This window comes from uncultured Aliivibrio sp. (assembly GCF_946479765.1).
Classification (GTDB): domain Bacteria; phylum Pseudomonadota; class Gammaproteobacteria; order Enterobacterales; family Vibrionaceae; genus Aliivibrio.
On record NZ_CAMLHO010000003.1, the window covers coordinates 1 to 115,343 of the forward strand.

Annotated in this window: 106 protein-coding genes and 1 tRNA gene (1 of these 107 running past the window's edge); 60 read left to right on the plus strand and 47 right to left on the minus strand. The window is 39.3% G+C overall.

The genetic code is table 11. The features are described from left to right. Positions 1 to 91 precede the first annotated feature (91 nt). Positions 92 to 168: transfer RNA gene (locus Q1K78_RS02330), tRNA-Trp, on the plus strand. Positions 169 to 389: 221 nt separating this feature from the next. Here the strand turns inward: Q1K78_RS02330 and Q1K78_RS02335 are convergent. Then, positions 390 to 863 carry a type IV pilin protein gene (locus Q1K78_RS02335; RefSeq protein WP_300174030.1) on the minus strand — a complete coding sequence of 158 codons (474 nt, stop codon included), beginning with the start codon at positions 861 to 863 and terminating at the stop codon, positions 390 to 392. A gap of 101 nt (positions 864 to 964) precedes the next feature. Here Q1K78_RS02335 and Q1K78_RS02340 point away from each other — a divergent pair, with 101 nt between their 5' ends. Genes Q1K78_RS02340 through Q1K78_RS02355 form a run of 4 tightly spaced genes read left to right on the plus strand, consistent with a single transcriptional unit; the run spans position 965 to position 3,674 of the window. Next, positions 965 to 1,465, plus strand: coding sequence for a Tfp pilus assembly protein FimT/FimU (locus tag Q1K78_RS02340; RefSeq protein ID WP_300174032.1), 501 nt, complete (start codon positions 965 to 967; stop codon positions 1,463 to 1,465). Further along, positions 1,446 to 2,042 carry a prepilin-type N-terminal cleavage/methylation domain-containing protein gene (locus Q1K78_RS02345; protein WP_300174034.1) on the plus strand — a complete coding sequence of 199 codons (597 nt, stop codon included), beginning with the start codon at positions 1,446 to 1,448 and terminating at the stop codon, positions 2,040 to 2,042. Before Q1K78_RS02340 ends, Q1K78_RS02345 begins: the two co-directional genes overlap by 20 nt. Next, positions 2,039 to 3,259: a hypothetical protein gene (locus tag Q1K78_RS02350; RefSeq protein WP_300174036.1), complete on the plus strand. Its 1,221-nt coding sequence runs from the start codon at positions 2,039 to 2,041 to the stop codon at positions 3,257 to 3,259. Before Q1K78_RS02345 ends, Q1K78_RS02350 begins: the two co-directional genes overlap by 4 nt. Then, positions 3,249 to 3,674: a prepilin-type N-terminal cleavage/methylation domain-containing protein gene (locus tag Q1K78_RS02355; protein ID WP_300174038.1), complete on the plus strand. Its 426-nt coding sequence runs from the start codon at positions 3,249 to 3,251 to the stop codon at positions 3,672 to 3,674. The genes Q1K78_RS02350 and Q1K78_RS02355 overlap by 11 nt, the downstream gene beginning before the upstream one ends. A gap of 33 nt (positions 3,675 to 3,707) precedes the next feature. Here the strand turns inward: Q1K78_RS02355 and chrA are convergent, their stop codons facing one another. Next, positions 3,708 to 4,859, minus strand: a complete 1,152-nt coding sequence (gene chrA / locus Q1K78_RS02360) for a chromate efflux transporter (protein ID WP_300174040.1) — start codon at positions 4,857 to 4,859, stop codon at positions 3,708 to 3,710. Positions 4,860 to 4,908: 49 nt separating this feature from the next. On the opposite strand from chrA, the gene Q1K78_RS02365 reads away from it, so the two are divergent. Beyond that, on the plus strand, positions 4,909 to 5,901 hold the full coding sequence (locus Q1K78_RS02365; RefSeq protein ID WP_300174042.1) for a LysR family transcriptional regulator: 993 nt from the start codon (positions 4,909 to 4,911) through the stop codon (positions 5,899 to 5,901). An 86-nt stretch (positions 5,902 to 5,987) separates the two neighbouring features. On the opposite strand, the gene dapD is transcribed toward Q1K78_RS02365, so the two are convergent. From dapD to Q1K78_RS02380, 3 genes are all read right to left on the minus strand, one after another. After that, complete coding sequence (gene dapD / locus Q1K78_RS02370; protein ID WP_300174044.1) at positions 5,988 to 7,019, minus strand: 2,3,4,5-tetrahydropyridine-2,6-dicarboxylate N-succinyltransferase; 1,032 nt, start codon at positions 7,017 to 7,019, stop codon at positions 5,988 to 5,990. Between the two features lie 219 nt (positions 7,020 to 7,238). Continuing rightward, a complete protein-coding gene (locus tag Q1K78_RS02375; protein ID WP_300174046.1) occupies positions 7,239 to 7,529 on the minus strand; it encodes a YebG family protein in 291 nt (96 codons plus the stop codon). Positions 7,530 to 7,614: 85 nt separating this feature from the next. Beyond that, a complete protein-coding gene (locus Q1K78_RS02380; RefSeq protein WP_300174048.1) occupies positions 7,615 to 8,493 on the minus strand; it encodes a LysR substrate-binding domain-containing protein in 879 nt (292 codons plus the stop codon). 135 nt (positions 8,494 to 8,628) lie between these two features. Here Q1K78_RS02380 and Q1K78_RS02385 point away from each other — a divergent pair, with 135 nt between their 5' ends. From Q1K78_RS02385 to Q1K78_RS02405, 5 genes are all read left to right on the plus strand, one after another. Then, a complete protein-coding gene (locus tag Q1K78_RS02385; RefSeq protein WP_300174050.1) occupies positions 8,629 to 9,618 on the plus strand; it encodes a TDT family transporter in 990 nt (329 codons plus the stop codon). 80 nt (positions 9,619 to 9,698) lie between these two features. Continuing rightward, positions 9,699 to 13,082: an exodeoxyribonuclease V subunit gamma gene (recC, locus tag Q1K78_RS02390; RefSeq protein ID WP_300174052.1), complete on the plus strand. Its 3,384-nt coding sequence runs from the start codon at positions 9,699 to 9,701 to the stop codon at positions 13,080 to 13,082. Between the two features lie 335 nt (positions 13,083 to 13,417). Continuing rightward, positions 13,418 to 17,044, plus strand: a complete 3,627-nt coding sequence (gene recB / locus Q1K78_RS02395) for an exodeoxyribonuclease V subunit beta (RefSeq protein ID WP_300174053.1) — start codon at positions 13,418 to 13,420, stop codon at positions 17,042 to 17,044. Continuing rightward, positions 17,037 to 19,061 carry an exodeoxyribonuclease V subunit alpha gene (gene recD / locus Q1K78_RS02400; RefSeq protein ID WP_300174055.1) on the plus strand — a complete coding sequence of 675 codons (2,025 nt, stop codon included), beginning with the start codon at positions 17,037 to 17,039 and terminating at the stop codon, positions 19,059 to 19,061. The genes recB and recD overlap by 8 nt, the downstream gene beginning before the upstream one ends. A 208-nt stretch (positions 19,062 to 19,269) precedes the next feature. Beyond that, a complete protein-coding gene (locus Q1K78_RS02405) occupies positions 19,270 to 19,623 on the plus strand; it encodes an SMR family transporter (RefSeq protein WP_300174057.1) in 354 nt (117 codons plus the stop codon). Positions 19,624 to 19,684: 61 nt separating this feature from the next. On the opposite strand, the gene argA is transcribed toward Q1K78_RS02405, so the two are convergent. Then, a complete protein-coding gene (gene argA, locus Q1K78_RS02410; RefSeq protein WP_300174059.1) occupies positions 19,685 to 21,025 on the minus strand; it encodes an amino-acid N-acetyltransferase in 1,341 nt (446 codons plus the stop codon). 153 nt (positions 21,026 to 21,178) lie between these two features. Here argA and Q1K78_RS02415 point away from each other — a divergent pair, with 153 nt between their 5' ends. The 3 genes from Q1K78_RS02415 (at position 21,179) to tcdA (ending at position 23,750) form a co-directional block, all read left to right on the plus strand. Beyond that, positions 21,179 to 21,562: a DUF2850 domain-containing protein gene (locus Q1K78_RS02415; RefSeq protein ID WP_300174061.1), complete on the plus strand. Its 384-nt coding sequence runs from the start codon at positions 21,179 to 21,181 to the stop codon at positions 21,560 to 21,562. A gap of 181 nt (positions 21,563 to 21,743) precedes the next feature. After that, the gene (gene mltA / locus Q1K78_RS02420) at positions 21,744 to 22,847 is read left to right on the plus strand and encodes a murein transglycosylase A (protein WP_300174340.1); all 1,104 of its coding nucleotides are present in this window, start codon (positions 21,744 to 21,746) and stop codon (positions 22,845 to 22,847) included. 93 nt (positions 22,848 to 22,940) lie between these two features. Beyond that, on the plus strand, positions 22,941 to 23,750 hold the full coding sequence (tcdA, locus tag Q1K78_RS02425) for a tRNA cyclic N6-threonylcarbamoyladenosine(37) synthase TcdA (protein ID WP_017022987.1): 810 nt from the start codon (positions 22,941 to 22,943) through the stop codon (positions 23,748 to 23,750). Between the two features lie 96 nt (positions 23,751 to 23,846). On the opposite strand, the gene csdE is transcribed toward tcdA, so the two are convergent. Both csdE and Q1K78_RS02435 read right to left on the minus strand, forming a co-directional pair. Beyond that, positions 23,847 to 24,281 carry a cysteine desulfurase sulfur acceptor subunit CsdE gene (csdE, locus tag Q1K78_RS02430; protein ID WP_300174065.1) on the minus strand — a complete coding sequence of 145 codons (435 nt, stop codon included), beginning with the start codon at positions 24,279 to 24,281 and terminating at the stop codon, positions 23,847 to 23,849. 23 nt (positions 24,282 to 24,304) lie between these two features. After that, complete coding sequence (locus tag Q1K78_RS02435; RefSeq protein WP_300174067.1) at positions 24,305 to 25,522, minus strand: SufS family cysteine desulfurase; 1,218 nt, start codon at positions 25,520 to 25,522, stop codon at positions 24,305 to 24,307. Between the two features lie 370 nt (positions 25,523 to 25,892). Here Q1K78_RS02435 and Q1K78_RS02440 point away from each other — a divergent pair, with 370 nt between their 5' ends. Genes Q1K78_RS02440 through rlmM form a run of 3 tightly spaced genes read left to right on the plus strand, consistent with a single transcriptional unit; the run spans position 25,893 to position 28,268 of the window. Then, on the plus strand, positions 25,893 to 26,801 hold the full coding sequence (locus Q1K78_RS02440) for a transcriptional regulator GcvA (protein WP_300174069.1): 909 nt from the start codon (positions 25,893 to 25,895) through the stop codon (positions 26,799 to 26,801). Next, positions 26,794 to 27,180, plus strand: a complete 387-nt coding sequence (locus tag Q1K78_RS02445; RefSeq protein ID WP_300174342.1) for a DUF423 domain-containing protein — start codon at positions 26,794 to 26,796, stop codon at positions 27,178 to 27,180. The genes Q1K78_RS02440 and Q1K78_RS02445 overlap by 8 nt, the downstream gene beginning before the upstream one ends. Further along, positions 27,177 to 28,268, plus strand: coding sequence for a 23S rRNA (cytidine(2498)-2'-O)-methyltransferase RlmM (gene rlmM, locus Q1K78_RS02450; RefSeq protein WP_300174071.1), 1,092 nt, complete (start codon positions 27,177 to 27,179; stop codon positions 28,266 to 28,268). Before Q1K78_RS02445 ends, rlmM begins: the two co-directional genes overlap by 4 nt. Positions 28,269 to 28,475: 207 nt before the next feature. Here the strand turns inward: rlmM and xni are convergent, their stop codons facing one another. The 5 genes from xni to queF form a co-directional block, all read right to left on the minus strand. Beyond that, on the minus strand, positions 28,476 to 29,249 hold the full coding sequence (xni, locus tag Q1K78_RS02455; protein ID WP_300174073.1) for a flap endonuclease Xni: 774 nt from the start codon (positions 29,247 to 29,249) through the stop codon (positions 28,476 to 28,478). Between the two features lie 92 nt (positions 29,250 to 29,341). After that, on the minus strand, positions 29,342 to 30,700 hold the full coding sequence (gene ppnN / locus Q1K78_RS02460) for a nucleotide 5'-monophosphate nucleosidase PpnN (RefSeq protein ID WP_300174075.1): 1,359 nt from the start codon (positions 30,698 to 30,700) through the stop codon (positions 29,342 to 29,344). Between the two features lie 143 nt (positions 30,701 to 30,843). After that, positions 30,844 to 32,406: a GGDEF domain-containing protein gene (locus tag Q1K78_RS02465; RefSeq protein ID WP_300174077.1), complete on the minus strand. Its 1,563-nt coding sequence runs from the start codon at positions 32,404 to 32,406 to the stop codon at positions 30,844 to 30,846. A 174-nt stretch (positions 32,407 to 32,580) separates the two neighbouring features. Beyond that, on the minus strand, positions 32,581 to 34,800 hold the full coding sequence (locus Q1K78_RS02470; protein ID WP_300174078.1) for a hypothetical protein: 2,220 nt from the start codon (positions 34,798 to 34,800) through the stop codon (positions 32,581 to 32,583). Positions 34,801 to 34,919: 119 nt separating this feature from the next. After that, a complete protein-coding gene (gene queF, locus Q1K78_RS02475) occupies positions 34,920 to 35,765 on the minus strand; it encodes an NADPH-dependent 7-cyano-7-deazaguanine reductase QueF (protein ID WP_300174080.1) in 846 nt (281 codons plus the stop codon). Between the two features lie 108 nt (positions 35,766 to 35,873). Here queF and syd point away from each other — a divergent pair, with 108 nt between their 5' ends. Beyond that, positions 35,874 to 36,422, plus strand: coding sequence for a SecY-interacting protein (gene syd, locus Q1K78_RS02480; RefSeq protein ID WP_300174082.1), 549 nt, complete (start codon positions 35,874 to 35,876; stop codon positions 36,420 to 36,422). A 105-nt stretch (positions 36,423 to 36,527) separates the two neighbouring features. Further along, positions 36,528 to 37,301, plus strand: coding sequence for a Zn-ribbon-containing protein (locus Q1K78_RS02485; protein WP_300174084.1), 774 nt, complete (start codon positions 36,528 to 36,530; stop codon positions 37,299 to 37,301). Positions 37,302 to 37,373: 72 nt separating this feature from the next. Here Q1K78_RS02485 and Q1K78_RS02490 read toward each other — a convergent pair whose 3' ends face one another. From Q1K78_RS02490 to Q1K78_RS02505, 4 genes are all read right to left on the minus strand, one after another. Then, entirely contained in the window at positions 37,374 to 37,823 is a 450-nt protein-coding gene (locus Q1K78_RS02490) for a YaiI/YqxD family protein (RefSeq protein WP_300174086.1), read from the minus strand. Next, positions 37,823 to 38,092 (minus strand): hypothetical protein, encoded by a 270-nt coding sequence (locus Q1K78_RS02495; RefSeq protein ID WP_300174344.1) that lies wholly within the window; start codon positions 38,090 to 38,092, stop codon positions 37,823 to 37,825. The genes Q1K78_RS02490 and Q1K78_RS02495 overlap by 1 nt, the downstream gene beginning before the upstream one ends. 710 nt (positions 38,093 to 38,802) lie before the next feature. Next, positions 38,803 to 39,111 carry a DUF3301 domain-containing protein gene (locus Q1K78_RS02500; protein WP_300174089.1) on the minus strand — a complete coding sequence of 103 codons (309 nt, stop codon included), beginning with the start codon at positions 39,109 to 39,111 and terminating at the stop codon, positions 38,803 to 38,805. A 4-nt stretch (positions 39,112 to 39,115) separates the two neighbouring features. Beyond that, positions 39,116 to 40,153: a DUF3549 family protein gene (locus tag Q1K78_RS02505; protein ID WP_300174091.1), complete on the minus strand. Its 1,038-nt coding sequence runs from the start codon at positions 40,151 to 40,153 to the stop codon at positions 39,116 to 39,118. Between the two features lie 102 nt (positions 40,154 to 40,255). Here Q1K78_RS02505 and Q1K78_RS02510 point away from each other — a divergent pair, with 102 nt between their 5' ends. After that, positions 40,256 to 40,570 (plus strand): YqcC family protein, encoded by a 315-nt coding sequence (locus Q1K78_RS02510; protein WP_122036013.1) that lies wholly within the window; start codon positions 40,256 to 40,258, stop codon positions 40,568 to 40,570. Between the two features lies 1 nt (position 40,571). Then, entirely contained in the window at positions 40,572 to 41,357 is a 786-nt protein-coding gene (gene truC, locus Q1K78_RS02515) for a tRNA pseudouridine(65) synthase TruC (RefSeq protein ID WP_300174095.1), read from the plus strand. A gap of 99 nt (positions 41,358 to 41,456) precedes the next feature. On the opposite strand, the gene suhB is transcribed toward truC, so the two are convergent. Further along, positions 41,457 to 42,260 (minus strand): inositol-1-monophosphatase, encoded by an 804-nt coding sequence (gene suhB, locus Q1K78_RS02520; protein ID WP_300174097.1) that lies wholly within the window; start codon positions 42,258 to 42,260, stop codon positions 41,457 to 41,459. Positions 42,261 to 42,468: 208 nt separating this feature from the next. On the opposite strand from suhB, the gene trmJ reads away from it, so the two are divergent. The 21 genes from trmJ (at position 42,469) to Q1K78_RS02625 (ending at position 61,506) form a co-directional block, all read left to right on the plus strand. Beyond that, positions 42,469 to 43,191, plus strand: coding sequence for a tRNA (cytosine(32)/uridine(32)-2'-O)-methyltransferase TrmJ (gene trmJ, locus Q1K78_RS02525; protein WP_300174099.1), 723 nt, complete (start codon positions 42,469 to 42,471; stop codon positions 43,189 to 43,191). Positions 43,192 to 43,301: 110 nt separating this feature from the next. After that, positions 43,302 to 43,808 carry a Fe-S cluster assembly transcriptional regulator IscR gene (gene iscR, locus Q1K78_RS02530; protein ID WP_300174101.1) on the plus strand — a complete coding sequence of 169 codons (507 nt, stop codon included), beginning with the start codon at positions 43,302 to 43,304 and terminating at the stop codon, positions 43,806 to 43,808. A gap of 31 nt (positions 43,809 to 43,839) precedes the next feature. Next, a complete protein-coding gene (locus Q1K78_RS02535; RefSeq protein ID WP_300174103.1) occupies positions 43,840 to 45,054 on the plus strand; it encodes an IscS subfamily cysteine desulfurase in 1,215 nt (404 codons plus the stop codon). Between the two features lie 32 nt (positions 45,055 to 45,086). Continuing rightward, positions 45,087 to 45,464: a Fe-S cluster assembly scaffold IscU gene (iscU, locus tag Q1K78_RS02540; RefSeq protein ID WP_012549523.1), complete on the plus strand. Its 378-nt coding sequence runs from the start codon at positions 45,087 to 45,089 to the stop codon at positions 45,462 to 45,464. Between the two features lie 130 nt (positions 45,465 to 45,594). Continuing rightward, the gene (gene iscA / locus Q1K78_RS02545) at positions 45,595 to 45,918 is read left to right on the plus strand and encodes an iron-sulfur cluster assembly protein IscA (protein WP_065592632.1); all 324 of its coding nucleotides are present in this window, start codon (positions 45,595 to 45,597) and stop codon (positions 45,916 to 45,918) included. Positions 45,919 to 45,933: 15 nt separating this feature from the next. Further along, complete coding sequence (gene hscB / locus Q1K78_RS02550; RefSeq protein WP_300174110.1) at positions 45,934 to 46,449, plus strand: co-chaperone HscB; 516 nt, start codon at positions 45,934 to 45,936, stop codon at positions 46,447 to 46,449. A gap of 35 nt (positions 46,450 to 46,484) precedes the next feature. After that, positions 46,485 to 48,338 carry a Fe-S protein assembly chaperone HscA gene (gene hscA, locus Q1K78_RS02555; protein WP_300174112.1) on the plus strand — a complete coding sequence of 618 codons (1,854 nt, stop codon included), beginning with the start codon at positions 46,485 to 46,487 and terminating at the stop codon, positions 48,336 to 48,338. A gap of 2 nt (positions 48,339 to 48,340) precedes the next feature. After that, entirely contained in the window at positions 48,341 to 48,679 is a 339-nt protein-coding gene (fdx, locus tag Q1K78_RS02560; protein ID WP_300174114.1) for an ISC system 2Fe-2S type ferredoxin, read from the plus strand. 128 nt (positions 48,680 to 48,807) lie between these two features. Continuing rightward, positions 48,808 to 49,008: a Fe-S cluster assembly protein IscX gene (gene iscX / locus Q1K78_RS02565; protein WP_300174116.1), complete on the plus strand. Its 201-nt coding sequence runs from the start codon at positions 48,808 to 48,810 to the stop codon at positions 49,006 to 49,008. Positions 49,009 to 49,232: 224 nt separating this feature from the next. Next, positions 49,233 to 50,519, plus strand: coding sequence for an aminopeptidase PepB (gene pepB / locus Q1K78_RS02570; protein ID WP_300174118.1), 1,287 nt, complete (start codon positions 49,233 to 49,235; stop codon positions 50,517 to 50,519). An 89-nt stretch (positions 50,520 to 50,608) separates the two neighbouring features. Continuing rightward, on the plus strand, positions 50,609 to 51,043 hold the full coding sequence (gene ndk / locus Q1K78_RS02575) for a nucleoside-diphosphate kinase (protein WP_300174120.1): 435 nt from the start codon (positions 50,609 to 50,611) through the stop codon (positions 51,041 to 51,043). Between the two features lie 215 nt (positions 51,044 to 51,258). Beyond that, positions 51,259 to 52,377: a bifunctional tRNA (adenosine(37)-C2)-methyltransferase TrmG/ribosomal RNA large subunit methyltransferase RlmN gene (locus Q1K78_RS02580; RefSeq protein WP_300174122.1), complete on the plus strand. Its 1,119-nt coding sequence runs from the start codon at positions 51,259 to 51,261 to the stop codon at positions 52,375 to 52,377. A 30-nt stretch (positions 52,378 to 52,407) separates the two neighbouring features. Continuing rightward, positions 52,408 to 53,145: a type IV pilus biogenesis/stability protein PilW gene (gene pilW / locus Q1K78_RS02585; RefSeq protein WP_300174124.1), complete on the plus strand. Its 738-nt coding sequence runs from the start codon at positions 52,408 to 52,410 to the stop codon at positions 53,143 to 53,145. Positions 53,146 to 53,158: 13 nt separating this feature from the next. Then, the gene (gene rodZ / locus Q1K78_RS02590) at positions 53,159 to 54,109 is read left to right on the plus strand and encodes a cytoskeleton protein RodZ (RefSeq protein WP_300174126.1); all 951 of its coding nucleotides are present in this window, start codon (positions 53,159 to 53,161) and stop codon (positions 54,107 to 54,109) included. Between the two features lie 12 nt (positions 54,110 to 54,121). Continuing rightward, positions 54,122 to 55,240: a flavodoxin-dependent (E)-4-hydroxy-3-methylbut-2-enyl-diphosphate synthase gene (gene ispG, locus Q1K78_RS02595; protein WP_300174128.1), complete on the plus strand. Its 1,119-nt coding sequence runs from the start codon at positions 54,122 to 54,124 to the stop codon at positions 55,238 to 55,240. A gap of 38 nt (positions 55,241 to 55,278) precedes the next feature. Beyond that, positions 55,279 to 56,550 carry a histidine--tRNA ligase gene (gene hisS, locus Q1K78_RS02600; protein ID WP_300174130.1) on the plus strand — a complete coding sequence of 424 codons (1,272 nt, stop codon included), beginning with the start codon at positions 55,279 to 55,281 and terminating at the stop codon, positions 56,548 to 56,550. 3 nt (positions 56,551 to 56,553) lie between these two features. After that, entirely contained in the window at positions 56,554 to 57,165 is a 612-nt protein-coding gene (locus Q1K78_RS02605; protein WP_300174132.1) for a tetratricopeptide repeat protein, read from the plus strand. A gap of 10 nt (positions 57,166 to 57,175) precedes the next feature. Continuing rightward, positions 57,176 to 58,333: an outer membrane protein assembly factor BamB gene (bamB, locus tag Q1K78_RS02610; RefSeq protein ID WP_300174134.1), complete on the plus strand. Its 1,158-nt coding sequence runs from the start codon at positions 57,176 to 57,178 to the stop codon at positions 58,331 to 58,333. Positions 58,334 to 58,514: 181 nt separating this feature from the next. Beyond that, a complete protein-coding gene (gene der / locus Q1K78_RS02615) occupies positions 58,515 to 60,017 on the plus strand; it encodes a ribosome biogenesis GTPase Der (RefSeq protein ID WP_300174136.1) in 1,503 nt (500 codons plus the stop codon). Between the two features lie 75 nt (positions 60,018 to 60,092). After that, on the plus strand, positions 60,093 to 60,971 hold the full coding sequence (locus tag Q1K78_RS02620; RefSeq protein WP_300174138.1) for an alanyl-tRNA editing protein: 879 nt from the start codon (positions 60,093 to 60,095) through the stop codon (positions 60,969 to 60,971). Positions 60,972 to 61,278: 307 nt separating this feature from the next. Further along, the gene (locus Q1K78_RS02625) at positions 61,279 to 61,506 is read left to right on the plus strand and encodes a zinc ribbon domain-containing protein (RefSeq protein ID WP_300174140.1); all 228 of its coding nucleotides are present in this window, start codon (positions 61,279 to 61,281) and stop codon (positions 61,504 to 61,506) included. A 31-nt stretch (positions 61,507 to 61,537) separates the two neighbouring features. Here Q1K78_RS02625 and xseA read toward each other — a convergent pair whose 3' ends face one another. Next, positions 61,538 to 62,887 carry an exodeoxyribonuclease VII large subunit gene (gene xseA, locus Q1K78_RS02630; RefSeq protein ID WP_300174142.1) on the minus strand — a complete coding sequence of 450 codons (1,350 nt, stop codon included), beginning with the start codon at positions 62,885 to 62,887 and terminating at the stop codon, positions 61,538 to 61,540. Between the two features lie 209 nt (positions 62,888 to 63,096). On the opposite strand from xseA, the gene guaB reads away from it, so the two are divergent. The 3 genes from guaB to Q1K78_RS02645 all read left to right on the plus strand — a co-directional run bounded on the left by guaB (position 63,097) and on the right by Q1K78_RS02645 (position 68,150). Continuing rightward, on the plus strand, positions 63,097 to 64,560 hold the full coding sequence (guaB, locus tag Q1K78_RS02635; protein ID WP_300174144.1) for an IMP dehydrogenase: 1,464 nt from the start codon (positions 63,097 to 63,099) through the stop codon (positions 64,558 to 64,560). 199 nt (positions 64,561 to 64,759) lie between these two features. Then, entirely contained in the window at positions 64,760 to 66,313 is a 1,554-nt protein-coding gene (guaA, locus tag Q1K78_RS02640; RefSeq protein ID WP_300174145.1) for a glutamine-hydrolyzing GMP synthase, read from the plus strand. A gap of 277 nt (positions 66,314 to 66,590) precedes the next feature. Continuing rightward, positions 66,591 to 68,150 (plus strand): AbgT family transporter, encoded by a 1,560-nt coding sequence (locus tag Q1K78_RS02645; protein WP_300174147.1) that lies wholly within the window; start codon positions 66,591 to 66,593, stop codon positions 68,148 to 68,150. A gap of 76 nt (positions 68,151 to 68,226) precedes the next feature. Here the strand turns inward: Q1K78_RS02645 and fghA are convergent, their stop codons facing one another. Then, entirely contained in the window at positions 68,227 to 69,069 is an 843-nt protein-coding gene (gene fghA / locus Q1K78_RS02650) for an S-formylglutathione hydrolase (protein WP_300174149.1), read from the minus strand. An 85-nt stretch (positions 69,070 to 69,154) separates the two neighbouring features. Next, on the minus strand, positions 69,155 to 70,303 hold the full coding sequence (locus tag Q1K78_RS02655; RefSeq protein ID WP_300174151.1) for an S-(hydroxymethyl)glutathione dehydrogenase/class III alcohol dehydrogenase: 1,149 nt from the start codon (positions 70,301 to 70,303) through the stop codon (positions 69,155 to 69,157). A 190-nt stretch (positions 70,304 to 70,493) separates the two neighbouring features. Here Q1K78_RS02655 and Q1K78_RS02660 point away from each other — a divergent pair, with 190 nt between their 5' ends. Continuing rightward, on the plus strand, positions 70,494 to 71,366 hold the full coding sequence (locus tag Q1K78_RS02660) for a LysR substrate-binding domain-containing protein (RefSeq protein ID WP_300174153.1): 873 nt from the start codon (positions 70,494 to 70,496) through the stop codon (positions 71,364 to 71,366). After that, the gene (gene tadA / locus Q1K78_RS02665; RefSeq protein WP_300174155.1) at positions 71,367 to 71,876 is read left to right on the plus strand and encodes a tRNA adenosine(34) deaminase TadA; all 510 of its coding nucleotides are present in this window, start codon (positions 71,367 to 71,369) and stop codon (positions 71,874 to 71,876) included. It begins immediately after the preceding gene. Between the two features lie 146 nt (positions 71,877 to 72,022). Here the strand turns inward: tadA and mltF are convergent, their stop codons facing one another. Next, on the minus strand, positions 72,023 to 73,507 hold the full coding sequence (mltF, locus tag Q1K78_RS02670) for a membrane-bound lytic murein transglycosylase MltF (protein ID WP_300174157.1): 1,485 nt from the start codon (positions 73,505 to 73,507) through the stop codon (positions 72,023 to 72,025). A gap of 363 nt (positions 73,508 to 73,870) precedes the next feature. On the opposite strand from mltF, the gene purL reads away from it, so the two are divergent. The 4 genes from purL to Q1K78_RS02690 all read left to right on the plus strand — a co-directional run bounded on the left by purL (position 73,871) and on the right by Q1K78_RS02690 (position 79,576). Next, on the plus strand, positions 73,871 to 77,782 hold the full coding sequence (purL, locus tag Q1K78_RS02675; RefSeq protein WP_300174159.1) for a phosphoribosylformylglycinamidine synthase: 3,912 nt from the start codon (positions 73,871 to 73,873) through the stop codon (positions 77,780 to 77,782). 204 nt (positions 77,783 to 77,986) lie between these two features. Further along, positions 77,987 to 78,496, plus strand: coding sequence for an RNA methyltransferase (locus tag Q1K78_RS02680; RefSeq protein WP_300174161.1), 510 nt, complete (start codon positions 77,987 to 77,989; stop codon positions 78,494 to 78,496). 169 nt (positions 78,497 to 78,665) lie between these two features. After that, positions 78,666 to 78,992 carry a DUF3622 domain-containing protein gene (locus Q1K78_RS02685; protein WP_300174163.1) on the plus strand — a complete coding sequence of 109 codons (327 nt, stop codon included), beginning with the start codon at positions 78,666 to 78,668 and terminating at the stop codon, positions 78,990 to 78,992. Positions 78,993 to 79,090: 98 nt separating this feature from the next. After that, positions 79,091 to 79,576, plus strand: a complete 486-nt coding sequence (locus tag Q1K78_RS02690; protein WP_300174165.1) for a GreA/GreB family elongation factor — start codon at positions 79,091 to 79,093, stop codon at positions 79,574 to 79,576. 71 nt (positions 79,577 to 79,647) lie between these two features. Here Q1K78_RS02690 and Q1K78_RS02695 read toward each other — a convergent pair whose 3' ends face one another. The 3 genes from Q1K78_RS02695 to Q1K78_RS02705 are packed head-to-tail and all read right to left on the minus strand — an operon-like array spanning position 79,648 to position 82,047. Next, a complete protein-coding gene (locus Q1K78_RS02695) occupies positions 79,648 to 80,742 on the minus strand; it encodes a succinylglutamate desuccinylase/aspartoacylase family protein (protein ID WP_300174167.1) in 1,095 nt (364 codons plus the stop codon). Next, on the minus strand, positions 80,702 to 81,607 hold the full coding sequence (rimK, locus tag Q1K78_RS02700; RefSeq protein WP_300174169.1) for a 30S ribosomal protein S6--L-glutamate ligase: 906 nt from the start codon (positions 81,605 to 81,607) through the stop codon (positions 80,702 to 80,704). Before rimK ends, Q1K78_RS02695 begins: the two co-directional genes overlap by 41 nt. Further along, positions 81,607 to 82,047, minus strand: coding sequence for an ATP-dependent zinc protease (locus tag Q1K78_RS02705; protein ID WP_300174171.1), 441 nt, complete (start codon positions 82,045 to 82,047; stop codon positions 81,607 to 81,609). Before Q1K78_RS02705 ends, rimK begins: the two co-directional genes overlap by 1 nt. Positions 82,048 to 82,526: 479 nt before the next feature. Here Q1K78_RS02705 and Q1K78_RS02710 point away from each other — a divergent pair, with 479 nt between their 5' ends. Continuing rightward, the gene (locus Q1K78_RS02710) at positions 82,527 to 83,873 is read left to right on the plus strand and encodes a sodium-dependent transporter (RefSeq protein WP_300174173.1); all 1,347 of its coding nucleotides are present in this window, start codon (positions 82,527 to 82,529) and stop codon (positions 83,871 to 83,873) included. A 99-nt stretch (positions 83,874 to 83,972) separates the two neighbouring features. On the opposite strand, the gene Q1K78_RS02715 is transcribed toward Q1K78_RS02710, so the two are convergent. The 20 genes from Q1K78_RS02715 to metN form a co-directional block, all read right to left on the minus strand. Beyond that, on the minus strand, positions 83,973 to 86,174 hold the full coding sequence (locus Q1K78_RS02715; protein WP_300174175.1) for an immunoglobulin-like domain-containing protein: 2,202 nt from the start codon (positions 86,172 to 86,174) through the stop codon (positions 83,973 to 83,975). Positions 86,175 to 86,847: 673 nt separating this feature from the next. Then, a complete protein-coding gene (locus Q1K78_RS02720) occupies positions 86,848 to 87,036 on the minus strand; it encodes a DUF4250 domain-containing protein (protein WP_300174177.1) in 189 nt (62 codons plus the stop codon). Further along, positions 87,033 to 87,242 carry a YaeP family protein gene (locus Q1K78_RS02725; RefSeq protein ID WP_300174179.1) on the minus strand — a complete coding sequence of 70 codons (210 nt, stop codon included), beginning with the start codon at positions 87,240 to 87,242 and terminating at the stop codon, positions 87,033 to 87,035. Before Q1K78_RS02725 ends, Q1K78_RS02720 begins: the two co-directional genes overlap by 4 nt. 182 nt (positions 87,243 to 87,424) lie before the next feature. Beyond that, the gene (ureG, locus tag Q1K78_RS02730) at positions 87,425 to 88,045 is read right to left on the minus strand and encodes an urease accessory protein UreG (RefSeq protein WP_300174181.1); all 621 of its coding nucleotides are present in this window, start codon (positions 88,043 to 88,045) and stop codon (positions 87,425 to 87,427) included. A 9-nt stretch (positions 88,046 to 88,054) separates the two neighbouring features. Next, positions 88,055 to 88,720 (minus strand): urease accessory protein UreF, encoded by a 666-nt coding sequence (locus Q1K78_RS02735; protein WP_300174183.1) that lies wholly within the window; start codon positions 88,718 to 88,720, stop codon positions 88,055 to 88,057. Positions 88,721 to 88,731: 11 nt separating this feature from the next. Beyond that, positions 88,732 to 89,223 (minus strand): urease accessory protein UreE, encoded by a 492-nt coding sequence (gene ureE, locus Q1K78_RS02740; RefSeq protein WP_300174185.1) that lies wholly within the window; start codon positions 89,221 to 89,223, stop codon positions 88,732 to 88,734. 70 nt (positions 89,224 to 89,293) lie between these two features. Beyond that, positions 89,294 to 90,997, minus strand: coding sequence for an urease subunit alpha (gene ureC / locus Q1K78_RS02745; RefSeq protein ID WP_300174187.1), 1,704 nt, complete (start codon positions 90,995 to 90,997; stop codon positions 89,294 to 89,296). Continuing rightward, a complete protein-coding gene (locus Q1K78_RS02750) occupies positions 90,997 to 91,356 on the minus strand; it encodes an urease subunit beta (protein WP_300174346.1) in 360 nt (119 codons plus the stop codon). Before Q1K78_RS02750 ends, ureC begins: the two co-directional genes overlap by 1 nt. A 10-nt stretch (positions 91,357 to 91,366) precedes the next feature. Then, the gene (locus Q1K78_RS02755; protein WP_300174189.1) at positions 91,367 to 91,669 is read right to left on the minus strand and encodes an urease subunit gamma; all 303 of its coding nucleotides are present in this window, start codon (positions 91,667 to 91,669) and stop codon (positions 91,367 to 91,369) included. A gap of 15 nt (positions 91,670 to 91,684) precedes the next feature. Next, a complete protein-coding gene (locus Q1K78_RS02760; protein ID WP_300174191.1) occupies positions 91,685 to 92,548 on the minus strand; it encodes an urease accessory protein UreD in 864 nt (287 codons plus the stop codon). 375 nt (positions 92,549 to 92,923) lie between these two features. Further along, on the minus strand, positions 92,924 to 93,511 hold the full coding sequence (locus Q1K78_RS02765) for an ATP-binding cassette domain-containing protein (RefSeq protein ID WP_300174193.1): 588 nt from the start codon (positions 93,509 to 93,511) through the stop codon (positions 92,924 to 92,926). Position 93,512: 1 nt separating this feature from the next. Next, positions 93,513 to 94,268: an ATP-binding cassette domain-containing protein gene (locus tag Q1K78_RS02770; protein ID WP_300174195.1), complete on the minus strand. Its 756-nt coding sequence runs from the start codon at positions 94,266 to 94,268 to the stop codon at positions 93,513 to 93,515. Continuing rightward, positions 94,258 to 95,022 carry an ABC transporter permease gene (locus tag Q1K78_RS02775; RefSeq protein WP_300174197.1) on the minus strand — a complete coding sequence of 255 codons (765 nt, stop codon included), beginning with the start codon at positions 95,020 to 95,022 and terminating at the stop codon, positions 94,258 to 94,260. The genes Q1K78_RS02770 and Q1K78_RS02775 overlap by 11 nt, the downstream gene beginning before the upstream one ends. Before the next feature lie 18 nt (positions 95,023 to 95,040). Next, positions 95,041 to 96,024 (minus strand): ABC transporter permease, encoded by a 984-nt coding sequence (locus Q1K78_RS02780; protein ID WP_300174199.1) that lies wholly within the window; start codon positions 96,022 to 96,024, stop codon positions 95,041 to 95,043. After that, a complete protein-coding gene (locus Q1K78_RS02785; protein ID WP_300174201.1) occupies positions 96,015 to 97,631 on the minus strand; it encodes an ABC transporter substrate-binding protein in 1,617 nt (538 codons plus the stop codon). Before Q1K78_RS02785 ends, Q1K78_RS02780 begins: the two co-directional genes overlap by 10 nt. Positions 97,632 to 98,075: 444 nt before the next feature. Then, positions 98,076 to 99,791, minus strand: coding sequence for a proline--tRNA ligase (locus Q1K78_RS02790; RefSeq protein WP_300174203.1), 1,716 nt, complete (start codon positions 99,789 to 99,791; stop codon positions 98,076 to 98,078). Positions 99,792 to 99,938: 147 nt separating this feature from the next. Then, a complete protein-coding gene (tsaA, locus tag Q1K78_RS02795; RefSeq protein WP_300174205.1) occupies positions 99,939 to 100,637 on the minus strand; it encodes a tRNA (N6-threonylcarbamoyladenosine(37)-N6)-methyltransferase TrmO in 699 nt (232 codons plus the stop codon). Between the two features lie 97 nt (positions 100,638 to 100,734). Continuing rightward, positions 100,735 to 101,544 (minus strand): MetQ/NlpA family lipoprotein, encoded by an 810-nt coding sequence (locus tag Q1K78_RS02800; RefSeq protein WP_300174207.1) that lies wholly within the window; start codon positions 101,542 to 101,544, stop codon positions 100,735 to 100,737. Positions 101,545 to 101,588: 44 nt separating this feature from the next. Then, positions 101,589 to 102,266, minus strand: coding sequence for a methionine ABC transporter permease (locus Q1K78_RS02805; RefSeq protein ID WP_300174209.1), 678 nt, complete (start codon positions 102,264 to 102,266; stop codon positions 101,589 to 101,591). Further along, positions 102,256 to 103,290, minus strand: a complete 1,035-nt coding sequence (gene metN / locus Q1K78_RS02810; protein WP_300174211.1) for a methionine ABC transporter ATP-binding protein MetN — start codon at positions 103,288 to 103,290, stop codon at positions 102,256 to 102,258. Before metN ends, Q1K78_RS02805 begins: the two co-directional genes overlap by 11 nt. 241 nt (positions 103,291 to 103,531) lie before the next feature. On the opposite strand from metN, the gene gmhB reads away from it, so the two are divergent. Further along, positions 103,532 to 104,083: a D-glycero-beta-D-manno-heptose 1,7-bisphosphate 7-phosphatase gene (gene gmhB / locus Q1K78_RS02815; RefSeq protein ID WP_300174213.1), complete on the plus strand. Its 552-nt coding sequence runs from the start codon at positions 103,532 to 103,534 to the stop codon at positions 104,081 to 104,083. Between the two features lie 57 nt (positions 104,084 to 104,140). On the opposite strand, the gene Q1K78_RS02820 is transcribed toward gmhB, so the two are convergent. Next, the gene (locus tag Q1K78_RS02820) at positions 104,141 to 105,442 is read right to left on the minus strand and encodes a PAS domain-containing methyl-accepting chemotaxis protein (RefSeq protein WP_300174215.1); all 1,302 of its coding nucleotides are present in this window, start codon (positions 105,440 to 105,442) and stop codon (positions 104,141 to 104,143) included. Between the two features lie 654 nt (positions 105,443 to 106,096). Between Q1K78_RS02820 and Q1K78_RS02825 the strand changes: the two genes are divergently transcribed. The 5 genes from Q1K78_RS02825 to Q1K78_RS02845 all read left to right on the plus strand — a co-directional run bounded on the left by Q1K78_RS02825 (position 106,097) and on the right by Q1K78_RS02845 (position 112,124). Further along, positions 106,097 to 107,125: an ABC transporter permease gene (locus tag Q1K78_RS02825; RefSeq protein ID WP_300174217.1), complete on the plus strand. Its 1,029-nt coding sequence runs from the start codon at positions 106,097 to 106,099 to the stop codon at positions 107,123 to 107,125. Positions 107,126 to 107,136: 11 nt separating this feature from the next. Continuing rightward, complete coding sequence (locus Q1K78_RS02830; RefSeq protein WP_300174348.1) at positions 107,137 to 108,180, plus strand: ABC transporter permease subunit; 1,044 nt, start codon at positions 107,137 to 107,139, stop codon at positions 108,178 to 108,180. A gap of 49 nt (positions 108,181 to 108,229) precedes the next feature. Continuing rightward, positions 108,230 to 110,074 carry an extracellular solute-binding protein gene (locus tag Q1K78_RS02835; protein ID WP_300174219.1) on the plus strand — a complete coding sequence of 615 codons (1,845 nt, stop codon included), beginning with the start codon at positions 108,230 to 108,232 and terminating at the stop codon, positions 110,072 to 110,074. A gap of 77 nt (positions 110,075 to 110,151) precedes the next feature. Beyond that, positions 110,152 to 111,159 carry an ABC transporter ATP-binding protein gene (locus Q1K78_RS02840; RefSeq protein WP_300174221.1) on the plus strand — a complete coding sequence of 336 codons (1,008 nt, stop codon included), beginning with the start codon at positions 110,152 to 110,154 and terminating at the stop codon, positions 111,157 to 111,159. Beyond that, the gene (locus tag Q1K78_RS02845; RefSeq protein ID WP_300174223.1) at positions 111,156 to 112,124 is read left to right on the plus strand and encodes a dipeptide ABC transporter ATP-binding protein; all 969 of its coding nucleotides are present in this window, start codon (positions 111,156 to 111,158) and stop codon (positions 112,122 to 112,124) included. The genes Q1K78_RS02840 and Q1K78_RS02845 overlap by 4 nt, the downstream gene beginning before the upstream one ends. 46 nt (positions 112,125 to 112,170) lie before the next feature. On the opposite strand, the gene Q1K78_RS02850 is transcribed toward Q1K78_RS02845, so the two are convergent. Further along, entirely contained in the window at positions 112,171 to 112,779 is a 609-nt protein-coding gene (locus Q1K78_RS02850) for a YitT family protein (protein WP_300174225.1), read from the minus strand. 350 nt (positions 112,780 to 113,129) lie between these two features. Between Q1K78_RS02850 and glyA the strand changes: the two genes are divergently transcribed. After that, complete coding sequence (gene glyA, locus Q1K78_RS02855) at positions 113,130 to 114,380, plus strand: serine hydroxymethyltransferase (protein ID WP_300174227.1); 1,251 nt, start codon at positions 113,130 to 113,132, stop codon at positions 114,378 to 114,380. Positions 114,381 to 114,666: 286 nt separating this feature from the next. Then, positions 114,667 to 115,343, plus strand: partial view of an SslE/AcfD family lipoprotein zinc metalloprotease gene (locus tag Q1K78_RS02860; RefSeq protein WP_300174229.1) — the beginning only. The gene runs 4,057 nt beyond the window's last position; only the first 677 of its 4,734 coding nucleotides appear in the window; its start codon is at positions 114,667 to 114,669; its stop codon lies off the right edge, out of view.

A 115,343-nucleotide genomic window follows, 5' to 3' on the forward strand; every position in this document is an offset into this window, starting at 1 on the left:
ATACCGGCCTGTCACGCCGGGGGTCGCGGGTTCGAGTCCCGTCCACTCCGCCACTTATTTATAGACATAGTTAAGTCTTTAAAAGAACTACAGGGGTGTAGCTCCAACTGGCAGAGCAGCGGATTCCAAATCCGCGTGTTGGGAGTTCGAATCTCTCCACCCCTGCCATATTTAAAAAGGCCCATACCGAAAGGTATGGGCCTTTTTGCTATTTGCAGTTTGGAAAAGATCAGCGGATTCCCCCACCATAAGAACGCGCGTGTTGGGAGTTCGAATCTCTCCACCCTTGCCATATTAAAGAAGGCTCATATCGAAAGGTATGGGCCTTTTTACTATCTGTAATTTGAGAAAAGAGCCGCAGCTTCCCTAATATAAAATTATATTTATAGTTACCAACAGTGACTCTCATTTCCAGAGCCAATTCCTGCCGCATTAAGTGTTAATGTCCCACAAGCGTCTCTATTCTGTCCCAAGTCATTCTGCGGAGTCGCTGAGAGGATATAAATATCCATGCCTGATCCCGTTAGTTCATAAGATAAATGATACCTTTTATTATCAATGCTACAAACGGTATCGATTAAGCAAAAACCATCCTTTTTATTAATTATTATCTCTAGCAAGGCCTTATACCTATCTTTTGCCGCAAATTCCGTTCTTGTTGAATACAAACTCTCAATATGAAGCTGAGTCTTCGTTAATGTTGTAATTGCTTCAGCGCGATGACTTTTTAATACATGATAAGTGTAGCTTGGGTAAGCAACCGTCGCTAAGATAGAAATAATAGCCGTAACGATAAGTAGTTCGACTAATGTCACACCATAATGAAACTTGAATGTGTTTTGAGTACTAAAAATTCGAATCATTTCTATAACTTATTGAAAGGTAATATCACTAGTTTTAATCAGTGCTACTCTTCCAGCAAGATGAAAATTCCAAATCGGAATATTGCAAAGGAAATTGAGAAATGCCTCGCGGATTTACCCTACTTGAACTCGTTATCACTATAATTATTATTGCCATTTTATTGATGACGGCCGTGCCGAATTTTTCTCGTCTTTTAGAACAACAAAATATCAAACGCTTTGCTGGCGATCTTGAAGGTTTTTTAATTCAAGCTAAGTCAGAATCGGTATTGCAAAATAAATCCCTCAAGATTATTTATATAAAAGAGTCTGACCATTGGATACTCTCTCTAAACCCTGAAGGGAATTCACCAAAAACAATATCTGAAGCTAAATCATCGTCAATCACTTACTTACATTCCACCAATTATCCTCATCTATTTCTCTTTTCTAAAGTGCCATCTCTTACCTTTAATCCCGTTAGAGCAACACCTCATATGCCAGCGAGTTTCTTTTTTTATAAGGATCAAAATAAAAAATTAAAGCTATCAATTCATCATATGACAGGACGGATCAGGCTATGTGCTCAAGGAGATAACCACTATGGCTATGAGGTATGCTAATAAAAGACAGAATGGTTCTTCTTTGGTTGAACTACTTGTTGCTTCGACTATTGGACTTATCGCTTTAATGTTGATTGGAAGTATTTATGTTAAAGGTCAGCGTTTGTACGCAGATAGAAGTCAGAATTTATTATTAATTCAAGAGCTTAATGATGCTTTACGCTTTATTAAGGAGGAGAGTCATCGAGCTGGATATAATGGGGATAGTCATTATTCTGCGATGCTCTCTGGTGCGAGCAATGTCATACACGTGTCTGGTTCGCAAATGAGTTATGTCTATAAAACGAGAGAGTCACCTCAAAAGTGGCGTGGAGTTAGTATTAAATCTGCATCAGATTCATTAAAAATATGTACAAAATCAAACCTTGAATATATTCCTAGTATTAATTTTTGTACTCGTTTTTACTCATTATTGGACACAAATATTATAAGCGTTACCGATTTTACTCTTGAACAAAAGTTTCTTGGCAGCTCAATAAGTTCAGCTCATTTATCCATATCAACTACGGCAAAGCTCAAGCATACCGCTCATCAATATTCTTCAGAAATAAAGATTATGCAAAGGAACTGGAGATGATTAAAAATCAGCAAGGAGCAATTACTTTACTTGTATCGAGTGCTATTTTAATGGCATCTCTGATTATCTCTTTAGGTAGTTATAAGCATATTTTTTATCAAATAAAACGTGCTCAAAATGAAATGGAAGCAAGAAAGGGCTATTGGGCTGCAGAAGGTGGTGTTGAGTGTGTATATGCCAAAGTAACGGTTTTAGGGGAGATCCCTAGTGGAGATATTGATGAGTGCCAATCTTTATTCTTAACATCATTAACTATCGTTAAAAATACGAATTATCAAATCGAAGCAGTGAAAACTGCACAGATCGTTAAAAAGACATTTATTATGGGCGGTATAGGAGGAGATGGTGTTATTAAATCATCATCAAATTTGTATTTTTATAGCAGCATTTCAATAGATGTCCCAGATCCTGTTCGTTTAGGAAGTAACGGATGGGAGTGCGTTGCGGTTAGATATAAAAGTTTAATTGATGCTTATGGTAGCGTTGTTAATCAAGAGCAAGATTGTAGCTCTACTCATAGAACAAATACCTCAATGGGGAGTTTAGGGTTTAAGTCTGATTTTAAGAAAGATATAGCAATATCGCCATTTAAAGATGTTTTTGGTGTCGAGCCAAGTGATCATAATTTAATCCGAGATAATGGGAAGTTTGATGTGCTCCATGGTTCAGGAAGTAGTAATGAAAAGCGTTTAGTTGATTGTGGAACTAGAATAAAAAATAGCCTTAATTTAGATAATAAATATATATGGGTTGAAGGAAGTTGTGAAATATCATCTGATGAATATCAAGGGCTTGCTGAGGCAATGAATAATCTGGCAGGTGGCGCTTTTATTATTGTTCACGATGGATCTCTATCCATTATGGGAGCCCCGATTGATGTTGTAGCAAAAGAAATGAAAGGTATTATTTTTCACTTTAATCATGAATATATTGTATCTAGTGATGGTTCAAATTGGAGTGGAACGGATGCTTACAATGAATTGTATCCACATAATGGTGTCGCTAATCCTCTTTTCCCAAGTTATTTTTTATCTACGGCTTCCTTCTATCAGCATGGTGCATTTACATTAAAAGGAGGACAATTTTTTGATACTCAGGATCAATCCTCTATTTTTTATACCAGTGCAAGCTTTAAGTATAACGAAGATATTATACAGAATTTAATTTCAGGGTTAGTTCAACCTCGTTGGAAAGCGGGGTCATGGCATGATTTCTAAACCGCAGGGATTTACATTATTAGAGGTGTTAATTTCTTTTGTCTTGCTAATTGTTGGCGTGATTGGGTTGATTAAACTTCAAATATTTATAGATAAAAAATCGGAATACGCTACAAATAGTATTCAAGCGTTATATGCCGCCGAGTCTAAATTGGAGTTTTTTAGGACTCGCTCTTCCGATGGGGCAGATGGAACCTTTGTATTTGATGAGATACAAAGCCAAGAAGTACCTGAGTTAATTAATAACTATCATGTGAGCTGGGTCGTTACAGATACTTTACCGATGATTATTTCTGGCGCGAGTGTTAGCACATTAAAAGAGATAAATATAAAAGCAGAATGGAGTGATCGTTGGAATGAGACCCAAGAAGTGACTTTGCAAACCATGATATCTAGATTTAGTGAATTTGATTAAGCTCAGAGATAGCACCGAGCTTAATCGTAATCGTTAAGCGATAAAGGGTAGAGCTGCCCCTGCAACAATAAAGAAACTTACTAATCCAACAATTGGAAGTTTAAGTACTTTCAACAATGTAAAACCAACAATAACTAGTGACATATCTAAGCCAGAGCTAACTGCACTAGTAAATACAGGATCGTAAAGTGCGGCGATTAATAGACCAACCACTGATGCATTAATTCCCGTAATTGCTCCTGCTAATGCTGGTTTTTGAGCTAGAACCTGCCAATGACTAAATACTCCAAGTACTAATAAGAATCCCGGTAAGAAAATAGCAACGGTTGCTACTAAAGCACCAAGGATGGGTTGCTCACTCCATAGTTCATAGCCTAAGAATGTCGCAAAGGTAAACATTGGGCCGGGAACCGCTTGAGCTGCCGCGTAACCTGTTAAAAAGCTATCGGTGCTAATTTGGTCGCCAACAATATTTTGTAATAGTGGTAAGACGACATGGCCGCCACCAAACACTAAGCTACCTGCTTGAAAAAAATCAGAAAATAGAACAAGCAATGGAGAATAATTGACGATAGCAGGTAAAGCAAAGAAGCAAAGACCAAAGATAATTAGTGGGAACCAATTAATTCCTTTAGATTCCTTTTTAGTTTCAGTCGTATTATTGGATTTAAGGTAAATTCGTCCGACAATCGCAGCAATTAATAAGGCTATTAACTGAGTACTTATTGAAGGAAGTATTAATAATAAGCTCGCTGTCATAATACATAAAAGAACTGTGATTTTGTCCTTACAGAAACTTTTATACATCCCCATAATTGCATCAGCAACAACAACAACAGCCAATAACTTCAAGCCATGGATAATGCCTTCAAAGGTATCGTTGCCAAAGAATGAATGGCTTATGTTTGCTAATAACACCATGATAAGAATAGAAGGTAATGTAAAGCCAATGGAAGCTAATAGAGCGCCAAAGAGTCCTTTTCTATGATATCCCAAAGCAAAACCCACCTGGCTTGAACCTGGGCCTGGCAGGAATTGGCTTAATGCGATCAGTTGCGCGTACTCTTCCTCACTTATCCAACCACGTTTTTGAACAAATTCATTTCTAAAATAGCCAATATGAGCGGCTGGCCCACCAAAGCTAACCCAACCTAAAAGAAAAAATCGTTTAAATATTTCAAACATAATGTACTCAGCTGTTGATGTGTCATCCAAATTTGGATATTCAGTTTTGATGGAAGTAAGATTACGAGTTACTATCAAATTATTCAAATCGATTAAATTACTATTAACTATGAATGAAATTAATTGGAAGGCAGTAGACCTTAATCTATTGGTTGTGTTTAGCACATTAATGGAGACCAAGAGTGTTTCATTAGCGGCGAATAAATTATTTGTTGGGCAATCAGCGATGAGTCATAGCCTTGCTCGTTTACGTGAATTATTAAACGATCCTTTGTTTGAAAGACAAGGGCATAAAATGAGCCCAACCGCTAAAGCTAATCAGCTCTATCCAATGATTACTAAGGTATTACAAACAATTTCTGGCGATATTTTAAACGTAGATACGTTTGAAGCGAGTGAGTTTACTGGCACATTTAAGATAGGAATGACAGATTACGCAGAGCTTCTTTTTGCTGCTGATATTTTTGATGCCATTCATCAATTAGCACCAAATGCACAGTTATGTTTTACCACAGTAGATAAAGCCAATTATCAAGACAGATTTGATTCAGAACCGCTTGATTTAATCATTGGTAGCATGAAGCCAGAACAAAAAGAATTTCAATATCAAACTCTGTATACAGAAAAGCACGTATGTATGTGGGATGGAAGTCGGCATGATTTTAAAATCCCCATTACGCTTGAAGAGTATATTTCGTTGCCTCATGCATTAGTGAGCCCTGATGGCGCATTAAAAACAGGCGTAGATAAAGAGTTAAAAGGATTAGGTGTTCACCGTTCAGTTAGTGTGGCTTCTAAGCATTTTTTAACCATCAGACATTTAATGAAAAAAAGAAATTTGATCTGTATTGTTCCAGAGTTGATGGCTCAGCTCGATCTTTTTTCTGAAAAATTAATACATTCAGCACCACCAATTAATGTTGGTGAGTTTGATATTCAATTGATTTGGCAGACGAGAAATAAAGAAAATAAACGCTATCAATGGCTCAAAGAGTTGCTCATTCAAACCATTGAGAAAAGCGTTATTGCTTATAGGCAATAAAAAATGGCCAGTAACAATTCAGTTACTGGCCATGGAATCTTATTAATTTAGAAATGTTGGGTATAAATATATACTCAAATTAAAAATTAGTTATTGCTGTGTAATTCGCTGTTCAGTTCAATCGCAGATTTGTTAGTTAAACATTCGATTTGACCAGTGATTGAATTACGACGGAACAGAAGATCTGTTTTGCCAGCAAGATCGCGAGCTTTCGCGACTTCAACTTCTTTACCTTGGTTATCTAGCATGCTTACTTTTGTGCCAGCAGTAACATATAGGCCAGATTCAATCGTACAACGATCACCCATTGGGAAACCAAGACCAGCATTTGCACCAAGCAGACAGTTCTCACCAATAGAGATAACCATCTTACCGCCACCAGAAAGTGTACCCATAATAGAAGCGCCACCGCCGATATCTGAGCCATTACCCACAACAACACCAGCAGAAATACGACCTTCAACCATACTCACACCAGTAGTACCAGCGTTAAAGTTAATGAAGCCTTCATGCATTACTGTTGTACCTTCACTTACGTGAGCGCCTAAACGAACACGTGAAGTATCAGCAATACGGATACCAGTAGGAACAACGTAATCAACCATTTTAGGGAATTTATCCACACAATCGACAGTCAGTGTTTCACCAGCTAGGCGAGCTTCGATTTGACGATCAGCAAGTTCAGGTAGATCGATAGGACCTTGGTTCGTCCATGCAATGTTGTGAAGAAGACCAAAGATACCGTCTAATACCGTGCCGTGTGGCTTAACTAAACGGTTAGAGATAAGTTGAAGTTTTAAGAAACCTTCAGCAACAGACTGAGATTGCTCATCAGTAGCAAGAACTACTAGAACAAGAGGTTGCTTAGATTGAACCGCTTTCTCTGCGAATGCAGCATTAGCAACATCACCGCTTGCTGCAAATGCGTTAGCAAGTTCAGTGCAAATTTCAGAAGAAATTTCGATAGCTTGGTTGCCTTCAGAATAACCACTTGCTTGAGCAATAGCAGCAACTAAAGACTCCGAAGGGTTTAATACTGGGTGTGGGAAAAAAGCTTCAATGATTTTATTGTCGCGGTTTTTTGTCGCTGTACCAAAGGCAAGTACAAAATGAGCCATGTAATGATTCTCCATTTCCATATAAATATGAGTATTTAAAAATAAATCTTACTTCACATCATAAAGAGAGTTGCTGTGATATAGAAGGGCGAAAGTAAGAAATCTTTACTAAGAATGAAGAAAAAGTGTAAGAAAAGAAAATAATCGGTCAAGAGTTAAAAAGTAAAATAGCAGCTCATTAGGCTGCTATTTTTATTTGAAAATATATTATTTTCTGAATTAAGCAGCGTCAGACTCTTCGTCTTTTACTGCTTCAATCTTTGCTGTTTTAGGAGCAGGTTTACGTTTTGCACCTAAAGCAACTAAGATATCTTCTTTGTGCTTAGCTAGATAAAGAGATAACTCTTCTTGTTTCCCTTCATCTTCAATTAAATTACTTTTGTTTAGCAGAGTAAAAAGTTCATCTGCAACATCCAGCATTTTGTCATAAGCATCGGCTTCAGTTTTAGAGGTAAAAGTCATCTTCTCTTCTCCGTTGCGCTCAACTACATATTTGACGATAACAGCCATGGTCGTCTCTCCTATTAAATTAACTGGTGTTTTATACAGTAACTGAGTTTTTTTGTCCACTTAGAGCAAATAAAATTGGAGCTAGTTAACTCTCTTCACAATAGGCGAGAAACTGCTTTAGTAGTGGTGTCTGATATTTTTCTTTATGTAATAGCAGCCAATATTGTCGTATTAGTGTTTTTTCATAAGGTAATTTAATTAATCTTCCATCATTAATCGCATGTTGTGCAGCTAATTGAGATAAACAAGCGAGGCCCATATTCTCGGAACAACAATTAATAATGGCTTCAGTAGTATGAAGTTGTAGTGATTCATGCCAATCATTTAAATTTGCAGCAATGTGATTAAGGAAATATTCTCTGCTACCAGATCCCTCTTCACGAAGTAACCATGTTGATTGCTCTAAATCATGCAACGTTATTTTACTCTTAGTTGCTAATGGATGAGAAGGAGCGCAAACTAGATACATGCTGTCTTGCTGCCATTCAATGGTATGTAACTTAGGATGGTGTGCTTTACCTTCAATTAATCCGATATCTAACTGAAACTCTAATAATCGATTAATTATTTGTGCTGTATTTGAAATAAATAATTGATGGATATCGCAAGGGTATTTTTGTTGAAAGCGACTAAGTAAAACAGGTGCGATATGATTACCAATCGTATCACTAGCTCCAATATTTAAAGAACCAGTCAACTGACTATCGGTTGTGAATTGATGCTCGATAGCTTCTGCTCGTTCTAGTAATTCATCCGCTAAAGGAAGGAGTTGGCGGCCTTCACTATTTAACACTAAGCGATTATTTACGCGATCAAATACTTTGTAACCCAAGTTTTTTTCAAGTTCAGACAATGAAAGGCTCACCGCAGGCTTTGTAATAAACAGTCGTTCAGCCGCTTTTGTCATTGTTTTTTCTTGAGCAATTGCCGTAAATACATTGAGTTGTTTTAGTGAAATTCTCATGACAGGAGGTCCCAAATACTAATAGACACTAATCGTTAAGTTTATTTTAACGCAGTCTTTAGTTTATTCAAATTTAATTAATGATTAGCTAAGAGTAAACTGGCTTTATCGTTAAATAGTAAAGAGAACAATGTCATGCTTAATTACACAAAACAAAAAGTAGCGGGTGCTCCAACGCCAATGGCAGGATTAGCTCTTGGGATTGCCAGTTTAGGCTGGTGTTGGGAGAATGCTCTTCCTTTCCATGGATATGCTCAATGGATTTCAGCAGCAATAGCTTCCTTATTGTTACTTGTTTTAGCGATTAAATTTTTATTACACCCAGCAGTATTGTGGAGTGAGCTTGCACATCCTGTTGTAGGTAGTGTTGCCCCAACGTTTGCTATGGGGACGATGGTTGTATCGAGCAGTGTTGGACATTTTTATCCAGCCGCTGGTGATGCTTTATGGCTTGCCGCAATTGTACTTCATGTTATTTTCTTAATTTCTTTTATTTATCATCGAGCAAAAGATTTTGAATTACATCATATGGTACCAAGTTGGTTTGTTCCGCCTGTAGGTTTAGTGGTAGCTGATGTGTCTTTTTCTGGAAATCTAGCATTAGCACCAGTGGCACATTGGGTATTGATGTTTGGCCTAATTATTTATGCCATCATGCTGCCAATTATGATTTATCGTTTAATTTTTTGTCATGAAATACCAGATGCTGCAAAACCAACGATTGCCATCATGGCGGCACCAGCAAGTTTATCATTAGCGGGTTACCTAACAGTCACTGCTTCACCATCACCAGTGATTATTGCGCTTTTATTCGGTATTGCAGTATTAATGACAAGCGTAATTTACATGGCTTTCTTTAAATTAATGAGACTTCCATTTAGCCCTGGCTATGCAGCATTTACCTTCCCAATGGTAATTGGTGCAACGGCATTATTTAAAACGGCGAATTGGATGTTATCTCAAGGTGTCGCTGCGAATTATGTTTATCAAGTAAGAACATTAGCGGTTGTTGAGTTAGTTGTTGCTACCTGTGTTGTAAGTTATGTAGCTGCGCATTATTTAGCACATTATCGTCCGATTACTCGCATGGTAAATCGCTTAGCAAATCCTAAACACGCACACTAAATTCGTAATCTTTTTCTCTTAAAACACATCCAGTTACGTTAAGCTATAGAGACTTTCATTTCTTTATAAGCGAGCTGGGTGTGTTTACTGTTTATCATTCAAATCAACTTGATGTTCTTAAATCTCTTGTCGTTGAATTAATTCGTCTAAACCCTCTTGATAACCCATTTGAGCAAGAGCAAATTCTCGTTCAAAGTCCGGGTATGTCGCAATGGCTTAAAATCGAACTCGCCAAAGAGTTAGGCATTGCCGCCAATCTTACCTTTCCACTTCCTGCTACTTTTATTTGGGACTTGTTTACTCAGGTTCTGGATGACGTGCCAAAGCGCAGTGCTTTTAATAAAGAAGCCATGACGTGGAAGATAGTGACGTTATTACCAGAGTTATTAAAACAAGATGAATTTGCGCCACTGCAACGCTATTTAGAAAATGATGACAAACAATTGAAGTGCTACCAACTCGCTGCAAAAATTGCCGATATCTTTGACCAATATTTAGTATTCCGCCCAGAATGGATCCAAAAATGGGAAGCGGGTGAAGAGGCTATAGAATTAGAAGGCGAACATCCTTGGCAGCCTATTTTATGGCAAGCCTTGTATGACCAAACCTTAGCGCTGGGTCATTCACCTTATCATCGTGCGAATATGTTCGAGCATTTTATTGAAACCCTAGAAAATTATCTGCAAACGGGAACCTTGCCAAAAGGCATGCCTAAGCGTTTATTTGTGGTGGGTATCACTTCATTGCCTCCTCGTTATTTAGATGCGCTAGCGGCTCTTGGGCAACACATTGATGTGCATTTAATGTTTACCAACCCATGTCAACATTATTGGGGTGATTTACGTGATAATAAATACCTAGCAAAATTAGATCGTCAAAATCGAATAGCTAAACGTTTATCATCAGATTTATCTACACTAGAAAATGATGATAGTGATTTATTTACAAACAAATCAGAGAATTCTTTATTAGCGTCATGGGGTAAGTTAGGTAGGGATAACTTTCAATTACTGTTAGATTTAGAACCGAATGAATATAAAATTTTTGTGCCAACAGGAAGGGAAGATCTTCTACATTCTATCCAATCTGATATTTTAAATTTAGAAGAACGCAGTCGTGATGATGTGCTTGATAACAGTGAGCACAAGCAACCAATCAGCCCTGATGACCGTTCGATTCTTTTGCATTCATGTCATAGCCCAATGCGTGAAGTAGAAGTTTTACACGACCAATTATTGGATATGTTTGCCAATGATCCAGAATTAAAACCTCGCGATATTATTGTGATGGTGGCAGATATCAATGTGTACAGTGCGGCGATCCAAGCCGTCTTTGGTAACGCAGCATTCGATCGCTATATTCCTTTTGCTATTTCCGATCAAAGTGCCGAGCAAGAAAACCCAGTGCTATTGGCTTTTATGAATTTGATGGCGTTGCCTGAAAATCGTTGTGGTTTATCAGAGCTATTAAGTTTGTTGGAAGTTCCTGCTGTCATGTCACGTTTTAAATTTAATGCCGAGCAGTTTGAAATAGTAAAGCGATGGGCAGAAGAAACTGGTATTCGCTGGGGATTGGATAACAGCACCTCTGCGCATTTTGATCTTCCTGAACATAATCAAAATTCATGGCTATTTGGTATTCAGAGAATGTTGCTTGGTTATGCGATGGAGCAAGACGCGGGTTTATTTGAAGGCATGGCGAGTTACGAACAAGTGCAAGGCATGAATGCCGAAATTGCAGGTAACTTAGCGCACTTTATTGATCAGCTTTTGACTTATCAGATCACCCTAGGCCAAGCGCAAACAATTAATGCATGGCGCACCATTATTAACCAACTAATGGACGATTTTTTACTTGTCGAATTAGAAGGTGAGCTGGTCGTTAAAAGCATTCGAGATCAATTGCAAAAACTGGAAGAAAATTTAGAAGATGCGGGCTTTGAAGCACCAATTTCAGCGGCAATTATTAATAATTATCTGAAAAACAATTTGTCAGGAGGAAAAGCGAGTCAGCGTTTCTTAGCGGGGCAAGTAAATTTCTGTACCTTAATGCCAATGCGCTCAATTCCATTTGATGTGATCTGTTTACTTGGTATGACGGATGGGTCTTATCCGCGAACGATGCCGGTTGAAGGTTTCGATTTAATGCAGAAAAGAATGAAACCGGGTGACCGTTCACGTCGAGATGATGATAGATATTTATTTTTAGAAGCACTGCAATCGGCGAATAAAGCATTTTATCTCAGCTATATAGGTCGTTCTATTCGAGATAACACAGAAAAAGCCCCTTCTGTTTTGGTGAGTGAACTGCTTGAATATTGTCAGCAAAGTTATTGTCTAGATGGCGATAGTGAGCTGAACCCTGAAGAGTCTGCTAAACACCTAGTTAAAAAATTAACAATAGAGCATCCATTAGTTCCTTATAGCCAACAGAGTTTTGTGGGTGATAACACCAGTTATGCCAGTGAATGGCTACCAACCGCAAAACTGGAAGGAAAAGCCGCGCCAGAATTCCAAACTGAATCTTTAGTGTTTGCACCAGAATCAAAAGAGCTTGAATTAACAGAGCTACAACGCTTTTGGCGTTTGCCTGTCGCCTATTTCTTTAACCGTGGTTTAAAAGTATTTTTTGAAGCGGTAGAGAGCCGAGTGGAAGATGATGAACCGTTTTCTATTGATGGAAGAACGGGTTACAGCATGAAATCAGAGTTGTTAGAGGAGTTATTGGCCTATGATGATCCTAACCAAGTATTGCAGTTAAGTCGTGAGTTTTATCAGCAACAAAAAGCGCAAGGAAAATTACCTATTGGTAGCTTTGGTGAGATCGCGGCAGACAAAGAAGTGAACACGGTAAAAGAGTTAGTGGCTCATATTCAGCCATTAACGACATCACCATTAGAGGATCAAGAAGTGCGTTTACGCTTTACTTTTCCTCATGGTGAGATGGAATTACAAGGCTGGCTAAAGCAGCGTTATAAAGAAGGAATGCTGCGTTATCGTGGTGGTAAAATTCGTTCTCATGAAGTCTTAGCAACGTGGATTGATCATCTGTGTTTGTGTGCCATGAAGCAACAGCAATTTACTCACCTCTTTGGGACCGATGCGATATATCATTTTGAGCCAATTGAAACAGAAAAAGCGTATCAACATTTAGAAGTTATATTAAGTCTTTATATTTCTGGTAACTGTGCGCCATTGCCTTATTTACCAAAAGCCGCGTTGGCCGGACTAGAAGCACACATTGATAAAAAAGGTGTGTGGAATGACGATGATGAAACCCATGAAAAAGCACTGAAAAAAATGGCTGATGAATACAGTGGAACTCGTTACGCGGGTGAAAACAGCAATGATTATGTCATGCGTATGTGGCCCGAGTGGAATGACGAATTAGGTCAGACTATTTTTGATAACGCGAAAAATGTATTACATGATGCCTTGTTACACAGTGAGAAAGAAAAACTGTAATTTAAAACAAAGCAATGCTTAAGAAAGAAGGTATTGAAGAAGAAGCACGGAAGAAAAGAGTAGGGTGGCCGCCAGTAAATCATTTTTAGTGTAGGGCGTTCGCTGTACGGCCACAGGTCAGAGGTTGACCGAATCCTTTAATACAAATGCACATTTAATGGGCTCTTTGTAAGTGCGCTGAGTGTAACAAAGCATAAAAAGTGAACCGTGAGAAAGATCTCACATTGGTCGCTTTATTAATTTTATTATCGTTGTTCCTAATGAACTACGATATGGGTCACACAAATAGTCTGTAAAAACAGAGTGTTGATGATAAATAAAAATGGTGATGTTCGATGACGACAATCGCAGCTCCAAATCAATTGAATGCAATGATGTTTCCTTTACATGGGACACGTTTAATTGAAGCTTCCGCAGGTACAGGTAAAACCTTTACCATTGCCAGTTTATATCTACGTTTACTATTAGGGCATGGTGATGAGAACAGTCGCCATAGTGAAGAATTAACCGTAGATAAAATACTGGTAGTGACTTTTACGGAAGCGGCAACCGCAGAATTAAGAGAACGTATTCGAGCTAAGATCCATGATGCCCGTTTAGCGTTTGCTCGTGCTGTGCATAAAAGTGATTATAAGAGTGGCGATCCCGTTATTGACCCGCTATTAGCGGCTATTTCTGATCATAAGTCGGCAGCACACGTATTATTGAATGCTGAACGCAGTATGGATGAAGCCTCAATCTTTACCATTCATGGCTTTTGTCAGCGCATGCTAACCCAAAATGCCTTTGAATCTGGTGCCCAGTTCGAAAGTGAATTTGTTACCGACCAAGCCAAATTAATGCACCAAGTGGCCGCAGATTTTTGGCGTCGTAGTTTTTATCATCTGCCAAAAATGGTGGCTGAAAGTGTTTACGATTGCTGGCCAAGCCCTTCTGCATTATTAGGTGATATGGGCAATAGTCTTACTGGTGTCCCAAAGCATTTAACGGTTGAGCCATTAGAAAACTCACTAGAAGAGTTCTGTCAGCAGGGTATTGCACGAATCGATGAATTAAAGCAGCAATGGTCGTCACATTGTGCTGATTTTGAAGCTTTGATCTCGGGTTCGGGCGTAGATAAACGCAGCTACACTAAAAAGAATTTACCAAATTGGTTAGAGCAAGTGTCAGTATGGGCAAGTAACCCAACGACTTCGCTGCAAATTCATGACAAATTAGAAAAATTTTCTCAATCGTTATTAATTGATAAGACCAAAAAAGGCGAAGCACCAGAACACGCAGTATTTAAATTAATTGATGGCTTTTTAGCGCAGCCATTAGAAATAAAACAGCCATTGTTATCTTTAGCTATTCATCGCTGTCGAGAAACCTTACAGCAAGCAAAAGAGCAGAAGAACTGGTTATCGTTTGATGACTTGCTGACTCAGTTGTCGGCTGCAACCGAAAATCAAGAGAACGCTTTACTGCTAGAAAAGATCCGCGAGCAATACCCAATTGCCTTGATTGATGAATTCCAAGATACCGATCCACTTCAATATTCTATTTTTAATACCATCTATCAAGATCAATCACAGTGTGGTTTGTTCATGATTGGCGATCCAAAGCAGGCTATTTATGCTTTCCGTGGCGCAGATATATTTACGTATATTCAGGCACGTCGCCAAGTGGCAGATCACTACACTCTTGATACTAACTGGCGATCAACTGCCGATATGGTGTCGTCAGTAAACCGTATTTTTGAGCATGGTAAACAACCGTTTTTATACGATGATGATATTCCGTTTTATCCGGTGAAATATAATCCGATTAATGCGGAACAAAAATCGTGGTCGTTAGATAATCAAACTCAGCCTGCAATGACGTTTTGGTTACAAGAAAGCAAAGATGGTAACCCGATAAACAAAGGCAATTACCAACGAGTAATGGCGGAATCGACGGCGGCGCAAATTCAAACCATTTTGACCGGATCTCAACAAGGGTCTGCGCACCTACAAAATGGAGAGAAAAAAGAAGCGATTAAAGCTGGGAATATTGCCGTACTGGTTCGTACTGGTAAAGAAGGGAAATTGGTTCGAGAAGCGTTATCAAAACAGGGTATTGCCAGTGTTTATTTGTCGAACCGAGACAGTGTGTTTTCTTCGCCATTAGCCAAAGATATTTTACGTTTATTGCAGGCTGCAATGACGCCAACGGATGCACGAGCAGTTCGTTCTGCATTAGCCTCGTCTTTGTTTGCTTACACGGCCGATCAACTGCATCAATTTAATGTTGATGAAATGCAGTGGGAATTAGCCGTTAATGAGTTCCGTGCCTACCGTAAGCATTGGTTACAACGTGGCATCATGCCTATGTTGCACCAAATCATTACTCAACAAGGTATTTCAGAGCGTTTATTAGCTGAAAATGGCGGCGAACGTCATTTAACTGATTTACTTCATATTGGTGAATTATTACAACAAACAAGCCAAACCCTCGACAGTGATTATGGATTGTTGCGTTGGTTATCTGATGCGATTTCTGAACCTAATGGCGATGCTGAAGAGCAAACGGTACGTTTAGAATCTGAGCGTAACTTGGTGCAGATCGTGACGATTCATAAATCAAAAGGGTTGGAATACGATCTCGTCTTTTTGCCTTTTGTTTGCTCCTATCGAGCCGTGGATAAAAAAGGCGAAGTTAGCTTTTATGATGAAGACAATCGTTATTCCGTCTTAGATTTATTAAAGGAAGATGAGTCGGTCGAAAAAGCCGAGAAAGAACGCTTAGCAGAAGATTTACGCTTAATTTATGTTGCGCTAACTCGTGCTGTTTACGCTTGTTATATTGGCATGGCACCTATTGGTAAAGGCACATCGAAAAAACCACCAACGGGTGTACACCTTTCTGGTTTAGGGTATTTGATCCAACAAGCGGATGAATGTGATATTGCTGAGCTTCAAGCGTGCCTTGAAAAATTAATAGCAGGCAATTCGCCTATGGTGATCCAGTCACCTCAAACCTTAAGTGATGTGCTTTATAAAGAGACAGAAGACAACTTATTCGCATTAACAGCCAACAAATTGAATCAGCCTGTGAAAAGTAATTGGTGGATGACCAGTTATTCGGGTTTGGTGAAACAAGGTAACCATCATAACGATTCGTCATTAGAATTGATTAATTTGGATGTGGATTCCGCTGAAGATAAAGACGACAAAGAGTTAGATTTAGAGCCAGAGCGAACGATATTCACTTTCCCTCGCGGTGCGAGAGCGGGTACGTTTTTACACTCATTGTTTGAAGAAGTTGAATTTACTCAACCAATTAACAGCGAAGAAAATACGCAAATAATCATCAAGCTTTTAGAAAAAGAAAACTACGATACAGAATGGTTAGACGTTGTTCAAAGCATGATGCAACGCGTGCTCGATTGTCCGTTGGATGGTCACGATTTACGATTGGCAACCAAAGGCCCAACTCAACGTTTGGTTGAAATGGAGTTTTTATTGCCGATAACGCTATTGAACTCAAGCTTGGTCAATAAAACCATCGCTAAACACGATGAAGTATCTGCACGTGCGGGTGAGTTAGGCTTTTCTACCGTGAGTGGAATGTTGAAAGGCTTTATCGATTTAGTGTTTGAGCATGAAGGCAAATATTACGTTCTCGATTGGAAATCTAACCATTTAGGCGATTCTCCAGAATGCTACGGCGGTGACGCTTTAATTGAAGCAATGCGAGATCATCGTTATGACTTCCAATATCAGCTGTATGCTTTAGCGTTGCATCGATTCTTGAAAAGCCGTATTGCCGATTATAATTACGACACTCATTTTGGTGGTGCGTATTATATTTTCTTGCGTGGTATTGAAGAGAGTCATGAGGGGCATGATAGCAATTCAAATGGGGTCTTTTATTCAAAACCAAGTGAAGTGTTATTAAAAGAATTAGAGTTATTGGTAGATGGAGTAGAAGTCGATGCTTAAGCAATTACAACACTTAATGGATCACGGTGTACTTCGCCCATTGGATCTACAATTCGCTAAGTTTTTAGGCCAACAGGAAAAGAACAGCGATAAAAACTTAATCATGTTGCTCGCAGCAATGACTAGCCATGAGTTAGGTAAAGGCCATGTGTGTATTGATATCGAGCAAGTAGAGCAAGGTGATCTGTTTACGTTGCCTGCAAAATATCGTGATGCATTGTTAGCGTTAGTACCAGAGAAAAATCAGTGGATTAGTGAGTTATCAGCGGCATCGACGATATCTAATGGCACAGAAGCAACGCCACTAGCCTTTGATGGAACTCGTTTATATTTACAACGTTATTGGTCGTTTGAGCAGCGTGTTGCCAACCGTATAACTAAAGCGGCGCAAAGTGTGACGGTAAATCCTCAGCTATCGAATACATTGGATGAGTTGTTTGCTCGTCAGTATCATTTTTTATTCAGTGGGCTTAAAAAATTAGAGAATAATAATCAAGTATCTCGTCAGCAATTAGTGTGCGATATGCTCGATGTTGTGGGATCTAGTTCTAGTGAGTTAGATTGGCAAGCGATTGATGCGGTTTTACTCGCAGCCACTAAATCTTCAGAATTAGAGCCGCTGGATAACTTAATTCCAACTAAACACTGTGTGAATTGGCAGAAAGTTGCGGCAGCGGTAGCGTTAACTCGTCGATTCTCGGTGATCTCTGGTGGTCCAGGAACGGGTAAAACAACTACGGTTACTAAGCTTTTGGCTTCCCTAGTGACTCAAGCTCAGCAAGATAATAAAAGCATCGCAATTAAGTTAGTTGCTCCTACTGGTAAAGCGGCGGCGCGTTTGACTGAATCCATTGGTCAAGCGGTGCAATCTATTGGTTTAGCACCAGAAGTAAAAGAAGCGATCCCGACAGACGCAAGTACGCTGCATCGCCTGCTTGGTTATATTCCAAACCAAGTGGATTTTCGTCATAACAAAAGCAATCCATTACACCTTGATGTATTGGTGGTGGATGAAGCCTCGATGGTCGATTTACCTATGATGGCCCGACTACTCGATGCGGTACCAGAACACGCGCGTGTTATTTTATTGGGCGATAAAGATCAGCTAGCCTCGGTTGAAGCGGGAGCGGTGTTAGGTGATATCTGTCAGTTTACTAAAATGGGTTACAGCCAGAATCAAGCACAACAATTATCTCAATTAACAGGCTATGCTTTGCCTGTGCAATCGCACAATAACGCGGTAGCCGATAGCTTGTGTATGCTGCAAAAGAGTTACCGTTTTGATGCGCGCTCAGGGATTGGTCAATTAGCGAAAGCCATTAATGAAGGCAGTAAATTTAAAGTAGAAGCGGTGTGGGCCAAAGGGTTCTCTGATATTCGTTTTCATGATTTAAGTAATGACAGCTATAACGCAATGATCACCATGATGGTGAATGGCTATCGCAGTTATTTAGGCCATATCCATGCGGGCGATAAACCAGAAGTGGCATTAAAAGCCTTTAGCCAGATTCAATTATTGTGTGCAATGCGCGAAGGCGACTTTGGGGTTGTAGGGCTTAATCAACGAATTGAAAAAGGATTAAGAAAATCTGATTTGATTCCTCATGGTGATGAAGTGTGGTATTCCGGTCGCCCGGTGATGGTGACTCAAAATGATTATGGCGTAGGTCTTTATAATGGTGATATTGGTATTGCGATGCCAGATCCTGCTGATCAACGTTTACGTGTTTATTTTGATATGCCGGATGGTTCGATTCGTGGAGTATTACCAAGCCAATTACCAGAGCATGAAACCGTGTATGCGATGACGATTCATAAATCTCAAGGGTCTGAGTTTGAACATACAGTTTTAGCTTTACCTGCTGAGTTCAGCCCAATCTTAACGCGAGAGTTGATTTACACTGGTGTCACACGAGCTAAGAAAAAACTCGATCTGTTCGCAACAGAGAAAGTGGTGGCGCGAGGTGTAATGATTAAAACTCAGAGAAACAGTGGATTAGCTGCGTTGATGAGCTAAATAAATACAGTGGTTAATAAAGAAAATATTAGCCGCTGTATTATTTCATATATGTAATAGTCATTTTCTTCTCCAGCTCTAGTAAATATGAAACAAATGCTTATAATTACGCCTCTAAAATTCGGAAGGAGTGCCGGATCTTTTTTTCTACCAATGTCATTAATTAGATGATTAATTAGAGTTGGTATAAATATGGCTGTTCCGTTATATGTTTAAGTTACTTGTTTCAATGCCGCCAGCAATGGCTCTTATTATTGCCATTATTTCTGAAGTAATAGCGACCTCTTACATACCAAAAACAGAGCAATTTACGAAATTAACGCCAAGTATTATCGTTGGTGTGGGTTATGCTATCGCGTTCTTTTTACTTTCAATAACAGTCAAAACGATGCCAGTAGGAATTGTTTATGCGATATGGAGTGGGGCTGGGATTGTTTTGGTGGCGGGTATCGGATATTTCGCTTACGGGCAAAAACTGGATTTACCAGCTGTAGCGGGAATCGTTCTTATTCTATCTGGAGTATTGGTTGTTAATTTGTTTTCTAATACTGCTGGGCACTAAAGATAACTAAGAAGATTGTTAAAAAAGCCGCAAGGGATAATTCCGTTGCGGCTTTTTTCGTTTACAGTTCTTTTAATACTAAGATCTTTGATTTACGTTGGTAGTTATACAATTTTTGTTTTGTCATTGGTAATTGCGAGACATCAACTTCAATGAAACCTTGCTCTCTAAACCAATGCAGACTGCGAGTGGTAAGAACAAACAGTTGTGATAATTTAAATTGTTTGGCTTTAACTCGTAAACGGTTAAGTAAGGTCACACCACGGTCACCATCTCGATAATCTGGATGAACCGCTACACAGCCCATTTCTGCCATTTTGTCTTCATGGAAGGGATAAAGAGCGGCACAGGCAATTACTAATCCGTCTTTTTCAATGATGGTAAATTGCGCTATTTCTTGCTCTAATTGTTCGCGAGAACGACGCACTAAAATCCCTTCTTCTTCGAGTGGGCGAATTAAATCCATAATACCGCCGATATCATCGATCTCAGCATCCCGAACTTGCTCTGAGCTCGCCATAACCACTTGAGTTCCAATACCATCAAAAGAAAATAATTCTTGAATTAATGCGCCATCTTCTTTGTAACTGATTAAATGGCTACGAGGAACGCCAGCCTTACATGCAGTGATTGAGCCTTTTAAGAATCGAATCGTCCCTGTTGAATTACCATCATCGGGATCAATTTTTTCTTCTAATCGTTCAAGAATGACTTCTGCTTCACTAGGGAATAGCTCGGCTAAAATTTGCCCATGCTCATTTAGAACCCCTTGCTCTGAACAAAACCCAATTAATTTGTCTGCATTTAAACGAATCGCTAATTGAGTAGCAACGTCTTCAGAGAGTAAATTAAAACACTCACCTGTGACTGAGCTTGCAACAGGGCCAAGCAGAACAATGGATTGCTGGTCAAGCATGCGATTAATGCCATTAGTGTCAATACGACGAACTCGCCCGCTATGGCAATAATCAATGCCATCATCAACGCCAAGAGGCTGAGCAATAATAAAGTTACCGCTGATGACATTAATTTGTGCGCCAGCCATTGGGGTGTTGTTTAAACTCATAGAGAGGCGGGCGGTAATATCGAGTTGTAGTTGTCCTGCAATTTGTTTAACTAATTCAAGGGTTTGCTCATCTGTAACTCTTATTCCTTTATGAAAAGGAGCTTCATGTGAGGTTGATTTTAGTTGAGCTCTCATTTGAGGTCGAGTGCCATAGACAATAACGATACGTAACCCTAACGCATTTAAAAGAGCAATGTCGTTTACAATATTGGCAAAGTTAGGATCAGCAATAGCTTCACCGCCCAACATAATAACCACTGTCTTATCACGGTGAGCATTGACATAAGGTGCGGATTGACGGAAACCTTTAACTAAAGCAGTACTACGAAACTTCACAATATATCATCCATGATTAATTTTTTATTCACTTATAGTGACTAATTATTTGTCACTCTACAAGCATTTAGTACAAGGATGCATAAGTTTTGCTTAATTTTTTTATTATTTGCAGATATGCTTATGTATCCGTTGTTTTTAGCAGGCTACATAATGAGTCAAGCTCAAGAAAAAGAGTTGAGAAAAAGAAAAATCCGATTAATGCTTTTAATTGGTTGTGTTGCTGTCGGTTTGATTGCATCTGTGGTTGCAGGTATGTATAAATCAGGTGCTTTTGCCCAAATGCCAGCGTCACAATTATACGGACGCTGGGTTGAGCAAGGTGTTCCTAGTTATGCTCAGGACAGTTTTACGATTAGTGCTGGCGGTATATATACGCATGGCCGTTTGATTAATACTCAATTTGAATTTAATGGAAGTCAGCTGACCTATACACATGGTGAGACAACCTATGTATACCAAGTTGAGGATGACAAAGGAGCTCAATTGCTTCGTATTAAACCAACGCATTACAAATCGAGTTTCCACAAGTTATAAATCAAATGAGTTCAAGATGACTTACTTAGTTGTCTTGAACCTTTCTCTTTGATTACTTTCACCCTTGATTATGTCAAGTTTTGTCAAAATACGCCCTTTCTTACATTTATTGCACTATAAGCAATTGCTCTCTCTTTATTTGTTTGTCATTCTTCTTGCTCTATTTTTCATTCAAGGCGTTATTGTGTTTCGTAAATTTTCTCTTGTATCTATTCTTCTTGCTTTAGCGGGTTGTGCCGATCAGCCAACGGATCGTGCTCAGCAATATCTTGATGGTGGGTTTAGTAGTAACTTAAATAAAGTGAGTGAAATTGATTCAGATAGACCGTCTGATTTTAGTGCCTTTAAAAAACAAAGTGCAGAAGTAGTTAATCGTTCAGAGTCGATGTCACTTCGCTATGAAGAATTGTACGTACAATTGCAGAAGTGGATTGATGAAAGTTCAAACCCAGCAGAGCTTTCGGCTTATGGTATTCAATTTGCTCAAATGGGCGGTGGTGATAAGCAAGGCAATGTCATGTTCACTGGCTATTTCTCACCTGTGATTGAAATGCGTCATACGCCAAACGAAACATTTAAGTATCCTATTTACGATAAACCTGATTGTGGTTCTGATTGCCCAACACGCGCTGAAATAAACGCGGGAGTGTTATCTGGTTTAGGTTTAGAGCTTGGTTATTCAGATAATATGATTGACCCATTTATAATGGAAGTGCAAGGCAGTGGCTTCATTCACTTTGGTGAAGATGATGAGTTGAAGTATTTTGCCTATGGTGGGAAAAATAATCACCCGTATGTCAGTATCGGTAAAGTGTTGATTGAGCGTGAGGAAGTTGAGCGCAAAGACATGTCGCTTAAAGCAATTAAAGAATGGGTTGCTAAGAATGACGAAGCGACCGTTCGCGAGTTATTAGAAACTAACCCATCTTATGTATTCTTTTCACCAAGGAATGCGAATCATGTATTAGGTACAGCGGGAATTCCTTTACTTGCGGGTGCAGCTGTTGCGGCTGATCGTACTTTATTGCCGATGGGAACCCCAATACTAGCAGAGGTACCTCAACTTGATAAAGAGGGTAAATGGACAGGTAAGCATATACTTAAAGTACTATTGTCATTAGATACTGGCGGCGCAGTAAAAGAAAACCATTTAGATCAATACTACGGTATGGGCTCTGAGGCGGGTATTGCAGCTGGCCACTTTAAGCATTTTGGTCGAGTATGGAAACTAGGTTTAAAAGATTCTGAAACTGAAAACCCATGGGAAATGCCAAAAAAGAAATAATATTGATAAGTTCTGAGTTTCTTAAAGCTTGATCTTCTAAAAAAGAGTGCGTATAAATCGTGCTCTTTTTTTGTTTTTGAGTAAGGTAACCCCATGCGCGAATTAACCACTCCTGCTTCTGAAAGTTATGACCAACGTTTTGGTGGCACTCGCCGTTTGTATGGTAATAGTGAAGTAGAAATTATGCGTGCTGCACATGTGTGTGTGGTCGGTATTGGTGGTGTTGGTTCGTGGGCAGTTGAAGCCTTGGTTCGTACTGGTTTAGGTGAAATCACCTTGATTGATATGGATGATGTGTGTGTGACGAATATCAACCGTCAGATCCATGCGATGACGGGTACTATCGGTCAAAGTAAAATTGAAGTAATGGCTGAACGCATTAAATTAATTAATCCTGAATGTAAGATTAATTTGATCGATGACTTTATTACCCCTGAGAATCAAGCAGAATATATTTCTAAAGAATTTGATTACGTACTTGATGCTATTGATAGCATGAAGCCAAAAGCAGCGTTACTGGCTTATTGTAAGAGTAATAAAATTAAAGTTATCACGACAGGTGGTGCTGGTGGTCAAACAGACCCTACTCAAATTGCGATTACGGATTTATCCAAAACAATTCAAGATCCTTTAGCAAAGAAATTGCGTGATACGTTGCGCCATCATCATAACTTTACTAAGAATACAAAACGTAAATTTGGTATTGATTGTGTGTACTCGACGGAGCATTTGAAATACCCACAAGCGGATGGCTCTGTGTGTGCGACTAAAGCAACAGCAGAAGGACCTAAACGTATGGATTGTGCGACAGGTTTTGGTGCTGCGACGGTGGTGACTGCGACCTTTGGGTTTGTTGCGGTGTCTAGAATTGTAGAGAAGTTGATTGAGAAACATAGTAAGTAGGGACTAGGTTTCAGGACGGTCGCAAGCTCCCTAAAGGTTTCAGGTATAGGCGCTATTATTCCAACGCTCTCCCTGAACCCTTCAAGCGAAGCGGCCTTAAACCTGCTCTATTAGTTTATTAATCGTTTCAATGATCGCTTTAAGCCCATTACCACGTGATGGGCTTAAATGTTCAATTAACCCTAATTTAGCAAAGTATCCATCTATATCAAATGCGTTAATTTCTTCTGCGGTTTTATTATTTAGCGCAGCCATTACTAATGCAATTAAGCCTCGAACAATTCTTGCGTCTGAATCAGCACAGAAAAAATAAACCCCATCGACCACTTCATGTTGTAACCACACTTTGCTTTCACAGCCAGAAATAGTCACATTATCTTGTTGCAGATCTTCTGGTATTTTAGGCAGTTTTTTACCTAACTGAATCACGTTACGATAGCGGTCTTCCCAACCTTTAGCTTCACTCATTAAATCGGTTACTGTAGTGTCAGTGATGTCAAAACCAAAAGGTGATGATGGGAAAGTGGACATAAATTAATACCTTAAATTTGAGCTTATAGCATATCAGCGGCTTTATTTAGCGCATCGATAAAACGTTGAACATCTTGCTTGGTATTATACAAGGCAAATGAAACGCGTACAGTACCTGTTAGCCCTAATGCGTCTAACATAGGGTGCGCACAATGATTACCAGAGCGTACAGCAATACCCTGTTGATCTAATAAAGTAGCAATATCTTGGTGGTGGACGCCATCTATAACAAAAGAAAATAGGCTCGCATTATCTTGCAGTCCTACAAAACGTAAATCCTCAATATCCTTGATGCCATTAATAGCCATTTGACGAAGTTCGTTAATATGAGCATTTAGATCATTATGGGAAAATTGTTTAATCCAATTAATTGCAGTAGCAAAAGCGATCGCGCCAGCAACGTTTGGTGTACCTGCTTCAAATTTTCCAGGAAGTTCTGCAAAGGTGGTTTTTTCAAACGAAACCTTTTCAACCATTTTACCGCCACCATGCCACACGGGCATGGATTCTAATAAATGTTGTTTGCCATAGAGCGCGCCAATGCCTGCTGGAGAAAATAACTTATGGCCAGAGCAAACATAAAAATCTGCATTCATTGTTTGAACATCAATATCATGATGAACAATGCCTTGGGCTCCATCTATAACTACAATAGCACCAACCTGATGCGCCGCTGTAATAATGTCATCTATTGGGTTTAATGTGCCTGTTACGTTGGTTACTTGAGCGACAGCGACGATTTTTGTGTTCTGGGTTACCAATGACTCAAATGCTTGCATATCTAGAGTGCAATCTGTTTTCATTGGTATTTTAACTATGGTTGATCCTGTTTGTTCTGCCACAATTTGCCAAGGCACAATATTAGCGTGGTGCTCTAATTCACTAATTAGGATCTCATCACCTGGCTGTAATGTGCTACGAGCATAAGTTTGAGCAATGAGATTGATGGCCTCAGTCGCACCACGGGTCCAAATTATTTCTTTAGCGCTTTTCGCATTAATAAAGTGTTGAACGGTTTCACGGGCTTGCTCAAATTGCAGTGTTGCTGAGGCGGTTAAGCTGTGACTGCCACGATGAACATTCGCATTACTTTTTTGATAGTAATCTTGAATTGAATTTAATACGGCGAATGGTTTTTGAGTCGTTGCAGCGCTATCAAAATAAGCAATGGGTTGTTCATTTACTTTTTGTAGTAAAGCTGGGAATTGAGAACGGACAAGGTCAACATTAAAGGCAGTCATAATGATTTTCTTAAATAGGGTAAGCAAGCAATGCAATGATGCGGATTTCTGGTTCGTAAGTCAAAATTACAGGTAAAAAAAAGCACCGTATTAAACGGTGCTACTAATTTTTCTAACCAAAAGGTCAAAAATATACGAAATAATTGGGTATGGATTATAAATAATTTGTAACCAATACTCGGGGCTCTAACAGTCGAGCCAATATGCAAACACAACATGCAGTTTAGAGGCATGAAAAAATACTCAGGGAGGAATATATGTCTTTGCTCTAAACTACGGGGCCAATATTAGGTTTTATCTGGTAGTTCGGCAATGGACAATTTATAATGCTTGGTATTAAAAAAACTAATGGTTCATTATGTGAGTTCTTATGTCTCGAAGATTACCACCTTTAAATTCTTTACGTGTGTTTGAAGCGGCAGCTAGACACTTAAGCTTTACTCGTTCGGCGGAAGAATTATTTGTTACACAAGCAGCAGTTAGCCATCAAATCAAAGCATTAGAAGAATTTTTGGGCTTGAAGCTATTTCGTCGTCGTAATCGATCTTTACTTCTTACTGAAGAGGGACAAAGCTACTTCTTAGACATCAAAGAAATCTTCTCTTCTTTATCTGAAGCAACAGATAAAGTATTGGAAAGAAGTGCGAAAGGTGCTTTAACCATTAGTTTACCGCCGAGTTTTGCTATTCAATGGCTTGTTCCTCGTTTGTCTGATTTTAATAATCAAGAATCAGATATAGATGTGCGGATCAAAGCGGTTGATATGGATGAAGGTTCGTTAACTGAAGATGTCGATGTGGCGATCTATTACGGTCGTGGTAATTGGCCTGGTTTACGAGTTGATTTGTTATACCAAGAGCAATTATTGCCATTATGTTCACCACAAGTCCTGTTAAATGAAAAACCGTTGGCAACGATTGATGATCTACGTTTTCATACATTATTGCATGATACGTCACGTAAAGACTGGAAGCTGTTTGTAAAACAGTTTGATTTACAAGGCATGAACGTGAATCAAGGGCCGATCTTTAGCCATTCAACTATGGTGCTACAAGCCGCTGCGCATGGGCAAGGCATTGCATTAGGTAATAATGTACTTGCTCAACCTGAACTGGATGCTGGTCGCTTAGTTGCTCCTTTTGAAGAACTATTAATAAGTAAAAATGCGTTCTATTTAGTATGTAGCGAAAAACAAGCGGATACTGGACGTATTGCAACGTTTAGAAAGTGGATATTGAGTAAGGCTCGTAGTGAACAAGAGATTACGGATGATGAATAGTCGTCAATGTTTACTTATTGCGGGTGTTAGTGGGGCGATAACTGTGGGATTAGGTGCTTTTGGTGCTCATGGTTTGAAGCCTGTTTTATCACAGTATCTACTTGATGTGTATGAGACTGCGGTGCAATACCAAATGTGGCATACACTTGCACTGTTTGGATGTGGAATTTTATTGAGAAATTCATTTTCAAAAGGGGTATCATACGCCGCCTTGCTATTTACCATTGGTATGATTTTCTTCAGTGGTAGTTTATATGCATTAGTGTTCACAGGAATTAAGTGGTTTGGGCCAATAACTCCATTAGGTGGACTCTGTTTTATTATCGGTTGGCTAACGCTGGCTGTTTCAACTTATCGTTTGACTGAGGTTTCAAAGTGAAACAAGTAATGTTCTATTGTCGCTCTGGTTTTGAGAAAGAGTGTGCAGGTGAGATCCAAGATAAAGCCACTCAACTTGAAGTGTTTGGTTTTCCTCGCCTAAAAAATAATACAGGCTATGTGCTATTTGAATGCTACCAGGAAGGCGATGCAGATAAGCTAATCCGAGAGATTAAATTTAATGAGCTGATCTTTGCTCGTCAAATGCTTGCGGTAGCGACTGAATTAAAAGATTTACCATCAGAAGATCGTATTTCTCCAATCCTGGATGCGCTAAGTAGTGTTGAAGGTATGCCTCATTGTGGTGATATCCGTATTGAAACACCTGATACGAATGAAGCAAAAGAGTTATTAAAATTCTGTCGTAAATTTACCGTGCCGCTTCGCCAAGCATTACGTGGCAAGCAGATGTTAACGGCAAGAGATTCAGACCGAATCCCTGTTATGCATATTTGTTTTATTGCTCCGGGTCACTGTTATGTTGGTTATTCTTACACCAACAATAACTCAACGTTCTTTATGGGGATTCCTCGTTTAAAATTCCCTTCAGATTCACCAAGCCGTTCTACATTGAAATTGGAAGAAGCGTTTCACGTATTCATTCCAAGAGATGAGTGGGATGCTCGCTTGGCTTCTGGTATGTGGGCTGTTGATTTAGGTGCCTGTCCTGGCGGTTGGACTTACCAACTGGTTAAGCGTTCAATGTTTGTTCATGCGATTGATAACGGCATGATGGCGCAGAGCTTAATGGATACAGGTCAAGTTAAACACCACATGGTTGATGGTTTTAAATTTGAACCACAAAGAAAGAACGTAACGTGGATCGTGTGTGACATGATTGAAAAGCCTGCACGAGTTGCACACCTTATGGGTGAATGGTTAATTAAAGGTTGGGCTAAAGAAGCGCTATTTAACCTTAAGTTACCAATGAAAGGTCGTTACGATGAAGTTCTTCAAGATATTGAAAATTTGAAAGAGTTTTTGAAGAAAAACAACTTCCAATACAAGCTTCAAGCGAAGCATTTGTATCATGACCGTGAAGAAATTACGGTTCATATCCAAGCGATTACTAATATCTCTCCACATTAATTTTGCTATGAGATAAAAACGCTCTTGCAAGATAAATGCAAAACGCCCGTAGGTCATCTGATCTACGGGCGTTTTTATTTAAATACAGTGTTGAATATGATGTGCTTTGGCGCAAAAAAACTGTTTGTCATCGACGTAATAACCATATCTAATACAGCCATCTTTCTTTTGTAGAAAAGCACATTATATTCATTGTTTTAATTTCAACTATTCAGGCTTATCATATCGTATATCTTGTAAGTTAAACCCAAGCTCAATATCGGTTCTTAAACCGGCGACTTTTCGACATAGAATCGCGGTTTCATAATACTCATCAAATTTCTTACGATATTTTTTCGGTAACTCTTCAGATTCATTGGCCGCTTCAATGGTTGGGAATTGAGTTAATATTTCTAATGCTGCTTTAGGACCAACCCCCGGAATGCCGGTAATTTTACTTGAACTGATCCCTGCTAATCCCCAATAATCGGCTAATTGTTCAGGTTTAAGGCCAAATTCTTTTTCAATAAACGGAGCGTCTAACCAGCGATGTTGGAAATAATCTCTAATGCGTAAAGTTGGAGAGAGTAATTGGCAATACCCTTTATCGGTTGAAACTATCGTGACTTGTTCGTTATGTGCAGCGACTTTATTTGCCAAAGTTGCGACTAAATCATCGGCTTCATCACCATCAGATAAAAGTGAATCTATTCCTAATTTCCACCATGCCTCTTGAATGCGATCCATGCCTTTTTGTAGTGCTTCAGGCATTGGTTTTCTGTCTTCTTTATATTTAGGTAAAACTTCCGCTCTCCATCCTCTATCTTGTAAATGGTGGTCAAATACAGCGATGATATGAGTGGGTTCAGTTTCTTTTAAAATACGATTGATTGTACGGCTTGTCGTGGTAACGACCGCTTGAATATCATCTTGGTTTGGTTGAGCTGAATGAACGCGACGAATAAGATTTAATGCGTCAATAATAACCAGATGAATTGCCATAACGTATTCATTCCTATATATAAAAAAGAAAAAAGCCCACACAAATGTATAGGCCTATTATTGTACGTTAGTGGGTAGGGGTGATGCCAGCCCTAATCAACGACGATTTCATAACAAGGTTCATATTTAGAACCGGGAAGCTTCATTCGTCCTTGCTTAACAAAGTCTTGTAGCAGGCGGTCCATTTTTTTCATTAACGTAGGATCGCCATGAAGTTTAAAGACACCATGCTTTTCTATTTCAGCAATACCTTCTGCTTTTACATTACCAGCGACAATACCAGAAAATGCTTGGCGTAAGTTTGCTGCAAGATTTTCAGTTGGTTGATCTAAGTGTAAATCAAGTGAAGACATCGCTTCGTGAGTTGGTTCAAAAGGATATTGGAACTCAGATTCAATTTTTAATGCCCAGTTAAAGCTATAAGAATCATCGGTCGCTTTACGGTATTCTTTTACTTTTTTGATACCATGATTAATTATAATCGCTGCTTTTTCTGGATCATCAACAACGATCTCATAATAATGTGTCGCTTCTTCACCTAATGTCTCACGTATAAAGGTATCAATTGAAAGAAAGTAAGCTTCACTCTCTTTTGGCCCAGTTAATACAATCGGCATTGGTTGTTGGCGATTGGCTGGGTTCATCATTATCCCTAAAATGTATAACAACTCTTCTGCTGTGCCAGGACCTCCAGGGAAAATGACAATACCATGAGCCATACGAACAAACGCTTCTAACCGTTTTTCAATATCAGGCATGATGATCAATTCATTTACTATAGGGTTTGGTGGCTCTGCTGCGATAATAGAAGGTTCGGTTAACCCAACAAAGCGGCTTTGAGAATAACGCTGTTTTGCATGACCAATAGCAGCGCCCTTCATTGGGCCTTCCATTGCTCCTGGACCACAACCAGTACAGATATTTAATTCACGTAAGCCAAGTTCATGACCAACTTCACGAGTGTACTGATATTCGATAGGATTGATTGAATGACCACCCCAACATACAACAAGATTCGGCTCAATACCCGTATGAAGCGCTTTTGCATTGCGTAGAATACTGAAGACAAGATTTGTTAAATGAGTATCTTTTGTTAGGTTTAGACGGTTGTGATCTGCTATTTGCATATTCACATATACCATGTCACGTAATACAGAGAATAGGTGCTCTTGGATCCCTTTAATTATGGTTCCATCAACAAAAGCATGTTCTGGTGGATTACTTAGTTCGAGTTTTATACCCCGATCTCGACGCGTTACAGATACATCGAAAGATTCGTACTTTTCAAGGAGTTCTTTAGAGCTGTCAGTGTGGCTGCCTGAATTTAAGACCGCTAATGTACAATTACGGTACATTCTGTAGACTTCACTAGAAGCCGTTTTTTTTAGTTGATCTACTTCCAATTGCGATAGCAAATCCATGCTACCTGCGGGACTAATATGAGTAATCATATAGTGCCTCCCTAGCTGTTTTTATTATTGTTGTTTAGCTACTAAACTTACACAGCAATGAGAGGATTAGCGAGGGGGAAACGAAAAAACTGAGAGGTTTATAACCATTTATTAAAAGATATGTATTATATTTTAGTGATGAATCATAAGTAGATAAGTTGTTCTTTGCCTTTTGATTTTTGTTTATAGAGAGCATCTATCGAGCGTTTCATTACCTTTTCAGGAACATCACTATTAGTAAATTCAGAACTGCAAATAGAGACGGTTATTTGGACGTGTTCATCTTTGAATTTGAAAGGTAGCTTTGAGATTGCAAATTGAATGGCTTTCAGTACTTTTTCTCTTTTTTCTTTTTCGGTTTCAGTAAATAAAATCAAGAACTCTTCACCACTAAAACGAGCGACAAAATCAGTATCTGATACTTGGTTTTCAATAGTTTTCGCTATAATACTAAGCGCTTTATCTCCAGCTAAATGACCAAATTTCTCATTAATACGCTTGAACTGATCAATGTCGATCATACTAAGAACAAGTGAGTGTTGATGACGAACCCAACGTTTATATTCTAAGTCCAAACGCTCGTGCATAGCTGCACGGTTATAGACTTTTGTTAGCGGGTCTTTAAATACACGCTGTTGTTGATCATTAAGCTGACGACGATATTCAAGCGTCTCTTCATATAAATGATTTAATTTTGTTGTTGTGTATTCATGACGTTCAATTAGCGCCGCTTCACGTTCTTGCATCGCTTTATTACGCTCAGATAAGTCACTCATTTCACTTAACAGCATCATCATTTTTGCTTTGCTTTCTTGTTCACTTATTTTACTTTCTAACAACCCTTCGGCTTGCCTAATAAGAAGAGAGTACTCTTCATTAAGCAATGAGCGTTGTTCTAAATAAGATTGACCTTGGTTTTGATTCTGTTCACTGGTTTTAATAATTTGTGCGACTTGAGTGTTTAATTCACCGACAAAAACTTGAGATGCTTTACGTTCGTTGTTTGTACCTTCTAAAACCAATTGCAATGTTTGTAGGGCTAAATCAATCAACGAAACGGCATCAACGCTGGTTAATAGTTTATTACGAATACCAAGTAATTTATTACCAGAAGTATTATCAAAATCTAACTCTGAGATTAAATGCTGTAATTCGTTGCTTAATTGTTCTTGAGTATCAATATCAATGATTTCATTGGCATTGATCTCAGAAGACAATTTGCCTACAGAAATGAATTTAATTGCACGTTCATAGAGTTCAATTAATCGAACAATACGTTGAATATGTTTACTGCCATCTTGAGAAGGATATTGTAATAGAGTGCGGAGATCTCGTTTAAGGCCTGCTGGTAACCCAACAACACGTTGAAGAGTTTCACCACAATAAGAAATATGGTCTTCCATAACAGAATGCTCTTTTTGAACATTCATCTTATAGCGATTAATTAGTCGCTCAAAAGCGGCGATACGAATCGTTAAATCAGAAGTGTTTTCAACTTGTTCAATACTGGTTGCAAGCTCAACAATTTCTTTATCTAGATCACTATCATGGTGTTTACATGCGGCACAGAAACGTAAAATAATACGTTTTAGAAGCAGTATTTCACGGCGTGATTTCAATGTAGTATCACGATGTGATAGACGTGTTTGATCTAGCTGCTGCTTTAACTGATTTAATTCTGAGGCGACAATGGATACTTCAATCATAATAACCTAGGGTAACTCATGTGTATTTAATGTGTTAAACTATTGACATAGTCAATATGATTAATAATAACAAATTTATAATTAACAGGCTAAAAAAACTGTAACATTTTATCAATTGATAATTATTTACGCACTTTCATTGTCATTTTTGTGATGCATTGTCCAAATAGGAGCTTAGTTTTTTGATGTTGTCACTTTGATTAACCCTTGGTTTATCGCTTGTTCGCATGCTAATAGTATATTATTACTTGCAAAACTTGCAGCAGGTGCATTATCGATAGCTCGGTAATGAACCCATTGACTCCCTGATTCTTCAGAGCTGATATTACAGGCGGTATTCGTTGCCATTAAAAGGATATCAATGAGTTCACGGTCATTGATAGCAGTATATGCCCTAGGTAAAAAAGGATACTCGACCATACCTATATTAACCGTTCTATCGGATATTACTTTTGATTCAAAGCAGTTAATCCACTCCTGGACTGTTTCTGCCATTTCTTGAGAGCTGCATGTAGAATCAGATTTGTGCTCTATGTAAAGAAAGCTAGCATCAGAAAAATGATAAATTCGACTTGGCAAACTAACAACGGTCGATAAATAATCGCCGAATTGTTTTTCTATGGATAACCCTTCTTGATAACCGTGTGTGAAATATAAATGCTGCAACATAGGAACATGAAAGAGAGTGAATCGAAGGCGATCACTCAATGGTTCATTAATTAATTCACCTAGATGCCACTGCTCAATATTAGAGCTGCTTTGTTGTAGTGATGAGGGTAATCTTTCTGTCAGTAAACGGAAGTTACGAAGGCCACTTCTTGGGTGGGTATAATATTTATTTAATAATAAATGTAAGCGTTTTTTCAAAAAACGATTTACTTGCTGTTTTCTAAAAGAGTAGATAGAAAGTATCGTTAATAATACCAACAAAAACCCCGCGATTTTTTGAATTTTACGAGTTTGTAAGTGGTTATCTTTAAGCTGTTTTTCTAATCCTTGGTAATGTAATGATTGTTCAATGATGCTCTTTTGTTGTCTAAAGACTTCTTCATTAATTTCATTCTGTACTGCTTGGATTGATGAGTTTAAGGTTTCGTATTCTCTTTGAGCTTTTAATGACTGCTCATATAATCCCATTCTTTCATACGTTTTTGATAGCAGTTTTTGTGACTGTAACTTTAGCGAAATATTATTATCTTCCTGACTGTATTTAATCGCATTTTGTATTTGCTGAACAGCAAGATCTGTTTTATTTTTAACTAGATCTAGCTTTGCTTGCAATAACGCAGCAATCGCTTTTTGCTTAGGTAGTTCAACATATTCATTAAGGTTATTCGCTTGTTTGAGGTAATGCTCACTTAATGCATAGTTGTAAAGTAAGAAGTAGGTATTTGCGATATCTAAACGTAATGAGATTAATTTATTAACGTTATTTTTTTCTTTCTCTTGATCAAGAGCGTTAAAATATTGAACTAAAGCTAAGTTGAATCGGCCTTGTTTTAAGTGTATTTGAGCAATTAAAATTAGGACGTTAGATAGTTGTTCGCTGTTATTGTATCGGCCATAGAACTCAGCAGATTGTGAGGCATGCTCTAATGCCTTATCAAGGACTTGTCTTTGGAAAAATAATTGACCAAGTAAATAATTGACAGTTGCTAATTGACCGCTTCTATCTGCTTCTATTGATTGCCAATACGCGCTTAATAGTTCGGTTAGTGCCTGATCGAATTGCTTGTTTTTTAAGAAATATCTACCATAAGAAAGATGATAGAAAATCATACTGCTAGGATCGTTCAGTGCACTACCATGAGACATTGCCCTTTTATAGAACTGCTGAGCTTTACTATTGTTTCCTTGTTCTGATTCGACTTCAGCATGAATTAAGGCTAAACCAAATGAGAGCTTTTTATTCAGTAAAATTTGCTTGTTGTACTCATTTAATTTGGTAGAAATAATTTTCAGTATGGCATTAGTTTCATCAGCGTCTTTGGTTAAATTCCACCATAAGCTAGCATAAATTAATTGAGATTCTAAATACCCTGATTTTAAATTAAAGTCTTTAGCGAGACTTATTGCTTGCCTAATAGATTCAATCGATTCACGATTTCGATTTAAACGTTTATTAGCAAGGGCTTTGATTTGAAATGCTTCAACGGTACTAATTGGTGTACGAATTGTACGCTCAGAGTCATTATTAATTTGAATTCTATTCGGATCTTGCTCAGGTGATATTTGACGTTGTTTTAAATATTGTTTTGCAATAGCTAGGGACTGCTCTGGATTTGTATCCAGTAGGTGATAAGCGTCATTTAATATAGGCGCAGAGAAAAACTTAGCTGAAGCTGAAAGCGGGAAAAAAAATAAAATAAGAAGAAAGCATTGACGGAAAGACATGTAAATAATCCATTAGAAGGCAACTATTACATACTATCGTTGTCATGAAATTTGTCTACTAAGAAAACGGTTCAAAGTAGACAAATTAGACGGTAAAGATGTGCTTTTCGTGTTATTTCTTATTGGCGAGCCAAACGTAGATTATGTTCAGGCTTAATTAAATGAGAACTGCGGAATGGGTTAATATCTAATCCGCCACGACGAGTGTAACGAGCAAATACCGTTAATGATTTTGGTGAGCAGAATTTCATAATATCTGTATAAATACGTTCAACACATTGCTCATGAAATTCATTATGTTGGCGGAACGAAATTAAGTAGCGAAGCAATTTTTCACGATCAATTTTATTGCCTTCGTAATTAATTTCAACGCTGCCCCAGTCTGGCTGATTGGTGATAAGACAGTTTGATTTTAATAAATGGCTATGCAGAACTTCGTTGACTATTTCTTCTGATGTACTTGATTCTAAATAGTTAGCATCAAACTCATAGTTATCAATAATAATATCTTGATTATCGATGCACTCACCTTGCATATCGACAATCGGCTGTTGCGAGTACGCTTGCACAGGGTGAATTTCTACTTTTACTTCTCCACCTGCACACGCACTTAAGTCTTTAATTAATGTACGAGTTACTTCATCCCATGAAGAGAATTTAGTTTGGTTAAAGCTATTCAAGTATAATTTAAACGACTTAGATTCAACAAGGTTAGGACTTGTCGCTGGTAGAGTTACATCGCCAACGGCCACTTGAGGTAAACCATTTTGGTTTAACCAAGATAGCTCATACAGTGTCCATACATCACAACCTACAAAAGGTAATTCGTCACCTAATTTAAGATCATCACGATTTAAACTGCGAGGAACGGCCTGTAATAATTCTGGCTCATAGCTATGTTTATATTCGGTTTTCTGACCAAGAGTCAGTGATTTTAGCTCATCAGCGTTAGTGTATTTAGTCATATTGAAAATGCCAAAAGTAGATTAGAATAGAGGTCGCTTAATAAATTAGCGTTATTTGATACAATTAACGGTAGTTTACTTGAATTTTTGTCTTATTAGGAGAATCGAATGCCACTTTCGGTAGAGCAAGCGCTTGCTAACTTTAGTCAACGCTATGTAGAAGCATGGAAAGCCAAACATAATAGCCTTCCGATAAATGAAGAGTTAGTGGGATTAGCTTCACCTTGTATTGATGAAACGCGTGATTTAGAGATCTTATGGCAACCTATTGCTCGTGAAGAGAACATTCGATTAGTTAACATCGAAAAAGGCATTGAATTAGATCTTCATGATGATTTTCATGCGTTTTATGGTGCTCAATTTAGCGCAGATATGGCCGCTAAATTTGAGGATATGAATATTGAATTACTTCAAGTCTGGAGTGATGAAGATTTAGAAAATTTACAAGGCAATATGCTTGGTCATCTTGTTATGCAACGTAGATTAAAGCTAGTTCCTACGCTATTTATTGCAGTAACTGACGATGAGATGGAAGTGATTTCTATTTGTAATCAATCAGGCGAAGTGATTTTAGATACTGTTGGAACCAAGAAACGAAAAGTATTGGCTGAGAATATGACAGAGTTTTTAGAAAAGCTTGAACCGATTGTGGCTTAAACCATCGGTTAATATAGCCTAGAAAGATCATGATTAAATGAATTCCGATAAAGGTATATTTATCGGAATTTTTCTTTTAAACATTGTAGTAGGAAAGACACGTTAATGTTTGTAACTGAGTTAGATTTTGAAGTGTACTGCGATACCTCAATGGCAGCGGTAGAGAAAGCGATTAATTATTGTTTGGATTGTTTACGTTATAACGGACAAGTGATTGGACGTGAATTACCAGTCCTAATGAAAGGCACTAACTTTGTTGCTCGTGTTATTTGCCCTGAAGAAGATTCTCTTCACCCTGATAACCATAGTCCACAAGTAAATCTAGCATTTAAACAATTAAGTGATTTTGGATTACTGCAACCAAAAGTAAAAGTCGTCGGCCAAGACATGAACTCGGATCCAAGTGATGAGAGTGAAAAGGTGAGCTGGCAAATTCTGTACACTACTCATTTACATACTTGCTCGCCAATTCGTCATGGTGAGACGCTTCAACCTATCCCTCTTTATCGTTTGCCTGCGGTTGCCAATGGCGATCAGAAACAATTTATTAAATGGCAAGAAGATTGGAGTGCGTGTGATCAATTGCAAATGAATGGGTCAGTGGTTGAGCATCCAGCATTGCATGAAGTGAGTTCAAGTGAGAGTCGTTTGTTTAAGCGCGGTTGGGATTTGTGTCGTCGTATGGAAGTACTGAGTGGTATTTCAACATATCTGTACATTTATCGCGTGGGTGGTGAAAACAAAGAAAAAGAATTAGCACGTAAATGCCCAGTATGCGATGGAGATTGGGCGTTAGAAGAGCCGATTCATGATGTGTTTGATTTTAAGTGCGATGAATGTCGATTGGTAAGCAATCTGTCTTGGGACTTTAAAGACTGAGATTGAGCTATATAGAGATTGATAAAAAAATGGGAGCTCATTGTGAGTGCCCATTTTTTATTTGCTAACGTTCTATTTTTTGTATTTGGCGAGAATACGATCCAATTGATTGGCAAATTCACGTCGATCAGTCTGAGATAATGCGGCGGGGCCTCCAGTATGAATACCACTTGCTCGCATTGTATCCATAAAGTCACGAATATTAAGTCGTGCTTTAATCGTTGCTTCGGTATAAAGCTCGCCACGAGGATTTAATACCTGTACTTTTTTTTCTATTAACTCGGCAGCGAGTGGAATATCACCACTGATCACTAAATCTCCCGCTTCAGAGCGTCGTACAATTTCATCATCAGCCACATCAAAGCCAGATTCAACTTGTATAGATTTAATGTTTGCAGCCGTAGGTACTGGAATATAGTGGTTTGCAACAAAAGTTAATTGGATCCCAGTTCGTGTTGCGGCACGGAAAAGTACTTCTTTTACCACTTTTGGACATGCATCAGCATCTACCCAAATTTGCATTATTTATTCTCCAAAGCGTTTAAACGCAGGGTTAATTCTTTTACTTGTAGTTCAAGCTGAACAATACGTTCATTGGTAGTTAACGTGTTTTCACGCACTTCAATTTTAGGTACATGAGCGCTGGCTTGAAATGATTTAATCGCAGTAATAATTGCAGGCATAGGAACTTGAGTACTTAAACGAGACTTAACAAGGGCGGTTGTTGGCTTCTTTCCTTCATTGGTTAAATCTTGCATTATTTTTAGCAGTTCATCCGTTACATTTTTCATCATGACTTCCTATATTTCATCTATGGGTATCATAACGAAAATAAAGTGATCAATGTATCGTTTTATGATTCGAGGAAATATCAGTGGATAGCTAAAGTGACAATGAGTTGTGCGAGATCTCTCACAGAGTAAGTGCGAAATTACGCTTATTTTATGGTTAATTATGACTAGTTTATTTTTAACTTACTGATTTTTAAATATTTGGTTCTTTCTTTGTTTTAATTTAACTTACATTAAGATAGAAAAATGCAATTAGAGTCTTGTTCAAAAAAGTCAAAAGCGTAATCTTATTGGTGTCGGAAGGATACTGACACGGAATAGGAACGACCAAGGATTTGGTACGCTTCAGGATGAAGCACTCGGTTACTTAGGATGAGTAATCGGCATGGAAAGCAAATTTGGACATTGAATGGATTCAATAGTAACTAGGATGGTTACGACTAAGGAAAGGCAATGGACACAGCTTAAGGATTAAGTGAAGAGAGTTAGCGATGGATTGTTAACGGATCAGGATTAGATCATGGACACCGCTAGGATAGCGCGAAAGGAATACGCTGACGGATTCAGCATACAATCAAGGATTTGATGCATGGAGCATACGGATAGCCGGATTGCTGCAAGTAAGGTTATAACCCCATTAGGCGAAAGCTTAGTGGGGTTTTTCTTTATTTTCTATTAAGTACTTATCTTCAATCAAATACCTACCTAGACTAATATTCTTGCGCCATGCGATACGGTGGTAAATTAAACTTTGCTGCTTTAAAGCCTATCATAATCAATTTGCCCGTATAGTGATCATCACCAATTGAAGAGAATTCAAATTCATAAGTGGTATATAAACGTTTTTTACCGCTAGGTAATTTAAAGCCATAAGATCCTCTTGCGACACTTAATAGCTGCAATTCCATTTTTTTACAGTATTGCTGGATAGCTTGGTGTGCGTATTCTGATTGTCTTCTTTGTTGCCAAAAAAGAAAACAGAAAAAGGTTAAGCCAAGTATTGCAAAAAGATTATCCATATCATTAGCTCTTGGTAGTTTGTTGTAACGTTAATAAGGCGTCTGCTAGTTTAGGATCTGCTTCTCCATGCAAGATCTGTAACATACACATACGTAATTTAGGTTGCATTACTAAATCGGAAAACAGCTGGTTGAACAGTTGTTGATCGCCCGTTTGAGCTAAACGAAGTAAAAATAAATTCGCAGTCGCTATATCTTCCAATCCAGTCCAACAACGTCCAGCAATCGCCACCAATACTTCAGGGTGACTGAGACGTTCACTCGATAAAATTTGAGTTAATGCTTGGGTTAGGATCTTTGTCTCTACACCAGAAAGAGCACGAATATGTGCAGATAGTAAAAATAGATCAGTACTATCATCATTACACAGTTCGCTAATAATTTCTTGCTGTTTTAGCGCTAACTTCTCTGGCAGGTCAATGTGCTCTAAGCAGCCAAGAGTGGCATATAAAACCGTAGTTGGTAAATGTGATAATGCTTTACGTAATGCTACGCCATTATTTTCTTTATCAAGATTTGCACAGACATCCGCTAAGCCCTGCACCCCAACAAACTGCCAGTTATCCCAACCATTATTACCAGAGAGGTAAGTTTGAGCATGCTCGTAATACTGACTCATAGGCTGTTTCAGCGTGGTACGTAATACACTGTGAAACATGGCCATCTTGTCATCTTTAGGCTTAAACGTGTATGGGTTACTTGAAAGCTTTTGTTGTTGCTCTTCGTTTAGATCGCCACTTAATGATACGCCAATAGCTTCAACAACATATTTAATAAAGTTACCGATATCACCTTGTTGTAATAAACCGCGTTCATCTAAAGGAAGTTTTAAAAACCAAATCCAAGGTTGTTTACTTTTATTCCAATACGCAATTGCTAAATGAGCATGACGTTGAAGAGGATAAGGATAAGGTTGCTGAGCCGCTTCTATGGATTCAAATTGTTTATTTGAAATAGGTTGTACACGACGACCTAAATCATAAATTGTGTACTCGCAATCTGATTGTTGGATAAGTTGGCTAAGCGTATAAATCTGGTCCATGATATGTCTTATTCTATGGTTAATATCGTGATTATACCCAAGCCTTGATAAGATGGTATCCTTTGTCATTAAAAGTATCAGAGAGTGCGAGTTCAATCGGTTATGACAGCATCGTTAGTATTATCAGAGTTACTAGAGCAGTTAGCTCAACAATTGGACTATCATGGGCACTGGCAAATTACTGCACCATCGATAGCTGATTTATCAAGTACAGAACCTTTTTCAATCGACACATTATCTGCTACTGAATGGCTACAGTGGATTTTCATTCCTAAAATGAATCAGCTAATTTCTCATGGTCAACCGACGCCAAAAGGGTTTTCGATTGCACCTTATATTGAAGAAGCATTAAAAGATGTTGATGGCTACATTGACATTGTTCGTTTATGTCACGCCATTGATGCATTAGGTAAATAAAGTGAATACAGAAGAAAACGCAGTGACTCACGATGAGTTATTAGAAGAGCAGGTTGAGCCAATTGAGCTTGAGATCGTTTATCGTGACGAGCACTTAATTGCGATTAACAAACCTGCGGGAATGCTAGTACACCGCTCGTGGCTTGATAAACATGAAACCGTATTTGCCATGCAGACATTACGAGATCAAATTGGTCAACATGTCTTTCCATTACACCGTTTAGACAGACCAACGTCAGGTATTTTATTTTTTGCATTATCAAGTGAAATTGCCGCTCAAGTTTCGCCGTTATTTGCGAGTAGAGAAATTAAGAAAACCTATCATGCGATAGTTCGTGGTTGGATAGAAGAAGCGGATACGTTGGATTATCCTCTTAAGAAAGAGTTGGATAAAATTGCCGATAAAAAGGCCTCAAAAGAGGTAGAAGCAAAAGAGGCGATTACAGAATACAAACCCTTAGCTAAGGTAGAATTGCCTTATTCAACCGGTAAGTTTCCGACCAGTCGTTATTGCTTAATGGAGCTTAAACCTCATACGGGAAGAAAACATCAGCTTCGTCGTCATATGGCACATTTGCGCCATCCAATCGTAGGGGATACGAGTCATGGTGATGGTAAGCACAATCGATTGTTTAAAGATAACTTGGATAGCCACCGTTTGTTATTACATGCATCAGAGCTGAGTTTTACTCATCCAATCACGGGTGAAAACACAGTAATAAAAGCAAACGTTGATGAAAAGTGGCAGAGATTAATGGCCGAGTTCGGTTGGGATGTTGAGTTATAGAACATTGAGTTAAAAGGCAATAAAAAAGGGAAGTGAGATAAACTCACTTCCCTTTTTTTAATCAAGATTTTTAATTCAAATCTTGATAATCAATTAAGATTATTTAGCCATTGCTTCGCTGCCGTTTTCACGGATTTTCTTAAGCATAGACTTAACGATACGTGGGCTACCAGCTACTAGGCCGCCAGTTTTCATGTAGTCAGTGTTGCCAGAGAAGTCAGTACAGATAACGCCAGATTCACGAGCGATTAGGTCTGCTGCTGCCATTTCCCAAGGCTTAAGGCCAAGAGCGAAGAAACCATCAATACGAGCTGCAGCTAGGTAACATAAATCTAGAGAAGGACAACCAGAGCTACGGATATCAGCACATTCAACAAACATTGCGCCTAGTACTTTTGAGTAGCTTTCTGTATGTTGTTTTTGACGGTATGGAAGACCAGTCGCAAGAATTGTTTCGTTCATGTCTTTTAATTCTTGAACACGAATACGTTGGTTGTTGCGTTGAGCACCAGAACCACGTTGAGCTGTGAATAATTCATTACGGATTGGATCGTATACACAAGCAACTTCTGTACGGCCTTTAATGCGAACCGCAATAGAGATAGAGAAGTGTGGGATACCTTTAACGAAGTTAGTCGTGCCATCTAATGGGTCAATGATCCATTGAACGTCAGCGTCTTTGCCTTCGATTAGGCCAGACTCTTCAGAAATGATGCTGTGATCAGGGTAAGATTTCTTGATCATGTCAACAAGCATGTATTGAGCATCGTTTTCGATGTTCGTAATAAACTCGTTATTGCCTTTTTTTGTTGTTTCAATTTTGTCAGTTTGCTCAAAAGATTTAGCAACAAAGTCACCGGCTTTACGCGCAGTACGTATAGCAATATTTAGCATTGGATGCATAGTTATATCCCAAAAGATGTTAAAGAACAGAAATCGGCGCGAGTATACATAAACTAACGTTTAAAAGGAAGCGTTTATTTTTTGTTCAGTTAGTGTCTTTCATTATAAAAAAAGCGATCGTTGGTTAAAATCTCTGGCATATAAAGAAGAAAGGGATATTGCTTTATGATAGTATCCGGCGGCTCTTTTCATCATATGGAAAAATAACATGCTAGATAGAATTCGTATTGTCCTTGTTGGTACTAGCCATTCAGGAAACATTGGGTCAGCGGCTCGTGCAATGAAAGTAATGGGCTTAACTAATATGGTATTAGTTGCGCCAGAGTGTGAAGTTGATGGTCAAGCCATCGCATTAGCGGCGGGTGCAAGTGATATTGCGAATAGAGCTCGTATTGTTAATACCTTAGATGAAGCTATTTCTGATTGTGGTTTAGTTATTGGTTCAAGCGCACGTTCAAGAACACTTGAATGGCCAATGCTAGAGCCTCGTGAAGCAGGTGTTAAAGCAATTGAAGAAGCACCAACACATCCTATAGCGTTTGTATTCGGTCGAGAAAGAGTAGGGTTAACTAATGATGAATTACAGAAATGTCATTTTCATGTGTGTATTCCTGCAAATCCTGAATACAGCTCATTGAATTTAGCTATGGCAGTTCAAACCATTAGTTATGAAGCTCGTGTGGCGTGGTTAGATAGTATTGCCTATAAAGGAGAATCAAAAGAAGCTGATTATCCTTTGAACAATGAATTAGAATTATTCTATGAGCATCTTGAAAAAGTCATGACAGACACCGACTTTATTAATAAGGCTCATCCTGGACAGGTAATGAACAAGATGCGTCGTATGTTTAATCGAGCTCGTCCAGAAACACAAGAATTACGTACTTTACGCGGTATCTTAACTGCGGTAGAAAGAAGCATAAAAGAATAATTATCAGTAAGTTAGAATACTTGACTAAAATAGTAGGATAAATACTTGACCAAAATAGTCAAGTATGGGAAACTTCATTCCATACGAATAATGTGGATATGAGGTAACTTATGAAATTAACTTCGAAAGGAAGGTATGCTGTAACTGCAATGCTCGATGTTGCACTGCATGCTCAAGAAGGCCCTGTGCCACTTGCCGATATATCGGAGAGACAAGGGATTTCATTATCTTATCTTGAACAATTATTCTCTAGATTACGTAAAGCCGGTTTAGTTGCTAGCGTTCGGGGTCCAGGTGGTGGTTATCGCTTAGGATTAAAACCTGATGAAATTGCGGTTGGAATGGTTATTTCAGCGGTTGATGAATCAGTAGATGCAACTAAATGTCATGGTAAAGAAGGCTGCCAAGGTGGAACGCGTTGTTTAACGCACACCTTGTGGCGTGATTTAAGTTCACGTATTAGTAGCTTCTTAGATGGTATTACTCTTGGTGAACTCATGGTTGATAATGAAGTTCAGCAAGTATCAGATAGACAAAATATCGATACAGCCTTAAATCATGGGTTAGTAACGGGTTCTAAAATAATAAATTCTGTGGGTGTTAATGTCCGCCTTTGACGGTCAAACGTCTGTATTCTCGGAGATGAAAATGAAACTGCCAATTTACTTTGATTATTCGGCGACTTGTCCTGTTGATAAGCGCGTAGCCGATAAAATGGTTCAACATATGACAATGGATGGATGCTTTGGTAACCCAGCATCACGTTCACACCGTTACGGCTGGCAGGCTGAAGAAGCAGTAGATACTGCTCGTGACAATATTGCAGCTTTATTAAATGCGGATCCACGTGAGATCGTATTTACATCAGGCGCTACAGAATCAGATAACCTTGCAATTAAAGGTGCTGCGCATTTCTATCATAAGAAAGGTAAGCACGTAATTACATGTAAAACTGAGCATAAAGCGGTTCTTGATCCATGTCGTCAACTTGAGCGCGAAGGCTATGAAGTAACGTACTTAGACCCAGAATCAAATGGTTTGGTTGATTTAGCTAAATTAGAAGCAGCAATGCGTGAAGACACGGTTCTTGTTTCTATTATGCACGTAAACAATGAAATTGGTGTGATTCAAGACATCACTGCAATGGGTGAGCTTTGCCGTTCACGTAAAATTATTTTCCATGTTGATGCAGCACAATCAGCGGGCAAAATCCCTCTTGATGTACAAGAAATGAAAGTGGATTTAATCTCTCTTTCGGCTCATAAAATGTATGGCCCTAAAGGCATTGGTGCATTGTACGTTCGTCGTAAACCACGTATTCGTTTAGAAGCGCAAATGCACGGTGGCGGTCATGAGCGTGGTTTCCGTTCTGGTACACTAGCGACTCACCAAATTGTTGGTATGGGTGAAGCGTGTCGTATCGCAAAAGAAGAGATGCAAAAAGATTATGACCATTGTTTAGCAATGCGTGATCGTCTTCTTAATGGTGTTAAAGACATGGAATCGGTACACATTAATGGTGATTTAGACCAGCGTGTACCACATAACTTAAACATCAGTTTTGAATTTGTTGAAGGTGAATCATTGCTAATGGCACTGAAAGATCTTGCAGTTTCTTCAGGTTCAGCATGTACTTCTGCAAGTCTTGAACCATCGTATGTACTACGAGCATTAGGTTTGAATGATGAATTAGCACACAGTTCAATTCGCTTCTCATTTGGTCGTTATACGACGGAAGAAGAGATCGATCATGCAATCACACAAATTAGCCAAGCAGTAAATAAACTGCGTGATATGTCTCCATTATGGGATATGTATAAAGAAGGCATCGACTTAAACACGGTTGAGTGGGCACACCACTAACACGGACGTTCCAGAATTTAGAGGTATTTATCATGGCTTATAGCGAAAAAGTAATCGATCACTACGAAAATCCACGTAACGTTGGTTCATTTGAAAAAGATGATCCATCAGTCGGTAGCGGTATGGTTGGTGCACCAGCGTGTGGTGATGTAATGAAGCTGCAAATCAAAGTATCTCCAGAAGGTATTATTGAAGACGCAAAATTCAAAACATACGGTTGCGGTTCTGCAATTGCGTCAAGCTCATTAGTAACAGAATGGGTTAAAGGTAAAACTCTTGACGAAGCTGCTGCATTGAAAAATGCTGAAATTGCAGAAGAGTTAGAATTACCACCAGTAAAAGTACACTGTTCAATCTTAGCGGAAGATGCGATTAAAGCAGCGGTATTAGACTACCGTAATAAGCACTAAGATTAAGTAACGTTATAAAGCGTCTTGTTTACGTAATATTGTGTAAATATGGCGCTTTATTGTCTAATATAGGTCGTTATTGATTAACGACACCCATGACCACAAAACAAATATAGTAAAAGGTTGTAGTATGGCCATTTCAGTAACTGAAGCAGCAGCAAGCCGTGTTCAAACATTTCTTGAAAACCGAGGAAAAGGCATTGGTCTACGTTTAGGCGTAAGAACCTCTGGTTGCTCTGGTATGGCGTATATTCTTGAATTTGTTGATGAACTAAACGAAGAAGACGAAGTGTTTGAAGAGTTTGGTGTGAAAATCATTATCGATCCTAAAAGCCTAGCTTATATGGATGGAACGGAATTAGACTTTGCCAAAGAAGGTCTAAATGAAGGTTTCCAATTTAACAATCCAAACGTAAAAAGTGAATGTGGGTGTGGTGAAAGCTTCAACGTATAGAGCATAACGTTAACTATGAATCATTTTGAATTATTTGGGCTATCAAACCAGTTTGAACTGGATGGTGGCCTTCTTTCTGCTCAGTTCCTTGAACTGCAGAAACGATTCCACCCCGACAACTTCGCGACCTCTTCAGAGCGTGACCGCTTGCTTTCCGTTCAAAAAGCGGCACAAATCAACGACGCTTATCAAACGCTTAAAAATCCAGTCACTCGTGCAGAGTATATATTATCAGAGCAAGGATATGACATTCGTGGTGAACAAACCACAATGCAAGATCCTATGTTTCTAATGCAACAGATGGAGTTACGAGAAGATCTCGAAGACTTACTTTCAAGTTCAGATCCTGAAAGTGCACTGTTTGATTTTTCAGAAAATGTCTCTGCAATGCGTAACACTCAATTAGCTGAATTAAAACAGCAATTAGAATCCGAGTTATGGCAAGATGCGGCACAAAGCGTTCGTAAACTTAAGTTTATTGATAAGCTAAACCAAGAAGTCGAAAAGTTAGAAGATAAATTATTAAATTAATCTTTGTTAGATTAATTAAGTGAAGGATATTACTCATGGCATTTCTACAAATTTCTGAGCCTGGACAAAGTGCAGCACCACATCAGCATAAGCTGGCAGTCGGCATCGATTTAGGCACAACTAACTCATTGGTCGCTTCTGTTCGAAGTGGTGAAGCAAATACCTTACCTGATGCAAAAGGTAACGTAATTCTTCCGTCCGTGGTGCAATATCAAAACGATAAAATTTGTGTGGGTGCCAACGCTTACCAATCAGCCGCTTCTGATCCTCAAAATACCATTATTTCAGTAAAACGCTTAATGGGACGCTCATTGAAAGATATTCAAGCGCGTTACCCTGATTTACCTTACCAATTTACGGAAAGTGATAATGGATTACCTGTGATCCGTACACCTCAAGGTGATGTGAATCCAGTTCAAGTATCAGCAGAGATCCTTAAATCATTATCTAACCGTGCTCAAGCAACGTTAGGTGGTGATCTTGAAGGTGTTGTAATTACAGTTCCGGCTTATTTTGATGATGCTCAACGTGCCGGCACAAAAGATGCGGCAACACTTGCAGGTTTAAATGTTCTACGTTTATTGAATGAACCAACAGCAGCAGCGATTGCTTATGGTTTAGATTCAGGTCAAGAAGGTGTTATTGCGGTTTATGATCTTGGTGGTGGTACATTTGATATTTCAATCTTACGTTTATCAAAAGGCGTATTTGAAGTATTAGCAACGGGTGGTGATTCTGCTCTTGGTGGCGACGATTTCGATCATCTATTAGCTCAATGGATTAAAGGCCAAGCAGGTATTACATCGGCTCTTTCTAATCAAGAGCAGCGTGAGCTTTTGACATTAGCAACAGAAACCAAAGTAGCCTTGTCTGATGCAGATTCTGTCACTGTTTCTTTTAAAGAATGGTCAGGCAGTATTACGGTTGATATCTTTAATCAATTAATTCAATCACTAGTGAAAAAAACACTAATGGCGTGCCGCCGTGCTCTTAAAGATGCAGAGATTAGTTCTGAAGAAGTAATGGAAGTGGTCATGGTTGGTGGTTCAACAAGAACACCTATCGTTCGCAGTTCTGTTGGTGATTATTTTGGTAAAATACCATTAACGAATATCGACCCTGATCAAGTGGTTGCTATTGGCGCAGCCATTCAAGCGGATATTTTAGTCGGTAATAAACCAGATGCTGAAATGTTATTGCTTGATGTTATTCCATTGTCTCTAGGTATTGAAACCATGGGTGGTTTGGTTGAAAAAATCATTCCTCGTAATACCACCATTCCTGTAGCGAAAGCGCAAGAATTTACCACGTTTAAAGATGGTCAAACAGGCATGATGGTTCATGTGGTTCAAGGTGAACGTGAAATGGTGGAAGATGGTCGTTCTCTGGCTCGTTTTTCACTAAAAGGCATTCCTCCGATGACAGCAGGTGCTGCGCACATTCGAGTCACTTATCAAGTGGATGCTGATGGTCTTTTATCTGTTACGGCAATGGAAAAAAGTACCGGTGTTCAATCTCATATTCAAGTAAAGCCTTCTTATGGTTTAAGTGATAATGAAGTGGCTACGATGCTTAAAGATTCAATGACGTTTGCAAAAGAAGACATGCAAGCGCGTGCATTAGCAGAACAACAAGTTGAAGCAGATCGAGTTATTGAAGGACTTGTTGTTGCATTAAATAACGATGGCGATGCCTTGTTATCAAAAGAAGAACAAGCAACAATTTTACAAGCAGTTGAAGCGTTAATTACTGTACGTCAAGGTACAGATACGCAAGCAATTGAAGATGGAATTAAACACGCTGATGAAGCAAGCCAAGAGTTTGCTGCGCGTCGAATGGATGCTTCTATTCGTGCCGCATTAGCCGGTCAATCTATTGATGAGGTATAGAAATGCCAAAGATTATTGTTCTACCACACAGTGAGTTATGCCCTGAAGGTGCAGTACTTGAAGCCAATGAAGGCGAAACGGTTTTAGATGTCGCTTTGAAAAATGGTATCGCTATTGAGCATGCGTGTGAGAAATCATGTGCATGTACAACGTGTCATATTGTTATTCGTGAAGGGTTTGATTCACTTGAAGAGAGTGATGAACTTGAAGATGACATGCTAGATAAGGCATGGGGTCTAGAACCAGAATCTCGTCTTGGTTGTCAAGCGAGAATGGCGAAACAAGATTTAGTGGTAGAAATTCCAAAATATACACTAAACTTAGCGTCAGAAGATCATTAATCTTACCTGATTAATTGAACTGTTTTTGATAAAGGTAAGAGATGAAAAGTAAGTGAGAAACTTACGTTTCAGAACTTACCTTTTTTTATATCTATAAAAAACAAACTCGTATAACTAAGGATAAAATTATGAGCATTAAATGGATTGATTCACGAGAAATAGCAATAGAGCTTTCAGAGCAATACCCAGAGATTGACCCTAAAACCGTTCGCTTTACAGATTTAAGAGAGTGGGTAATGGCTTTGGAAGGATTTGATGATGACCCTAACCATTCGGGTGAAAAAATACTGGAAGCCATTATTCTTTGCTGGATGGATGAGTGGGATTAGATGAGTAAATTTCATTTATTAGCGTATGAAATCCCACCAACCGATTGGATCCACCTCTTACATTTTATCTAAAGGCCTTGTATCACTAGGGTAAAATTGGCAAATTAGATAGAAATGAACGTTCTGTTCGCTTATACCCGTTTGATAGTAGCGCAATATAAATGATCACCTCGATTAGTTTGTGTGATTGTATGGAGTTATTGCGTATTTAAAGGAGATTCACCATGTCACAAAAGATGACAGTACAACTTTCATCAGCAGCAGCAGCCGCTCATTGGGGCGACAATGCTCTTATTTCATTTGCCTCTGAAGGCGCAGTAATTCACATTACAAATGATGATGTGTATGGTGCCATTCAACAAGCAGCAAGAAAGTTAAACGGTCAGGGTATTGTTACTGTTGAATTAAAGGGGTCTGAATGGGGTCTTGAGTCTATCTGGTCTTTTGTTCAAGGTTTCCGTGATTCTAAAAACAATAACGATGTTGTTTGGACTGCATTGGTTGACGCTGATGAGAAAGAATTGAATGCACGAATTTTAACGACCAATTGGACGCGTGACATTATAAATAAAACGGCAGAAGAAGTTGCCCCTCGTCAACTAGCAACAATGGCCTCCGAGTTTATTAAGTCGGTCGCACCAGCTGGAACAGTGAAAACTAAAATTGTTAAAGACAAAGATCTTCTAACTGAAGGTTGGACGGGAACATATGCTGTTGGCCGTGGTTCTGAGCGCACATCAGCGATGCTGCAATTGGATTACAACCCTACAGGTGATGAAAATGCGCCTGTGTACGCTTGTCTTGTCGGTAAAGGCATTACGTTTGATTCTGGTGGTTACAGCATTAAACCTTCAGGTGGCATGGCATCAATGAAGGCTGACATGGGCGGCTCTGCATTAGCGACAGCTGGTCTTGCAATGTCTATTCTTCGTGGTTTAGATAAGCGTGTTAAGTTGATTCTATGTTGTGCTGAAAATATGATCTCAGGTCGAGCATTAAAGTTAGGTGATATTATTACCTATAAAAATGGCAAAACAGTTGAGATTTTAAATACTGACGCAGAAGGTCGATTAGTATTAGCCGATGGTCTTCAATTTGCGTCAGCACAAAATCCAGAACTGATTATTGATTGTGCGACCTTAACTGGCTCAGCAAAAATGGCAGTAGGTAATGACTTCCATTCTTTATTAAGTTTTGATGATGAGTTGAGCCAAAAAGCATTAATCTCTGCTCAGGAAGAAAATGAAGGTCTGTGGCGTTTACCGTTAATGGAATTTCATCGTAATATGCTACCATCGAACTTTGCTGATTTGGCAAATATTGGTTCGGGTTCATACTCACCGGGTGCAAGTACTGCTGCTGGTTTCCTTTCTTACTTTGTCGATGACTATAAGAAAGGGTGGTTACATATGGATTGTTCAGCAACGTATCGTACCGCACCATCAGATAAGTGGTCAGCCGGTGCAACCGGTGTAGGCGTAAGAACGTTAGCGAACCTACTTACAAAATAACAAATAAGAGATCGAGCCATAAACTTGGTCTTTTTTCTTATAACTATAATAGCTTCAAAAGAAGTAAAAGAAACTTAAAGGAAAGTAAAATGACAATAGAACGTACTTTTTCAATTGTAAAACCAGATGCTGTTAAGCGTAATCTTATTGGTGCTATTTACCGTCGTATTGAAAAAACAGGTATGCAAGTTGTTGCAGCTAAAATGCTGCGTTTAACTAAAGAACAAGCGGAAGGTTTTTATGCCGAGCATGAAGGAAAAGAGTTCTTTAATGATCTAGTTGCTTATATGATTTCTGGTCCAGTAATGGTACAGGTGTTAGAAGGTGAAAATGCCGTTGTTCGTTACCGTGAATTAATGGGTAAAACTAACCCAGCAGAAGCTGCTTGTGGCTCACTGCGTGCAGATTATGCAATCAGCATGCGTTATAACTCTGTTCATGGGGCTGATAGTCCTGAATCAGCAGCGCGTGAAATTGCGTACTTCTTCGCTGATGATGAAATCTGTCCTCGTCCTGCTGAATAAAGCATTAAGGTCGGTCGCAAGCTCCCTTGAAGGGTTCAGAGGGGCTTGCTTTTAGTCTGGTATAGAAAATAAAATAGTCAATACGGTAAATTTTCTTTTCTATACAGATTAATCATACATCCGCTTCAAACTTCTAATCGCTAGTAATATCTTCCCAAAACTTGTACAATTCTGCGCCCGATATTCGCGGTGATGTTATTTATCAGAGAGGCTACATGACTACAGCTAAAATCAATCTACTGGACTTTGATCGTAAAGGACTTCGAGCATTTTTTTCTGAGGAATTAGGAGAAAAAGCATTCAGAGCCGATCAAATCATGAAGTGGATGTATCACTTTGGTTGTGATGACTTCGATCAAATGAACAACATCAACAAAAAACTTCGTGAGAAATTAAAACACAAATGTGAGATCCGCGCACCTTACGTATCTGAAGCTCAGTATTCTGTTGATGGCACCATCAAATGGGCGATGAAAGTAGGCGATCAAGACGTTGAAACGGTCTATATTCCAGATGGAGAGCGTGCAACTTTATGCGTTTCTTCTCAAGTGGGTTGTGCGCTTGCTTGTACATTCTGCTCAACAGCACAACAAGGATTTAACCGTAACCTTAAAGTTTCTGAAATTGTAGGTCAAATTTGGCGAGCCGCTCGTGAAATTGGTTTAGAAAAAGAAACGGGTCGCCGTCCAATTACTAATGTAGTAATGATGGGGATGGGTGAGCCGCTACTTAACATGAAAAATCTAATTCCATCATTAGACATCATGCTTGATGATCTAGGTTTTGGTTTATCTAAGCGTCGCGTTACCGTGTCTACCTCTGGTGTTGTATCTGGCTTAGAGCAAATGATTGGTAAAGTGGATGTTGCACTTGCTATTTCTCTTCATGCACCAACCGATGAACTACGTAGTGAAATCATGCCAATCAATGATCGTTGGAACATTGAAGCATTCTTAGCGTGTGTTCGTGAATATATCGCCTCATCAAATGCAAACCGTGGTCGTGTGACGGTAGAGTACGTACTTTTAGATCATGTTAATGATGATATGGATCATGCAAGACAACTCGCAGAATTACTAAAAGATACCCCAGCAAAGATTAATTTGATTCCATTTAACCCATATCCTGGGTCACCATACAAGAAGCCAAGTAATTCACGTATTGATCGATTCATGAAAACACTAATGGAATACGATTTTACGGTAACGGTTCGTAGAACACGTGGTGATGATATTGATGCGGCTTGTGGTCAATTAGTGGGTGATGTAATCGATAGAACTAAACGTACTCAAGCTAAACAGCAAGGCGAGGCAATCCCTGTTAAAACTGTTTAATCTTGAAGTATCACAGCAAGGGAAAGCTGAATGCGAAAATGGAGAGCAGTAGTACTAACGATTGGAATGTTAATGAATGCTGGTTGCGTCACTGTCAATGAAGCAGATGAAATGACAAAAAAAGAGGTAATTCGAGCTGCTGAAGCTCGAATTACACTTGGATTAAGTTATATAAATGCGGGGGATATGGTAAAAGCCCGTGAAAATTTGGAACTGGCTGCACAATACGCTCCTGACTATTATCGCTCTCAAACCTCGCTCGCCTATTATTATCAACAAGTAGATGAAAATGCTTTAGCTGAAAAGGCTTACAAACGAGCATTACGTTCTTCGTCAAAAAATGGTAATGTATTGAATAACTACGGCGTTTTTCTTTGTGAGAATGGTCGTTATGAGGAGGCGCAACACGCGTTTTCTCAAGCAATAGAACAACCTTACTACTATCTTGTTTCTACAAGCTATGAAAATGCAGCCATGTGCGCGTTGAGTAGTGGGGATGAAGTGACAGCAAAAATGTATTTTGAGCGCTCTTTGGCTCATGATCCAAATCGTGTTCGTTCTACCCTTCAGTTGGCAAAATTGAATATTGATGAAGGTAACTATTCAGAACCGAGAATTGCGCTGTTTAAATTTAATAAGAAGTACGGATACACACCCGTTAGCCTAAGCTTACTCATAGAATTAGAAAAAAAAGCAGGCAATGCGCATTTAGTTAATAAATACGCAAACATACTTAAAAAAGAGTATCCGAACTTCAATGAACATTAGAATGATATAAATTATGACGACTGAACAAATTGTTGAAGAAAAAGTAGAAAAAGTAGAAACATTAGTGGCTCCTGGCCTATTGCTACAAAATGCTCGTGAAAAGCAGCAATTAACTCTTGAAGATATTTCATCTCGTTTACGTTTACGAGTCGAAGTTTTAGAACAGATTGAAGCAGATCAATTTGATATGGGTAAGCTCGCTACCTTTACGCGTGGTTATTATCGCTCTTACGCTAAAGTTGTGAATATATCTGAAGAAAAAGTATTAGATGCATTAGATCAATTAGGTAAAGCCAAGATTGAACAACATGATATGCAGAGTTTCTCAGGTAAGACAAAAAGAGAGAAACATGATAAGCGTATAATGAAGCTTACGTGGGTTATCTTTGCATTGATTTTGAGCATGTCAGTATTGTGGTGGTGGCAGGAACAAGCGCAACTAGAAAGTAAAAATGATGCAGAGCTCATCACTGAGGTGGCTGCTTCTGAAGACCAAGTCGTAGAGGTAAAACCTACTTTAGAAAAAGCAGAAATGCTTGAGGTTGACACTAACCTTTCTGAATTAGAAACTGATCCATCTAAGCTTGAACAAGAAACAGCAGATAAACCAGACGTTGCTGTTGAGCCTGTAGATGTTGCTACTAACTCTGTAGACGCTGATGTTGATTATGTAGATGTTAAGACGCCTGTTTTGGCTGACACTGACACATCAAAAGCGATAATCAGTGAAGATGTTGTGATGACATTCAATGATGATTGTTGGTTACAAGTTCAAGATGCTTCAAACAATCGCCTATATTCAGGTGTTAAAAAAGCAAATCAAACATTAAAACTAACAGGTAAAGCGCCTTATAAATTGGTGATCGGTGCTCCAAACTCTGTAACACTAATGTATAAAGGTAAACCTGTTGATTTATCTGCCTATCCGGCGGGTAAAGTTGCACGATTAACCCTACCTCAATAATGAGTTGATTCCATGCATATAGAGTCCCCAATCAAACGTCGCCAATCTACCCGCATTTATGTGGGTAATGTGCCTATTGGTGATGGCGCACCTATCGCTGTTCAGTCTATGACGAATACGTTAACGACTGATGTTGCAGCTACCGTTGCACAAATTAATGCACTTCAAAAAGTCGGTGCCGATATTGTACGTGTTTCGGTTCCAACCATGGATGCTGCGGAAGCGTTTAAGTTAATTAAACAGCAAGTGTCTGTGCCATTAGTCGCTGATATTCATTTTGATTACCGTATCGCGTTACAAGTAGCGGAGTATGGAGTTGATTGTTTGCGTATCAACCCTGGTAATATTGGTAACGAGCAGCGTATTCGCTCTGTTGTTGATTGTGCAAAAGATAAAAATATCCCGATTCGCATTGGTGTGAATGGCGGCTCATTAGAAAAAGACATTCAAGTTAAATACAAAGAGCCTACGGCCCAAGCGTTACTTGAGTCGGCAATGCGCCATGTAGATATCTTGGAAAGAATGAACTTTGATCAATTTAAAGTTAGCGTAAAAGCATCAGATGTTTTCTTAGCCGTTGACTCTTACCGCTTATTAGCAAAACAAATTGCTCAGCCATTGCATTTAGGCATTACTGAAGCGGGCGGTGCTCGTGCTGGTTCTGTTAAATCAGCCGTTGGCCTAGGCATGTTATTGTCTGAAGGCATTGGCGATACATTACGTATTTCTTTGGCAGCAGATCCAATCGAAGAAATTAAAGTAGGCTTTGATATTTTAAAATCATTGCGTATTCGTTCTCGTGGTATTAACTTTATTGCTTGTCCAACGTGTTCTCGTCAAGAGTTCGATGTGATTGCAACGGTGAACGAGCTAGAGCAACGATTAGAAGATTTAATCACACCAATGGATGTATCTCTCATTGGTTGTGTCGTGAATGGCCCAGGAGAAGCTGAAGTGTCTCATATGGGTATTGCGGGAAGTAATCGTAGAAGTGCGTTCTATGAAGATGGTATTCGTCAGAAAGAACGTTTTGATAACGACAATATTGTGGACAAACTAGAAGCAAAGATCCGCGCAAAAGCGGCAACGTTATCAAAAGAAAACCAAATTGAAATTAACCAGATTGACTGATTAATTGTAGATATAAACAAACCCATTGGGAAGTGAACGTGGCTAAAGCAATCCAAGCAATTCGAGGCATGAATGACTGCCTTCCAACACAATCGCCATTGTGGCACAAAGTTGAAGATAGCGTAAAACGCGTTATCAGTGCATACGGTTACAACGAAGTTCGTATGCCTATTGTTGAACAAACAAACTTATTTAAACGTGCTATCGGTGAAGTCACTGATGTTGTTGAAAAAGAAATGTACACGTTTGAAGACCGTAATGGTGATAGCCTAACACTACGTCCTGAAGGGACCGCTGGTTGTGTTCGTGCTGGAATTGAAAATGGTTTGTTGTATAACCAAGAACAACGTTTATGGTATATGGGTCCAATGTTCCGTCATGAGCGTCCTCAAAAAGGTCGTTACCGTCAATTCCACCAGGTGGGTGTTGAAGTTTTCGGTCTGAATGGTCCTGACGTTGATGCAGAACTGATTATGATGACTGCTCGTTTATGGCGTGAACTAGGCATCGATAAACACGTACGTTTAGAGCTAAATTCTATTGGATCATTAGACGCACGTGCAAATTACCGTGTTGCTTTAGTTGAATTCTTAGAACAACACTTAGACGTGTTAGATGACGATTGTAAACGTCGTATGCACACTAACCCAATGCGTGTTCTTGATACTAAAAACCCAGATGTACAAGCGATTTTAGGTGATGCACCTAAGTTGTCTGAGTACTTAGATGATGATTCAAAAGTACATTTTTCTGGTTTATGTGAACTACTTGACGCTGCTGGCATCCAATATCAAGTTAATGAACGTTTAGTTCGTGGATTAGACTATTATAACCGTACTGTTTTTGAGTGGATTACTGAAAGCTTAGGCGCTCAAGGCACGGTATGTGGTGGTGGTCGTTATGATGGACTTGTTGAACAACTAGGTGGTAAAACTACACCTGCAGTTGGTTTCGCTATGGGTTTAGAGCGTTTAGTGCTACTAATGGAAACATTAGAACTAAATGACGTGCGTCGCTCAGTGGATGTCTACATGGTTACTTCTGGTGAAGGCACCTTGATGGCAGGTATGAAACTGGCTGAATCGTTACGTGAACAAGTTCCAGGTTTACGAGTTATGTGCCATTTCGGTGGTGGTAATTTTAAAAAGCAATTCAAACGTGCTGATAATGTTGGTGCTGCGGTTGTTCTTATCTTAGGTGAGAGTGAAGTGGCAGAGCAGACAGTAAACGTTAAAAACTTACTTACTGGTGAGCAAGAAACTTTAGCTCAAGCAGATGTATTCGCAAAATTAGCTGATTTAAGAGGATAGGACGTGGAAGCCTACGAAACTGAAGAGCAACAAGTTGAAGCCATTAAAAGTTGGTGGAAAGAAAACGGCAAGGCTGTCGTTGTTGGTGGCGTTGTTGGTATTGGTGCGATTTTAGGTTGGAAATATTACCAATCGGCGCAAGTTGAAGCACAAGATGCAGCTTCAATGTCTTATGAAAAAACACTGACCGTATTGCAAGCTTCTGGTGCAGAAGCAGCAGAGTCAACTCAAGTATTTATTACGGCTAATGCCAAAAGTGAATATGCTGTATTAGCAGCTCTTCAATTGGCAAAAGTACAGGTAGACGCCGGTCAACTTGATGCGGCATTAGAACAATTAAACTGGGTTGCAAGTAACAGCAAAGACGAATCTTTGATTGCTACTGCTCAAGTTCGTGTTGCACGTATTCAAGCACAACAAGAACAATTTGATGCAGCATTAAGCACATTAGCTAATGTTAAATCAACAAGTTGGTCTGCTCGTGTTGCTGAAGTTAAAGGTGATATTGCTCTAGAACAAGGTGATATCGCAACGGCTCGTACAGCTTATACTGAAGCATTACAAGCTGGAATGAACCAAGCGGTTCAGATGAAACTGGATGATTTAGCAGAGTAAGGACAATTGAATGCGTAAGGTGTTAAAAAAAGCGGCATTATGTACCTTTGGTTTCTCCATGCTTTTTGGCTGTGCGAGTGAAGAAGATACAATCGTAATGGCACCGGTTCCTGTTGTTCAAAATCAATTTGAACCAACTACGGAATGGACAAGTTCAATTGGTGATGGTGTTGGGCATTATTTTTCACGTCTAACACCAGTTTATGCTTATCAAAAAGTTTATGTAGCAAGTCGTGATGGTCTTGTTAAAGCGCTTGATCCTGAAAATGGAAAAACCATTTGGGAGCAGGACTTAGAACAAGATACATCTGCTCGATTATCTGGTGGATTAACCTTAACTTACGGCAAGGTATTCATTGGCTCTGAGAACGGAGAGATCATTACACTTGATGCAGAGACTGGCGAAGAGTTATGGCGAAAGAATGTTGATGGTGAAGTTCTTGCTAAACCATTAGCAGATGAAGGCTATGTTATTGTTCATAGCAGTCGTGGTGCTCTTGTTGCTTTTGATGCTGAAACAGGCGATGAAAAGTGGCAAATCAATAGCGAGGTGCCTAACTTAACTCTTCGTGGTGACAGTGCGCCAGTCAGTATTTCAGGTGGTGTTTTTTGGGGCATGTCGAATGGTCGTTTAGCTGCTGCACTGATCTCTAAAGGTCAATTGCTATGGCAACAACCAGTAGGTACACCAAAAGGAGCTACTGAGATTGATCGTTTGGTTGATGTTGATGCCTCTCCACTTATTTTAGGTGGTCGTTTATATACGATTGGTTATAACGGACAGCTAATTGCATTAGATCTTCGTTCTGGGCAGCCAGTATGGAAGCGTAATTACTCATCAGCGATGAATATATCATCCGATGGTAAACGTCTTTTTTTAGTCACAGAAAAAGATCATGTTGTTGCTGTTGATGCGCGAAGCGGTACAGAGCTTTGGAGCAATGAAGAGCTAGAGTATCGTCAGCTAACATCGCCAATGATTATTGATAATTATATAGTTTTAGCCGATAGTGAAGGATATTTACATTGGTTAGATAGAGATTCTGGACTGTTTGTTTCGCAACAAGAGATTGACAGTGACGGCATCGCAGTATCACCGATCATCGTTGAAGACGGTTTTTTAATTGTCACTCGCGAAGGCGATATCAAAAAAATGCGAATTAAATAAGTTTTATTTGCTATAATTGTGAATTGGCTCCAAGTCCTTTTGACTTTGGGGCCTTTTATTGTTTTTAGATAGTGAAAGATAATCCAATTTGGTGATGGCTTTTATCTGTTGATATTACACAAAACCATCATCAAATTGGTATTAGCTCGCGCTATGCCTATGATTAAATTAAGAGGTATATATGATTCCTGTTGTTGCTCTGGTAGGGCGTCCAAATGTTGGTAAATCGACGCTGTTCAACCGTGTTACACGCACAAGGGATGCATTAGTTGCTGACTTTCCAGGTTTAACTCGTGACCGTAAATATGGCCGCGCTAAGTTGGAAGAGCTTGAATTCATTTTGATCGATACCGGCGGTATTGATGGAACTGAAGAAGGTGTAGAAACTAAAATGGCTGAACAGTCATTAGCTGCGATTGAAGAAGCCGATGTTGTGCTATTTATGGTTGATGGCCGTGCAGGTTTAACATCATCTGATGAAGCGATTGCAAAACATCTACGTTCACGTGAAAAACCAACGTTCTTAGTAGTAAATAAGATCGATGGTATTGATGCTGATGCAGCAAGTGCAGAGTTCTGGCAATTAGGGATGAACAAAGTTTATCAAATTGCAGCTTCACATGGTCGTGGTGTAACGTCCCTACTTGAATTGGCTCTAGCTCCTTTTATGGAAGAGTTAATTCAAGAATCTTTGAAAGACGAAAATGGTGAGATCATGGATCTTACTGAATTTGAAGACTTTGAAGAAGAAGAAAAAGATCGTACAGAAGAAGATGCAGAAAAAGATTTTTCACGTCTTCAGGATCAACCAATTAAACTGGCGATCATCGGTCGTCCTAACGTAGGTAAATCAACGCTAATTAACCGTATTTTAGGTGAAGAGCGTGTGGTTGTTTATGATATGCCAGGTACTACTCGTGACTCGATTTACATTCCAATGGAACGTGAAGGTCAAGAGTACGTACTTATCGATACAGCAGGTGTTCGTCGCCGTGGCCGTATCAATGAAACGGTTGAGAAATTCTCTGTAATCAAAACATTGAAAGCGGTTGAAGATGCTAACGTAGTATTGCTTGTTATCGATGCTCGTGAAAACATCTCAGATCAAGATCTAAGCTTATTGGGCTTTGCATTGAACGCAGGTCGTTCATTAGTTATTGCTGTAAATAAGTGGGATGGTCTTGATAATGAAGTTAAAGAGAAAGTAAAATCTGAGTTAGATCGTCGTCTAGGTTTTGTTGATTTTGCTCGTCTTCACTTTATTTCAGCTCTACATGGTACAGGTGTTGGTCATTTATATGAATCAGTACAAGAAGCGTATGTTTCTGCTACTAAGCGTGTAGGTACATCTGTTCTTACTCGTATCATGAAGATGGCTCAAGATGATCACCAACCACCAATGGTTCGTGGCCGTCGTGTGAAATTGAAATATGCACACGCAGGTGGTTATAACCCACCGCTTATCGTTATTCACGGTAACCAAGTAAAAGAATTACCTTCTTCTTACAAACGTTTCTTAATGAACTACTTCCGTAAATCATTAGAAATTATGGGCACACCTATTCGTATTCAATTCCAGAATAGTGAAAACCCATTCGAAGATCGTGGTGGTAAGTTGACTCTATCTCAAGAGCGTCAACGCAAGCGTCTAGTTGGTGCTGTGAAAAACCGTAATAAAAAGTAATCAATAGTTACTTTACTTACACATATTGAATAATAAAACGCCCACCTTGTTGGGCGTTTTTTTTAGGTGAAAATCATGATTCAGTTATCAGCAACAGAGATTCTTTTTTGTCATAACACATGGCAACACACATCAACGGTGCAATTAATCAAAGAAACAGATCAAGGTAAATGGTTTGTGACCAAAGAAACCCCTTTTCATCCAGTCAGCCATATTTGGCCAGATCACCTAGAAGATAAAGGGACAGTACAAATTGGCAGTGATGAATATCCAATACTTGCTTGTCAAACAGGATCAATTGAATTGGCAACGGGGGAGTTATATATAGATAAAAACATTCCTGTGAAGCGCGGTGAAGAAGGCTGGATATTTGTTGTTTCACATTTAATACCAAAAGAAGCCGATATTGCAGTAGAAAATACTGTCGAGTTAAAGGTTGATAAAGAATATCAAGATGCATTGAGTCGCGGGCACAGCGCAGGTCATATCGCTTATTTAGCATTAAATAAAGTGCTTCATACAAGCTATTGGCGTAAAGATGCAGATCGAAAAGATGAATTAGGGCATTACAATTTTAACAGTTATGCTCAAGAAACCAGTTTTGTCACAGAAGATCATTGTGAAGATGTGTATCGTTTAGGTAAAACATTACGTAAGCGTGGTCTTAATAGTACGGAAATGATGGAAAATCTTAACGCTATTACAGATCAAGTAAATCAGCAGATAACTGCGTGGCTGGCCTTAGATCATGAAATTTCTATTGAGTGTGAAGGTAAAGCGTTAACCGATTCACGTTACTGGATAGCAGATTTTGGTATAGATGGCGTAGTAAAACTTCCTTGCGGTGGAACTCATGTGACTTCATTTAAAGAATATCAAGAGATCCGAGTTGAACTGAAAGCACAAGGTGAACAAGAGTTATTAATGCTTACTCATTCGAAAAATAGACGTTGAAATTGAAATTACATGCGATGTAACGTTTATTCTGCATTTTGTGTAATCTCCGCTTTTTCGACTAAAATCGATAGATGAAATGCTGATTGATGTTCTGGATCTTCTGTATTTACATCTTTAATTTGAAGTTTTATATCGTTTAAAATTGATAGACAGGATATGTAACTAATGCTTTCGGGGTGTGGTTGTATAAATGTTCTTAAAGGGCATGATCGCTGATCAGATCCCTATAAGCATAAAGATCCATGCTTTTTAAGATATACAGAGTGTTAGTATTTGATTGAAATAAATTAATAAGGAATGAGTGATGCAAACAAACGAATGTCCTAAGTGTCAGTCTGAATTACGTTGGAGTAGAGAAGGCTATCACTGTGATTTTTGTCAGTTGAATTTTAGAAAGGTAGCTTATTGCCAGGATTGCAATAAAGAGATGGAAAAGCTTAATGCGTGTGGAGCACCAAGCTATTTTTGCCATGATTGTAATGAGCTGAAATCAAAATCTCGTGCTAAAACTGAATTTGTGAAATCGGATTGAGCTAGTGATGCTAATTTAGATAAGTAAGCCGTTATTTGTTTAACTCGTTTACGGTAACTGTTGATTTAATTTCACCATCAACAAAGCGAGTAGTAATAATATCTCCTGTGCTGATTTGCTTTGTTGAAGTGATTACCGACCCTTTCTCATGTCGAGTAATAGAATAACCACGTCGCAAAGTTGCTAATGGGCTAACGGTATCTAGTTTTTCTGCTGCTAGAGCCAATTGATGGCGCTGCATTAGTAAATTTCTATCTATAGAATCTAATAAACGACGTTTTAATTCTTCAACACGTAATTTATCTTGAGAGACTTTTTTACTCGGAGATAAATTATTTAAGCGTAGAGTGAGGTTTTCAACGTTATGTTGATTACGCTGTAGTTGTTGCTGCATATGATTGATTAATCGTTGGCGCAAATCATCTAGCTTCTGACTTTGGTTATTCAACTGCATTTGTGGATGTTGCTTTTCAAGACGATGCTGTAATGCTGATAATTTACGTTGCTGAACCGATAAATAGCGTTCCATCGCATTGTGTAAGCGACGTCTCTGATGAGTTACCGTTTGTAGCTGAGAAGAGAGATCTCTACTTACTAGTTCTGCAGCAGCAGAAGGTGTTGGTGCTCGTACATCCGCAACAAAATCGGCAATAGTGACATCGATCTCATGACCAACAGCACTGACAATTGGGATCTTACTGGCGGCAATTGTTCTAGCAACTATCTCTTCATTAAAACACCAAAGATCTTCTAATGACCCCCCCCCACGACCCACGATCAATATATCACATTCATTACGGGTGTTTGCCCGTCCGATAGCTTGTGCTATTTGAATTGCAGCCGTAGATCCTTGAACCATCGTTGGGTAAATAACAACGGGTAAATTCGGATCTCGTCGTTTTAATACGTTTAAAATATCAAAAAGGGCGGCACCCGTTTTAGAGGTAATAATACCAACACGTTTTGGTTGCTCAGGTAAGGGTTGCTTCGCTGTTTGAGCAAAAAGCCCTTCAGCGGCGAGTGACATTTTTAATTGATCAAACTCTTGTTGAAGACGACCATCGCCTTCGGGTTGCATACTTTCAATGATTATTTGATAGTCACCGCGAGGCTCATAAAGGGAGAGGCGAGCTTTAACAAGAACTTGTTTACCATTTTGAGGTTTAAAAGTAACTCGGCGATTATTGCCTTTAAACATGGCACATTTGACTTGAGCTTGGCTGTCTTTAAGTGTGAGATACCAGTGACCAGAAACAGGCACAGTAAGGTTAGAAATTTCACCGATAAGCCAAACAATACCCATTTCATTTTCTAATAATAAACGAACTTCAGAATTCAATCGGGAGACTGTAAAGATGCGGGGATTAGAATCGAGAGACATGAGAATGCCTTAGACATGAATATAGGAATTAGCGGCAATATAATACATATCAAGGGGGTAATTGCAAATTAAAAATAAATAAATCTCTAGCCAAGCGTTTGCGCGGTGCGTATAATCCGTCTGCAATATCAAATCCAAAACACTTTATTATGCGAAACGATAAAGTGGGATTTATTTCTTTTAACACCTTATGTTGTGAGATATTGCAAATGCTACGAATCGTAAAAGAAGCTTTAACCTTCGATGACGTTTTACTCGTCCCAGCACACTCTACTGTTCTTCCTAACACCGCTGATATTCGCACTCAGTTAACGAAGAGCATCTCTCTAAATATCCCAATGATTTCAGCATCAATGGATACCGTGACAGAAGCGCGTCTTGCTATTGCGTTAGCGCAAGAAGGTGGCATCGGTTTTATCCACAAAAACATGTCAATTGAACAGCAAGCTGAAGAAGTTCGCTTAGTAAAAATCTTTGAGGCAGGCGTTGTCTCTGCTCCAGTAACCGTTCGTCCTGACGCAACTATCCAAGATGTGAAAGATCTGACTGAAAAACACGGTTTTGCTGGCTTCCCTGTAGTAACTGAAACTAACGAACTTGTTGGTATCATTACTGGGCGTGATGTTCGTTTCGTAACAGACTTATCTAAGAAAGTTGACGTTGTAATGACGCCAAAAGCACGCTTAGCTTCTGTTAAAGAAGGGGCAACTCGTGAAGAAGTTCAAGAGAAAATGCACGAAGCTCGCGTTGAGAAAGTATTGGTAGTGAACGATGAGTTCCAACTAACCGGTATGATCACAGCTAAAGATTTCCATAAAGCAGAACGTAAACCTAATGCATGTAAAGACGAACGTGGTCGCTTACGTGTTGGCGCTGCTGTTGGTGCTGGTGCTGGTAACGAAGAGCGCGTTGCTGCTCTTGTTGAAGCGGGTGTCGACGTTCTACTTATCGATTCATCACACGGTCACTCAGAAGGCGTTTTACAGCGTATTCGTGAAACTCGTGCTGCTTTCCCTGATCTACAAATCATCGGTGGTAACGTTGCGACTGGTTTAGGCGCTCAAGCATTAATTGATGCAGGCGTAAGTGCGGTTAAAGTAGGTATTGGCCCGGGTTCAATTTGTACTACTCGAATTGTAACTGGCGTTGGTGTTCCTCAAATTACTGCAATTTCAGACGCAGCTGAAGTGGCAAATGCTTACGGTATTCCTGTTATTGCAGATGGCGGCATTCGTTACTCTGGTGATATCTGTAAAGCAATCGCTGCCGGTGCATCATGTGTGATGGTTGGTTCAATGTTTGCTGGTACAGAAGAAGCGCCGGGTGAAGTTATTCTTTTCCAAGGTCGTTCATACAAATCTTATCGTGGCATGGGCTCTCTTGGCGCAATGTCTCAAGGTTCTTCAGACCGTTACTTCCAATCAGATAATGCAGCCGACAAACTTGTACCTGAAGGTATTGAAGGTCGTATCGCGTATCGAGGTCGTCTAAAAGAGATCGTTCACCAACAAATGGGTGGTTTACGTTCAAGCATGGGCCTAACTGGTTCAGCAACGATTGAAGACATGCGTACTAAAGCAGAATTTGTACGAATCTCAGGTGCGGGTATGAAAGAATCACACGTACATGATGTTCAAATCACGAAAGAAGCACCAAACTATCGCCTAGGCTAATTTTTCTTAATTTTCTTTGCAGAATCTTCCGATTTCGTTGTCAAAGGTACTCATTTACATTTGTAAACTCCGTGCCTTTTCCTAGAACTCGAATGATTCTGCTGTGAAATATAAAGAAAAAACTTTGTACCAAATTCAATTTTAAGCGTGTGGTTTATATAAAAGCCACACTAAATAAATGACTTTTTGAGAAAGACTAATGACGACTAATATCCACGATCAACGCATTCTTATTTTAGATTTTGGTTCTCAATACACGCAGCTTGTTGCGCGTCGTATCCGTGAGATTGGTGTTTACTGTGAGCTTTGGAGCTGGGATGTAGATGAATCTGACATCCGTGATTTTAATCCTGATGGCATCATCTTATCTGGTGGTCCAGAAAGTGTTACAGAAGCCAATTCTCCACGTGCACCTCAATATGTATTTGATTCTGGTGTTCCTGTATTCGGCGTATGTTACGGCATGCAAACAATGGCAGAGCAACTTGGCGGTAAAGTAGCAACGTCTACTGAGCGTGAATTTGGCTATGCTGCGGTTCAAGTAACGGGTGAATCAGCGTTGTTTAAAGATCTTGAAGCAACTCAAGATGTTTGGATGAGCCACGGTGATAAAGTTGTAGAAATTCCATCTGATTTCGTAAAAATTGCAGAGACAGAAACGTGTCCTTACGCTGCAATGGCAAATGAAGAGAAGAAATACTACGGTGTACAATTCCACCCAGAAGTAACACACACGAAAAATGGCCTAAAAATGCTTGAGAACTTTGTTCTCAATGTATGTGGCTGTGAAGGTTTGTGGACTTCAGCATCAATCATTGAAGATGCAATTGCTCGAATTAAAGAACAAGTGGGTGACGATGAAGTTATCCTTGGTCTTTCTGGTGGGGTTGATTCATCTGTGGTTGCGATGCTTGCTCACCGTGCGATTGGCGATAAACTAACTTGTGTATTTGTTGATAACGGTCTACTTCGTTTAAATGAAGCTGAACAAGTGATGGAAATGTTTAGCGAAGGCTTTGGTCTTAAGATCATTCATGTTGAAGCTGAAGATCGTTTCTTAACCGCGCTTGGCGGTGAATCAGATCCTGAAGCGAAACGTAAGATCATTGGTCATGTATTTGTTGATATCTTTGATGAAGAATCTAAGAAATTATCAAACGCAAAATGGTTAGCCCAAGGTACTATTTACCCTGACGTAATCGAATCTGCTGCATCGAAAACAGGTAAGGCACATGTAATCAAATCTCACCATAATGTTGGTGGTCTTCCTGATGACATGGAAATGGGTCTTGTTGAACCATTGCGTGAATTATTTAAAGATGAAGTTCGTAAGATCGGTCTTGAATTAGGTCTTCCATATAACATGCTTTATCGTCACCCGTTCCCTGGACCTGGTCTAGGTGTACGTGTTCTTGGTGAAGTTAAGAAAGAATACTGTGACTTACTTCGTCGTGCTGATGCGATCTTTATTGAAGAACTTCATAATGCCGATCTTTATAATAAAGTATCTCAAGCATTCACTGTGTTCTTACCAGTACGCTCTGTTGGCGTAATGGGTGATGGCCGTAAATACGACTGGGTTGTCTCTCTACGTGCGGTAGAAACCATTGATTTCATGACTGCGCATTGGGCACATTTACCATACGATTTCTTAGGTAAAGTATCTAACCGTATTATCAATGAAGTGGCTGGTATTTCTCGTGTTGTTTACGATATTTCAGGTAAGCCACCAGCGACGATTGAGTGGGAATAATCTTTAATCCTCACTAAATACAATAATTTTTTAAAAGCGCCGAAAGGCGCTTTTTTTGTTTCAGTTGTAAAGCGATTTAATTCATATTGTTAGGTGTATGTTTCTGTGAAAACTTATCTTACAAAATATATGTTTGCACTTCTAAAATATTCAACTAAATACTCTATTTATTATGTAACTGGTTTACACTGTTTCGGCAAAAGAAAAGTTAAGAGAAATCACATAATTTCCATATTCTTTTCTGTAAATACAACACTAAATATAAATGGAGTTACGGATGAGTAACCAAGCAGTAGAAAAAACATCTAAACCAGGCGGTATGGATCGTTTTCTAAATACAATCGAACGAGTAGGTAACAAGATCCCTGATCCTGCACTACTATTTTTCTGGGGCCTACTTATTGTTTGGGGGCTTTCAGCGCTATTATCACAAGTACAATTTGACTTGATCCATCCTGTTACTCAAGATGCAGTTCAAGTGAAAAACCTTTTAACGGGTGATTCTTTAGCAAACTTTTTAGCAACAATGGTAACTAACTTTACTGGTTTTGCTCCACTAGGTATCGTATTAGTTGCGATGCTAGGTGTTGGTGTTGCTGATTCTTCAGGCTTTATTCAAACTGGCCTAAAGAAAATGCTGAACTTTACACCAGCTAAATTACTGACCCCAATGCTTATTCTTGTAGCTATCGTGTCACACACAGCAGCTGATGCGGGTTATGTTTTAGTTATTCCATTAGGTGGTATTATTTTCCATGCGGCGGGTCGTCATCCGCTAGCGGGTATTGCAGCGGCATTTGCCGGTGTATCTGGTGGTTTCTCTGCTAACTTTATCCCATCGGGTATTGACCCATTACTTGCTGGCTTTACGCAAACAGCAGCGCAAGTATTAGATAAGTCTTACATCGTTAATCCATTAGCAAACATCTACTTTACTGGTCTTTCATCAGTACTGATTGTTTGTATCGGTTGGTATGTAACTGAGAAAATCATTGAGCCTCGTTTAGCTAAAATACCAGTAGATAAGGATGCAGAAACAGCGCCTGATTTAGGCTCATTTACTGAGATTGAATCAAAAGCATTTAAGTTTGCTGGTTGGGCAATGGTTGCGGGTATCGCACTACTTATCGCACTTATTTACCCTGAAGATTCAGCTCTTCGTTCTCCTGATGGTCAAATTACCTCGTTCTCTGCGCCATTAATGAAGTCTATTGTTCCACTTATCTTCATTTTATTTATCATACCGGGTATCGTTTTTGGACGTATTTCTGGTACGTTTAAAAACAGCAATGATGTAATCAAAGCAATGTCAGAGACAATGGGCACGATGGGGGCGTACATGGTTATGTCATTCTTCTGTGCACAGTTCTTAGTTGCATTCAGCCAATCAAATATCGGTACAATCTTAGCGATGTACGGTGCTGATGTGCTTAAAGCAATGGAGCTTCCTGGTCAGCTAACTATTATTGGTATGATTTTGCTAACCGCATTTGTGAATCTATTAATCGGTTCAGCATCTGCTAAATGGGCACTAATTGGTCCAGTACTAGTTCCAATGCTAATGGGTGTAGGTATTTCTCCAGAGTTATCTCAAGCGGCATACCGTGTAGGTGATTCAGTATCTAATATCATCTCTCCTCTAATGGTATTTTTCCCATTAGTAGTGGTTTATTGCCAACGCTACGTTAAGTCTACAGGTATCGGTACTTTGGCCTCTCTAATGATGCCATTCTCTATCGCAATGCTAATTGGTTGGACTATTTTCTTACTAGCGTACTGGGCTCTAGGTATTCCACTAGGTATCCAAGCGCCGTACACATATAACCTTCCAGGTTAATTTGTATTAACTGAAAAGAATAAAGCCCTGAGAATGATAAGTTCTCAGGGCTTTTCTATATGGGTTCTTTAGATAACTAGGCGTTTAAATAAGCCGAGTGAAACTCTAAGTGCTCATCAATAAAGGTAGAGATAAAGAAATAACTATGATCATAACCTGGCTGCATTCTTACTTCTACATCAGCACCTGATTGCTCTGCTGAAGAAAGTAAGTATTCAGGTTTTAACTGTTCTTCTAAGAAACCATCAGCTTCACCTTGGTCTACTAAAATTGGAAGTTTAGATCCTTTTTTAAGTAGTTCTGAGCTATCGTATTCTTTCCAAGTCTCTTTATTATCACCAAGATATAGACCTAATGCTTTTTGACCCCAAGGGCAATTGATTGGGCTAGAAATTGGGCTAAACGCAGAGATAGACTGATATGCATCTTGGTTTTTCAAGCCAATGGTAATTGCACCATGCCCCCCCATACTATGCCCTGAAATCGATTTTTTATTTGAAACAGGGAAGTGATCTTCAATAAGAGATGGCAGCTCTTTTGTTACGTAATCATACATATGGTAATGGCGATTCCATGGCGCTTGAGTTGCATTTAAATAGAACCCTGCGCCTAAACCAAAATCGTATGCGCCTTCTGCATCATCCGGAACATCTTCACCGCGAGGACTTGTATCCATAGCAACAATAGCGATACCTAATTCGGCTGCTTTTTTGAATACACCTGCTTTTTGCATAAAGTTTTCATCGGTACATGTTAAGCCAGATAACCAATACAGCACAGGGACTTTATTTATCTCAGATGCATTCGCAGGAAGATAAATTGCAAAGCGAATTTCACAATTTAATACTGATGAAGTATGTGTATATTGTTTATGCCAACCACCGGCAACTTTAGCTTGGCTGATGTTTTCAATTGTCATGAATAAGGCCTTTTGATGAGATGAGCTATTGTACTCTGCAAGCAAAGTACAATATTAATTGAGGTTATAACCTAGAACTCAGAGTCTATTTATCCATATGTAGAACAGTACGGATAGATTTACCTTCGTGCATTAAGTCGAACGCTGCGTTTACATCCGCAAGGCCCATAGTGTGAGTAATGAAGTCATCAAGAGCGAACTCACCTTGCATGTAACGGTCAACAATACCTGGAAGTTCAGTACGGCCTTTAACTCCACCGAATGCAGAACCACGCCATACACGACCAGTCACAAGTTGGAATGGACGAGTTGAGATCTCTTGACCAGCACCAGCAACACCGATGATGATTGATTCACCCCAGCCTTTGTGACAACACTCAAGTGCCGCACGCATAACGTTTACGTTACCGATACACTCAAAAGAGTAATCCACACCGCCGTCTGTCATTTCAACAATCACTTCTTGAATTGGCTTATCGAATTTAGTTGGATTGATGCAATCAGTCGCACCTAATTTTTTAGCCAGTTCATATTTGCTTTCATTCAAGTCCACGCCGATGATGCGACTTGCTCCGGCCATTTTTGCGCCGATGATAGCTGAAAGACCAATACCACCAAGGCCGAATACAGCAACGGTGTCGCCTTTTTCAACTTTAGCCGTGTTAAGAACCGCACCCATACCCGTAGTTACGCCACAACCGAGAAGACAAACTTCTTCAAGTGGTGCTTCTTTAGATACTTTTGCTAAAGAGATCTCAGGAAGAACTGTGAATTCAGAGAACGTAGAGCAACCCATGTAATGGAAGATAGTTTCGCCATTAATAGAGAAACGGCTAGTGCCATCAGGCATAAGGCCTTGGCCTTGAGTTTCACGAACTGCCTGACAAAGATTAGTTTTGCCAGAAGTACAGAATTTACATACACCACATTCAGCTGTGTAAAGAGGGATAACGTGGTCGCCAACTTGAACGCTTGTTACGCCTTCGCCGATCATCTCTACAATACCGCCACCTTCGTGACCTAAGATAGATGGGAAGATACCTTCTGGATCATCACCAGATAGAGTAAATAAATCAGTGTGACATACGCCAGTAGCTACGATGCGAACTAATACTTCGCCCGCTTTAGGAAGTTGCACATCCACTTCTTCCATTTTAAGAGGTTCGCCAGCAGCCCAAGCTACCATTGCTTTAGATTTGATGTGCGTTTGACCAGGTTGAATATCAAGAGCCATTGGATTTTCCTTGTATGGATAATTAAATTGACGACATTAATAAGCAATTTTATTCTAAGCTTAGTATAGCTTTTTGTTTTTGCTCGTCATCTTGTTGGGTGCCATTATAAGTATTTCTCCTTATTTGATAATACGGTAGAATGGTAAATAATCTTTACATATATGTAATAATAGAAATAAGGAAGGCGTTGTGATTAATTGGGAAGGAGTGACTGAGTTTGTTGCAGTTTCCGAAGCGCAGAGCTTTACAGGTGCCGCGCGAACTCTTGATACATCAGTAGCTCAAATTAGTCGTAAAGTCGCGGCGTTAGAAGATCGCTTATCAATTAAATTATTGATCCGAACAACCAGAAAAGTATCTGTTACTGAGGCGGGGCAGACCTATTATCAGCATTGTCGTCATTTGGTCGAAGGATTAAAGCAAGCGGATAGAGCGATTACAGAACTAAATGCAACGCCTCAAGGCAGATTAAAAATCACATCGTCAGTCACTTATGGTGAGCAACTTATTGCGCCATTGCTTAGTGATTTCATGTTGATGTATCCACAACTTGAACTTGAACTCGTGTTATCCAATCAAACATTAGATCTCGTTGAGCAAGATTTTGATTTGGCGATTCGTTTAGGTCGATTAAGTGACTCAACAATGATGGCAAAGCGGTTATCTAGCAGACAAGTACGAGTATGTGCATCACCTGGTTATATTGAAAAACACGGTGAGCCTCACACTTTATCTGAGCTTTCTCAACACAATTGCTTAATTGGCAGCTTACCTATTTGGCGCTTTATTGAGAATAAAAAAGAAAAAAGCGTGAGAGTAAAAGGTTCAGTTCATTGTAATAGTGGTACGGCACTCACTAATGCCGCTTTAAAAGGGTTAGGTATTGTTCAATTGCCTGATTTTTATGTTCAAGAATCAATGGATAAAGGGGAGTTAGTTGAAATCCTCGTACCGTATCGTGAACCAAAAGAGGGGATCTGGGCGGTATACCCAAATAATCGTCATCTTTCAACTAAGGTTCGTTTATTGGTTGAATTTTTAGCACGAGAGTTAGCAGAATAAATGATAAATCAAGATGCAAATAGGTATATGCAACGAGCGATGGAGCTGGCTGCGATTGCTGAAAATGAAGGTGAAGTTCCTGTTGGTGCGGTGATCGTTCTAAATGATGAGATCATTGGAGAAGGGTGGAATCGTTCGATTGGAACGCATGATGCGACTGCCCATGCTGAAATGATGGCAATTAAGCAAGCGGGACAGAAAGTTGAAAACTATCGACTCGTTGACGCTACATTATATGTCACCCTTGAGCCTTGCCCTATGTGCGCGGGAGCGATTGTTCATAGCCGAATTAAAAAAGTAATTTTTGGTGCGCCTGATATGAAGACTGGAGCGTCTGGTAGCGTGATTAATTTATTTACTTCAGCAACAGCGTTTCATGTTGTTGAGTGTGAATCAGGCTTAATGGAAGAGGCGTGTCGAGAGCAACTTCAAGCTTTTTTCAAGCGTAGACGTAAAGAGAAAAAAGAAGAGCGGAAATTACAGCGAGAAGAAGATCTGAAAAACAAATAGCGCTAATAAATCCCCTCTTTTTATTTAATGGATAAAAATAAGGCTAAACTACTTAGCCTTATTTCGAATAATGTAATGAGCGAACTTATCTAGAGTAAGAGCTCATTGTTACGGTAAGATGAATTTACTTAATTGTAATATTCATCTTATTGGCTTGATGCGGCCTTACTGGCGCTAGACGCTGCCGAGGAGAGAGGAACATCAATCACTGTTAAACCTTCTACCGTAATATCTTCTTGGGTCAGTTTGTTCGCTTGTTCTTGTTCATAGCCAATAATACTTTGGTAATAACGACGAATATTCTCAACGTAATTTTGAGCTTCATCACCACGAGCAAAACCATAACGAAGGTATTTGTAATAACGTTTTTGGCGTAATAGCGGTAAGTTATCTTTTACATCAGTCCATGAGTCAGGATCACCACCTAGGCGTTGTGTTAAACGACGAGCGTCCATCATGTGACCAAAGCCAATGTTGTAAGAGGCCAGTGCAAACCAAATTTTTTCGTGTTCGGTGATGGAATCGGGCACTCGCTTTACAATCCGGCGTAAATATTCAGCTCCACCACGAATACTTTGTTCTGGACTGAGACGATTTTTCACACCAACAGATTGAGCAGTAGGAAGCGTCAGCATCATCATACCTCGAACCCCTGTTGGAGATTTCGCTAATGGGTTCCAATGAGATTCTTGATAAGACAGAGCTGCTAAGAAGCGCCAATCAAAATCCCCTGCGTATTTTTTAAATAGAGATTCCCATTTTGGCAACTTACTTTCTAGCGCTCGAATAAAGGCGCGAGTATCGACATAGTCAAACGATTCAACATGACCGAAATACTTCTCTTCTAAAAGAGCCAATTGCCCACTTTCTTTTAATTCGCCAAAAAATTCAATTAACAAAGCTTGTAAGCTGTCATCTTCTGTTTTTTGTAAGAACCAAGCTACAGGTTGGTCTTCGGTTAACTCAAAGGCAACGGCTAAATCAGGGTGAATGCGTTGAGTTAATGATAATTCAACGGAATCAGCTAAGGTGTAATGTATTTCACCTGAGGCTACTTTTTTTAATAATTCGCTGACATCGGTATCTGCTTTGGTGTGCCACTCTAATTTAGGATATTTTTCTTTAAGCTTGATAAGAGTGCCTTCAAAACTTGAATCTTTAACAATAGTTACGTTTTCATCAAGTTGAGTAAGGTTTTGTATATTACGAGGACGCCAATTGCCTTTCTTATAAACGACTTGTTGGCTTACGTAATAATACACTGGGCCAGGACGAAACTCAGCTAAACGCTCAGGAGTTACCGTCATATTTGCGGCGATGATATCCACTTCATTACGCGCTAGTGCTGGGAATAAACCAGAATAGGTATAAGCAGGGGTAATTTCTAATTTCACTTCCAGCTTTTCAGCAAAAGCTTTGGCAAGATCATAATCCAATCCTGTTGGCCCATTAGAACCAATATAATAAGAGAGTTGGTTGTTTAATGTGCTAACTCGTAAGATGCCACGCTCTCTGACTTGCTCTAATTTGTTTTTTGGCTCTGATTCTACTTGGCAGCCACTTAAGGTTAAAACAAAAGTAAAAATAACCAAACAAGATGGTAAAAGACGATGATATCGGATGAGGCTCAAGTCAGAATGCTCTTTTAAATAAGTTAGGCGTAGTTATATCAAATGGGAGAATAAGAGGCAAAAGCGCGGTAACAAATTAGAACAATTATTAGAGATTGAGACAAAATAAACGTCCAACTGCTTATTTATCCGTCAAAACTATAAAAATACAAGTTCATACTATCTTTTTTTTAAAAAAATACGCAAACGGTTGCTTTTGGTGTTACTTCACATAACAAAATCCTTTATAATGCGCTCGCAATAGCAGAGGTAACATCGGTATAGTTGCTATGTTATATAAGTGATTAATTGAGTTAATTACTTATAACATCATGAAACTATTCCAATATTACCTTTAATTCATTGCCAAAGAGACCTAAGTACATGAGAATTTTGCGTGGTTCACCTGCTTTATCTGAATTTCGTGTCAACAAGCTACTTGAGCTTTGTTGCGAGCTAAATTTACCTGTTACTGGTATTTATGCTGAGTTTGCCCACTTTGCTGACGTAACCTCTGATCTTGATGCATCTGAAATTGTAAAGTTAGAAAAGTTACTAACTTATGGTCCAACGATAGAAGAGCATAAGCCTGAAGGTTTATTACTTCTTTCTGCTCCTCGTCCAGGTACTATCTCTCCTTGGTCTTCAAAATCTACTGATATCGCCCATAATTGTGGTTTAGCTAAAATTGCACGTTTAGAGCGCGGTATCGCTTTTTATATAAAAACCTCTGAAACACTATCGGAACTTCAATTAGTTGAATTAAAAGCGATTCTTCATGACCGCATGATGGAAGTTGTGTTTACTGATTTTGATTCAGCAATTGCATTATTTACCGTTGCTGAACCTGCACCGTATGCAGAGGTTGATCTACTTGTAGGTGGTCGTAAAGCGCTAGAAAACGCAAACGTTACCCTAGGTCTTGCACTGGCTGAAGATGAAATAGATTACCTATTAGAAAGCTTTACTGAAAAGCTTGGTCGTAATCCAACTGATATCGAATTAATGATGTTTGCACAAGCAAATTCAGAGCATTGTCGCCACAAGATTTTCAATGCAGATTGGACTATTGATGGTGTGAAACAAGATAAAACCTTGTTCAAAATGATCAAAAATACCTTTGAAGTTACCCCAGAGCATGTACTTTCTGCTTACAAAGATAATGCCGCCGTAATGACGGGTTCAACCGTTGGTCGCTTCTTCCCTGATCCTGAAACACGTCAGTACAACTATCATCAAGAGAAAACACATATCTTGATGAAAGTTGAAACTCATAACCACCCAACAGCAATTTCTCCTTGGCCGGGCGCATCAACAGGTTCTGGTGGTGAAATCCGTGATGAAGGCGCAACGGGTATTGGTGGTAAACCAAAAGCTGGTTTAGTTGGTTTCTCGGTATCTAACTTAAAAATCCCTAACTTTGTTCAACCGTGGGAAACGGATTTTGGAAAGCCAAGCCGTATCGTAACTGCGCTTGATATTATGCTTGAAGGCCCTCTTGGTGGCGCGGCATTTAACAATGAATTTGGTCGCCCAAACCTATTAGGTTACTTCCGTACATACGAAGAAAAAGTAAATTCACACAATGGCGAAGAAGTTCGTGGTTACCACAAGCCAATCATGCTTGCGGGTGGTTTAGGGAATATTCGTGATGATCATGTTCAGAAGAAAGAGATCCCAGTTGGTGCAAGTCTGATCGTTCTTGGAGGTCCAGCAATGAACATCGGTCTTGGTGGTGGTGCAGCATCGTCAATGGCATCTGGTCAATCGGCTGAAGATCTTGATTTTGCTTCGGTACAGCGTGAAAATCCAGAAATGGAACGTCGTTGCCAGGAAGTTATCGACCGTTGTTGGCAGCTTGGTGATGCCAACCCAATTGCATTTATCCATGATGTAGGCGCAGGTGGTATTTCAAACGCATTACCTGAGCTTGTTGATGATGGTGAACGTGGTGGTATCTTCAATCTACGTGATGTACCAAATGATGAGCCGGGCATGAGTCCACTTGAAATTTGGTGTAATGAATCTCAAGAGCGCTACGTAATGGCGGTTGCGGATAAAGATCTGGCAACGTTTGAAGCAATTTGTAAGCGTGAACGTGCGCCATATGCTGTTGTTGGTAAAGCAACTGAAGAGCGTAACCTTAAACTAGAGGATTCTCATTTCGACAATACTCCAATCGACATGCCAATGGATATCCTTTTAGGTAAAACACCTAAGATGCACCGTGATGCAAAAACACTAAAAGCGAATAACCCAGCGCTTGATCGTTCTGGCATTGAAATGAATGAGGCGATTGAGCGTGTTCTTCGTTTACCTACCGTCGCTGAAAAAACATTCTTAATCACCATTGGCGATCGCTCAGTAACTGGCCTTGTTGCTCGTGACCAAATGGTTGGTCCATGGCAGGTTCCTGTGGCTAACTGTGCAGTGACAGCAGCAAGTTATGATACTTATCACGGTGAAGCAATGTCTCTTGGTGAGCGTACTCCGGTTGCTCTGCTAGACTTTGGTGCGTCAGCTCGTTTAGCGGTTGGTGAGGCTATTACCAATATTGCTGCGACAAATATTGGCGATATTAAACATATTAAATTATCGGCAAACTGGATGTCTCCAGCAGGTCACCCCGGTGAGGATGCGGGTCTTTATGAGGCAGTTAAAGCGGTAGGTGAAGAACTTTGTCCCGCACTGGGTCTAACTATCCCTGTGGGTAAAGACTCAATGTCTATGAAGACGAAGTGGGAAGAAAATGGCGAGCAAAAAGAAGTAACGTCTCCACTTTCTCTTGTTATTACCGCATTTGCTCGAATTGAAGATGTCCGTAAAACAGTGACTCCTCAATTACGTACAGACAAAGGCAACACATCATTAGTTCTTATCGACCTTGGTAATGGCAAAAACCGCATGGGTGCAACAGCACTTGCTCAGGTTTATAAGCAATTGGGTGATAAACCTGCGGATGTTGATAATGCTGCACAGTTAAAAGGTTTCTACGAAGCTATTCAAACCTTAGTAGCAAACGATCAAGTTGTGGCTTACCACGATAAAGGCGATGGCGGTTTATTTGTAACACTTGCTGAAATGGCATTTGCTGGTCACTGTGGTGTGAACGCGAATATTGAAGCATTAGGCGAAGATACGTTAGCAGCACTGTTCAACGAAGAGTTAGGTGCGGTAATCCAAGTTCGTAATGACGATTTAGATTCAGTGTTATCAACATTAGCAGCGAATGAGTTAGGTCAATGCTCACACGTTATCGGTTCTGTTGCAGATTCAGACGAGTTAGTCATTAAATTTGGTGAGCAAATTATAGTCGAGCGTAATCGTACTGAGCTGCGTACTATCTGGGCTGAAACAACGCATAAAATGCAAGGTTTACGCGATAATCCTGTATGTGCAGACCAAGAGCATGAGGCGAAGAAGGATAATTCTGACCCAGGTCTAAACGTTAGCCTAAGCTTTGATGTAAATGAAGACATTGCGGCTCCAATTATTGAAGCGACGATGATCAATAAAGGCGCTAAACCTAAGATGGCAATTTTGCGTGAGCAGGGTGTTAATTCTCATGTAGAAATGGCAGCAGCATTTGACCGCGCAGGTTTTGAAGCAACTGATATTCACATGAGCGACATTCTAACAGGCGAAGCAGTACTAGAAGAGTACAACGGCCTTGTGGCTTGTGGTGGCTTCTCTTACGGTGATGTATTAGGTGCTGGTGAAGGTTGGGCTAAATCAATCTTATTTAATGATGATGCACGTAACCAGTTTGAAGGATTTTTCAAACGTGAAGATACTTTCTCTTTAGGTGTTTGTAATGGTTGCCAAATGCTATCTAACCTACGTGAATTGATCCCAGGTGCAGAATATTGGCCACGTTTCGTACGTAATGAATCTGAGCGTTTTGAAGCGCGTTTCAGCCTAGTTGAAGTTCAGAAGTCTGATTCTGTATTCTTCAATGGAATGGAAGGTTCTCGTATGCCTATCGCGGTTTCTCATGGTGAAGGCCGCGTAGAAGTTCGTGATAATGAACATCTAAACGCAATTGAAAACTCAGGGACCGTTACGCTACGTTATGTTGATAATAACGGAAGTCAAACGCAGCAATACCCGAATAACCCGAATGGTTCGCCAAACGCTATCACAGGTTTAACAACAATAGATGGTCGTGTCACTATTATGATGCCTCACCCAGAGCGAGTGTTCCGTACTGTTGCTAACTCTTGGGCTCCTGAAACTTGGGGCGAAAATGGTGCTTGGATGCGTATGTTCCAAAATGCACGTAAAAATATCGGTTAATTAAATGGGCGGGTTAATGATAAAAAATATTTTTCAGGATGAATAAAAAATTGTGATAAGTATTAAAATTTTTATCAAAGTACTGTTCTATAATAAATAAAAGAGTTGGGTAAAGACGGCTCTTTTAGATAAAACCGCTGAAGTTTAGGCTTCAGCGGTTTTTTTGTTAGAATAGCGCTTTAATTTTATCTGTTGGAAAAAACAATGAAAAATACGCACGTTACGATTGGTTTGAGTAATCCGAAAAGCCCAACCAATGTTGGTGCAGTCATGCGTGCCGCAGGGTGTTATCAAGTTGATGATGTTCGTTATACCGGCGAACGATACGATCGCGCTGTAAAGTTTCAAACGGATACCAAAAAAGTAGCCAATAAAATCCCACTAACGAGCGTTGAATCTTTATTAGACGATTTGCCGGATGACTTAAAAATTGTATGTGTTGAGCTTGCAGAAGGAGCAACACCGTTACCTAAATTTAAGCATCCAGAAAAAGCATTGTATGTGTTTGGGCCTGAAGATGGTTCGATTACACAGCAAGTAGCGGATCGTGCCGATCATGTTGTTTATGTTCCAACGGTAGGTTGTATGAACTTAGCCGCTACTGTGAATGTTCTTTTATATGATCGCTTGGCAAAATCTGAAGAGATGGACGAGAGTGAAGAACTTATTCGTAGCAGTCGAGATAATCGCAATCATTTAGTGGTAAAAAAATAAGATCCACATCTCCTTTAAAGCATGAGTAGATTGACATCTTTTTGGTGCATTTTTGGCTAGATGTGTTCTAATAGCGGGCATTAAAGGGAATGCAGTTATTGTGCTGCAGTTATAGATGGATTTTTTAGTAATGATCTATCCCTTAACTATCGAATTCTAGGAAATAAAAATGGCAAAATTTGATTACCGTATTGTAGAAAAACGTAACGCTTGGGCTGCTGAAATTACGCGCCAAGTAACTTCTCGCAGAACGGTTGTATCTAAGCGTCAGCTTGGTTTTGAAAGCGAAGCTGAAGCAGTTGAATGGGCTCAAAAAGAGCTTGTTGAATTTGCAAAAACTCAAGCTGTACGTAATGATCGTAAGTCTGAGCAACGCACTGAAAAAGAAGAAATGATTGCTCGTAAAAAAGAGAAATCAGCAGCACAAAAAGCGGAATATGAAGCCGCTCGTGATGCAGCAAATAATGAAGACGAATACGATTACGACGAAGAGTAATTCGTTATCACAGTAATGTGAGATAAAAATAGATACCATGAAATGGCAGTTATTCGTAACTGCCATTTTTTATATTCTCAATAAAGTAAATTCATCCAATGATAGAAAAAGAAGCATTATTAGAGTCAATAATTCAAGCGTTACGTGACGTTCACCAAATGGCGCTAGAAGCAACCCAACGAGCGATTGAGCAAGCGACAGATAAAGAAGCTATTGCTCGTAGTAAATATGAGACCTTTGGTTTAGAAGCATCGTATTTAGCTCATGGGCAAGCACGAAGAGTGGCAGAATGTGACGCGGATATTCTAGCGTACCGTAAATTACCACGCTTAAAATACACCGAAGAAAGCACCATAAATCAATGTGCCTTAGTGACATTGGTTAATCAGGATGACGTTGAGAGTACATTCTTTATTGGGCCGTCTGCCGGTGGGGTAAAAGTAACGCATAAAGGCATGACGTTTTCATTAATCACGCCATCAGCTCCACTAGGAAAAACCATGATTGGGAAGCAACTTGGTGATGAGTTTGAATTGGATTTAGCTGGGAAAAAGCAGCAGTATGAAATTATTGCGGTAGTGTAGTTTTTGGTATTCTTTTCATAAAATAAGAGAGGCGAACCTCTCTTATTATTAACATGTTCTCTGACGTATTATCAAAGAGCCGATGTTGTCATTTGACCATTAGTGAGTTGATCGGTATCTGCATCAATGATTTCATCGATATACGTTTCAACGGTTTGACCAACCATCTCATCATCTTCGGTAAAATAAGCAAGATGGAAAACAGCATCACCTTCATTGACTAAAGGTAACGTTTGTTGACCAATTACGATGCCGCCTTTATGAGCGCGAAGTTCGATTTCACTATGGCCTAATGGTGCGCTGATATAAGCCAAAACTTGGTCTTTTTCAACTTGGTCACCCAGAGTAACAACAGTACGTAAGATACCGTCGCTTTCTGCACGTAACCAACTTGTAGACTTAGCAATGATAGCTTCTGGCAAGCGTTTTCTGCTTGCTTTTAGCATGCCAATAGCCTGCATCACACGTTGTACACCAACATAACCAGCATTGATCGCAATTGGCTCAAAGCGTAATGCTTCGCCTGCTTCATACGTTAATACTGGAATATCACATTTTTCAGCTTCACTACGAAGAGAACCATCCCTTAACGGTGAATCTACAATCACGGGCGTACCGAATGCGTGTGCAATACGTAACGTTTCAGGATTACTTAGATCCGCTCGAAGTTGAGGTAAATTCGTTCTGTGAATAGCTCCAGTATGTAGGTCGACAATATACTCACAACGTTGTGCTATTTGGGTGAAAAAGGTATGTGCTATACGAGATGCTAGCGAACCTTTTTCAGAACCAGGGAAGCACCGATTCAAATCTCGACGATCAGGAAGATAGCGTGATTTATGAATGAATCCAAAAACGTTAACGATAGGCACGGCAATAAGAGTACCTTTTAATGTTTTTGGATCAATGTTGTTGATTAGCTGTCGAACAATTTCAACCCCGTTGAGCTCATCACCATGAATGGCCGCATTGACCATCAGGATTGGGCCAGCATGCTGGCCATTAATGATTTCTACAGGGATTGATAAAGGTGAGTGGGTATAAAGCTTTGCTGCTTCAATCTCAATCACCTTTCTTTCACCAGGTGCAACCGAGTGCGTTAATATTTCAAACGGTTGATTTTTTTTAGCCTTTGCCACGAGTTTTAGTCCTTTTAGTCGCTGCATTTTTCTCAATAAAATCAATAATCAGGCCGGCAACGTCTTTACCTGTCGCAGCTTCAATGCCTTCTAAGCCCGGAGATGAGTTCACTTCCATTACAAGTGGACCACGATCAGAGCGAAGTAAATCTACACCTGCTACATTTAAGCCCATGATATTTGCCGCAGCTACTGCTGTCTTACGCTCTTCAGGAGTTAGTTTAACTAGTGACGCTGAACCACCACGGTGTAGGTTAGAACGGAATTCGCCCTCTGCACCTTGACGCTTCATCGCTGCGATCACTTTACCACCAATAACGAAACAACGGATATCTGCACCGCCCGCTTCTTTGATGAACTCTTGAACCATGATGTTCGCTTTTAAGCCCATGAAAGCTTCAACAACACTTTCTGCTGCTTTTCGTGTTTCTGCAAGAACAACACCGATACCTTGAGTGCCTTCTAAGAGCTTGATCACAACTGGCGCACCGCCAACCATATCTAACAGGTCTTTAACGTCGTCAGGCTTGCTTGCGAAGCCTGTAATCGGCATGCCGATACCTTTGCGAGAAAGTAGTTGCATTGAGCGTAATTTATCGCGAGAGCGAGTGATCGCAACAGATTCATTTACTGGGTATACATCCATCATTTCAAATTGACGTAATACGGCAGTGCCATAAAAGGTAACTGACGCGCCAATACGAGGAATAATTGCATCGAAATCAATCAACTCTTCACCTTTAAAATGGATCTGAGGTTTTTCTGAATTGATATTCATATAACAACGTAATGCATCAATTACTTTCACTTCATGGCCACGACTTTCTGAAGCTTCAATTAAACGGCGAGTAGAGTAAAGGTCTTGGTTACGCGATAAAATACCGATTTTCATTATATATTTTCCTCAAAATCAACTAGGTAAGACGATGATGGATCTACAACAATGCGGTCTTGCATTGATGTTCTGCCAAGTAACATGCGAAACACCATTGTTTCTCGGTTACTTAATGTAACTTCAACTGGCCACTCTTGGCCTGATAAACGGATCACTGTTTTGATGACATAACGCATCTCTTCTTGACCACTTGAGCTTTTTACCGAACGGCGGTCAACGATAGGTGCTTCACAAATCTGCACGAAATCGTTATTACGTTTTTCTGGATGAATCCAGAAACGGACCCAGTCTTCACCATCCTTTGTGAAGGGCTCTACTTTAAAAGCATGTAAACAAGAAGTTTGGGCACCAGTATCAACTTTTGCCTTAATTAATTTAATACCAAGTTCTGGAAGGCTAAGTGATTCGCGCCATCCGACAATGATTTTATCTGTCATTAATTTGTCTCAAATAGAAAAACCCACAATCAAGTATAGTTGATACTTTGCGGATATCTAACCCATTTGGCTACCATCTAATTTTCTGAGTATATTACTCAGTAGTCTGGAGTTTGGTGGAATATATAGAGAGGTGTTATAGGATGTGTACACCGTGACTCAATGACGGCGAATTTATCAGTAGTTTTTAATTTCGTCAAATAAAAAATAGATTATAATTTTGGCGCTTTTTGATTAGTTTTTCTAATGGATGAGATTGTTAATAGATTATGACTTATTATGTTATTTGTTTAAAAAAAGAGAGCTGTGATAATATTTTTTTTGATAAATATAATATTGACTAACCTTTTTAATATAGTGATTGCTTCTAAGTTCTTATTAATTAATAAAATAAATGGATTAATAAAGGATTTAAAACTGGTGTTTAATTATGAGTGAAGTTATTATGCCTATATTGTACTAGTTTGGTGATACATGTAATGACCGATAACAGAGAAAGTTTTAGTTCACGTATAGGATTTATATTAGCAGCGGCAGGCGCGGCTGTCGGATTAGGCAATATTTGGGGGTTCCCTACACAAGCTGCGAGCAATGGTGGCGGGGCTTTCTTATTGGTTTACCTTGTCATGATCCTTGTTGTGGCCTTCCCAATGCTTGTTGTTGAAATGGCGATAGGTCGACATGGTCAAGCAAACCCTGTAGATAGTATGCGTTCATTAACCTCTAACCCAATGGGTAAACGAGTGGGGGCTTTTGTTGGTTGGATCGGCCTGAGCGTCCCAAGTACGGTGCTTATGTTTTATAGTATTGTTGGTGGTTGGTTAATTTGTTTTTTATTTGGCGCGATGGCTAATGTTGTTGGATTACATGATCTTTCTGAATGGTTTAAAGGTTTTAGTATTGAGCGTAATTTACTGGGTACAATAATCTTCTATGTATTAACTATTCTAATCGTACAAGGTGGAATTAAAGATGGTATTGAGAAATGGTCAACACGATTAATGCCTGCTTTATTTGTTTTATTTGGTTTATTGTTTGTATATATCATGATGCAACAAGGTGCAGTTGAAGGATTAAAGCATTATCTTATCCCTGATTTTGAAAAGGTAATGGATAAAAAATTGATCCTTGCAGCCATGGGACAAGGCTTTTTTTCTCTGACGATTGGTGGTTGTTCAATGCTTATTTATGGTTCATATTTAAGTAAAAAAGAAAACCTACCAAAGATGGCAATGAACGTTACTTTAGTTGATACCGCAGTGGCATTTATTGCTGGGTTAGTGGTAATGCCAGCAATGTTTGTTGCGATGGAAAAGGGCGTTCAGATCTATGCAGAAGATGGTTCTCTAATCAGTTCTGATACTTTGGTATTTACCGTCTTACCGATGATGTTTGATAGTTTAGGCATTTTTGGTGATTTGTTTGCGATTGTTTTCTTTCTATTATTAACGATTGCAGCATTAACGTCTTCAATCTCAATGCTTGAATGTTCAGTATCCTTAGTGAGTGAGCGATTCAAAACAAAAAGAACCCCAACAAGTTGGGTATTGGGCGCGCTTATTGCCGTGTTTAGTGTAGTTATTGTCTTTAATTTTGGTGAACTATTTGGCTTGGTGGCAATGATAGCTACTCAATACCTACAACCAGTGGCTGCACTGTTGTTCTGTGTATTCGGTGGCTGGGTGTGGAGCCGTCATTCTAAAATTAAAGAACTAGAACAAGGCTATCCTGAATTTCAACAAGGTTTTTTTGGTAAGGTTTGGCCACTGTATGTGAAGTTCGTTTGCCCTATCTTAGTGATTACGGTTCTTTGGGCATCGTTCTAATATTGATTACATTTTTAATAAAATGAGTTAAATATAAAAAGCCAGCACTTCATATGCTGGCTTTTTTTTATATATTTAAATCAACGATAGAGTTACGTTTTATTGCTTGTCCCAAGCATCAGCCCAGTATTGGCTTTCTGCAGGTGCATAAGCAGAGCTTGAACACCATGCAGTATAAGGCCAAGGTTTACATTGGTAAACATCACCATCCGTTGCTAATACTTTATCGCCAGCTGAGTAAGCTACACCTGCTTCGTACGCAGGAACATCGCTTGGTGGTGTCGTTGTATCTTTAGCAATAAGGTTAAAGTTGTAACGTGCTTCTATTGAATCACCATCATTTGATGCGAGTAGGCGTATTGAGTAGTAGCCTTCTTCAACATTTGCCAGTTTTAAAGATACAGCTTGTGTGCCTTTTACTGATGCTGAGTATTCTGCTACTTGGTTACCAATACGGTCAATTACATTGACATTGATAGATGCTATTTCATTAGTGGTTACTGTAAAGGTTACAGTTGCCGACGAATTTTCTACAGCGTATTCATTCTTAAGGTCTGTGATTTTTGCGTTTAATTCAGTTTCTGGATCTGGTGTTACATCACCACAATCGCTGTCACCAATTTGTTTCCAAACACCCCATTCACCAGTTGTTCCTGGCTCATCACCTTGAGTCCACCAGCCAGCTTGCCATGTTTTGCCGTTGTGACTTGTTGTCTCATCAGCTAGATATACTTGATTGGCTTTCCATGGGTTAACACATACTTGTGAACCATCATTTACAGTAACAGTACGTTTTGCTGTTGTTGTTTGGTTGGCGCTATCAGTAACAGAGTAAGTTAATATATATTTACCTGCTAATGAAGTATCAACCGAACCTGTTACCGTAATTTTAGATGTTAAATCGCCATCTTCCGCATCTGTGGCTTTAACACCAGTTAGTGCATTAAAATTAGAGTTAATTTTGATTGTTGTGTTTGCAACACCTGTTAATTCAGGTAATGCGCTGTAGACTTCAACATTACGTGCTTGTTTTGTTTCGTTACCATTAGAGTCTATTGCGCTGTAAGCAAGAACGTTGTCACCAAGTAATTGAGTATTAACAGAACCTTCAACCGTGATTGATGCAGTAACGTCTCCGTCTTCTTTATCGATTGCTTTAACGCCAGTTAATGGGTCAAATAGAGAACCGTGTTGAACACGAACATCGGTTAAGCCTGTAAATACTGGTTTACCTGCCATTGGTGGTGGAGTTGTTTGGCCATGGATGTATGGGCCATAAGCATTAATGAAGCTGCTGTTGTATGGCGTACCTGCTGAGTTTGTACCTATGTCCCAGTTGATTGACCATGTCATTACACCGCGTAGTGGTTGACCTTGTTTTTTCAGTGCATCAAAGGCGTTATATAGCGCTTGAGGCTCTTTAACAAAACCTGTTGCTGCTGCATCATTGTTTGTTGGAATACCAAAAACAAGTTTGTCGTGTGGGATCTTATGGAAACCACGAGTACCATTGATTAATGAATCAGAGATGTAGTAGATGAATTTCTCTTTCATTGCATCACTGTTTTGAGTGATCCATGCATTCTCTTCATCAACCCAAATACCGTCACCACCTTGGTTGTAGAATTGTGGGTTGATCCAATCGTAGTAACCTTCTAGACGCTCAAGGTATGGAACATACTTATCGCCCGCTTTTAGGTATGGGAACTCAGGAGCCATTGTGATTAAGAAGTTTTTTCCTTGAGCACGGTAATGATCTTTCACAATTTTAAGTGCTTCTGGAATTACCCATTGATTATCAGATGCAGTAACGGCAGCTTGTTCTAAGTCGATATCTAGACCATCGAAGCCATAGACTTCAACAAGACGAATCACTTCTTCAGCGAAGGCAATTTCATCGCCACGTTTTAATTCAATGTGTGCGTCTGCACCACCAAGAGCGATCAATACAGAACGACCTTGCGCGTTTAATGTTTTAATTTGTTCAATAAATTCCGCTTCGCTTAAACCAACCGCAGGGTCAAGACGGAACGTTGGAATACGACCTTCAGCAGTGTCGTATACTTTCATGAACGAAACGTCAACAACGTTATACATTGGATCTGTTTCTTCAAGTGTCATGCATGGTGCATTACCTGCTTGGTAACCACGGCCATCACACCAGTTATGCCAATAACCGACAACAACGCCACCTTCTGGATTAACCATATCGTCGTTTACTTGAGCTTGAACAGAAAAACCGGCACCGAATAAGGCTAAAGCGATTGCATTAAGTTTTATTTTTTTAGTTAGTAATGTCATATTTTTTCACTTTAAATAATGAGGTATAGGGAGCTGTGTTAATTAAACGGAAATATGTTTTTGCCAGCTCCTTAACTGATGGAAGAAATTTATCAGTTAATTCTCAAATCCGTGATAATAGAAGTGTTACAAAATGTAACTTGATGGAGATCAAAGAAATACCATGCATTTTTATCGTGCTTTATTGCATGTTGTAAATTGGTTTTTTTACTGTAGGTTATTGATTTGAATTAATTTAATATACTAGCGCCTGTGTTTTTGAATTAATGGAAAAGTGAATAACTATGATGAAAAGATAAAATGAGAAAAGTTTATATAGTGTATTTACACTAATTTTACGGTATTTATTGCCTGGATCAGGATCTCATTTATGGTGAGGTGTATTTGACGATGATTAAAAAAAGTGCTTTCTGGTGGCGGGTGCTTTTTGTTCAAAGTAAGCGATGTTGACGCTTTTTTTTAACATTGTCGCATCGTGCTAAGGGGCGGTTTATTTTCGATGTATTTTATTTTTTGATAAGGAATAATTTATTGCTGTTTATTTCATCACTTTTAGGTCTTTAAAGAGGGGGGATGTTTGACTCTATTTGTTATTGAAGAAGTGCGTGGAAAGCCATGTTGATGAAAGAAGGGAGTATGGTTCACTCCCTCTATTATGTCAGACTGCAAGCCATTATCTAAATTGCTTAACGCTTTCTAAGTAATCAAAACCCGCATCTGCAAGTTTTTTAATTAAGGTATCTTTATCTAATTCATAGAATTTTACATAGCTATCTAGATCGCCAAATTCATCACGAATTTTCATGTTTACCATACTCATTAGCATGACTGGATCCATTGAAATTACTTTTTCTGGTGTCATTTCTCATCCTCAAAATCAGAAATAAGTAAATTAGCGGCAGCAAATGCGGCTTTTTCACGAGTGTCTTTTGGAAGAGTGTCATCTGCGGCAATGTCGTTTAATGATTTAACTGCACAGTTGATCGCTTGAGGAATATAGCCTTGGTCGCCACTGCCAATTAATGAATACAATTCACGAACCATGTCACAACAATCGTATACTTTCATAATACTTTCCATCTTAAAATGATAACTGTTATGAAGTTTACACTGAGCTATTTGTAATACCAAACTCAAACAAGATTAATTATGAATCTATTGATTTAGATACAAAAAAGCCTCAAAACAAGCCTGTGATGGCAAAACTTGTTCTTGAGGCTTTCGGTTATCTAAGAAGATATTGATTGATGTTATTTAACGTCTAACATGCCACGTTCAATGATGAACGCAATAATTTTTTCTAGACCAACGCCTTTTTTCAGATTTGCAAATACGTATGGACGAGTTGGACGCATACGAGCGGTATCTGATTCCATTACTTCAAGAGAAGCTCCCACATACGGAGCTAAGTCAATTTTGTTGATGATCAATAGATCTGACTTAGTAATACCTGGACCACCTTTACGTGGGATTTTCTCACCTTCAGCAACATCAATCACATAGATGGTTAAATCTGCTAATTCAGGACTGAATGTCGCGCTTAAGTTGTCACCGCCGCTCTCTATAAACACAACATCTAGATTTTTATGGCGTTCAGCTAACTCTTCTACAGCGGCTAAGTTCATTGATGCATCTTCTCGAATAGCCGTGTGTGGGCAGCCACCAGTTTCGACGCCAATAATTCTATCAGCGTCTAATGCTTCTGCTTGAGTCAGGATCTTCGCGTCTTCTTGAGTGTAAATATCGTTAGTAACGACTGCGATTTGGTACGTGTCACGTAGTGCTTTACACAGAACTTCTAATAGGGCTGTTTTACCTGAACCAACAGGGCCGCCAACACCAATACGTAGTGGTTGTTTATAATCTTGCATTATTTATTCTCATGATCTAAATAGTCGAGTGTATTGGCTCTCGTGTCGAGAACTTGCCAATACTTGAGCTGGAGTGAAACTGCCAATAAGGTGTTCAGGCCAACGTTCTGATTTATCTACGGCTTGCAGGATCACTTCTGCCATTTCTAGTAGCAGTTGTTGTCCTGCGCTTTGTCCTAAGGGAACTAACTTTATGCCAACAATAGTGGCATTCTCAAGCCATCCCCAAGAGTAAGCGATTGCTAATTTTCTTGCGCTAAGTTGCCAGTGATTGGCCGCTAACGCAAAAGCCGCAATTTGAGTTTGCTTTACCATTGGTTGAGTTATTTGATTTAATTCAATACCCAATTTTGGCAGCAGCATTGAGAAAGCCAGTCCTCTTTGTCTTTCTTCAAGACGTAACTCTTTTGTCTCTCTATTGGCAATAATGAAATCACTCCATTCTTGAGCTTCTTGCCATTTTTCGTCTTTTATTAGTTGAGTCATTTTAGCTAAAACAGGTAACTCTAATGTCGCAATACTGTCCATTAATTGATTGCTTAACCAATGTTTTAATTCGGTAACGTTGCTGACCCACTCTTTCTCTATTGCCCACTCTAAACCTTGTGAATAGGTGAATGAACCTACAGGCAGGGAAGGACTAATAAGTTGATAGAGTCGTAAATCCTCTAACACGATAGCCTCGCTTAATGGTGGTGACCATCGTGTGAACCAGCACTTGAACCACCATAAGCACCTGGTTCAGGTTGGTATTTGGCTTGTTCAACTTTTACGTTCAATCCTAAACGCTGTACCATATCATCAAGTACATGATCATGAAGATAACGGCACCATCCTGCTTCAACTTGAAGAGGAACGTGGCGATTACCTAAGTGGTAGCACGCTTTAGCAAGCAGCAATAAATCATCGCTGAAAACGGTTGATACGGTTTCTTCTGCCGCGCTGATGATGGCTTGAATGCCGTCATCACTTTCTACTATATCGTGTTCTTTTAATACGGTTCCGCGAGGTAAGAATAATCCTGCATCTTCACCATTACTTAAAACTACCTTTAGGCGACTTTTAGTGCGCTCTAGCATCGTTAGGCATAAAGTTAGTTCTGGTGTGCTGTGTGAATGAGTCTCTCCATGATGATGATCGTCATGGTGGTGATGCACAAGATGAGTAAATTTAATCATGATTGTTCACTGTAAAAGGTGCTCCACCAGAAATAGGTACACTGGTAGAGCAAGGTTGTTTGTCTGTTATTTAAAATAAGAAATAACGTTGTGCCATTGGCAGTTCTGTTGCCGGCTCACACACTAATGGTATACCGTCGGCTTTTACGATGTAAGTTTGGCTATCTAGTTCAATGTTTGGTGTGTAGCTATTGTGGATCATCGATTTTTTAGAAATAGTTCGACATCCTTTAACTTCACCAATTTGACTTTGTAAACCCAATAACTCAGGTACGCCTGCTTCGATGCCTGCTTTAGACATGAAAATCATTGATGATCTGTGCAGCGCTTTACCAAAACATGCAAACATTGGACGGTAATGTACTGGTTGCGGTGTTGGGATTGCTGCATTAATGTCACCCATTGGGGCGTAAGCAACCAAACCGCTTTTAAGGATCAAGGATGGTTTTACGCCAAAGAATGCAGGGTTCCAAAGGACTAAATCGGCCAATTTACCAACTTCAACAGAACCAACTTCATGGGAGATACCATGGGCAATCGCTGGGTTAATTGTGTACTTTGCAATGTAACGTTTGATACGATTATTGTCGTTATCTTTGCAGTCACCTTCCAAAATGCCACGTTGCAGTTTCATTTTGTTAGCACATTGCCAAGTTCGAATAATGACTTCACCAACACGGCCCATTGCTTGCGAATCGGATGACATGACTGAGATCGCTCCCATGTCGTGCAAAATATCTTCTGCTGCAATCGTTTCACGACGAATACGAGATTCTGCAAAAGCCACATCTTCTGGAATAGATGGATCTAAGTGGTGGCATACCATCAACATATCCAAATGCTCATCGACGGTATTAATCGTATATGGCATGGTTGGATTGGTTGATGCGGGTAAAATATTAGGTTCACCGACCGATTTAATTACATCAGGAGCATGACCACCACCAGCACCTTCGGTGTGGAATACGTGGATTACTCGACCATCAATGGCTTTGACTGTTTCTTCGTAGAAGCCACCTTCGTTTAAGGTATCTGAGTGGATGGCAATTTGAATGTCCATTTCATCAGCAACATTCAAACAGTTTCCAATAGCAGCGGGTGTTGCGCCCCAGTCTTCGTGTATTTTCAAACCTATAGCACCAGCTGAAATTTGCTCTCGTAGGGCTTCTGGTTTACTAACACATCCTTTACCAAATAGACCGATGTTAATTGGTAAGGCATCAGCCGCTTCAAGCATTCGATGAATATTCCAAATACCCGGCGTAACTGTTGTTGCATTTGTGCCAGCTACTGGACCTGTACCTCCACCAATAAAGGTCGTGACACCGGAAGTTAATCCTTCTTCTACTTGTTGAGGGCAGATAAAGTGAATATGGGTATCTACACCGCCAGCAGTAATTATTTTTCCTTCGCCTGCGATTACTTCGGTACCAGGACCTACAACGATATCTACATTAGGCTGTACATCAGGGTTACCTGCTTTGCCAATGCCAGCAATGCGACCATCTTTAATGCCTATGTCTGCCTTGACGATACCCCAATGATCAACAATCAGTGCGTTGGTGATCAGAACATCGACACACTCACTGCATATCACTTGGCTTTGACCCATGCCGTCACGGATCACTTTACCACCGCCAAATTTCACTTCTTCGCCATACGTTGTGAAGTCTTTTTCTACTTCTAAAAATAGCTCCGTATCAGCCAAACGTAGGCGATCACCTGTGGTTGGGCCAAACATATTGGCATAAGCAGTACGAGAAATATGAGCCATTAGTTCGCCTCTTGGTCGTCAGTTAATTTTGTTGAATTGATCATGTCGTCGACATTGCCCATCACCGCACCTTGAAAGCCGTAAATTTCGCGTTTACCTGCAAATTCAACCAATTCAATGGTTCGACGCTGGCCCGGTTCAAAACGGATTGCCATACCCGCAGGAATATTTAAACGAAAACCTTTGGTTGGCTCTCGTTCAAATTTTAGCGCTTCATTCACTTCATAAAAGTGATAATGAGAGCCAACTTGGATAGGGCGATCACCATAATTAGCGACAGATAAACTGTGAGTTTTACGGCCAACGTTTAGTTCTATTTGACCAAGATCGTTATTAACTCTTAATTCACCAGGGATCATCATGGGTTCCTTAAACGATAGGATCGTGAATTGACACTAATTTAGTGCCGTCAGGGAAAGTGCATTCAACCTGAACATCAGGGATCATTTCAGGAATACCGTCCATTACATCGTCCGCGGTTAAAATAGTGCGACCATAATTCATAAGATCTGCAACAGTGCGTCCATCACGAGCACCTTCCATTATTTCAAAACAGATTAAGGCGATGGCTTCTGGGTAATTCAGTTTTAGTCCACGAGCTTTACGTCTTTCAGCAATCATACCTGCAGAAGCAAGCAGCAGTTTGTCTTTTTCTCTTGGTGTTAATTCCATTGTTATTCCAACTAATTATGTTGCCCAGATACGTGGGACTTCAGGTAATGTTCCTAACCAATGCTGACGAGTGTGCTGCCATAATGTGCTAAAACACGCCATCATAGGTTCTGTTTGGTAACCTAAATAACGGATAACCAATAAGCCATCAATTTCAGTAATTCCACAAATAGGATCGCTATTGCCAAATAACCCAGTTTGTTCATGGAAATGTTCATCAATTATCGTTCTTAATTTATCTTCTAATGCTTGAGATGCAGGGTAAATATAGAGATTGCCAAGCATTGGGTAATTTCGCATTCCCGCAGAGTGTTTGGTTTCATTTATTGAGTCTATATACATTGACTCAGACAGTAATAACTTACCATTGATTCGAATATTAGTACGGCCTGTTATCATTCCATTTTCAAAGATTTCATTAAGTACAGGTCGGCCAAAGCAGTTCATTTCCCATCCGATAAAGTGGGCACTTTTATCTAAGTTAATTTGAGTACTTAAATTAACTTGGCTATCGGGGAAAAAAATATTTTCTTGAGGTAGCCATTCTAAGAATGCGTTTTCATCAACATTCAAGTGCTGTGTTTGACTTGATGTTGCTCCTGAGCTGCGATAAAACTTAGTTGCGCCCGGTGTTGTCATTAGTGAATGAGCTTCTGGTGCAACGTTAATCGTAATATTGAGTTGGTCACCACCGACTACGCCGCCGGGAGGGTGAAGTAGGTAAGTATGAGCTATTCCAACTTCTGGATAAAAAGGGCGTTGTACCATGAGCGGACCAACTTGTTCACGATGAACTAATTTGGTATTTGGGCCTCTTTTTTCATAGAAAAGGGATATGTCAGCTAACCAACCTGATGGTACTGTATTTATTTCAGGCATAATTAATCCTGCCGATATGACATATTTTCTTAAAAAGAAATAATGAAAACAAATAGCAAAACCCCCTAGTTAAAAATCTAGAGAAATAAGTATTCTAAATAAAGTGTAATTGCCTAAACCTAAACCTAGACATTATTGAGTAGGGTACTCATATTTACAGTAAAGTTAATCTATTTTGAGTGAACATGAATATGAAAAAATAGAGTTACTTTAGATAAGGTTTTTGAACGTTTACGATCTGGATATTAATCTTAAATTTTAGTGTTGGCAATAAAAATGTAGTGAAATAATTGAACTTTTTCATGGCTTCTTTTTTGTTAGTGATTAGTTGGAAAATTGGAGGTTAATTTGGTTTGTATCTTTAAATAAAATAGATTAATCGATAGTGACTATTTTATTACAAATGGAATCTAACAATGATTTATCGTGAGAGATAACTAAAATGCCGATATTTTTTTCTTTACTGAATTTGAGCAGTTGTTCCCAAATAAACTGTTGAGTTATCGGGTCAAGTTGAGCTGTTATTTCATCACATAATAAATATTGAGTGGTAGGCAATAGCGCTCGTAGCAGAGCGATACGTTGAAGTTGTCCGCCTGATAGTTCTTTTGGGTAACGAGATAACCATTCTTCTTCAATACTAAAACTCTTTAAATGGGAGGAAAAATTTACTTGGCGAAAGCTCTCTTTTAGCGATGTTAATAATGACCATTTTGGATTAAATGAAAGCTCTGGATATTGCCCCACCCATTGTACAGGGTTCGCTTTATTTTTATCGTAAGATGGGGTTACTACCGTGCCCGAAGTCGGGGCTAGAAAACCAGAAAGTAACATAGCGACGGTTGATTTACCCGAACCACTTACACCATTTAAACCAAGAGTATCCCCCTGCGCTAAACTGATATTTGGTAAGGACAGCAATCTTGTTTGGTAACGAACGGTCACATTGGATAAATAAATCATACTAATTCCAGTTTTTAGGTAATGCATGCCACAAGGCTTGGCTGTAAGGCCCACTTTTTCCTTGTTTAATTTTTTTTGGCGTCGTGTATTCCATTGAAGATAAGCTTGTTTGGTTATCAACCCCTTGTAGTACCAAAATATGATCAGCAATATCAAATACATGATTTATGTCGTGACTGACAATAATTACCGTCTTTTGGTATTTATGGGCTAATTTTTTGTAATGTTGAAATAATGGTTCTACGTATTCATCATTAATTCCACAGCTTGGTTCATCGGCAATGATAATGTCAGGCTGTTGAATGAAAGCGAGTGCTGATAGGGCACGCTTAGCCATTCCTCCTGATAACTGATGAGGGTATAAGTTCGCAACAGAGATCGGTAGTTGAGCTAAAGTTAGGGCATTATTAACGGCGGTGTTGTCACTACGTTGATACCATCTTTTCCTTGTGCCAAATTGCACTAATTGAGAACCGATTTTTGCGGTTGGATTTAACGCATTAATACTTTGTGGAACCAATGCAATACGAGTTTTAGGCAGCATTAAAATATCTCCCGTCACCGTAAAATCGGGAGAGAGGGAGTTCATAATGGCATGAATTAATGCGCTCTTGCCACTGCCACTGGTCCCTATAATCGCTAACACTTCTCCTTCATTAATTGATAATGAGAGTTCTGTGATGAGAGATTTAGAGTGATTTTTTTGTTTTATATCCAGTGCCGTAATGTGGATCATCGCTGTCTTTTTATTTTTCATAACTTGTACTAATAGACATGAGTAGTAATGAACTAATAATTAAAAATATCCCAGGAAATAAGGCGAGCCACCATTGGCCACTGAGTAAATATTGACTGGCTTCGGATAGCATCCCGCCCATTGAAGGTGTAGATGGTTCAATTCCAAAGCCTAAAAAAGTTAAACCTGCACCATGAACTAAGGCTTGAGGGTATAGAACAAGCATTCCTGTTAGTATTTGTGGCAATAAATGAGGAGTTAAGTGCCTCTGATAAGCGTGTAGTTTAGAATGCCCGAATGCCAAAGAGTGCAATACATAAGGTTTTTGTCGTAATTGCTCAATTTCAATTTTTAGTAAACGTGTTAATTTTGGCCAATGGCTAAAAGTAATCGCAATAACAAGCCCTTCAAACCCACCGCCGACCAATAGAGATAAAACAATCATGACTAATAGATGCGGTAGGGCACTCCAAACGTCGGTCAAAGTATCAATGGCGTAACTTAACGTGGCATTACTATTTCCAATTAATGCTAAACAGAGTGACAGCAGAACACAACTTAGGGATGCAAGACCACCCATAGCAAGGCTAAATAACAATGCTTTAAGGGTTCGACTGAAAACATCTCTGCCTAACCAATCAGTACCAAACCAATAATTAAGGTCTGGTGCGAGGTTTTTATTGTATAAGTCAATTGTTTCCCCGCTATTTTGCCAAACAATAGAAATCAGTAATAAAAGACAAAACAACGTTAAAGGAAGGTGCTTTGTAAGCATTATATGTGTCCTTTAAAATTAGAATGACGAAGATAAAGAGAGCTTTTTACTCAGTAATGAAGCAGTTGCATTACCAATAAATACGAAAATAGCACAACAGAAAGTGATCCCTAGAAGTAGAGGAGTATCGCCACTCAATCCTGCTTTTACTAAGGTTTGCCCTATACCAGGGAAGTTAAATACGGTCTCAATAATGACGGAACCACTGAGCAATTCCGAGAAGCCAGCTAATTGGATCACAAGCGCAGGAACCATTGTATTTCTTAGTAAATGATATCGTACGACTGAGAGTGTAGATTGACCATGCAGACGAGCATAATGAACATGTTCGCTATTATTTACTTCAATTACTTTTTCTTTAGTATGCAAAATGATTGGAGCGATTAAACTCAAGCATAAGGTGATTAAAGGTAATACGAAATAAGATGCTTTCTCATTAAACGATAGCGTTTCTGGGGCTATCCCGAGGGGCGAAATTCCGCCGATTGGGAGCCACATTAACTTAATCGAAAATATGGCAATAAGCATTAATCCAATCCAAAAACTAGGAAGTGCGTTCATTATTAATGCAAGCTGAGTCATGATCTTACTCCCTCTTTTATTTGGGAATAATCCAAGTAACAATCCAAGAACATAGCCAAGGATAAGTGATATTGCGCTGGCTCCACACATTAGGATTAAGGAGTATTTACTGCGCTGCCAAATAATATCGCTGACAGCCTCCTGATAATGGTTGGAATAACCGAGATCACCAGATAATAGAGCTTGGATAAAGAGGCTTATGCGCTCTATAGCACTTTGATTTAATCCTAATTGCTCTGTCAGTTGTTCTTTCCTATCGCCAAAAACAGTAAATGCATTACCGTCAAAATACGCACTGATTGGGTCAATCGGTGATAACGCTAGTAATAACGTTATTAGGATTAATGCCAAACAGAGTTGCACTACTAGACGAGTAAGATTGATACATAATTTACTTGAATGGCTTATCGCTACTGACATTGCCAGCGCCATTCTTCAATATTTGCCGTTAATGGCCATCCATGATCATGAGGCTCTGTAATTGGAGTGCCGAGGTTTAAACAACTATTTGCCATATAAAGATGCTTAATATTTACTAACCATGTCCATGGACGATCGTGTTGTATTTGCTTTTGAGCTTCTTGCCAAAAAGGAATAGACGCTTCCCAAGAGGGTGCTTTGCGGGCGTTATCTATCGCGATGTCGACCTTTTCGTTTTTATAGCCACCAGAATTATAGAAATCAGTGTGCGCATGGCGAGAATGATAGACATAAGTGACCTCGTTAGCAGAATGACTACCAAAGCCCATTAATACAGGGGTCGTTGTCATTTGTTGTGAAATTGAATTCCATTCAAGGCCTTTAATATCGACATTAATTCCGACTTGTGCGGCCATTGAACTAATCGCAAGTGCGAGCTGTTCTCTTACGCTATCTCCCGCTTTGTATAATAAGGTAAAAGAAGCTTCATGGCCTTGCTTATCGAGTATGCCATTTTTATTGCTATCTACCCATCCTGCTTGCTCTAGTCGTGCAATGATGTGGGGTAAATTGATTTTTTTAGGCTCTATATTGGTAGTGTTTAATCCCCAAGGCATATTATCAGCGATGGAGTAAGCTGGTGTTGCATAACCATCGAGTAACTTTTCGACAATCAATTGTTTATCTATTAAGTCGTCAAAGACTTCTCGAATTATCGGATCTGAAGTGATAAAAGTCGTATTTTCGCCTTGTTGATATGACATAGGCCATACGATACCACGGTTGTCTAATGTAGGAACTGACCACAATTTGTAGCCTATAATTGGTTGATTAGCATAGCGTTGTGGAATGACACTTAAATTGAGTTGATGCATTTTTAATTGAATAAAGCGAGACTCTTCACTGCCAAAAACCGCGATCAATTTTGGAAATGCAGGCTTCTTTCCATAATAGAATGGATTTAAACTCATGCTGACGTATTGATTTTTAACCCATTGAGTTAATACATAAGGGCCTGAACCAATTGGTTTTTCACCGTAAGGGTGCTTATTCTTACTTGCTTGTTGATACAGATGTTTCGGTACGATACCAATTGAAGATAAGCGATCTAAGAAAGTGATATCACAATCAATAAGATGGAAGGCAACAGAATAAGGCGTTAATGACTCTGCCATTTTTAGAGCACTTAAATCGTGAGAGCGGCCTTGCTCTAAAATTTGGTTATAGGTAAAAGCAACATCTTCAGCGGTAAGCGGCTGCCCATCACTAAATTGTATGTCTTTTCTTAAGGTGATTATCCAAGTTAGCTTGTTGTTGGTTAAGCGCCATTCTGTTGCTAAATCACCGATAAAATTTAGATCTTTATCTCTTTTTAGTAAGGTTGATTGAAATAAGGGATTTCCGTATTTCCCCCAACCTAAAATAGGGTCAAATCCTGCGGTTGGTTCACTGCCTAACGCTACTTTTAATACGTTTGGTTTTTCATTTAGCTGTGCGGATGCCGGTGGAATAAAAGAGGTGACAATGAGTAATGATAATATAAATAGAAAACGAAAAGATATTAATGGAAGCTTGTTTTTATTTGTTAATCTTATTAATTTATTCACAACTGGTTTCCGATATAAAGGAAATGAGCGCAGGTAAATGAAAGAACGCATTTATGATCTGCATTAGAAAATAACTAATGATCTAATTACATATCCCAGTGGTTGTTAGAAGGCGATAGCATTTTGTTTTACGCAGGATTAAACACCTCAACGATGAGGCAAAAAAGATAAAAAAAATGTATAGACTTAACTGGTAAGCTAAATTAAATCGAATTTGATGAACTTAAAAATAGATAGATAAAGAACATCGAGATAGAACTACAATATATAAAAAATCACAAGGCCGTAGAATAACGGTAATAAAAGAGAGTGATTTTATTAAGGCGAATTCTATCAGTAGGTGGGAAGTAAGCAAGAAATAAATAAGTGAAAATCATATTTTTTATGGATATAAAAAAGCCAAGTCATGCGACTTGGCTTTATATTTATTTATGGCAACTGAAATTAGCTAAGTTGTGCTTTAATGTGCTCAACAATGTTTGCAATTTCGATGACTTCTTTGCTGTTTGCACGACGGTTCTTATACTCAAAGTTACCTTCGTCCATGCTACGGTCGCCGATAACAACTGTATGTGGAATACCGATAAGCTCGATGTCTTTGAACATCACACCTGGGCGCTCTTTACGGTCATCAAATAGAACATCGATGCCCATTGCTGTTAATTCTGCATACAGTTTTTCAGCTGCTTCTTTAACGCGATCAGATTTGTACATGTTCATTGGAACGATAGCAACAGTAAATGGTGCAAGCGCTTCTGGCCATACAATGCCGTATTCGTCATTGTTTTGTTCGATAGCTGATGCAACAACACGTGATACACCGATACCGTAACAACCCATCTCAAGGATAGAGTTTTTACCGTTTGCATCTAGTACGCCACAATTCATTGCTTCTGAGTAGGTAGTCCCTAACTGGAAGATATGACCGACTTCGATACCACGTTTTAGTTGTAAAGTACCTTGACCACATGGGCTTAGATCACCTTCAACAACGTTACGTAAATCTTCAACTTTACCAAGTTGAACATCACGCTCCCAGTTAACACCAAAGAAGTGCTTACCGTCGATGTTTGCGCCAGTACCAAAATCACTCATTACTGCAACAGAGCGGTCAACGATGAATGGTAGTTCTAGGCCTACAGGACCAAGAGAACCAGCTCCAGCACCGATTAGATCGCGAAGTTGTGCTTCGTCAGCCATTTCAAGTGGAGATAAAACTTCGTCTAAGTTTTCAGCTTTTACTTCATTTAGTTCGTGATCGCCACGGATGATTAGTGCAATGATGTCAGCATCAATTGCGTCAGACGCTTTAACAAACAATGTTTTCACTGTTTTTTCGATCGCGATACCGTGTTGTTCTACCAATTCAGCAATTGTTTTTGCGTTTGGTGTATCAACCGTTGTCATCTCTTGAGTAGGAGCTGCACGTTCTGTTGTCGGTGCAAGTGCTTCTGCTTTTTCGATGTTTGCAGCGTAATCAGATCCTGTAGAGAATGCGATTAAATCTTCGCCGCTTTCAGCAAGAACGTGGAACTCTTGAGAGCCATTACCACCAATAGCGCCGGAGTCAGCCAATACTGAACGGTACTCAAGACCCATACGGTCGAATGCTTTACAGTAAGCATTGTGCATTGCATCGTAAGACTTTTGTAGGCCGTCTTTATCGATATCAAAGCTGTATGCATCCATCATACAGAATTCACGAGCACGCATTACGCCAAAGCGTGGACGACGTTCATCACGGAACTTAGTCTGAATTTGGTACAGGTTTAGTGGAAGTTGCTTGTAAGAATTGACTTCGTTACGCACAAGGCTAGTGATAACCTCTTCAGCTGTTGGGCTAAGAACAAACGGACGAGCATGACGGTCAGTAAAACGAAGTAATTCAGGACCCATCTTTTCAGAACGGCCTGTCTCTTCCCAAAGCTCAAACGGCTGAACTACGGGCATCAACGTTTCGATTGCACCTGCATTGTCGATCTCTTGACGAACGATATTTTCGACTTTACGCAATACACGTAGACCAGTCGGAAGCCAAGTATATAAACCTGAAGCTAGACGACGGATCATACCTGCACGTAGCATGAGCTGGTGGCTCACTACTTCTGCGTCGTTTGGAGTCTCCTTCAGTGTTGAAAGAAGGTATTTGCTAGTGCGCATGTTTTCATCCATTTGTTAGTTATGAATATTGGAATAACTCGATTTAAACAGTTAAATCGAGAGTTCAATCTTAGTTTGAGAATATTCTTTTAAGAATTAGCTCTAATCTAAAATTAAGCCCTCTATGATATCAGCCTAAAAGCAATCTCAAAAGCGATCAATTGCAGTTACTGTGATGGAATTGCTATCAACGGTGAATTTCACGTTCAAATCAAACAAATTTACCGCATATTCTTTAGTATCGGCTTTGCCTTTTTTATAAGCAGGACGAGGATCTTGCCCAAGCACTTCTTTTATCACGGCTTCAATGTGTGATTTTTGTGGGTGCGATACGAGTGATTTTTGTGCCTCAATTGAGAGGTAGACATCGAGAACATTAGGCACTTTTTCTGCAAATCCCCCGAGAGCCTCGGGAATAGAGTCGGAGTAGGGAATATAAGGTTTGATATCGACAATCGGGGTATTATCGACTAAATCAACACTACCTAATTCTAAATAGGTTTGATTACCTTCTTGAACAACGCCTTTTAATTCGACGGCTGACATGCCAATGCCGTTTGGTCTAAACGTTGCTCTAGAGGCAAAAACCCCAATGCGTTCGTTTCCACCTAAACGTGGTGGACGAACCGTTGGTCTCCATCCTGCGTCTAAATTTTGGTCAAATAAAAATAGTAGCCATAAATGAGAAAATTGCTCAATTCCACGTACCGCTTCTGGTGAATTAGTATCCCCCACCAATTTTAGGCGCGATGTCGCGCTAGGAGCTAATCGAGGTTGACGAGGAACGGCAAATTTCTCTTTGTAAGGTGATTGAATAAAACCAACAGGATCGATGTGATAAGTCATTAGGTTGTCTTTATGATTAATAATTTTATTCAGACATTAAAAAAGGTTGACGCTCTCACGTCAACCTTTTGTAGGTTAGCTTGTTAAAAGAAGGGGATTACCAACCTTTAACTACGCCGCCTTTAAATGTTTTTAGAGCAGCTTGGTAAACTTCGTCTGATTGGTAAGCTTTAATAAAAGTCTTTACGTTTTCAGTGTTTACGTTATCAGTGCGGCCAACAATTAAGTTAACGTATGGAGAATCTTTATCTTCTACAAATAGGCCATCTTTCTCTGGTGTAAGGTTCAGGCTACTTGCGTAAGTTGTGTTGATTACTGACAGTGCTACATCATCAAGAGAGCGAGGAAGCTGTGCAGCATCCAACTCAACAATAGTGATGTTTTTAGGGTTAGCTGTAATATCACGAACCGTTGCAGCAAGACCAGACCCATCACGTAGCGTGATTAGACCTTGCTCTTGAAGAAGAAGAAGAGAACGACCAAGGTTAGTTGGATCATTTGGTACCGCAATACGCGCACCATCTTCAATTTGGTCAACTGACGTTACTTGCTTAGAGTAACCTGCAATTGGGTAAACAAATGAGTTGCCCGCAATTTCAATTTTGTAACCACGGTCAGCCACTTGTTGGTCTAAGTATGGTTTGTGTTGGAATGCGTTCAAGTCAATAGAACCATCATCCAATGCTGCATTTGGTGTCACGTAGTCTGTAAAAGTAACTAGCTCAACATCAAGGCCGTATTGTTCTTTTGCGACTTTTGCTGCGACTTCAGCAACTTGTGCTTCAGCACCCGCCATTACGCCTACTTTGATTAAATTTGCGTTTACTTCTTCTTGGCCGCAACCAGTAAGAATAAGTGTTGATGCTAGACCCGCTACTGCTGCCAGTTTTTTTATGTTCAATACCATTATTTACTCCTTAAAAATGAATTCCATTTAAATTTTAAATTAGATTAACGGTGATCAACTTTTTTAACTAAGTTATCACCAATTGACTGAATGATTTGCACCAAAACAATCAACATAACAACGGTCACAGCCATGATAGTTAAATCATAACGGTGGAAACCATAACGAATCGCAACATCACCTAAACCGCCGCCGCCAACTGTTCCAGCCATTGCTGAATAGCTAACAAGGGTAACCAGAGTGATAGTCACTGAGTTTACTATCATAGGTAACGCTTCAGGAAGCAGTACCTTAGTTATAATTTGAAGAGGAGTTGCGCCCATTGATTGTGCGGCTTCAACTAACCCACTTGGTACTTCAATTAATGCGCCTTCTACTAAACGAGCAACAAACGGAATTGCCCCGATAGTTAATGGAACGATGGCTGCAGTGGTACCAATAAAACTGCCCACAATAAGTTTAGTCACAGGAATAATAGCAACCATGAGAACCAAGAAAGGCACAGAGCGTCCCATATTTACAACAGCACCAAGGATGTTATTGAACGCTGGGTTTTCCATTAAACCACCTTTTTTAGTGATATGAAGAATAACGCCCAGTGGAATACCAATAGCAAAGCCAACAATGCCAGCAACTGCAACCATATATAGGGTTTCGCCAGTCGCGTTTAATAATAGCTTGCTGTTTAAATCAAGCCATGCAGAAATCACATCAAATGACATAACCTAATACCTCTACTTTTACGTGGTGATTACGTAAGAATGCAATTGCTTGCTCGGTTGATTCTTGGTTACCGAAAAATTCGGCTAACATAAGACCAAATTTAACACCGCCCGCATAGTCGATGTCTGCATTTAAAATACTAATATCAATATCAAACTCACGAGAGATTTGGCTAATAACAGGAGCATCAACACTTGCGCCAGTAAATTCCAGACGAATAAGAGGGTAACTGCCTTCTACATACGTATCTTGTAGACGAGATTTGAAATCATCAGGAATCGACAAATCTAATGTTGCACGAATAAATTCTTGAGCAAGCTTCGTTTTAGGATGAGCGAAAATATCACTCACAATGCCTTTTTCAACTAATTCACCATCACCGATAATTGCAACTTGATGACAGATATTTTTAACTACTTCCATTTCATGAGTAATGATTAAAATCGTGATGTTTAGTTTACGGTTTAGATCTTTAATTAGTTCTAAAATTGATTTTGTTGTTGCAGGATCAAGCGCACTGGTCGCTTCATCGCACAATAACACTTTAGGATCGGTTGAAAGGGCACGAGCAATCGCAACACGTTGTTTTTGACCACCACTTAAATTAGCAGGGTAAGTGTGATGTTTATCAGTCAAGCCGACTAGATCTAATAATTCAGTTACTTTTTTCTGAATGTCTTTTTTTGATTTCCCCGCTAACTCTAATGGTAGAGCGACGTTATCAAATACAGTTCGTGAAGACAGAAGATTAAAGTGTTGAAATATCATCCCAATATTACGACGAGCTTTGCTCAATTCGCTTGAAGATAGTTTAGTTAAATCAACACCATCAACAATTACTTCACCATTGGTTGGCTTCTCTAGCATGTTTACACAGCGTATCAGTGTACTTTTCCCTGCACCTGATGAGCCTATTACACCAAAGATGGTGCCTTGGGCAATGTGAAGGTTAATATCTTTAAGGGCATTAATTTCCTTTGCACCTTGATAGAACACCTTATTAACGCGGTTTATTTCAATCATGATTCGCCTTGAACTGCATTTTTGTAAAATAGGGAGCTGATGTAAATAGAAAGCTTTCAAAGGTTAAAAAACCTGAGCAACCTCTCATTTTTGATGTCTTATTGATGCTATTTCGTATGAGGTGTTAAGTCAATCGGTATTTTTACGTCTAGACGGCTAAACGTATAAATTAGATGCTAATAAGCAAAAAGCGTGCGATAATTTTTTGTATTAACCTATTCGACAATTAGAGGGTTTCACCTTGTCTAAACCAGCAATATTTATTGATAGAGACGGCGTTATTAACGTTGATCGTGGCTATGTTCACAAGCGTGATGATTTTGAATACATTGATGGTGTATTTGATGCAGTTAAAAAATGCAAAGACATGGGGTATTTACTTGTATTGGTAACTAACCAATCTGGTATTGCACGCGGCATGTTTACAGAAGAGCAATTTGAAACACTGACAGAGTGGATGGATTGGAACTTTGCTGAAAACGATATCGACTTTGATGGTATCTATTATTGCCCACATCACCCTGAAGCAACAGTAGAACAATACAAAGAAGAGTGTGATTGCCGTAAACCAAGTCCAGGTATGTTCATGTCAGCTCAGAGTTTCTTAGACATCGATATGGAAAATTCAGTAATGATCGGCGATAAGAAAGAAGACATGATGGCAGCTCAAGCGGCTGGCGTTGGTACTCGTATTCTTGTTCGTACTGGTAAAGAAATTACAGAAGAAGGCGAAGCATTAGCGACAACTGTGCTTGATAGCATTGCTGATGTGCCTAAGTTTTTATTTGCTTAATCTAAAATAAATTTTTGATAAAAAGCGCCCATTTTGAAAGTAATGAGCGCTTTTATTTTATTTATGTTCAGATAAGGCGATAACAGCGCGGGAGATATTTTCTGCACCATTATGAATTCGCTCCATTACTGCCGAAACTTCAGTGATTTTTTCCATTCCATCTTGTGATATCTGAGCAACAGTATTCATTGCCAAAGTGACATCTTCAGTTAATGCTTTATTTTCTAAAACAACGTTTGCAATTTCAGTGGTGGACAGACTTGTTCTAGAAGCCAACAACCGAACTTCATCTGCAACGACAGCGAATCCTCGACCTTGTTCACCTGCTCGTGCAGCTTCAATAGCAGCATTAAGGGCTAATAAGTTAGTTTGATCTGCGATATTTTTAATAGTTGAAACAATATCTTCAATGCTTTGCGATTGAGTGTTTAGCATCTGAATTTTTAATGATGTATCTCTTACTCGCTCTGCGATATTGACAGAGACATTAACCGAATCACTTAAAAATGCAGATCCTTGCTTTGCTATTTCTACTGTTTCTTGAGATGTGTTATAGGCAATTTCAGCTGCTTTAGATACAGCTTGGTTTTGTTCTATTTGCTGAGTGATGTTTGATGCAAATTTGATCACGCTGGTCACTTTCCCATCTTTATCAAGAATAGGATTATAAGTTGCCTCTAACCAAATATGTTCATTATGGCTATTTTTTCTAAGGAACTGTCCTGATTTAAATAGCCCTTGGGATAAATCATCCCAAAAAGTAGGATTTTCATGATAAAAATCGTCATCACAGAAAATACGGTGATGTTGCCCTTTAATATCCGACAAGTTGTAATTAACGCTAGATAAAAAGTTATCGTTCGCCTGAATAATCGTCCCGTTAGGTTCGAATTCAATAATCGCTAGAGAGCGATTTAAGGCTTGAAGAATGTTATCTTTGATCTCGTTTTCGATATATTTTTCGGTAACGTCATAGGCAATTTTCATTACTTTTTGAATTTTACCATTTACAGTAACAGGGAAATAAGTTGCCTCTAGCCACACAACATTACCGTCTTTATTGATACGTTCAAATGTTCCCCTTTGTGAGATACCGTTTTGAATGTTTTTCCAAAAGTTACGATATTCCTCTGTTGCTGTGTAGGTTGTTTTACACATCGTAGAATGGTGCTGTCCTTGCACTTCTGAGAGGTTGTAGCCACATATTTCAAGGAATAGTGGATTGGCATCTAAAATGATACCTTCTGGAGAAAACTCAATCGTTGCTACATTGAATTTAATAGAGTTTAAAAGTCCTTCAAGATCGGACAGTGCTAAATTTTTGACGTTGAGTTCTTTTTTTAATTTTCTACCAAACATAATGCTCTAATTTATTTATGGGACATCCTTGCCTTTGTGAATTGAACGCATTTCGTTCAACTTTGGGGTGACGTTCCTATTGCCATCGTGAGTTATAAGCAATAATCGTGCCGTAAGTGGTTTTTTTTGGTGAGGAGATATTACTTATCGTTAGCTACAAAAGATAGGTCAATATTATTAATACGTTTACGTTTTTTGAACTATTATTTAATAGATTAAGTGTTATAAGAGCATCTATACTCATTTATAAGATAGGATAAATGGAGGGATGGCTATGAACGAGTTAGATATTAAAAATGATCAGTTAGATGATACCGTAAACACGTGGGATCAATTAACGGAGGAACAGCAGCAAGATATATTAGCTCATTTGACTGCTATTCCTTTTGAGTAATTTTTTGCGTTAAAGCGTTCTTTATTTCCTTATTTGGATAATCTAATCCAATGAGGTTTATTTTTTGATACTTTTATAATCATGGTGTCGAAAAACCGTCTTTTTCTTCCTTATCCTTTCTCTATTCTGCAAACTGTTAACTCTATTACATTCTCAAACCTTGCCTTTGTAGTTATTTAATCATTGAGTTAAGTTAATAAAATTATTATAAAAATAATAGACAACGGAATTTGTCGAAAGATATGGAGCAATAGTCACGGATGATATCTTATCTACTCAGACGACTTTTATTGGTTGTCCCTACCTTTATCGGTATTACCTTACTTATCTTTGCTCTCACTCGATTTGTACCGGGTGGGCCTGTTGAGCGCATGTTACTAAGCTTACAAATGCAAGGATCTTCAGAAACTGGCGGAAGCAGCAGTGTGACTGAGGGTAATAATGCTTTATCTGAAGACCAAATCGCTGAGCTCAATGCTTTCTACGGTTTAGATAAACCCGTATTTGAAGCCTATTATGATTGGTTAACTAAATTAGTCGTTCTTGATTTAGGGGAATCGACCCGTTATTACGAACCAGTATGGGACATGATAGCCGAGCGCTTACCTGTCTCTCTCTTTTATGGAGGGATGACCTTTTTACTCAGTTATATGATCTCAATTCCTCTTGGTTATCTCAAAGCGTTAAAGCACGGGTCCATTCTAGATTCTACGTCTTCCATTGCTATTTTCGTTGGCTTTGCCTTACCGGGGTATGTGATTGGTGTTTTCTTAATTAGCTTGTTCAGCTACCAATTAGAATGGTTTCCTATGGGGGGCTTTGTTGGTGATGATTTTGATGACTTCGGCGCTTTTGAACAAATAAAAGATATCCTGTGGCATGCCGTGTTACCTCTATTTTGTTATCTCATTGGTGATTTTGCATTGCTTACCATGACCATGAAAAATAACTTAATGGAAAATTTAGCCTCAGATTATGTGCGCACAGCCATAGCAAAGGGTTTACCGTTTAAAAAAGCGGTTCGTAAGCATGCATTACGAAATAGCTTAATTCCAGTAGCCAGTCATTTTGGTAATTCATTAATGTTCTTTATGACGGGGTCATTTCTAATTGAAGTTATCTTTAATATTGATGGCATTGGATTGTTAGGTTATGAAGCGATCATGGAGCGTGATTACCCTGTCGTCATGGGATTGTTTGCTATCAATGCCACGATGTTGATGCTCGGGAATATTTTATCTGATATTTGTGTTGCTGCGGTTGATCCGCGCGTTAAATTTGGAGCTTAATTATGCCGTCTATTTTAAATTTAAGTCCATTAACACAAAAGAAAATCCAACGATTTAAAGGCATAAAACGTGGATATTGGTCTTTTCTAATTTTATCTTTGTTATTGGTTTTATCGATTTTTGCTGAAGTTTTTGTTAACAGTCGAGCTTTGCTTGTTAGTTATCAAGGCCAGTGGCATTTTCCTACTTATGGTGATGTTACGTCAGGAGAAACCTTTGGCTTAGGGTATGCTCACGAAACCAATTACAGAGAATTACAGCGTAAGTTTGAACAAGAAAGTGACGGTGACTTTGTCATTATGCCAATCGTACCTTGGAATCCTTACGAGCAAGACTTCTCTGGTGATTTCCCACCAACAGAGCCAAGTATTGAAGGACAACATTATCTAGGCACCGATACGATTGGACGAGATATTCTATCGCGCTTGACTTATGGCTTTAGGATTGCGATGGGTTTTGCCCTTATAACATTAGTGATCTCTTATGCGATAGGGGTTTCTGTCGGGTGTGCGATGGGTTTCTTTGGTGGCAAGTTCGATCTGTTTTTCCAACGCTTTATTGAGATTTGGTCTATGGTGCCATTTTTATACGTCATCATGATTTTAGTCTCGATAATGAAGCCAAGCTTTATGCTCTTTACCTTAATTAACGTTATGTTTGGTTGGATGGGAATGACATGGTATATGCGAACCATGACTTATAAAGAAAAAGCCAGAGAATATGTGATGGCAGCAAAAGCGTTAGGGGCGTCTAACTCACGTATTGTATTTCATCATATTTTGCCTAATACCATGGTTATGATCGTCACGTTAGCGCCATTCACCATTGTGGGGAATATAACTGCATTAACGGCATTAGATTATTTAGGATTAGGCCTTATGCCTCCGACACCAAGTTGGGGAGAGCTATTGCAACAAGGGAAATCTAATTTAGATTCACCTTGGATAGCGACGTCAGTTGTGACTGCTATTGTTACGGTATTAATTATGGTGACTTTTATTGGGGAAGGGATACGCGAAGCCTTTGATCCAAAGAAACATACTCGATATGAGTAATCCCATTTAATCGTTTAATGGAATAAATAATAAAAATAGGAAGGGACTTATGACGATAAAAAAGAGACTGGCATTGCTGTCAGCATCAACCGCCGTTTTATTTAGTGCAAATGTATTTTCGGCCGATCTTCCTGCCAATCTAGAGTGGCAGACAAATGATAGAGCCCCCACGTTTGCTTCTTCTCAAGCCTCGTTTGGTGGTACGTTCCGAACCTATACATTGAGTTTTCCACAGACTTTTCGAACAGTAGGGCCAGACTCTAATGGCTCATTCAGAGCATGGATACTAGAAGCAAGCTTGCCACCGCTGATTAAGCACCCTAATACCAATGAGTGGTTGCCAGGTCTTGCTCAATTATGGGCATTTGGTGACGATAATAAAACCGTCTATTTTAAGTTAAATCCCAAAGCGACATGGAGTGATGGCAAGCCAGTTACCGCCGATGATTATCAGTTCATGCTTAAATTAATGCGCTCAACTGATATTGTTGCGCCGTGGTACAACGATTTCTTTACTAATGATATTGCTGACATTATTACCTTTGATAAACACACCATTGCAATTGTGTCAGCAAAAGCACGAAATCGTGATGAGCTTATCGCCTATACCAACTTAATGCCTCGTCCTAAGCACTTCTATGGCGAACCAAAACTCGATGAAAATAACGACGGTATTGATGATAAATTTGTCCGTAAATATAACTTTAAACCAGAGCCCGTGACGGGACCTTACTACATTGACAAAATCAAAAAAGGTAAGAACATCGCCTTCAAACATGTAGGTAAAGATTGGTGGGGGTATGAGAATAAATACAATCAGAATCGCTATAATGTAGAGAAAATCAATATTAAGGTGATCCGCGATGCGGACATTGCGTTAAAGCATTTTGAAAAAGGCAACTTAGATGCGTTTGATTTAGTTCGTCCTGATTTATGGCATGAAAAGTCGAATGGAAAAAATTATCAACATGGCTATATTCAAAAAGCGTGGGTGTATAACCAAACTGCGGTAGGTGCTGGTGGTTTATGGTTGAATACCGCCAAGCCCATGCTAGATGATATCAACGTTCGTAAAGGTATTATGCATGCAACGGATTTTGACATGATGATCGAAAAAGTCCTTCGTGGAGACTATTCTCGTAAACCTAACGGGATGGGATTTGGTCATATTGGCTATGATAATACAGAGATTGAAGCCCCTGAATTTGATGCAAAAAAAGCCATCGAATATTTTGAAAAAGCAGGATTTACAAACATAGGGCCTGATGGTATTCGTCTTAATGATAAAGGCGAGCGTTTGAGTTTTGCGGTGACTTACTCTCAACAGACATTTACTCCACGAGTTGCGGTATTAAAAGAACAAGCGAAGCAAGCAGGATTAGACCTTGAACTGAATCTGATTGATGGTTCGAGTATGTTTAAATACGTGCTTGAGAAAAAGCATGATATTTCCTTCCACAATATGGGTACCAGTGATATCCCCGCTTATTGGGAATACTTTCACTCAGATAATGCCAATAAGCCTCAAACCAATCACTTTACTAACTTTGCTTCAGCAGAATTAGATTCTTTGATCGACTCATTTAAAAATGAATTTGATATAGATAAGAAGCAAGCATTATCTCGTGAGATCCAACAAGTGATTGCCGATGCAAACGTTATTGTTCCTGGTTACATGGTGCCTTATGCGCGTGCGGGTTATTGGCGTTGGATGAAATTACCAGAGCAAATGGCGACCAAGCAGACGGGTTACCTATTTCATGGGTGGGGTTTCTCTCAAACGTTCAGTACTTTTTGGATTGATGAAAAAGCGAAAAAAGAAACCAAGGCGGCAATGAAGTCAGGTAAAACATTTGAGCCTGTCATTATCATTGATGAAACCTATAAGCTGTAGTGCTTATTTCAATAAACTAAAGGCTAGGAGAGGGATCTCCTAGTTAAAAAATAATAATAAAAATAGTGAAGAAGCATATGGAAAGAAAAATTGTATTATCCGTAGAAGATCTAGTGACCGAATTTCAAACGGACGAAGGAACAGTTCGAGTGCTTGATGGTGTGAGCTTTCAAGTACCTAAAGGCAAAACTATTGGGATTGTGGGTGAGTCAGGCTGTGGAAAAAGCGTCACTGCAATGTCGATTATGGGTCTATTACCAAAACCTTATGGCAATGTGGTGGGAGGACGAATTTTATATGGTGAGACAGATTTAGTTCAGTTGAGTCCAGATAAGTTGTATGAAATGCGCGGTAACCGTATTTCAATGATCTTCCAAGACCCGATGACAGCCTTAAACCCAGTACACACTATTGGAAAACAGATTAATGAAGTGCTGGAGCTTCATCGTCCCGATTTAAATAAAAAACAGCGCTTAGCGTACTCCATCGAAATGCTTAAAAAAGTAGGAATGCCCTCTCCAGAGACTCGACTGCATGAGTATCCTCATAATCTATCTGGTGGTATGCGTCAGCGAGTCATGATTGCAATCGCACTCGCCTGTGAGCCCGATATCTTGATTTGTGATGAGCCGACTACGGCATTAGATGTGACTATTCAAGCTCAGTTTTTAGAGCTAATGAAAAATCTGCAAGATGAAACGGGCATGTCGATTATTTTCATTACTCATGACTTAGGTGTTGTCGCTGAAATATGTGATGAGGTGGTGGTGATGTATGCGGGAAGAGTGGCTGAACAAGCGGGTATCTTTGAGTTATTTGATAACCCAACGCACCCATACACAAAAGGGTTGATGTCCTCAATGCCAAGCCTGAGCCTTCAATCAAAAACAGAGCTTGAAACGATTCAAGGTACCGTACCTTCTTTAAGTGACATGCCAAGCGGCTGTCGTTTTTCGACTCGTTGTAAATACAAGCAAGATAAGTGTGGATCTGAAGTTCCAATGATGAGTGAGGTTGGATTATTGCATCAAGTGAGTTGTCATTTTAGTAACGCATTAGTGATTAATAATGAGGTGATAAAATGAGTGAGTTATTGAGAGTTGATGATCTCAAGCAGTATTTTTACTCAGGTAAAGGGATCTTTAATAAAGGCTATGTGGTTCATGCGGTTGATGGTGTTTCTTTAAGTGTGAATAAAGGCGATACTCTGGGGTTAGTTGGAGAGTCGGGTTGTGGTAAAAGTACTCTTGGTCGCAGTTTATTAAGGCTATTTGAACCAACGGCTGGGCGTATTTTTTTTGAAGGGAAAGATATTACTCATCTTGGCAATAAAGAAATGCGCTCACTTCGTCAAGAGATGCAGATTATTTTCCAAGATCCAACCGAATCATTAAACCCTCGTCACACTATTGAAATGATTTTGGAAGAGCCTTTTGTTATTCATAAGGTTGGGACAAAAGAAGAACGTAAGCAATGGATTGAAGAGTTATTGATAAAAGTGGGTTTGCCAATAAGTGCGGCAACCCGTTATCCTCACGAGTTTTCTGGCGGGCAGAAACAACGTATTGGCATTGCTAGAGCGATAGCATTAAAACCAAAGTTGATTGTGTGTGATGAGTCAGTATCTGCATTAGATGTCTCTGTTCAAGCGCAAATTGTAAATCTATTATTGGACTTACAGCGAGAGATGAATCTAGCATTAATTTTTATTGCTCACGATCTCTCTGTGGTTAAGCATATCTCAGATAAAGTAGCGGTAATGTATTTAGGGAAGATTGTTGAATATGGCAATTCTGAAACACTTTATCATTCGCCTAAACATCCTTATACCGAGGCTCTATTATCTGCTATTCCTGTTTCTCATCCTAGATTTAGAGGGAAAGAACGAATTATTTTGACTGGCGATGTACCCTCACCGATCAATCCTCCAAAGGGCTGCCGATTTTCAACAAGGTGCCCAAAAGCAGAAGATAAATGTTTTATTGATGAGCCACAAAGACAGATATTAAGTGTTCAGAAGCATGAAGTTGCTTGTCATTTATATAAATGAATATCTTTTTTTAAACATTCTTTTTTATGGGTTCATAAATTTAATTCTATGAACCATAAGTAACAATATAGCGATTCGGCTTATGATTCATGGCAAGTACAATGTTTAATACAATAGCGCCAAGCACGGAAACGACAAGTAACCAAGGTGTGATAAAGAAAAAAGAGGCACTTAAAATAAATAAGTCGATTACCATTTGCACTTTACCAACGGAGATGCCAAATTTTTCTTGTATTAACAAACATAAAACATTAAAGCCACCTAAGCTTGAGCGGTGTCTAAATAAAATTAACATCCCTAATCCCATCAACAGACCTCCAGCAATAGCGCAATAAATATCATTGATATGGTCAACAGAAATCATCATATTCAAATGGTCGGTCATAATAGAAACAAGACCACCAGAAATTAAACTGGTTATTGCAAATCGTTTCCCAAATCGCTGCCAAGCTAAGGCATAAAACGGTAAGTTACATACAAAATATAAAATACCAAAGCTGATCCCACTCATTTGACTGATTAACAACGCGAGCCCAGTTGTACCACCAGTTAATAGGTTGGCCGATTGTAAAAAGAAAATACCTTGAGAGACTAGGAAAGTGCCCGTCAAAATGGCAATAACATCTTCCTTGTGCGTGTGTTTTATTTTTTCCATAACAATATAAGTCTATTTATTAATACCAATAAAATAATGCTCGCAAGAATAGTGTGATTCTGAATTTATGCAATTGCTTATGGATAAATACGACACTGCTTTTGTAGTAAACCCTTTACATAGTGTAAAGCTAAGAATTGACAGCTTGCATCAATTCGAGCGGAGATTATGAGTCTTGTTCATGTTGATAATGAGTAATCTGCAACAAAAATAACAAAGAAAAGTACTATTTAGGGTATCTGATCCAGATCAAATTATGTAGAATACATCGCAGTTAAGACTAGTGACGTAATCGTTTGCGTTACTGGGCTATTTTTGGGTTTTATATTTATCTGAGTCAGGAGATACAGATGCTTAAGCGTGATATGAACATTGCAGATTACGATGCAGACTTGTTTGCAGCAATCCAGGAAGAGACAGTACGTCAAGAAGAGCATATCGAGCTGATTGCTTCTGAAAACTACACTAGCCCACGAGTGATGGAAGCTCAAGGTTCACAACTAACAAACAAATACGCAGAAGGTTACCCAGGTAAGCGTTACTACGGTGGCTGTGAATTCGTTGATAAAGTTGAAACATTGGCTATCAACCGTGCATGTGAATTGTTTGGCGCAGAGTACGCAAACGTACAACCACACTCTGGTTCTCAAGCGAACAATGCCGTTTACATGGCACTACTAAACGCTGGCGATACAGTGTTAGGTATGAGCCTTGCTCACGGTGGTCACTTAACTCACGGTTCTCCAGTAAACTTCTCTGGTAAGCTTTACAACATTATTCCTTACGGTATTGATGACGCGGGTCAAATTGACTACGAAGAAATGGAAGCTCTAGCAATAGAACATAAACCTAAGATGATTATCGGTGGTTTCTCTGCTTACTCTCAAATTTGTGATTGGGCGCGTATGCGTGAAATCGCAGATAAAGTTGGTGCTTACTTTTTCGTTGATATGGCTCACGTAGCGGGTCTTATTGCTGCTGGTGTTTACCCTAACCCAGTACCACACGCTCACGTAGTAACAACAACAACGCATAAAACATTGGCTGGTCCTCGTGGTGGTCTTATTCTTTCTAACGAAGGCGAAGATCTTTACAAGAAACTGAACTCAGCCGTATTCCCTGGTGGTCAAGGTGGCCCTCTAATGCACGTTATCGCTGGTAAAGCGGTTGCATTTAAAGAAGCTCTTGAGCCTGAGTTTAAAGAATACCAGGTTCGTGTTGTTGCTAATGCAAAAGCAATGGTTGCCGAGTTTCTTGCTCGTGGTTACAACATCGTTTCAGGCTCTACTGAAAACCACCTGTTCTTAGTTGATTTAATCGACAAAGACATCACTGGTAAAGAAGCAGATGCAGCACTAGGTTCAGCTAACATCACTGTTAACAAGAACTCAGTACCAAACGATCCACGTAGCCCATTTGTTACTTCTGGTATCCGTGTTGGTTCTCCTTCAATTACTCGTCGTGGCTTCACAGAAGAAGACGCGAAGAACCTTGCTGGCTGGATGTGTGACATTCTAGATAATATGGGTGATGAGTCTGTTATCGAAGCAACAAAAGTAAAAGTATTAGAAATTTGTAAGCGTCTACCTGTATACGCTTAATCTCTAAATCTGCTTTAAATATTAAGAAGGCCAGCCTCGTTAGGTTGGCCTTTTTTTTGCCTAAAAATTAGTAAGTTATTAATAGTTGTATTAGTTATTCTGAATGATTTATATACATAGGAGAAACTAACTGCGTATTATTCATGAATTCAATGTAAATTAACTTCTCTTTCATGATTCTTATTCTATTTCTGTATTATTTTTGAGAATACGGGTAAATAAATGTGTTATGTTTCGATCTTAGTGGACTGGACAGAGAGTCTCAGCACTTTTAAAAGGTTGAATTATGAGTAAGAAATTATTATTAGCATCGTTGATATCAATGCTGCTTGCTGGCTGTAATCAAGAAGAAATAAATATAAATGGAACTATTCCAGATACTGGTGGTGACGGTGGAATCACTCCGCCAACAACACCAGATCCCGAACCAGAAAGTATCCCATACCGTTTTACATTAACTAGTGGTACAAATCCTATAGTTGGTGCTACGTGTGACGGAATTAAATCTGATAACGCCGGACTGGTTGCTCTTGAGTATGAAGATGATTCACCACCATCAAGTATTGCGTGTTCTATTGACGGAACACCTTTAGCTACATTTGATCTTTCTGAAACAAGATCAAATATAATCAGTCTTGATCTTGAATTAGATAGTGATATATCTTCTCTTAAAAAAGAAACTAATGGTCATGCCTTAGCAAATATTCAGTCATTATTAAGAACCGTCGATGCTGATGGTGTTGACTCGAATGGTTATCAGTTTATTGATGGTGATAAAAGTTCGACAAACTTTATAGCGCATCAAAAGGATGCATTAGAGAAAAGTGCGGATCTTTTTTTAAAAGATAATATTGGTATTTTAAAAGATGATAAACCAGCCGGTGTTGAGCCTGGTCATGGTACAGATGTTGAGCCTGTTGTTACTCCAGGTAACGATGATGTTACTGGCGGTAGTGGTATTAT

Excerpts from the sequence above, each read along its gene's own strand:
- Q1K78_RS02335 (WP_300174030.1), bottom strand. The coding sequence starts at position 863 with ATGATTCGAATTTTTAGTACTCAAAACACATTCAAGTTTCATTATGGT.
- Q1K78_RS02340 (WP_300174032.1), top strand. The coding sequence starts at position 965 with ATGCCTCGCGGATTTACCCTACTTGAACTCGTTATCACTATAATTATT.
- Q1K78_RS02345 (WP_300174034.1), top strand. The coding sequence starts at position 1,446 with ATGGCTATGAGGTATGCTAATAAAAGACAGAATGGTTCTTCTTTGGTT.
- Q1K78_RS02350 (WP_300174036.1), top strand. The coding sequence starts at position 2,039 with ATGATTAAAAATCAGCAAGGAGCAATTACTTTACTTGTATCGAGTGCT.
- Q1K78_RS02355 (WP_300174038.1), top strand. The coding sequence starts at position 3,249 with ATGATTTCTAAACCGCAGGGATTTACATTATTAGAGGTGTTAATTTCT.
- chrA (WP_300174040.1), bottom strand. The coding sequence starts at position 4,859 with ATGTTTGAAATATTTAAACGATTTTTTCTTTTAGGTTGGGTTAGCTTT.
- Q1K78_RS02365 (WP_300174042.1), top strand. The coding sequence starts at position 4,909 with ATGGAAGTAAGATTACGAGTTACTATCAAATTATTCAAATCGATTAAA.
- dapD (WP_300174044.1), bottom strand. The coding sequence starts at position 7,019 with ATGGCTCATTTTGTACTTGCCTTTGGTACAGCGACAAAAAACCGCGAC.
- Q1K78_RS02375 (WP_300174046.1), bottom strand. The coding sequence starts at position 7,529 with ATGGCTGTTATCGTCAAATATGTAGTTGAGCGCAACGGAGAAGAGAAG.
- Q1K78_RS02380 (WP_300174048.1), bottom strand. The coding sequence starts at position 8,493 with ATGAGAATTTCACTAAAACAACTCAATGTATTTACGGCAATTGCTCAA.
- Q1K78_RS02385 (WP_300174050.1), top strand. The coding sequence starts at position 8,629 with ATGCTTAATTACACAAAACAAAAAGTAGCGGGTGCTCCAACGCCAATG.
- recB (WP_300174053.1), top strand. The coding sequence starts at position 13,418 with ATGACGACAATCGCAGCTCCAAATCAATTGAATGCAATGATGTTTCCT.
- recD (WP_300174055.1), top strand. The coding sequence starts at position 17,037 with ATGCTTAAGCAATTACAACACTTAATGGATCACGGTGTACTTCGCCCA.
- Q1K78_RS02405 (WP_300174057.1), top strand. The coding sequence starts at position 19,270 with ATGTTTAAGTTACTTGTTTCAATGCCGCCAGCAATGGCTCTTATTATT.
- Q1K78_RS02415 (WP_300174061.1), top strand. The coding sequence starts at position 21,179 with ATGAGTCAAGCTCAAGAAAAAGAGTTGAGAAAAAGAAAAATCCGATTA.
- tcdA (WP_017022987.1), top strand. The coding sequence starts at position 22,941 with ATGCGCGAATTAACCACTCCTGCTTCTGAAAGTTATGACCAACGTTTT.
- csdE (WP_300174065.1), bottom strand. The coding sequence starts at position 24,281 with ATGTCCACTTTCCCATCATCACCTTTTGGTTTTGACATCACTGACACT.
- Q1K78_RS02435 (WP_300174067.1), bottom strand. The coding sequence starts at position 25,522 with ATGACTGCCTTTAATGTTGACCTTGTCCGTTCTCAATTCCCAGCTTTA.
- Q1K78_RS02440 (WP_300174069.1), top strand. The coding sequence starts at position 25,893 with ATGTCTCGAAGATTACCACCTTTAAATTCTTTACGTGTGTTTGAAGCG.
- Q1K78_RS02445 (WP_300174342.1), top strand. The coding sequence starts at position 26,794 with ATGAATAGTCGTCAATGTTTACTTATTGCGGGTGTTAGTGGGGCGATA.
- xni (WP_300174073.1), bottom strand. The coding sequence starts at position 29,249 with ATGGCAATTCATCTGGTTATTATTGACGCATTAAATCTTATTCGTCGC.
- ppnN (WP_300174075.1), bottom strand. The coding sequence starts at position 30,700 with ATGATTACTCATATTAGTCCCGCAGGTAGCATGGATTTGCTATCGCAA.
- Q1K78_RS02465 (WP_300174077.1), bottom strand. The coding sequence starts at position 32,406 with ATGATTGAAGTATCCATTGTCGCCTCAGAATTAAATCAGTTAAAGCAG.
- Q1K78_RS02470 (WP_300174078.1), bottom strand. The coding sequence starts at position 34,800 with ATGTCTTTCCGTCAATGCTTTCTTCTTATTTTATTTTTTTTCCCGCTT.
- queF (WP_300174080.1), bottom strand. The coding sequence starts at position 35,765 with ATGACTAAATACACTAACGCTGATGAGCTAAAATCACTGACTCTTGGT.
- syd (WP_300174082.1), top strand. The coding sequence starts at position 35,874 with ATGCCACTTTCGGTAGAGCAAGCGCTTGCTAACTTTAGTCAACGCTAT.
- Q1K78_RS02485 (WP_300174084.1), top strand. The coding sequence starts at position 36,528 with ATGTTTGTAACTGAGTTAGATTTTGAAGTGTACTGCGATACCTCAATG.
- Q1K78_RS02490 (WP_300174086.1), bottom strand. The coding sequence starts at position 37,823 with ATGCAAATTTGGGTAGATGCTGATGCATGTCCAAAAGTGGTAAAAGAA.
- Q1K78_RS02495 (WP_300174344.1), bottom strand. The coding sequence starts at position 38,092 with ATGAAAAATGTAACGGATGAACTGCTAAAAATAATGCAAGATTTAACC.
- Q1K78_RS02500 (WP_300174089.1), bottom strand. The coding sequence starts at position 39,111 with ATGGATAATCTTTTTGCAATACTTGGCTTAACCTTTTTCTGTTTTCTT.
- Q1K78_RS02505 (WP_300174091.1), bottom strand. The coding sequence starts at position 40,153 with ATGGACCAGATTTATACGCTTAGCCAACTTATCCAACAATCAGATTGC.
- Q1K78_RS02510 (WP_122036013.1), top strand. The coding sequence starts at position 40,256 with ATGACAGCATCGTTAGTATTATCAGAGTTACTAGAGCAGTTAGCTCAA.
- suhB (WP_300174097.1), bottom strand. The coding sequence starts at position 42,260 with ATGCATCCAATGCTAAATATTGCTATACGTACTGCGCGTAAAGCCGGT.
- trmJ (WP_300174099.1), top strand. The coding sequence starts at position 42,469 with ATGCTAGATAGAATTCGTATTGTCCTTGTTGGTACTAGCCATTCAGGA.
- iscR (WP_300174101.1), top strand. The coding sequence starts at position 43,302 with ATGAAATTAACTTCGAAAGGAAGGTATGCTGTAACTGCAATGCTCGAT.
- Q1K78_RS02535 (WP_300174103.1), top strand. The coding sequence starts at position 43,840 with ATGAAACTGCCAATTTACTTTGATTATTCGGCGACTTGTCCTGTTGAT.
- iscU (WP_012549523.1), top strand. The coding sequence starts at position 45,087 with ATGGCTTATAGCGAAAAAGTAATCGATCACTACGAAAATCCACGTAAC.
- iscA (WP_065592632.1), top strand. The coding sequence starts at position 45,595 with ATGGCCATTTCAGTAACTGAAGCAGCAGCAAGCCGTGTTCAAACATTT.
- hscB (WP_300174110.1), top strand. The coding sequence starts at position 45,934 with ATGAATCATTTTGAATTATTTGGGCTATCAAACCAGTTTGAACTGGAT.
- hscA (WP_300174112.1), top strand. The coding sequence starts at position 46,485 with ATGGCATTTCTACAAATTTCTGAGCCTGGACAAAGTGCAGCACCACAT.
- fdx (WP_300174114.1), top strand. The coding sequence starts at position 48,341 with ATGCCAAAGATTATTGTTCTACCACACAGTGAGTTATGCCCTGAAGGT.
- iscX (WP_300174116.1), top strand. The coding sequence starts at position 48,808 with ATGAGCATTAAATGGATTGATTCACGAGAAATAGCAATAGAGCTTTCA.
- pepB (WP_300174118.1), top strand. The coding sequence starts at position 49,233 with ATGTCACAAAAGATGACAGTACAACTTTCATCAGCAGCAGCAGCCGCT.
- ndk (WP_300174120.1), top strand. The coding sequence starts at position 50,609 with ATGACAATAGAACGTACTTTTTCAATTGTAAAACCAGATGCTGTTAAG.
- Q1K78_RS02580 (WP_300174122.1), top strand. The coding sequence starts at position 51,259 with ATGACTACAGCTAAAATCAATCTACTGGACTTTGATCGTAAAGGACTT.
- pilW (WP_300174124.1), top strand. The coding sequence starts at position 52,408 with ATGCGAAAATGGAGAGCAGTAGTACTAACGATTGGAATGTTAATGAAT.
- rodZ (WP_300174126.1), top strand. The coding sequence starts at position 53,159 with ATGACGACTGAACAAATTGTTGAAGAAAAAGTAGAAAAAGTAGAAACA.
- ispG (WP_300174128.1), top strand. The coding sequence starts at position 54,122 with ATGCATATAGAGTCCCCAATCAAACGTCGCCAATCTACCCGCATTTAT.
- bamB (WP_300174134.1), top strand. The coding sequence starts at position 57,176 with ATGCGTAAGGTGTTAAAAAAAGCGGCATTATGTACCTTTGGTTTCTCC.
- der (WP_300174136.1), top strand. The coding sequence starts at position 58,515 with ATGATTCCTGTTGTTGCTCTGGTAGGGCGTCCAAATGTTGGTAAATCG.
- Q1K78_RS02620 (WP_300174138.1), top strand. The coding sequence starts at position 60,093 with ATGATTCAGTTATCAGCAACAGAGATTCTTTTTTGTCATAACACATGG.
- Q1K78_RS02625 (WP_300174140.1), top strand. The coding sequence starts at position 61,279 with ATGCAAACAAACGAATGTCCTAAGTGTCAGTCTGAATTACGTTGGAGT.
- xseA (WP_300174142.1), bottom strand. The coding sequence starts at position 62,887 with ATGTCTCTCGATTCTAATCCCCGCATCTTTACAGTCTCCCGATTGAAT.
- guaB (WP_300174144.1), top strand. The coding sequence starts at position 63,097 with ATGCTACGAATCGTAAAAGAAGCTTTAACCTTCGATGACGTTTTACTC.
- guaA (WP_300174145.1), top strand. The coding sequence starts at position 64,760 with ATGACGACTAATATCCACGATCAACGCATTCTTATTTTAGATTTTGGT.
- Q1K78_RS02645 (WP_300174147.1), top strand. The coding sequence starts at position 66,591 with ATGAGTAACCAAGCAGTAGAAAAAACATCTAAACCAGGCGGTATGGAT.
- fghA (WP_300174149.1), bottom strand. The coding sequence starts at position 69,069 with ATGACAATTGAAAACATCAGCCAAGCTAAAGTTGCCGGTGGTTGGCAT.
- Q1K78_RS02655 (WP_300174151.1), bottom strand. The coding sequence starts at position 70,303 with ATGGCTCTTGATATTCAACCTGGTCAAACGCACATCAAATCTAAAGCA.
- tadA (WP_300174155.1), top strand. The coding sequence starts at position 71,367 with ATGATAAATCAAGATGCAAATAGGTATATGCAACGAGCGATGGAGCTG.
- purL (WP_300174159.1), top strand. The coding sequence starts at position 73,871 with ATGAGAATTTTGCGTGGTTCACCTGCTTTATCTGAATTTCGTGTCAAC.
- Q1K78_RS02680 (WP_300174161.1), top strand. The coding sequence starts at position 77,987 with ATGAAAAATACGCACGTTACGATTGGTTTGAGTAATCCGAAAAGCCCA.
- Q1K78_RS02685 (WP_300174163.1), top strand. The coding sequence starts at position 78,666 with ATGGCAAAATTTGATTACCGTATTGTAGAAAAACGTAACGCTTGGGCT.
- Q1K78_RS02690 (WP_300174165.1), top strand. The coding sequence starts at position 79,091 with ATGATAGAAAAAGAAGCATTATTAGAGTCAATAATTCAAGCGTTACGT.
- Q1K78_RS02695 (WP_300174167.1), bottom strand. The coding sequence starts at position 80,742 with ATGCAGCGACTAAAAGGACTAAAACTCGTGGCAAAGGCTAAAAAAAAT.
- rimK (WP_300174169.1), bottom strand. The coding sequence starts at position 81,607 with ATGAAAATCGGTATTTTATCGCGTAACCAAGACCTTTACTCTACTCGC.
- Q1K78_RS02705 (WP_300174171.1), bottom strand. The coding sequence starts at position 82,047 with ATGACAGATAAAATCATTGTCGGATGGCGCGAATCACTTAGCCTTCCA.
- Q1K78_RS02710 (WP_300174173.1), top strand. The coding sequence starts at position 82,527 with ATGACCGATAACAGAGAAAGTTTTAGTTCACGTATAGGATTTATATTA.
- Q1K78_RS02715 (WP_300174175.1), bottom strand. The coding sequence starts at position 86,174 with ATGACATTACTAACTAAAAAAATAAAACTTAATGCAATCGCTTTAGCC.
- Q1K78_RS02720 (WP_300174177.1), bottom strand. The coding sequence starts at position 87,036 with ATGACACCAGAAAAAGTAATTTCAATGGATCCAGTCATGCTAATGAGT.
- Q1K78_RS02725 (WP_300174179.1), bottom strand. The coding sequence starts at position 87,242 with ATGAAAGTATACGATTGTTGTGACATGGTTCGTGAATTGTATTCATTA.
- ureG (WP_300174181.1), bottom strand. The coding sequence starts at position 88,045 with ATGCAAGATTATAAACAACCACTACGTATTGGTGTTGGCGGCCCTGTT.
- ureE (WP_300174185.1), bottom strand. The coding sequence starts at position 89,223 with ATGATTAAATTTACTCATCTTGTGCATCACCACCATGACGATCATCAT.
- ureC (WP_300174187.1), bottom strand. The coding sequence starts at position 90,997 with ATGGCTCATATTTCTCGTACTGCTTATGCCAATATGTTTGGCCCAACC.
- Q1K78_RS02750 (WP_300174346.1), bottom strand. The coding sequence starts at position 91,356 with ATGATCCCTGGTGAATTAAGAGTTAATAACGATCTTGGTCAAATAGAA.
- Q1K78_RS02755 (WP_300174189.1), bottom strand. The coding sequence starts at position 91,669 with ATGGAATTAACACCAAGAGAAAAAGACAAACTGCTGCTTGCTTCTGCA.
- Q1K78_RS02760 (WP_300174191.1), bottom strand. The coding sequence starts at position 92,548 with ATGCCTGAAATAAATACAGTACCATCAGGTTGGTTAGCTGACATATCC.
- Q1K78_RS02765 (WP_300174193.1), bottom strand. The coding sequence starts at position 93,511 with ATGATTTATTTATCCAATGTGACCGTTCGTTACCAAACAAGATTGCTG.
- Q1K78_RS02770 (WP_300174195.1), bottom strand. The coding sequence starts at position 94,268 with ATGAAAAATAAAAAGACAGCGATGATCCACATTACGGCACTGGATATA.
- Q1K78_RS02775 (WP_300174197.1), bottom strand. The coding sequence starts at position 95,022 with ATGCTTACAAAGCACCTTCCTTTAACGTTGTTTTGTCTTTTATTACTG.
- Q1K78_RS02780 (WP_300174199.1), bottom strand. The coding sequence starts at position 96,024 with ATGTCAGTAGCGATAAGCCATTCAAGTAAATTATGTATCAATCTTACT.
- Q1K78_RS02790 (WP_300174203.1), bottom strand. The coding sequence starts at position 99,791 with ATGCGCACTAGCAAATACCTTCTTTCAACACTGAAGGAGACTCCAAAC.
- tsaA (WP_300174205.1), bottom strand. The coding sequence starts at position 100,637 with ATGACTTATCACATCGATCCTGTTGGTTTTATTCAATCACCTTACAAA.
- Q1K78_RS02800 (WP_300174207.1), bottom strand. The coding sequence starts at position 101,544 with ATGGTATTGAACATAAAAAAACTGGCAGCAGTAGCGGGTCTAGCATCA.
- Q1K78_RS02805 (WP_300174209.1), bottom strand. The coding sequence starts at position 102,266 with ATGTCATTTGATGTGATTTCTGCATGGCTTGATTTAAACAGCAAGCTA.
- metN (WP_300174211.1), bottom strand. The coding sequence starts at position 103,290 with ATGATTGAAATAAACCGCGTTAATAAGGTGTTCTATCAAGGTGCAAAG.
- Q1K78_RS02820 (WP_300174215.1), bottom strand. The coding sequence starts at position 105,442 with ATGTTTGGTAGAAAATTAAAAAAAGAACTCAACGTCAAAAATTTAGCA.
- Q1K78_RS02825 (WP_300174217.1), top strand. The coding sequence starts at position 106,097 with ATGATATCTTATCTACTCAGACGACTTTTATTGGTTGTCCCTACCTTT.
- Q1K78_RS02835 (WP_300174219.1), top strand. The coding sequence starts at position 108,230 with ATGACGATAAAAAAGAGACTGGCATTGCTGTCAGCATCAACCGCCGTT.
- Q1K78_RS02840 (WP_300174221.1), top strand. The coding sequence starts at position 110,152 with ATGGAAAGAAAAATTGTATTATCCGTAGAAGATCTAGTGACCGAATTT.
- Q1K78_RS02845 (WP_300174223.1), top strand. The coding sequence starts at position 111,156 with ATGAGTGAGTTATTGAGAGTTGATGATCTCAAGCAGTATTTTTACTCA.
- Q1K78_RS02850 (WP_300174225.1), bottom strand. The coding sequence starts at position 112,779 with ATGGAAAAAATAAAACACACGCACAAGGAAGATGTTATTGCCATTTTG.
- glyA (WP_300174227.1), top strand. The coding sequence starts at position 113,130 with ATGCTTAAGCGTGATATGAACATTGCAGATTACGATGCAGACTTGTTT.